Origin of the sequence: Microbacterium sp. NPDC090007, from assembly GCF_044748345.1 — a bacterium.
In the GTDB taxonomy this organism is placed as follows: domain Bacteria; phylum Actinomycetota; class Actinomycetes; order Actinomycetales; family Microbacteriaceae; genus Microbacterium.
This window is the reverse complement of record NZ_JBIVFV010000001.1, coordinates 1135232-1249700: the sequence shown is the minus strand read 5'-3', so window position 1 is coordinate 1249700 and position 114469 is coordinate 1135232. Positions and strand designations below refer to the sequence as shown.

At 69.9% G+C, this 114469-nt stretch carries 102 protein-coding genes and 1 riboswitch (2 of these 103 cut by a window edge); of the genes, 45 read left to right on the top strand and 57 right to left on the bottom strand.

The window, feature by feature from the left end:
• Positions 1–1158, bottom strand: partial view of an MFS transporter gene (locus ACIPVB_RS05845; protein WP_400367578.1) — the 5' portion only. 225 nt of this gene lie to the left of the window's left edge; 1158 of the gene's 1383 nt are visible here — the first part of the coding sequence; it begins with the start codon at positions 1156–1158; its stop codon lies off the left edge, out of view.
• A gap of 117 nt (positions 1159–1275) precedes the next feature.
• On the opposite strand from ACIPVB_RS05845, the gene ACIPVB_RS05840 reads away from it, so the two are divergent.
• From ACIPVB_RS05840 to ACIPVB_RS05815, 6 genes are all read left to right on the top strand, one after another.
• Positions 1276–3132 carry a fumarylacetoacetate hydrolase family protein gene (locus tag ACIPVB_RS05840; RefSeq protein WP_400367577.1) on the top strand — a complete coding sequence of 619 codons (1857 nt, stop codon included), beginning with the start codon at positions 1276–1278 and terminating at the stop codon, positions 3130–3132.
• On the top strand, positions 3132–3911 hold the full coding sequence (locus tag ACIPVB_RS05835) for a GntR family transcriptional regulator (protein ID WP_400367576.1): 780 nt from the start codon (positions 3132–3134) through the stop codon (positions 3909–3911). Before ACIPVB_RS05840 ends, ACIPVB_RS05835 begins: the two co-directional genes overlap by 1 nt.
• Before the next feature lie 90 nt (positions 3912–4001).
• Positions 4002–5516 (top strand): 5-carboxymethyl-2-hydroxymuconate semialdehyde dehydrogenase, encoded by a 1515-nt coding sequence (gene hpaE, locus ACIPVB_RS05830; protein WP_400367575.1) that lies wholly within the window; start codon positions 4002–4004, stop codon positions 5514–5516.
• A 1-nt stretch (position 5517) separates the two neighbouring features.
• Positions 5518–6654, top strand: a complete 1137-nt coding sequence (gene hpaD, locus ACIPVB_RS05825; protein ID WP_400367574.1) for a 3,4-dihydroxyphenylacetate 2,3-dioxygenase — start codon at positions 5518–5520, stop codon at positions 6652–6654.
• Between the two features lie 94 nt (positions 6655–6748).
• Complete coding sequence (locus ACIPVB_RS05820) at positions 6749–7534, top strand: fumarylacetoacetate hydrolase family protein (RefSeq protein WP_400367573.1); 786 nt, start codon at positions 6749–6751, stop codon at positions 7532–7534.
• Positions 7519–8319, top strand: coding sequence for an aldolase/citrate lyase family protein (locus tag ACIPVB_RS05815; RefSeq protein WP_400367572.1), 801 nt, complete (start codon positions 7519–7521; stop codon positions 8317–8319). Before ACIPVB_RS05820 ends, ACIPVB_RS05815 begins: the two co-directional genes overlap by 16 nt.
• Positions 8320–8554: 235 nt before the next feature.
• On the opposite strand, the gene ACIPVB_RS05810 is transcribed toward ACIPVB_RS05815, so the two are convergent.
• The 3 genes from ACIPVB_RS05810 to glyA all read right to left on the bottom strand — a co-directional run bounded on the left by ACIPVB_RS05810 (position 8555) and on the right by glyA (position 11686).
• Positions 8555–9037, bottom strand: a complete 483-nt coding sequence (locus ACIPVB_RS05810; protein ID WP_400367571.1) for a cytochrome C5 — start codon at positions 9035–9037, stop codon at positions 8555–8557.
• A 185-nt stretch (positions 9038–9222) separates the two neighbouring features.
• On the bottom strand, positions 9223–10107 hold the full coding sequence (locus ACIPVB_RS05805; protein ID WP_400367570.1) for a bifunctional methylenetetrahydrofolate dehydrogenase/methenyltetrahydrofolate cyclohydrolase: 885 nt from the start codon (positions 10105–10107) through the stop codon (positions 9223–9225).
• Between the two features lie 304 nt (positions 10108–10411).
• Positions 10412–11686: a serine hydroxymethyltransferase gene (gene glyA, locus ACIPVB_RS05800; RefSeq protein ID WP_400367569.1), complete on the bottom strand. Its 1275-nt coding sequence runs from the start codon at positions 11684–11686 to the stop codon at positions 10412–10414.
• 57 nt (positions 11687–11743) lie between these two features.
• Positions 11744–11829: riboswitch (ZMP/ZTP riboswitch) on the bottom strand.
• Positions 11830–12120: 291 nt separating this feature from the next.
• Here glyA and ACIPVB_RS05795 point away from each other — a divergent pair.
• Together ACIPVB_RS05795 and ACIPVB_RS05790 are read left to right on the top strand one after the other, a co-directional pair.
• Positions 12121–12972 (top strand): fumarylacetoacetate hydrolase family protein, encoded by an 852-nt coding sequence (locus ACIPVB_RS05795; RefSeq protein WP_400367568.1) that lies wholly within the window; start codon positions 12121–12123, stop codon positions 12970–12972.
• Positions 12969–13715 carry an SDR family NAD(P)-dependent oxidoreductase gene (locus ACIPVB_RS05790; protein ID WP_400367567.1) on the top strand — a complete coding sequence of 249 codons (747 nt, stop codon included), beginning with the start codon at positions 12969–12971 and terminating at the stop codon, positions 13713–13715. Before ACIPVB_RS05795 ends, ACIPVB_RS05790 begins: the two co-directional genes overlap by 4 nt.
• A 40-nt stretch (positions 13716–13755) precedes the next feature.
• Here the strand turns inward: ACIPVB_RS05790 and ACIPVB_RS05785 are convergent, their stop codons facing one another.
• Both ACIPVB_RS05785 and ACIPVB_RS05780 read right to left on the bottom strand, forming a co-directional pair.
• Positions 13756–14082, bottom strand: a complete 327-nt coding sequence (locus tag ACIPVB_RS05785; RefSeq protein ID WP_400367566.1) for an L-rhamnose mutarotase — start codon at positions 14080–14082, stop codon at positions 13756–13758.
• Positions 14079–14951, bottom strand: a complete 873-nt coding sequence (locus ACIPVB_RS05780; RefSeq protein WP_400367565.1) for an amidohydrolase family protein — start codon at positions 14949–14951, stop codon at positions 14079–14081. The genes ACIPVB_RS05785 and ACIPVB_RS05780 overlap by 4 nt, the downstream gene beginning before the upstream one ends.
• 23 nt (positions 14952–14974) lie before the next feature.
• On the opposite strand from ACIPVB_RS05780, the gene ACIPVB_RS05775 reads away from it, so the two are divergent.
• On the top strand, positions 14975–15766 hold the full coding sequence (locus tag ACIPVB_RS05775; RefSeq protein WP_400367564.1) for a FadR/GntR family transcriptional regulator: 792 nt from the start codon (positions 14975–14977) through the stop codon (positions 15764–15766).
• On the opposite strand, the gene ACIPVB_RS05770 is transcribed toward ACIPVB_RS05775, so the two are convergent.
• The 6 genes from ACIPVB_RS05770 to ACIPVB_RS05745 are packed head-to-tail and all read right to left on the bottom strand — an operon-like array spanning position 15706 to position 21367.
• Positions 15706–17049 carry an L-fuconate dehydratase gene (locus ACIPVB_RS05770; protein ID WP_400367563.1) on the bottom strand — a complete coding sequence of 448 codons (1344 nt, stop codon included), beginning with the start codon at positions 17047–17049 and terminating at the stop codon, positions 15706–15708. The two genes, ACIPVB_RS05775 and ACIPVB_RS05770, sit on opposite strands and share 61 nt — an antisense overlap.
• Positions 17046–18038, bottom strand: a complete 993-nt coding sequence (locus ACIPVB_RS05765) for an aldo/keto reductase (protein ID WP_400367562.1) — start codon at positions 18036–18038, stop codon at positions 17046–17048. The genes ACIPVB_RS05770 and ACIPVB_RS05765 overlap by 4 nt, the downstream gene beginning before the upstream one ends.
• On the bottom strand, positions 18035–18982 hold the full coding sequence (locus ACIPVB_RS05760) for a sugar kinase (RefSeq protein WP_400367561.1): 948 nt from the start codon (positions 18980–18982) through the stop codon (positions 18035–18037). Before ACIPVB_RS05760 ends, ACIPVB_RS05765 begins: the two co-directional genes overlap by 4 nt.
• Positions 18979–19587: a bifunctional 4-hydroxy-2-oxoglutarate aldolase/2-dehydro-3-deoxy-phosphogluconate aldolase gene (locus ACIPVB_RS05755; protein WP_400367560.1), complete on the bottom strand. Its 609-nt coding sequence runs from the start codon at positions 19585–19587 to the stop codon at positions 18979–18981. The genes ACIPVB_RS05760 and ACIPVB_RS05755 overlap by 4 nt, the downstream gene beginning before the upstream one ends.
• A complete protein-coding gene (locus tag ACIPVB_RS05750; RefSeq protein ID WP_400367559.1) occupies positions 19584–20345 on the bottom strand; it encodes an SDR family oxidoreductase in 762 nt (253 codons plus the stop codon). Before ACIPVB_RS05750 ends, ACIPVB_RS05755 begins: the two co-directional genes overlap by 4 nt.
• Positions 20342–21367, bottom strand: a complete 1026-nt coding sequence (locus ACIPVB_RS05745) for a zinc-binding dehydrogenase (protein WP_400367558.1) — start codon at positions 21365–21367, stop codon at positions 20342–20344. Before ACIPVB_RS05745 ends, ACIPVB_RS05750 begins: the two co-directional genes overlap by 4 nt.
• A 367-nt stretch (positions 21368–21734) precedes the next feature.
• Between ACIPVB_RS05745 and ACIPVB_RS05740 the strand changes: the two genes are divergently transcribed.
• The 3 genes from ACIPVB_RS05740 to ACIPVB_RS05730 all read left to right on the top strand — a co-directional run bounded on the left by ACIPVB_RS05740 (position 21735) and on the right by ACIPVB_RS05730 (position 25046).
• Positions 21735–23048, top strand: a complete 1314-nt coding sequence (locus ACIPVB_RS05740; RefSeq protein WP_400367557.1) for an ABC transporter substrate-binding protein — start codon at positions 21735–21737, stop codon at positions 23046–23048.
• Between the two features lie 202 nt (positions 23049–23250).
• Positions 23251–24108, top strand: coding sequence for a carbohydrate ABC transporter permease (locus ACIPVB_RS05735; protein ID WP_400367556.1), 858 nt, complete (start codon positions 23251–23253; stop codon positions 24106–24108).
• Between the two features lie 53 nt (positions 24109–24161).
• Positions 24162–25046 (top strand): carbohydrate ABC transporter permease, encoded by an 885-nt coding sequence (locus tag ACIPVB_RS05730; protein ID WP_400367555.1) that lies wholly within the window; start codon positions 24162–24164, stop codon positions 25044–25046.
• Between the two features lie 685 nt (positions 25047–25731).
• On the opposite strand, the gene ACIPVB_RS05725 is transcribed toward ACIPVB_RS05730, so the two are convergent.
• Positions 25732–29772: a glycosyl hydrolase family 95 catalytic domain-containing protein gene (locus ACIPVB_RS05725; protein ID WP_400367554.1), complete on the bottom strand. Its 4041-nt coding sequence runs from the start codon at positions 29770–29772 to the stop codon at positions 25732–25734.
• A 330-nt stretch (positions 29773–30102) separates the two neighbouring features.
• On the opposite strand from ACIPVB_RS05725, the gene ACIPVB_RS05720 reads away from it, so the two are divergent.
• The 4 genes from ACIPVB_RS05720 (at position 30103) to ACIPVB_RS05705 (ending at position 35432) form a co-directional block, all read left to right on the top strand.
• Entirely contained in the window at positions 30103–31872 is a 1770-nt protein-coding gene (locus ACIPVB_RS05720; RefSeq protein WP_400367553.1) for an RICIN domain-containing protein, read from the top strand.
• Between the two features lie 275 nt (positions 31873–32147).
• On the top strand, positions 32148–32534 hold the full coding sequence (locus ACIPVB_RS05715) for a YrdB family protein (protein WP_400367552.1): 387 nt from the start codon (positions 32148–32150) through the stop codon (positions 32532–32534).
• Positions 32531–33952, top strand: coding sequence for an FAD-binding oxidoreductase (locus ACIPVB_RS05710; RefSeq protein ID WP_400367551.1), 1422 nt, complete (start codon positions 32531–32533; stop codon positions 33950–33952). The genes ACIPVB_RS05715 and ACIPVB_RS05710 overlap by 4 nt, the downstream gene beginning before the upstream one ends.
• A 79-nt stretch (positions 33953–34031) precedes the next feature.
• Positions 34032–35432, top strand: coding sequence for a L,D-transpeptidase family protein (locus ACIPVB_RS05705; RefSeq protein ID WP_400367550.1), 1401 nt, complete (start codon positions 34032–34034; stop codon positions 35430–35432).
• 292 nt (positions 35433–35724) lie between these two features.
• Here ACIPVB_RS05705 and ACIPVB_RS05700 read toward each other — a convergent pair whose 3' ends face one another.
• Positions 35725–37944 carry an NADP-dependent isocitrate dehydrogenase gene (locus ACIPVB_RS05700; RefSeq protein WP_400367549.1) on the bottom strand — a complete coding sequence of 740 codons (2220 nt, stop codon included), beginning with the start codon at positions 37942–37944 and terminating at the stop codon, positions 35725–35727.
• Between the two features lie 173 nt (positions 37945–38117).
• Between ACIPVB_RS05700 and ACIPVB_RS05695 the strand changes: the two genes are divergently transcribed.
• A complete protein-coding gene (locus ACIPVB_RS05695; protein WP_400367548.1) occupies positions 38118–38570 on the top strand; it encodes a GNAT family N-acetyltransferase in 453 nt (150 codons plus the stop codon).
• Between the two features lie 372 nt (positions 38571–38942).
• The gene (locus tag ACIPVB_RS05690) at positions 38943–39779 is read left to right on the top strand and encodes a DUF559 domain-containing protein (RefSeq protein ID WP_400367547.1); all 837 of its coding nucleotides are present in this window, start codon (positions 38943–38945) and stop codon (positions 39777–39779) included.
• A 376-nt stretch (positions 39780–40155) separates the two neighbouring features.
• Here the strand turns inward: ACIPVB_RS05690 and ACIPVB_RS05685 are convergent, their stop codons facing one another.
• From ACIPVB_RS05685 to ACIPVB_RS05640, 10 genes are all read right to left on the bottom strand, one after another.
• Complete coding sequence (locus ACIPVB_RS05685; protein ID WP_400367546.1) at positions 40156–41973, bottom strand: ABC transporter ATP-binding protein; 1818 nt, start codon at positions 41971–41973, stop codon at positions 40156–40158.
• On the bottom strand, positions 41970–43883 hold the full coding sequence (locus tag ACIPVB_RS05680; protein ID WP_400367545.1) for an ABC transporter ATP-binding protein: 1914 nt from the start codon (positions 43881–43883) through the stop codon (positions 41970–41972). Before ACIPVB_RS05680 ends, ACIPVB_RS05685 begins: the two co-directional genes overlap by 4 nt.
• Positions 43884–44169: 286 nt before the next feature.
• Complete coding sequence (locus ACIPVB_RS05675; RefSeq protein WP_400367544.1) at positions 44170–44685, bottom strand: methylated-DNA--[protein]-cysteine S-methyltransferase; 516 nt, start codon at positions 44683–44685, stop codon at positions 44170–44172.
• On the bottom strand, positions 44682–46226 hold the full coding sequence (locus ACIPVB_RS05670) for an Ada metal-binding domain-containing protein (protein WP_400367543.1): 1545 nt from the start codon (positions 46224–46226) through the stop codon (positions 44682–44684). The genes ACIPVB_RS05675 and ACIPVB_RS05670 overlap by 4 nt, the downstream gene beginning before the upstream one ends.
• A gap of 212 nt (positions 46227–46438) precedes the next feature.
• The gene (locus ACIPVB_RS05665; RefSeq protein ID WP_400367542.1) at positions 46439–48439 is read right to left on the bottom strand and encodes a hypothetical protein; all 2001 of its coding nucleotides are present in this window, start codon (positions 48437–48439) and stop codon (positions 46439–46441) included.
• Between the two features lie 160 nt (positions 48440–48599).
• Positions 48600–49667, bottom strand: coding sequence for a glycosidase (locus ACIPVB_RS05660; RefSeq protein WP_400367541.1), 1068 nt, complete (start codon positions 49665–49667; stop codon positions 48600–48602).
• Between the two features lie 2 nt (positions 49668–49669).
• Positions 49670–50497, bottom strand: coding sequence for a carbohydrate ABC transporter permease (locus ACIPVB_RS05655; RefSeq protein WP_400367540.1), 828 nt, complete (start codon positions 50495–50497; stop codon positions 49670–49672).
• Entirely contained in the window at positions 50494–51465 is a 972-nt protein-coding gene (locus ACIPVB_RS05650) for a carbohydrate ABC transporter permease (protein WP_400367539.1), read from the bottom strand. The genes ACIPVB_RS05655 and ACIPVB_RS05650 overlap by 4 nt, the downstream gene beginning before the upstream one ends.
• 1 nt (position 51466) lies before the next feature.
• Positions 51467–52750 (bottom strand): extracellular solute-binding protein, encoded by a 1284-nt coding sequence (locus ACIPVB_RS05645; protein WP_400367538.1) that lies wholly within the window; start codon positions 52748–52750, stop codon positions 51467–51469.
• Between the two features lie 39 nt (positions 52751–52789).
• The gene (locus ACIPVB_RS05640) at positions 52790–53830 is read right to left on the bottom strand and encodes a LacI family DNA-binding transcriptional regulator (RefSeq protein WP_400367537.1); all 1041 of its coding nucleotides are present in this window, start codon (positions 53828–53830) and stop codon (positions 52790–52792) included.
• A 208-nt stretch (positions 53831–54038) separates the two neighbouring features.
• Between ACIPVB_RS05640 and ACIPVB_RS05635 the strand changes: the two genes are divergently transcribed.
• Both ACIPVB_RS05635 and ACIPVB_RS05630 read left to right on the top strand, forming a co-directional pair.
• Complete coding sequence (locus ACIPVB_RS05635) at positions 54039–55466, top strand: dihydrolipoyl dehydrogenase family protein (RefSeq protein WP_400367536.1); 1428 nt, start codon at positions 54039–54041, stop codon at positions 55464–55466.
• Positions 55467–55545: 79 nt separating this feature from the next.
• Positions 55546–56094: a DUF1697 domain-containing protein gene (locus ACIPVB_RS05630; RefSeq protein ID WP_400367535.1), complete on the top strand. Its 549-nt coding sequence runs from the start codon at positions 55546–55548 to the stop codon at positions 56092–56094.
• Positions 56095–56643: 549 nt separating this feature from the next.
• Here ACIPVB_RS05630 and purH read toward each other — a convergent pair.
• The 4 genes from purH to ACIPVB_RS05610 form a co-directional block, all read right to left on the bottom strand.
• A complete protein-coding gene (gene purH, locus ACIPVB_RS05625; RefSeq protein WP_400367534.1) occupies positions 56644–58254 on the bottom strand; it encodes a bifunctional phosphoribosylaminoimidazolecarboxamide formyltransferase/IMP cyclohydrolase in 1611 nt (536 codons plus the stop codon).
• A gap of 62 nt (positions 58255–58316) precedes the next feature.
• On the bottom strand, positions 58317–58916 hold the full coding sequence (gene purN, locus ACIPVB_RS05620) for a phosphoribosylglycinamide formyltransferase (protein WP_400367533.1): 600 nt from the start codon (positions 58914–58916) through the stop codon (positions 58317–58319).
• A gap of 31 nt (positions 58917–58947) precedes the next feature.
• Positions 58948–60417 carry a DUF6350 family protein gene (locus ACIPVB_RS05615; protein ID WP_400367532.1) on the bottom strand — a complete coding sequence of 490 codons (1470 nt, stop codon included), beginning with the start codon at positions 60415–60417 and terminating at the stop codon, positions 58948–58950.
• 136 nt (positions 60418–60553) lie between these two features.
• A complete protein-coding gene (locus ACIPVB_RS05610; RefSeq protein ID WP_400367531.1) occupies positions 60554–60991 on the bottom strand; it encodes a nitroreductase family deazaflavin-dependent oxidoreductase in 438 nt (145 codons plus the stop codon).
• A gap of 64 nt (positions 60992–61055) precedes the next feature.
• On the opposite strand from ACIPVB_RS05610, the gene ACIPVB_RS05605 reads away from it, so the two are divergent.
• Complete coding sequence (locus ACIPVB_RS05605) at positions 61056–62507, top strand: NCS2 family permease (RefSeq protein ID WP_400367530.1); 1452 nt, start codon at positions 61056–61058, stop codon at positions 62505–62507.
• A 233-nt stretch (positions 62508–62740) separates the two neighbouring features.
• Here the strand turns inward: ACIPVB_RS05605 and sucD are convergent, their stop codons facing one another.
• The 3 genes from sucD to ACIPVB_RS05590 form a co-directional block, all read right to left on the bottom strand.
• Positions 62741–63643 carry a succinate--CoA ligase subunit alpha gene (sucD, locus tag ACIPVB_RS05600; RefSeq protein ID WP_400367529.1) on the bottom strand — a complete coding sequence of 301 codons (903 nt, stop codon included), beginning with the start codon at positions 63641–63643 and terminating at the stop codon, positions 62741–62743.
• Positions 63644–63660: 17 nt separating this feature from the next.
• Positions 63661–64824 carry an ADP-forming succinate--CoA ligase subunit beta gene (sucC, locus tag ACIPVB_RS05595; protein WP_400367528.1) on the bottom strand — a complete coding sequence of 388 codons (1164 nt, stop codon included), beginning with the start codon at positions 64822–64824 and terminating at the stop codon, positions 63661–63663.
• 83 nt (positions 64825–64907) lie between these two features.
• Positions 64908–65045 (bottom strand): hypothetical protein, encoded by a 138-nt coding sequence (locus ACIPVB_RS05590; RefSeq protein WP_400367527.1) that lies wholly within the window; start codon positions 65043–65045, stop codon positions 64908–64910.
• A gap of 54 nt (positions 65046–65099) precedes the next feature.
• On the opposite strand from ACIPVB_RS05590, the gene ACIPVB_RS05585 reads away from it, so the two are divergent.
• Positions 65100–65510 carry a RidA family protein gene (locus ACIPVB_RS05585; RefSeq protein ID WP_400367526.1) on the top strand — a complete coding sequence of 137 codons (411 nt, stop codon included), beginning with the start codon at positions 65100–65102 and terminating at the stop codon, positions 65508–65510.
• Positions 65511–65820: 310 nt separating this feature from the next.
• Here ACIPVB_RS05585 and ACIPVB_RS05580 read toward each other — a convergent pair whose 3' ends face one another.
• The 3 genes from ACIPVB_RS05580 to ACIPVB_RS05570 are packed head-to-tail and all read right to left on the bottom strand — an operon-like array spanning position 65821 to position 68425.
• Positions 65821–66654: an ACP S-malonyltransferase gene (locus ACIPVB_RS05580; protein WP_400368190.1), complete on the bottom strand. Its 834-nt coding sequence runs from the start codon at positions 66652–66654 to the stop codon at positions 65821–65823.
• A gap of 20 nt (positions 66655–66674) precedes the next feature.
• A complete protein-coding gene (locus tag ACIPVB_RS05575) occupies positions 66675–67553 on the bottom strand; it encodes an ABC transporter permease (RefSeq protein WP_400367525.1) in 879 nt (292 codons plus the stop codon).
• On the bottom strand, positions 67550–68425 hold the full coding sequence (locus ACIPVB_RS05570) for an ABC transporter ATP-binding protein (protein WP_400367524.1): 876 nt from the start codon (positions 68423–68425) through the stop codon (positions 67550–67552). The genes ACIPVB_RS05575 and ACIPVB_RS05570 overlap by 4 nt, the downstream gene beginning before the upstream one ends.
• A 335-nt stretch (positions 68426–68760) precedes the next feature.
• Between ACIPVB_RS05570 and ACIPVB_RS05565 the strand changes: the two genes are divergently transcribed.
• The 3 genes from ACIPVB_RS05565 (at position 68761) to ACIPVB_RS05555 (ending at position 70776) form a co-directional block, all read left to right on the top strand.
• Complete coding sequence (locus ACIPVB_RS05565; protein ID WP_400367523.1) at positions 68761–69165, top strand: helix-turn-helix domain-containing protein; 405 nt, start codon at positions 68761–68763, stop codon at positions 69163–69165.
• Positions 69166–69172: 7 nt separating this feature from the next.
• A complete protein-coding gene (locus ACIPVB_RS05560; RefSeq protein WP_400367522.1) occupies positions 69173–69628 on the top strand; it encodes an ImmA/IrrE family metallo-endopeptidase in 456 nt (151 codons plus the stop codon).
• A 140-nt stretch (positions 69629–69768) separates the two neighbouring features.
• Positions 69769–70776, top strand: a complete 1008-nt coding sequence (locus ACIPVB_RS05555) for an alcohol dehydrogenase catalytic domain-containing protein (protein ID WP_400367521.1) — start codon at positions 69769–69771, stop codon at positions 70774–70776.
• An 8-nt stretch (positions 70777–70784) separates the two neighbouring features.
• Here ACIPVB_RS05555 and ACIPVB_RS05550 read toward each other — a convergent pair whose 3' ends face one another.
• Genes ACIPVB_RS05550 through ACIPVB_RS05505 form a run of 10 tightly spaced genes read right to left on the bottom strand, consistent with a single transcriptional unit; the run spans position 70785 to position 78363 of the window.
• On the bottom strand, positions 70785–71177 hold the full coding sequence (locus ACIPVB_RS05550) for a VOC family protein (RefSeq protein WP_400367520.1): 393 nt from the start codon (positions 71175–71177) through the stop codon (positions 70785–70787).
• A 56-nt stretch (positions 71178–71233) separates the two neighbouring features.
• The gene (locus ACIPVB_RS05545) at positions 71234–72205 is read right to left on the bottom strand and encodes an endonuclease/exonuclease/phosphatase family protein (protein ID WP_400367519.1); all 972 of its coding nucleotides are present in this window, start codon (positions 72203–72205) and stop codon (positions 71234–71236) included.
• On the bottom strand, positions 72202–72567 hold the full coding sequence (locus tag ACIPVB_RS05540; RefSeq protein WP_400367518.1) for a response regulator: 366 nt from the start codon (positions 72565–72567) through the stop codon (positions 72202–72204). The genes ACIPVB_RS05545 and ACIPVB_RS05540 overlap by 4 nt, the downstream gene beginning before the upstream one ends.
• Positions 72564–72929 carry an STAS domain-containing protein gene (locus ACIPVB_RS05535; protein WP_400367517.1) on the bottom strand — a complete coding sequence of 122 codons (366 nt, stop codon included), beginning with the start codon at positions 72927–72929 and terminating at the stop codon, positions 72564–72566. Before ACIPVB_RS05535 ends, ACIPVB_RS05540 begins: the two co-directional genes overlap by 4 nt.
• Positions 72919–73299, bottom strand: a complete 381-nt coding sequence (locus ACIPVB_RS05530) for an ATP-binding protein (RefSeq protein WP_400367516.1) — start codon at positions 73297–73299, stop codon at positions 72919–72921. Before ACIPVB_RS05530 ends, ACIPVB_RS05535 begins: the two co-directional genes overlap by 11 nt.
• 41 nt (positions 73300–73340) lie before the next feature.
• Positions 73341–74711, bottom strand: a complete 1371-nt coding sequence (locus tag ACIPVB_RS05525) for a PP2C family protein-serine/threonine phosphatase (protein WP_400367515.1) — start codon at positions 74709–74711, stop codon at positions 73341–73343.
• Complete coding sequence (locus tag ACIPVB_RS05520) at positions 74708–75031, bottom strand: STAS domain-containing protein (protein ID WP_400367514.1); 324 nt, start codon at positions 75029–75031, stop codon at positions 74708–74710. Before ACIPVB_RS05520 ends, ACIPVB_RS05525 begins: the two co-directional genes overlap by 4 nt.
• Complete coding sequence (locus tag ACIPVB_RS05515) at positions 75031–75861, bottom strand: dolichyl-phosphate beta-glucosyltransferase (protein ID WP_400367513.1); 831 nt, start codon at positions 75859–75861, stop codon at positions 75031–75033. The genes ACIPVB_RS05520 and ACIPVB_RS05515 overlap by 1 nt, the downstream gene beginning before the upstream one ends.
• Positions 75854–77149, bottom strand: a complete 1296-nt coding sequence (locus tag ACIPVB_RS05510; RefSeq protein ID WP_400367512.1) for an oligosaccharide flippase family protein — start codon at positions 77147–77149, stop codon at positions 75854–75856. The genes ACIPVB_RS05515 and ACIPVB_RS05510 overlap by 8 nt, the downstream gene beginning before the upstream one ends.
• Positions 77146–78363, bottom strand: coding sequence for a glycosyltransferase (locus ACIPVB_RS05505; protein WP_400367511.1), 1218 nt, complete (start codon positions 78361–78363; stop codon positions 77146–77148). The genes ACIPVB_RS05510 and ACIPVB_RS05505 overlap by 4 nt, the downstream gene beginning before the upstream one ends.
• Positions 78364–78527: 164 nt before the next feature.
• Here ACIPVB_RS05505 and ACIPVB_RS05500 point away from each other — a divergent pair, with 164 nt between their 5' ends.
• Genes ACIPVB_RS05500 through ACIPVB_RS05490 form a run of 3 tightly spaced genes read left to right on the top strand, consistent with a single transcriptional unit; the run spans position 78528 to position 85568 of the window.
• The gene (locus tag ACIPVB_RS05500) at positions 78528–81128 is read left to right on the top strand and encodes an ATP-binding protein (RefSeq protein WP_400367510.1); all 2601 of its coding nucleotides are present in this window, start codon (positions 78528–78530) and stop codon (positions 81126–81128) included.
• Positions 81129–81174: 46 nt separating this feature from the next.
• Entirely contained in the window at positions 81175–84420 is a 3246-nt protein-coding gene (locus tag ACIPVB_RS05495) for a hypothetical protein (RefSeq protein WP_400367509.1), read from the top strand.
• Positions 84417–85568 (top strand): polysaccharide pyruvyl transferase family protein, encoded by a 1152-nt coding sequence (locus ACIPVB_RS05490; protein ID WP_400367508.1) that lies wholly within the window; start codon positions 84417–84419, stop codon positions 85566–85568. Before ACIPVB_RS05495 ends, ACIPVB_RS05490 begins: the two co-directional genes overlap by 4 nt.
• Positions 85569–85611: 43 nt before the next feature.
• Here the strand turns inward: ACIPVB_RS05490 and ACIPVB_RS05485 are convergent, their stop codons facing one another.
• Both ACIPVB_RS05485 and ACIPVB_RS05480 read right to left on the bottom strand, forming a co-directional pair.
• On the bottom strand, positions 85612–86214 hold the full coding sequence (locus tag ACIPVB_RS05485; protein ID WP_134124874.1) for a response regulator transcription factor: 603 nt from the start codon (positions 86212–86214) through the stop codon (positions 85612–85614).
• Positions 86211–87371 carry a sensor histidine kinase gene (locus ACIPVB_RS05480; protein ID WP_400367507.1) on the bottom strand — a complete coding sequence of 387 codons (1161 nt, stop codon included), beginning with the start codon at positions 87369–87371 and terminating at the stop codon, positions 86211–86213. The genes ACIPVB_RS05485 and ACIPVB_RS05480 overlap by 4 nt, the downstream gene beginning before the upstream one ends.
• A 224-nt stretch (positions 87372–87595) precedes the next feature.
• On the opposite strand from ACIPVB_RS05480, the gene ACIPVB_RS05475 reads away from it, so the two are divergent.
• The 9 genes from ACIPVB_RS05475 to ACIPVB_RS05435 all read left to right on the top strand — a co-directional run bounded on the left by ACIPVB_RS05475 (position 87596) and on the right by ACIPVB_RS05435 (position 96234).
• Positions 87596–88609, top strand: a complete 1014-nt coding sequence (locus ACIPVB_RS05475; protein WP_400367506.1) for a phosphodiester glycosidase family protein — start codon at positions 87596–87598, stop codon at positions 88607–88609.
• 3 nt (positions 88610–88612) lie between these two features.
• Positions 88613–90505, top strand: a complete 1893-nt coding sequence (locus tag ACIPVB_RS05470) for a DUF4956 domain-containing protein (RefSeq protein ID WP_400367505.1) — start codon at positions 88613–88615, stop codon at positions 90503–90505.
• Positions 90502–91326: a polyphosphate polymerase domain-containing protein gene (locus ACIPVB_RS05465; RefSeq protein ID WP_400367504.1), complete on the top strand. Its 825-nt coding sequence runs from the start codon at positions 90502–90504 to the stop codon at positions 91324–91326. Before ACIPVB_RS05470 ends, ACIPVB_RS05465 begins: the two co-directional genes overlap by 4 nt.
• Positions 91311–92885, top strand: coding sequence for a carbohydrate-binding domain-containing protein (locus ACIPVB_RS05460; protein WP_400367503.1), 1575 nt, complete (start codon positions 91311–91313; stop codon positions 92883–92885). Before ACIPVB_RS05465 ends, ACIPVB_RS05460 begins: the two co-directional genes overlap by 16 nt.
• A 176-nt stretch (positions 92886–93061) precedes the next feature.
• A complete protein-coding gene (locus tag ACIPVB_RS05455; RefSeq protein ID WP_400367502.1) occupies positions 93062–93709 on the top strand; it encodes a hypothetical protein in 648 nt (215 codons plus the stop codon).
• Positions 93706–94368 carry a hypothetical protein gene (locus ACIPVB_RS05450; protein ID WP_400367501.1) on the top strand — a complete coding sequence of 221 codons (663 nt, stop codon included), beginning with the start codon at positions 93706–93708 and terminating at the stop codon, positions 94366–94368. Before ACIPVB_RS05455 ends, ACIPVB_RS05450 begins: the two co-directional genes overlap by 4 nt.
• A gap of 297 nt (positions 94369–94665) precedes the next feature.
• Positions 94666–95166, top strand: coding sequence for a small multidrug efflux protein (locus tag ACIPVB_RS05445; RefSeq protein WP_400367500.1), 501 nt, complete (start codon positions 94666–94668; stop codon positions 95164–95166).
• A gap of 113 nt (positions 95167–95279) precedes the next feature.
• Positions 95280–95489: a DUF1653 domain-containing protein gene (locus ACIPVB_RS05440; RefSeq protein WP_400367499.1), complete on the top strand. Its 210-nt coding sequence runs from the start codon at positions 95280–95282 to the stop codon at positions 95487–95489.
• A gap of 391 nt (positions 95490–95880) precedes the next feature.
• Positions 95881–96234, top strand: coding sequence for an aldehyde dehydrogenase (locus ACIPVB_RS05435; protein ID WP_400368189.1), 354 nt, complete (start codon positions 95881–95883; stop codon positions 96232–96234).
• A gap of 48 nt (positions 96235–96282) precedes the next feature.
• Here ACIPVB_RS05435 and ACIPVB_RS05430 read toward each other — a convergent pair whose 3' ends face one another.
• The 7 genes from ACIPVB_RS05430 to ACIPVB_RS05400 all read right to left on the bottom strand — a co-directional run bounded on the left by ACIPVB_RS05430 (position 96283) and on the right by ACIPVB_RS05400 (position 102529).
• The gene (locus ACIPVB_RS05430) at positions 96283–96540 is read right to left on the bottom strand and encodes a nuclease (protein WP_400367498.1); all 258 of its coding nucleotides are present in this window, start codon (positions 96538–96540) and stop codon (positions 96283–96285) included.
• Between the two features lie 372 nt (positions 96541–96912).
• Positions 96913–97350 (bottom strand): methyltransferase family protein, encoded by a 438-nt coding sequence (locus ACIPVB_RS05425; RefSeq protein WP_400367497.1) that lies wholly within the window; start codon positions 97348–97350, stop codon positions 96913–96915.
• Positions 97351–97459: 109 nt separating this feature from the next.
• Entirely contained in the window at positions 97460–97777 is a 318-nt protein-coding gene (locus ACIPVB_RS05420) for a transcriptional regulator (RefSeq protein ID WP_400367496.1), read from the bottom strand.
• Complete coding sequence (locus ACIPVB_RS05415) at positions 97774–99219, bottom strand: hypothetical protein (protein ID WP_400367495.1); 1446 nt, start codon at positions 99217–99219, stop codon at positions 97774–97776. The genes ACIPVB_RS05420 and ACIPVB_RS05415 overlap by 4 nt, the downstream gene beginning before the upstream one ends.
• Positions 99216–99962, bottom strand: a complete 747-nt coding sequence (locus ACIPVB_RS05410; RefSeq protein ID WP_400367494.1) for an ATP-binding cassette domain-containing protein — start codon at positions 99960–99962, stop codon at positions 99216–99218. The genes ACIPVB_RS05415 and ACIPVB_RS05410 overlap by 4 nt, the downstream gene beginning before the upstream one ends.
• Positions 99959–100888: a hypothetical protein gene (locus tag ACIPVB_RS05405; RefSeq protein ID WP_400367493.1), complete on the bottom strand. Its 930-nt coding sequence runs from the start codon at positions 100886–100888 to the stop codon at positions 99959–99961. Before ACIPVB_RS05405 ends, ACIPVB_RS05410 begins: the two co-directional genes overlap by 4 nt.
• Before the next feature lie 459 nt (positions 100889–101347).
• Positions 101348–102529 (bottom strand): epoxide hydrolase family protein, encoded by a 1182-nt coding sequence (locus ACIPVB_RS05400; RefSeq protein WP_400367492.1) that lies wholly within the window; start codon positions 102527–102529, stop codon positions 101348–101350.
• Between the two features lie 86 nt (positions 102530–102615).
• Between ACIPVB_RS05400 and ACIPVB_RS05395 the strand changes: the two genes are divergently transcribed.
• Positions 102616–103170, top strand: a complete 555-nt coding sequence (locus ACIPVB_RS05395; protein WP_400367491.1) for a CGNR zinc finger domain-containing protein — start codon at positions 102616–102618, stop codon at positions 103168–103170.
• A gap of 14 nt (positions 103171–103184) precedes the next feature.
• Here the strand turns inward: ACIPVB_RS05395 and ACIPVB_RS05390 are convergent, their stop codons facing one another.
• Positions 103185–104024, bottom strand: coding sequence for a nucleotidyl transferase AbiEii/AbiGii toxin family protein (locus tag ACIPVB_RS05390; protein WP_400367490.1), 840 nt, complete (start codon positions 104022–104024; stop codon positions 103185–103187).
• A gap of 6 nt (positions 104025–104030) precedes the next feature.
• Here ACIPVB_RS05390 and ACIPVB_RS05385 point away from each other — a divergent pair, with 6 nt between their 5' ends.
• Together ACIPVB_RS05385 and ACIPVB_RS05380 are read left to right on the top strand one after the other, a co-directional pair.
• Positions 104031–104336 (top strand): (2Fe-2S)-binding protein, encoded by a 306-nt coding sequence (locus ACIPVB_RS05385; RefSeq protein ID WP_400367489.1) that lies wholly within the window; start codon positions 104031–104033, stop codon positions 104334–104336.
• Between the two features lie 47 nt (positions 104337–104383).
• Positions 104384–105016 carry a LysE family translocator gene (locus tag ACIPVB_RS05380; protein ID WP_400367488.1) on the top strand — a complete coding sequence of 211 codons (633 nt, stop codon included), beginning with the start codon at positions 104384–104386 and terminating at the stop codon, positions 105014–105016.
• 12 nt (positions 105017–105028) lie between these two features.
• On the opposite strand, the gene ACIPVB_RS05375 is transcribed toward ACIPVB_RS05380, so the two are convergent.
• Positions 105029–106504 carry an FAD-dependent oxidoreductase gene (locus tag ACIPVB_RS05375; protein ID WP_400367487.1) on the bottom strand — a complete coding sequence of 492 codons (1476 nt, stop codon included), beginning with the start codon at positions 106502–106504 and terminating at the stop codon, positions 105029–105031.
• Positions 106505–106623: 119 nt separating this feature from the next.
• Here ACIPVB_RS05375 and ACIPVB_RS05370 point away from each other — a divergent pair, with 119 nt between their 5' ends.
• The 4 genes from ACIPVB_RS05370 (at position 106624) to ACIPVB_RS05355 (ending at position 111319) form a co-directional block, all read left to right on the top strand.
• Positions 106624–107292 carry a TetR/AcrR family transcriptional regulator gene (locus ACIPVB_RS05370; RefSeq protein ID WP_400367486.1) on the top strand — a complete coding sequence of 223 codons (669 nt, stop codon included), beginning with the start codon at positions 106624–106626 and terminating at the stop codon, positions 107290–107292.
• 471 nt (positions 107293–107763) lie between these two features.
• Positions 107764–109005, top strand: a complete 1242-nt coding sequence (locus ACIPVB_RS05365; protein ID WP_400367485.1) for an acyl-CoA dehydrogenase family protein — start codon at positions 107764–107766, stop codon at positions 109003–109005.
• Positions 109006–109097: 92 nt separating this feature from the next.
• On the top strand, positions 109098–110270 hold the full coding sequence (locus ACIPVB_RS05360; protein ID WP_400367484.1) for an AI-2E family transporter: 1173 nt from the start codon (positions 109098–109100) through the stop codon (positions 110268–110270).
• A gap of 5 nt (positions 110271–110275) precedes the next feature.
• A complete protein-coding gene (locus ACIPVB_RS05355) occupies positions 110276–111319 on the top strand; it encodes an ATP-dependent DNA ligase (protein ID WP_400367483.1) in 1044 nt (347 codons plus the stop codon).
• 584 nt (positions 111320–111903) lie between these two features.
• Here the strand turns inward: ACIPVB_RS05355 and ligD are convergent.
• Positions 111904–112929: a non-homologous end-joining DNA ligase gene (gene ligD / locus ACIPVB_RS05350; RefSeq protein ID WP_400367482.1), complete on the bottom strand. Its 1026-nt coding sequence runs from the start codon at positions 112927–112929 to the stop codon at positions 111904–111906.
• Between the two features lie 143 nt (positions 112930–113072).
• On the opposite strand from ligD, the gene ACIPVB_RS05345 reads away from it, so the two are divergent.
• Positions 113073–113699, top strand: a complete 627-nt coding sequence (locus tag ACIPVB_RS05345; RefSeq protein ID WP_400367481.1) for a DUF1684 domain-containing protein — start codon at positions 113073–113075, stop codon at positions 113697–113699.
• A gap of 228 nt (positions 113700–113927) precedes the next feature.
• Here ACIPVB_RS05345 and ACIPVB_RS05340 read toward each other — a convergent pair whose 3' ends face one another.
• Positions 113928–114469, bottom strand: the final stretch of a protein-coding gene (locus ACIPVB_RS05340; protein WP_400367480.1) for an SseB family protein. Its footprint extends 547 nt past the window's final position; the window shows 542 of its 1089 coding nt (coding positions 548–1089); the start codon falls outside the window, past its right edge — the gene reads right to left on this strand; the stop codon is at positions 113928–113930.

Here is a 114469-nt window from a genome sequence, read left to right as displayed (position 1 = left end):
GGCGATCGACACCCCCGAGAAGCGGATGGATGCCGGGAACAGCTCGGCGTACAGCGCCGCCTGGGGACCGTACGTCAGACCGAGGCCGACCGTGAGCAGCATGAGCCCCACGGCCAGGAGCACGACACTGCCGGAGTTGACCAGGGGGAAGAGCGCGAGGATCGCGACGATCATGCTGATCCACCCGATGATGTACGTGTTGCGGCGCCCCACCTTGTCGCCCATCCACCCGCCGATCCAGGTGAAGACGAACCACGACACCGCCGACAGGGTGACCGCGCCGAGGACGTCGGCGGTCGCGAGCCCGAGCGGGCCGTCGGGGTTGGTGGCGTAGCGCTGGATGTACCCGCCCGTGGTCATGTATCCCACGGCGTTGTTGCCGGCGAAGACGAACGCGGCGATGATCACGAGCAGCGCGTGCCTGCGGAACAGCTGCACGATCGGCATCCGGGTCTGCTCCTTGCGCTCGGCGATCTCGACGAAGACCGGACTCTCCTCCACCTTCTTGCGGATGTAGTACCCGACGAGGATGAGGACGAACGACAGCAGGAACGGCACGCGCCATCCCCAGGCGAGGAACGCGTCGCCCGGGGCGATCAGCGCCATGAGCGCGAGCATGCCGCTGGCGAGCAGCAGGCCCAGGGGCACGCCCAGCTGCGGCGAGGCGCCGAAGAGGCTGCGCCTGGTCTTGGGGGCGTGCTCGACGGCCATGAGCACCGCGCCGCCCCACTCTCCACCCGCCGAGATGCCCTGCAACACGCGCAGCAGGATCAGCAGCACCGGGGCCGCGACGCCGATGACCTCGTAGGTCGGCAGCACGCCGATGAGGGTCGTCGACGCTCCCATCAGCACGAGCGTGATCATCAGCACGACGCGCCGGCCGTACTTGTCGCCGAGGTGCCCGGCGAGGAAGGCTCCGAGGGGGCGGAAGAGGAAGCTGAGACCGACGGTCAGGAACGACAGGATCTGGGCGATCCCGGGGCCGGCGGGAGCGAAGAAGAGCTGCCCGAAGACGAGGCCGGCGGCCGAGGCGTACAGGAAGAAGTCGTACCACTCGACGGTGGTGCCGACGACGGTGGCGAAGACCACCCGGCGGCGGTCCTTCGGGGTCGAGATGGTGCCGGTGGCCGTGAAGCCGGGCGGCTGTGAGCGGGACATGGGGACTCCTTCGAGACGTCATCGTCGAGCCCCGGACGTCGTCGTCGGTGACGAGGCGTGGATTGCTGGGGCGCTGGTCATCGTATACGATTTCAAATACGACGCAAGGGAGCTTCCATGACCGACACCGACCCCCGGTTCGCCGTCCTCGGCGCCCGCCCGGGCAAGATCGTGGCCGTCCACCTCTCGTACGGCTCGCGCGCCGACCAGCGCGGACGCCGACCGGCCGCGCCGTCGTACTTCCTCAAGCCGTCCAGCTCGCTCGCCCCCTCGGATCACGAGATCGTGCGCCCCGCGGGCACCGAGCTGCTCGCGTTCGAGGGCGAGATCGCCCTCGTCATCGGTGAGCCCGCGCGATGGGTGGCCCCGGACACCGCGTGGGAGCACGTGGCATCCGTCACCGCCGCCAACGATTTCGGCCTGTACGACCTGCGCGCGAACGACAAGGGCTCGAACGTCCGCTCCAAGGGCGGCGACGGCTACACCCCCCTCGGTCCCGCGCTCCTGGACGCCCGCCGCGTCGACCCCGCCGCCCTGCGCCTGCGCACCTGGGTCGACGGCGCCCTCGTGCAGGACGACACCACCGCGGGGCTGATCTTCTCGCTCGCGCAGATCGTCGCCGACCTGTCGCAGCACTTCACCCTCGAGACCGGCGACGTCATCCTGTCCGGCACCCCGGCCGGATCCTCCGTCGTCACGCCCGGCCAGGTCGTCGAAGTGCAGGTGGATGCCGGAACCCTCTCGACCGGCCGGCTCCGCACCACGGTGGTGCAGGGCACTCGGTCCTTCGACGCCACGATCGGCTCGCTCCCCGCGGCCGACGAGTCGCAGCGCGTCGAAGCCTGGGGCTCGGCCGAGGCGGCCGCCACCGCCACCACCACCACCGCTGCTGCTGCTGCTGCTGCTGCTGCTGCCACGGGAACAGGCGATGTCACCAGAACAGGCCAAAACCCCGCGGATCAGCCTGTTCCCGTCGCATCCCCTGTTCTCATGACCGATGCCGCCGCGCCCCACACCGCGCCGAGAACAGGCGATGCCACCACAACAGGCGAAAAGCACGCGGATCAGCCTGTTCCCGTCGCATCCCCTGTTCTCGTGACCGATGCCGCCGCGCCCCACACCGCGCCGAGAACAGGCGATGCCACCACAACAGGCGAAAACCTCGCCGACCAGCCTGTTCCCGTCGCATCCCCTGTTCTCGTGACCGATGCCGCCGCGCCCCACACCGGCGACGTCGCGGACGCCGGCGCGAAGGCGATGGATGCCGCGACCCCGCCCCCCGCCCTCTCCCCCGCCCTCCGCGCCAAACTCGAACGCGTCCCGGTCGCGGCCCTCAGCGGCCAGCTGCGCAAGCGCGGTCTGAACGACGTCACGATCGACGGCGTGCACGCCCTCACCCCGGGCAGCCGATTCGTCGGCACCGCGCGCACCCTCCGGTTCGTTCCGCACCGCGAAGACCTCTTCGCCGCGCGCGGGGGCGGGCAGAACGCCCAGAAGCGCGCCTTCGACGCGGTCGGCGCGGGCGAGGTCATCGTCATCGAGGCCCGCGGCGAGACCGGCTCCGGCACCCTCGGCGACATCCTCGCGATCCGCGCCCACGCCCGCGGGGCCGCCGCGATCGTCACCGACGGCGGCGTCCGCGATGCCGAGGCCGTCGCCGCGGTCGGCATCCCGGTCTTCGCGGCCGGTCCGCACCCCGCCGTCCTCGGGCGCCGGCACGTGCCGTGGGAGACCGACGTGGCCGTCGGCTGCGGCGGCACCACCGTCGAGCCCGGCGACATCCTCGTCGGCGACGGCGACGGCGTGATCGTCCTCCCGCCCGCCCTCGCCGAGGAGGTGGTCGACGCCGCCCTCGCCCAGGAGGACGAGGACGCGTGGATCGCCGCGCAGGTGGCATCCGGTCATCCGATCGAGGGGCTCTTCCCGATGAACACGCAATGGCGCGCCCGCTACGAGAGCGAGGGGAACGCCTGATGGATGCCGACGGCTCGACCGTGTCGGACCCCCTCGGCGTCACCGCCGGTCAGAGCCCCTTCACGCCGCCCCCCGGCTCCGCCGCCCCCGCGAGCGGCACCACCGCGCCCAGCCAGAGCAAGTCGCAGCAGGCGTACCACTGGATCAAACAGCGCATCGCGTCGCAGGAGTTCACCCCCGGCTACCGGCTCGTGCTCGGCTCGATCGCCGGGGAGCTCGACATGAGCGTCGTGCCGGTGCGTGAGGCGATCCGCCAGCTCGAGGCCGAGGGTCTCGTGATGTTCGAGCGCAACGTCGGAGCGCGCGTGTCGATGGTCGACGACACGGCCTATCGCTTCAGCATGCAGGCGCTGAGCCTGCTCGAGGGAGCGGCCACCGCGCTGTCGGCCCGGGCGCTGACGACCGACGACGTGCGCCGCGCCCGCCGCATCAACGAGCTCATGGTCGAGACGCTCGAGCACTTCGACCCGCGCGCGTTCACCGCGCTGAACCAGGAATTCCACGCCATCCTGTTCGAGAAGTGCGCCAATCCGCGCCTGCTCGAGCTGGTGCAGGCCGAGTGGGCCCGTCTCGGGCACCTGCGCGACTCGACGTTCAGCTTCGTCCCCGGCCGCGCGGCCGAATCGGTGCGCGAGCACGAGAACATCCTCGTGCTCATCGAGCGCGGTGCTCCTCTCGCCGAGATCGAGAAGGTCTCGCGACGCCACCGCTCCGCGACCCTCGACGCCTACATGATCCACGAGCACCCCGACGAAGTGCTCGGCCTCCCCGCTTTCTGATCCCGGATGCCGCGACCTCGCACCCCGACGACATCGACGTCGCTGCCCGCGGGCCGGCCGGCATCCACCCCTCTTCACCGAAGGAGCATCATGACCACCCCGCTCAGCACCGCCCGTCGGATCCCGGCCGATCTGCCCCCGCGCATCCGGCATTACATCGGCGGCTCGTTCGTCGATTCGGTCGACGGCGACACCTTCGACGTGCTCGACCCGGTGACCAACCGCACCTACCTCACCGCCGCCGCCGGCAAGAAGGCCGACATCGACCGCGCCGTCGCCGCCGCGCGCACGGCCTTCACCGAGGGACCCTGGCCCCGGATGCTGCCGCGCGAGCGCTCGCGCGTGCTGCACCGCGTCGCCGACCTGGTCGAGGCACGCGACGAGCGCCTGGCCGAGCTCGAATCCTTCGACTCGGGCCTGCCGATCACGCAGGCTCTCGGTCAGGCCCGCCGCGCCGCCGAGAACTTCCGCTTCTTCGCCGACTTGATCGTCGCCCAGACCGACGACGCGTTCAAGGTCCCCGGTCGTCAGCTCAACTACGTCAACCGCAAGCCGATCGGCGTCGCCGGCCTCATCACGCCGTGGAACACCCCGTTCATGCTCGAGTCGTGGAAGCTGGGTCCTGCGCTGGCCACCGGCAACACCGTGGTGTTGAAGCCCGCCGAGTTCACCCCGCTGTCCGCCTCGCTGTGGGCCGGCATCTTCGAGGAGGCGGGCCTGCCCGAGGGCGTGTTCAACCTCGTCAACGGCCTCGGAGAGGATGCCGGCGACGCCCTCGTGAAGCACCCCGATGTGCCGCTCATCTCGTTCACCGGCGAGAGCTCGACGGGCCAGCTCATCTTCGCCAACGCCGCGCCCTTCTTGAAGGGACTGTCGATGGAGCTCGGAGGGAAGAGCCCGGCCATCGTCTTCGCGGATGCCGACCTCGACGCCGCGATCGACGCGACCATCTTCGGCGTGTTCTCGCTCAACGGCGAGCGCTGCACCGCGGGAAGCCGCATCCTGGTCGAACGCTCCGTCTACGACGACTTCGTCGCGCGCTACGCCGCCCAGGCCGACCGCGTGACGGTCGGCTACCCCGACGATCCCGCGACCGAGGTGGGGGCCCTCGTCCACCCCGAGCACTACGCCAAGGTCATGTCGTACGTCGAGCTCGGCAAGACCGAGGGACGTCTGGTCGCCGGCGGCGGGCGGCCCGAGGGCTTCGACGAGGGCAACTTCGTCCGCCCCACGGTGTTCGCCGACGTCCCCTCCGACGCGCGCATCTTCCAGGAGGAGATCTTCGGCCCGGTCGTGGCGATCACCCCGTTCGACACCGACGAGGAAGCCCTGGCCCTCGCGAACAACACGAAATACGGCCTGGCCGCCTACGTCTGGACCAACGACCTGAAGCGCGCGCACCTGTTCGCGCAGAACGTCGAGGCCGGCATGGTGTGGCTCAACTCCAACAACGTCCGTGACCTTCGCACGCCCTTCGGCGGCGTGAAGGCCTCGGGCCTGGGGCACGAGGGCGGCTACCGCTCGATCGACTTCTACACCGACCAGCAGGCCGTGCACATCACGCTCGGCCCCGCCCACAACCCCACCTTCGGCAAGGGAGCCTGAGATGACAGACCGCAGCCAGATGACCCGCACCTCCTCGGGATTCTTCGTCTCGCAGGAGGCCCCCATCGAGGCCTCCACCCCCATCCCGACGCCCACCTCGCCCGCGCCCGACATCCTGCGCTGCGCCTACATGGAGCTGGTGGTCACCGACCTCGCGGCATCCCGGGTCTTCTACGTCGACATCCTGGGCCTGCACGTGACCGAAGAGAACGACGAGGCGATCTACCTCCGCTCGACGGAGGAGTTCATCCACCACAACCTGGTGCTCCGCCAGGGTCCGATCGCCGCCGTCGCGGCGTTCTCGTACCGGGTGCGCTCGGCCGACGATCTCGACAGGGCGGTCGCGTTCTACACCGAGCTCGGGTGCGACGTCCGCCGCGAGGCGAACGGCTTCACGAAGGGCATCGGCGACTCCGTGCGCGTGGTCGACCCCCTCGGCTTCCCGTACGAGTTCTTCTTCGACACCGAGCACCAGGAGCGCCTGTCGTGGCGCTACGACCTGCACTCCCCCGGCGAGCTCGTGCGCCTGGACCACTTCAACCAGATCACCCCCGATGTGCCCCGCGCGGTGAACTTCATGCAGTCGCTCGGCTTCCGCGTCACAGAAGACATCCAGGACGACGAGGGCACCGTCTACGCCGCCTGGATGCGCCGCAAGCCCACCGTGCACGACACCGCCATGACCGGCGGCGACGGACCCCGCATGCACCACGTCTGCTTCGCCACGCACGAGAAGCACAACATCCTCGCCATCTGCGACAAACTCGGCGCCCTCCGCCGATCGGATGCCATCGAACGCGGCCCCGGTCGCCACGGCGTCTCGAACGCGTTCTACCTGTATCTGCGCGACCCCGACGGCCACCGCGTCGAGGTCTACACGCAGGACTACTACACCGGCGACCCCGACAACCCCGTCATCACGTGGGACGTGCACGACAACCAGCGTCGCGACTGGTGGGGCAACCCCGTCGTCCCGTCCTGGTACACCGAGGGATCCCTCGTGCTCGACCTCGACGGCAACCCTCAACCGGTCCGCGCCCGCGAGGACTCCAGCGAGATGGCCGTGACGATCGGCGCGGACGGCTTCAGCTACACCCGCGCCCCCGAGAACGAGTTCAAGCTCGGCAATCAGCTCTGACACGCATCTCGCGCGAGTCGCCGGCGTGTGTCGCCTGGGATCGCCCCCGGGCGACGATTTCCGGCGCCTCGCGCGCGGGACTACGGAGGAACCCATGCTCACCGAAGAACAGATCGACGCGATCGCGGCCGAACTCGCCGAGGCCGATCGCACGCACTCGGTCATCCCGCGCATCACCGCGCGCTACCCGGATGCCGCGGTCGAGGACTCGTACGCGATCCAGGGCCGCTGGCGCGACACGCAGATCGCCGCGGGTCGCACCCTCGTCGGCCGCAAGATCGGCCTGACGTCCAAGGCGATGCAGCAGGCCACCGGCATCTCCGAACCGGACTACGGGGTGATGTTCGACGACACGGTCTACCGCTCGGGCGACCACATCCCGGTGGACCACTTCTCGAACGTCCGCATCGAGGTCGAGCTCGCCTTCGTCCTGAAGGCGCCGCTCGAGGGTCCCGACTGCTCCCTCGAGGACGCCCTGGCCGCGATCGACTACGCCGTTCCGGCGCTCGAGGTGCTGAACTCCCACATCGAGCTCGAGGGCCGCACCATCGTCGACACGATCAGCGACAACGCCGCCTACGGCGCCATGGTGCTCGGTGACGTTCACAAGCGCCCCGACGAGATCGACCTGCGGTGGGTGCCCGGCGTCCTCAGCCTTAACGGCGAGATCGAGGAGACCGGGGTCGCCGCGGGCGTCCTCGGCCACCCCGCAACCGGCGTCGCGTGGCTCGCGAACAAGTTCCACCAGCACGGGGCGCGGCTGGAGGCGGGCGAGATCATCCTGGCAGGATCGTTCACGCGCCCGATGTGGGTGTCGCGCGGCGACGACGTGCTGTGCGATTTCGGACCGATGGGAACCATCACGTGTCGCTTCGTCTGAGCCCCACCTTCCGCGCCGCGCTCGCGGCATCCGATCGCCCCCTCGCGGGGATGTGGCTGTGCACCGGCCATCCGGTCGTCGCCGAGATCGCCGCGGGCGCCGGCCTGGACTGGCTGCTCGTCGACATGGAGCACTCGGCGACCTCGGTCGAACAGGTGCTCGTGCAGCTGCAGGTCACGGCCGGGTACCCGGTCGTCCCGGTGGTGCGGGTGCCGTCGAACGACGCCGTCACGATCAAGCGCGTACTCGACGTGGGCGCGCAGAACCTCATCGTGCCGATGGTGTCGTCCGCCGACGAGGCGCGCGCGGCGGTCGCGGCCACCCGCTACCCGCCCGCGGGGGTTCGCGGCGTCGGCAGCGCCCTCGCCCGCAGCGCCCGCTGGAACCGCGTCGACGACTACCTCGCGTCCGCGGCGGACCACGTCTCGCTCACCGTGCAGATCGAGACGACCGCCGGAGTCGCCGCCGCGGCCGAGATCGCCGCCGTCGAGGGGGTGGATGCCGTCTTCGTCGGCCCGTCGGACCTCTCGGCGTCCATGGGCCTTCTGGGTCGGCAGTCGCACCCCGACGTGGTCGCGGCGGTGCACGCCGTGTTCGCCGCGTGCCGGGATGCCGGCACCCCGGTCGGCGTGAACGCATTCGATCCCGCGGTGGCCGAGGCCTACCTGGCCGCGGGGGCGGACTTCGTCGCGGTCGGCGCGGACGTGGCGTTGCTGGCCCGGGCCTCGGAGGCGCTGGCGGCACGCTTCGTCACCGCTCGCGCAAGCCGCCGGGACAGCTACTGAGCGCGGGGAGACGCGCGCGGAACTCCTGAGATCTCGCCCGCGGGGCCCGGAGCGGCGACGCGAAGACCGTTCCGAGCCGGTTCCTCCGGAGTCTCGCGCACCGCGAGGGGGCACCGACCGGCGGCCGTCCCGGCACCGCGACCCCGCCGACCGGCCCACCCCGCCGGCCGACCGCCCCGCCGGTCCGGGTACGCGAAAGGGGCCGGACGCCTCCGTCCGGCCCCTTCGTCACGAGTCAGTCCTCGTCGTCGTCCTCGTCCTCGTCGTCGCCGACGATCTCGATGTCCTCGACCTCGAGCTCGGGCGTGAGCTGCACGTGCACGAGGGCGTCGGGGAACGAGGTCTGGCCCGCGAAGACGACGATGATCGCGTCGGCGAACACACCGACCCCGATCGCCTCGAGGTCGGTGCGCAGGTCGACGTCGGCATCGAGCTCGTCGTCGTCGAGCGCGTCCTCGATGTCGCTCGCGACCTCTTCGACGATCGCGCGCCAGCGGTCCTCGCCCACCGAGAGCACATCCTTGAGGTTCGACAGGATGGCGTCCAGGTCGGGCTCGTCCTCGTCGTCGATCTCGGGGTCGAGGTCGACCTCGACCTCGACGCCGGCGGCATCCAGGTGTCCGGAGCCGATGACGCTGTCTTCGTCGATCTGGGCGTCGTCGAGCAGGCCGCTCTCGGTGACGCGGCGGAGGAGGTCGTTCAGCACGGACTCAGTCATACGAGAACTCTGACACGTCCCGGGGCCCGGCGCCTCCCCCATTGCGCGCGACATCCCGTGTGTTCAGCGCCGCGCACGCCGTGGTTCACCGATCGACGGCGTGCGGGTCGCGTCGCCGCGGTCCGCGGACGCCCGGCCGGGGCGATCCCCGCGCCGCGTCCCTGCGCACGCCGGCACAGCCGTTTTCAGACGGATGCCGCCCGCTCGGCCGCCTCGACCACGTTGGTCATCAGCAGGGCGACGGTCATGGGCCCCACACCGCCCGGGTTGGGCGAGACGAAGCCGGCCACCTCGGCGACGTCGGGATGGACGTCGCCGAACACCCGCGACGCACCGGTCTCGGGGTCGATCCGGCGCGTGACGCCCACGTCGAGCACCGCGGCGCCGGGCTTGACGTCGGCGGCGCGCACGATGTGGGCGACGCCGGCGGCGGCGACGATGACGTCCGCCTGACGCAGGTGCGTCGCCAGGTCGGCGGTGCCGGTGTGGGTGAGGGTCACCGTGGCGTTGACTTCGCGACGTGTCAGCAGCAGCCCGATCGAGCGACCGATCGTGACGCCGCGGCCGATGACGACGACCTCTTTGCCCGTCAGGTCGTAGTCGTTGCGCGCGAGCAGCTCGATCACGCCCCGCGGCGTGCACGGCAGGGGCGTGTGGATCGGGGCGTTCACGTTGAGCACGAGACGCCCGAGGTTGGTGGGGTGCAGGCCGTCGGCATCCTTCGCCGGATCGATGCGCTCGAGGATCGCGTCGGTGTCGATGTGCTTCGGCAGGGGCAGCTGCACGATGTAGCCGTGGCACGCGGGGTCGGCGTTGAGCCGGTCGATGACGGCCTCGACCTCGTCCTGCGTGGCCTCGGCCGGCAGCTCGACCTGAATCGAGTTCATGCCGATCGCCTCGGACTGCTTGTGCTTCATGCCCACGTAGAGCTGCGAGGCGGGGTCCGCGCCCACGAGCACGGTGGCGATGCCCGGGACGACGCCCTTCGCGCGCAGCGCCGCGACGCGCTCCGCGAGCTCGGCCTTGATCGCCGCGGACGCGGCCTTTCCGTCCAGAATCGTCGCCGTCATGGCATCCCTCGTTCTGTGTCTGTCGTTCTCATGATGGTGTCGCTGCCGCGGTCCCGGCCGTGGCTGGTGCGTCGGGCGCCGTCGCCGTCGCCGTCGCCGTCGCCGGTATCACCGCACCGATAAACGCCGATGCTGTCGAGACACGCGGCCTGGCACCGTGTCTCGACAGGAACACCGTTTATCGACGCCCGGGACCGCGCAACGGCCGGTCGGGACCGCGCGACTGCCGCGCCGCGAGCCCGACGCGGAGAGCACCGGATGCCGGGACGGGGCCGCCCCACGCGGACCCCGCCCCAGCACGGGCTCACTGCTGCAGGTCGGGGTACAGCGGGAACGCGTCGGCCAGCGCCGCGACGCGCGCGCGCAGGGCTTCGATGTCGGCGCCGGGGATGAGTGCCAGCGCGATGATGTCGGCCACCTCGGTGAACTCGGCGTCGCCGAAGCCGCGTGTCGCCAGCGCCGGGGTTCCGATGCGCAGACCCGAGGTCACCATCGGCGGGCGCGGGTCGTTGGGCACCGCGTTGCGGTTGACCGTGATGTGGATGTCGTGCAGCAGGTCCTCGGCCTGCTTGCCGTCGATCTCGGCCTCGCGCAGGTCGACGAGCACGAGGTGCACGTCGGTGCCGCCCGAGCGCACGGCGATGCCGGCGTTCTTCACGTCGTCCCGGGTGAGGCGGTCGGCGAGGATCGAGGCGCCCCGCAGGGTGCGTTCCTGGCGCTCCGTGAACTCCGGCGTCATCGCCAGCTTGAACGCCGTGGCCTTTGCGGCGATGACGTGCATGAGCGGGCCGCCCTGCTGACCGGGGAAGACCGCGGTGTTGATCTTCTTGGCCAGGTCGGCGTCGTTGGTGAGGATGAGGCCCGAACGGGGGCCGCCGATCGTCTTGTGCACGGTGGTCGACACGACGTGGGCGTGCGGGATCGGCGAGGGGTGCACGCCCGCCGCGACCAGGCCGGCGAAGTGCGCCATGTCGACCCACAGCAGGGCGCCGACCTCGTCGGCGATCGCGCGGAAGGCGGCGAAATCGAGCTGGCGGGGGTAGGCCGACCAGCCGGCGATGATGACCTTCGGCTTGTGCTCGACGGCGAGGCGGCGCACCTCGTCCATGTCGATGATGCTGGTCTCGGGGTCGACGCCGTACGCGACGATGTCGTAGAGGCGACCCGAGAAGTTGATCTTCATGCCGTGGGTCAGGTGACCGCCCTGGTCGAGGGCGAGGCCGAGCAGCGTGTCGCCCGGGCGCGCGATGGCGTGCAGCACGGCCGCGTTCGCCGAGGCACCGGAGTGCGGCTGGACGTTGGCGAACTCCGCGCCGAACAGGGCCTTGGCCCGCTCGATCGCCAGCGACTCCGCGACGTCGACCTCTTCGCAGCCGCCGTAGTAGCGGCGACCGGGGTAACCCTCGGCGTACTTGTTCGTCAGCACCGAGCCCTGCGACTGCAGCACCGAGACCGGGACGAAGTTCTCGGAGGCGATCATCTCGAGGAAACCGCGCTGACGGTTCAGTTCGCGCTCGAGGACCTCGGCGATCTCGGGGTCGACCTCGGAGAGGGGGGCGTTGAAGTACGGATCGGTCATGCGATCTCCTTGACGATGGTTCCGGATGCCGCGGACTCGGCGAGCCCGCGAAGATACCGCATCGACCCAGGCGTGCGGTCGAATACCGTCAAGCGGTCGCTCCCCGGTGGTTACCCACCTCAACGCCAGTCGCGACGCTGCCACTGTACCCGGTCCGACCGCGGCACGCCGAGGGCGACTCGGGGAGCGACCGGTCGGGGAGTTCGCAGCATGTCATACCCGCACCAGGAGACCTCCGATCGTGCCCATTCATGTGACGTATATCTCAGAAGACCTGAGTTCCCTGCGGGCACCGGTGAGGCTCCGCGAAGCTCGCCCGCATGAAATCGGACGAGAACTTCCGGCTACACCACGCCGACCAGGGACAGTGGTGAATAGATAGGATGAATGAGCGTAACGGCGGGGCAGCGGGCGCCGCCGGGAAAGTGACCGTCATGCATTTTTCGCGTCGAGGCCCGATCAGCGGCGAAAGGCCCGTCGTCACGCACGACGGCGCCGACTACGACCTGACGCCTCTCACGTCCGACATCGACGGAGAATTCCTCTCCACCGACGGCGTCGCCCGCACGCGTGCGGCTCTCGCGGCCGGCACCCTGCCCCGCGTCGAGTTCGGCGACGACGAACGCTGGGGTGCACCGATCGCATCGATAGGCAAGGTCGTGTGCATCGGGCTGAACTATCGCGACCACGCCGCCGAGACGGGCGCGGAGCCTCCCGTCGAGCCCGTGGTGTTCCTGAAAGCCGCTGACACCGTCGGCGGCCCCCACGACGACGTGCGCATCCCCCGCGGATCGACCAAGACCGACTGGGAAGTCGAGCTCGCTGTCATCATCGGCAGCGAGGGCCGGTACCTCGAGTCGGATGCCGAGGCCGCCGCCGCCATCGCCGGCTACGCCCTCTCCCACGACGTCTCGGAGCGCGAGTTCCAGCTCGAACGCGGCGGCCAATGGGACAAGGGGAAGAACTGCGAGGGGTTCAATCCCCTCGGTCCGTGGCTCGTTCCCGCCGACGAGATCGACGACGTGCAGAACCTGGGCCTTCGTCTGAGGGTCAACGGCCAAACGAAGCAGGACGGCTCGACCGCGAACCAGATCTTCCCCGTCCTGCAGGTCGTGCGTTACCTGTCGCAGTTCATGGTGCTCAGGCCCGGCGACATCATCAACACGGGCACTCCCGCGGGTGTGGCGCTCGGCGTCAACGACTTCACCTACCTGCGCGACGGCGATGTGGTCGAGCTCGAGATCGACGGCCTCGGCCGCGCACGTCAGCGATTCGTGAACGCATGAGCGCTTGGACCGGACTACGCGTCGTCGTCACCGGCGGCGCCTCGGGGATCGGGCGGGCCACCGGCGAAGCATTTCTCGACGCGGGTGCACACGTGGCGATCCTCGATGTCTCCGACCACACCCCCCTCACGGGAGCCGTCTCGGTCACCGCCGACCTCCGCGACCGCGGCGAGGTATCCGCGGCCATTGACCTCGCCGCGCAGAGCCTCGGCGGCATCGACGTGCTCGTCAACAATGCCGGCATCAGCGCCATCGGGACCGTCGAAGACAACGACGACGCCGAATGGGCGCGCGTGCTCGACATCAACGTGGTGGGAATGGCGCGGGCCAGCGCCGCCGCCCTCCCCTGGCTACGCCGGTCGGAGCGCGCCGCCATCGTGAACGTATGCTCGATCGCCGCCCACAATGGGCTGCCCGACCGCGCGTTGTATTCGGCGTCCAAGGGAGCGGTCCTCTCGCTCACCCTCGCGATGGCAACCGATCACGTAGCTGACGGCATTCGCGTCAACGCGGTGAGCCCGGGAACGGTGCACACGCCGTTCGTCGACCGGATGCTCTCCCGTTTCGACGACCCCGTGGCGGAGCGCGCCGCGCTCGATGCGAGACAGGCCACGGGTCACCTGGTGAGCTCGGCCGAGGTGGCGGCGACGATCCTCCACGCCGCCAACCCCTCGCTCCCCTCGCTGACGGGAGCCAATATCGACATCGACGGCGGCGTCACGCGCCTCCGAGTCCGTCGCTGACGCAGACGGCCCCGAGTTTCCCGGCTCGGGGCCGTCTCGTTCAATCCAGGTGCCACACCTCGGTGAGGGTGAACCACTGTTCGCCCTCCGCGGTGCCTTCGCGGCGCCGTTGCAGCGGGTCGGTGAGGGTCCACCAGCGCTGCGTCTCGGGGTCGGCGGCGACGCGGGCGCTCGCCTGCTCGAGCGTCGTGAGGTCCTCGACCTCGAAGTACGCGAACAGGTCGGTCCCGTCGAGGAAGATGCTGTAGTTGCGGATCCCCGCGGCGGTGAGCGCCTGCTCGACCGCGGGCCAGACCGCCGCGTGCAGCCGGACGTACTCCTCGCGGTTCTCGAGGGGCAGGTCGACGCGCTGTGCGACGCGTCTCATCCCTCATCGTCTCCGGATGCCAAGACATCGAGGCCGTATGTGCGGGCGGCGGTGCGCCACCACAACTGTTCCGAGGCGGCGGCGGACCAGCCCCGGGTCGCGGAGCGGATGCCGTCGAGGACGCGCTCATACCCACCGGCTCGCAGCGACATCGGCCAATCGCCGCCGTACATCAACCGCTCGGCACCGAACGCGTCGGCGGCGACGTCGACCACGCGGTCCAGGGCGCCCTGCGTCCACGAGTCCTCGGCGCCGACCGCAGAATACAGCCCCGACACCTTCGCCACGACGTTCGGGCGTGCGGCCACCGCGCGCAGCGCCCTCTCCCACGCCGCGTGCGCGTCGGCATCACCGTTGATCGGCGGCTTCGCTAGGTGGTCGAGCACGAACGTCACCGTGGGATGGTCGGCGGCAATGCGGTCGAGTCGGCTCAGGGCCGCGGGGTTCGCCGTGACGAAGTCGAATGGCATCCCGTGCTGTGCGAGCTGAGCGAGTCCCTCGCCGAACGCGGGAGCGAGCACCCAATCGGGGTCGGGTCGGTCGTGGATGAGGTTTCGGATGCCGACGATGCGCGGCTCGGCGGCGAGCGCGGCGAACTGTTCTCGCGCGCGGTCGGGCGCCTCGAGCGGAACCCAGCCGACCACGCCGAGGACGATGGGCGCCGACGCCGCCTCGCGGAGCATGTTCCGGGTGTCCTCGGCGTTGTCAGCCGACTGCACCAGCACGGCGCCGCGCACGCCGAGGCGCGCCAGCACAGGGCCGATCTCGTCGAAGGCGACGTCGCGATCGACCTCGGGCAGGTGCGGACCGAGCCAGTCGTAGCGCGCGCGGGATCGGTCCCACACGTGCAGATGAGCGTCGATGATCATGAGTGCTCCTCTACCATTGGGGAATGAACTCGCCCGATTCTTCATCGGATCCGACGGCGACGCCGCCGCGTCGGTCGCAGACCGACATCGTCGTCGCGTCGATCCTGTCGATGGTCGAATCGGGCCATCTGAGCGCCGGTGATCGCCTTCCGGTCGAGAAGGATCTGGCCGAACAGCTCGGGGTCTCGCGGGGCTCGCTGCGCGAGGGCGTCCGCGCTCTCGCGGTGCTCGGTATCGTCGAGACACGGCAGGGAGACGGGACGTACGTCACCGCCCTCGACGCGGCGAAGCTGCTGGGGCCGCTGACGCTCTTCGCCGACCGGCAGATGAACGCCGAACCCGCGCAGCTGCTGCACGTGCGGCGCGTGCTCGAAGCCGAGAGCGCGGCCCTTGCCGCGCGCCGGGCCACCGATGATCAGATCGCCGCGATGAGCGCCGTCCTCGATCGCGTCGACGTGCTGCTCGAGGCCGGAGCCGAACAGAACGACATCAGTGCGATTATCGACGTCGACACCGAGTTCCACCGCCGCATCGCACACGCAGGCGGAAACCCCCTGCTCGCCGCCTTCATCGATTCGCTCGCCGGCCGCACCTACCGCACGCGGGTGTGGCGCGCGCTCGAGCAGCGCGGCGTGACGGCCGCGACGCAAGGTGAGCACCGCGCGATCCTCGCCGAGATCGAGCGGCGAGACCCCGACCGCGCGCGGATGCGGATGCATCTCCACCTGCTCGCGGTCGAGGACTTCGCCGAAGCTCACCGGCTCGACACCACCTCTTCGACGAACGGCGCCGACGACGCCGCCGCCGCCCAGTAGGTGCCGTCCGGGAACGAGTACTCCTCGAGCGTCGAGGCGAACACCTCGGCGCTGTAGCCCGGGCGGTTCGGCAACAGGTACTTGCCGTCGACGACGATGCACGGGTCGACGAAGTGCTCGTGGAGGTGATCGACGAACTCGGTGACGCGGTTGTCGAGGGTTCCCGACACGGCGACGTAGTCGAAAATCGACAGGTGCTGAACGAGTTCGCACAGCCCGACGCCACCCGCGTGTGGACACACCGGCACGTCGAACTTCTTGGCCATGAGGTACACGGCCAGGATCTCGTTGATGCTGGCCAGACGCGCTGAATCCAGCTGGCAGAAGTCGATCGCCTCGGCCTGGAACATCTGTTTGAACAGCACACGATTCATGCCGTGTTCACCGGTGGCGACACCGATGGGCGCGACGGCGCGACGCACGGCAGCGTGCCCGAGCACATCATCGGGGCTCGTGGGCTCCTCGATCCAGTGCGGCTGGAACTCGGCGAGCTCCTTGACCCAGTCGATGGCCTGCGGCACGTCCCAGACCTGATTGGCGTCGATCATGAGCTTGGCATCCCAACCAATGACCTCACGGGCGATGCGCAGGCGACGCTTGTCCTCCTCGAGGTCAGCGCCCACCTTCAACTTGACGTGCTTGTAGCCGCTGTCGACGGCCTCCTGGAGCAACCGGCGGAGCTTGTCGTCGCTGTACCCGAGCCAGCCCGCACTGGTGGTGTAACAGGGGTATCCGCCGAGGAGCTCGAGATCGGCGATGCGCCGAGCGCGGGTGGGCTCCATGTCGCGCAGCATGCCGATGGCCTCCTCGCGCGTCAAGGCATCGGAGAGGTAGCGAAGGTCGGCGACGTCGACGAGCTCCTCAGGAGACATCTCGGCCAGAAGGCGCCACACGGGCTTGCCGGCGCGACGCGCGGCGAGGTCCCACACCGCGTTCATGACCGCGGCCATGCCGAGGTGGACGACCCCCTTCTCGGGGCCGAGCCAGCGCAGCTGGCTATCGGAGGCGAGCTCGCGGTAGATGCCGCCCAGGTCGCCGACGATCTCGTCGACATCGCGCCCGATGAGCGGAACGGCCCGCTGGCGGGCCGCCTCGACGCACAGGTCGTTGCCGCGGCCGATGGTGAAGGTAAACCCGAAACCCGAGACATCGGCGTCGTCGGTGCGCAGGACGACGTAGGCGGCGGAATAGTCACCGTCCTTGTTCATGGCATCCGAGCCGTCCATGCTCAATGAGGTCGGGAAGCGGAGGTCGTATACGAGGGCGTCGATGATGGTCGTCATGCTGCTGCACCGATCAGGTCAGGGGCCAGGTCCGACTCGTCGAGCTCGGCCCAGAGCTCGTCGGGGATGGGGGTTTCGCGTCGCTCGATGCTGCTGTGGACGTGCGCGTCGGTGCGCATGCCGATCACAGCCGCGACGACGGCGGGATGCCGCAGCGGATACTGCACCGCTGCGGACGGCAGGTCGACACCGTGGTCGCGACAGATGGCGGCCAGGCGCTCGGCCCGCGCGCGGAGCTCTGCCGACGCGGGGGCGTAGTCGAAGTGAGCGTCGGGACGGATCTGCGCCGAACTCAGCAGTCCCGAGTTGTACACCCCAGCCGCGACGACCGCGACGCCGCGACGTCGGGCGAGAGGCATGAGGTCGGCGAGTGCCGATTGATCGAGCAGGGTCAGACGACCCGCGATCATGATGACGTCGAGGTCGTGCGCGTCGATGAATCGAGCCGGCATCGCCGATTGGTTCATGCCCGCACCGACGGCGCCGATCACGCCCTGGTCGCGGAGATCGAGAAGTGCTGGCAGGGCCTCGTCGCGGGCCTGACGCTCGTGGTCATCGGGGTCGTGCAGGTACGCGATGTCGATGCGGTCCAGGCCGAGCCGGTCGAGACTGGCCTCGATCGACCGCTTCACGCCGTCGGCGGAGAAGTCCCAATCGCGCCGGAGCGTGGCCGGCACGACGAAGCCCTCCTCATCCTGACGGTCAGCGGTCTCGGGGCTCTCGACGAGCAGGCGTCCGACCTTGGTCGATACGACGATGTCCTCGCGGGGGGTTCCGGCCAGAGCAGCACCGAGTCGCCGTTCCGACAATCCGAGCCCGTAATGCGGTGCGGTGTCGAAGTACGTGATCCCCGAGGCGAGCGCCGCGCGGACGGCCCGCGTGGACTCGTCATCGGTGGTCTCTCGGTTGAGGTTGCCGAGCTGCGCGGCACCGAAGCCGATGTCGCTCACGGCCAGTCGGCCGCGGATGGTACGGGCGGGAATCGTCATCTGGTCACCGGCTCTTCCGAGTCGAGGAGGGCGAGGTCGGCAGGGCGTGGGAGGCCCTCCCAATCCCCCGCGTGCAGGCAGGCGAATGCTCCGGCGGTGACACCGTGCCGGACCCGGCCTCGGGCATCGCTCCCGGACAGCAGAGCCGCGAGATATCCCGCGACGAAGGCATCGCCGGCGCCGACGGTGTCGACCACGGGGACCGAGATCGCGGGCTCCACGATCGGCCGACCGTCGATGACGGCGAGGCTGCCACGGCGACCGAGTTTGATCACGACCTCTCGGGGGCCGAGATCCCCGATCTCCTGCGCGAGCGCAAGAGGGGCTTCGAGCAGAGCGTCCGGCCCCAGGAGCAGGCGAGCCTCGTCGTCACCAGCGAAGACGATGTCGCTGCGCGCTGCGAGCGATCGATAGAGCTCGCCGGGGTCTTCCCCGCGCCACAGGTTGGGGCGATGGTTGACATCGAAGCTCACCGGAACGTTCGCATCGCGGGCGGTGTCGATCACCACCTCGACGGTGGCCCGCGCCGAGCGGGAGAGTGCGGCGGTGATGCCGGTCACGTGGACGAGGTCGGCATCTCGGACGATGTCCATCGGGACGTCTTCGCGAGCGAGCGTGCTCCCGGCACTGCCGGCACGGTAGAAGAGCACGCTCGTGGTGTGCGGGGTGCGCTTCTCCTTCAGCATCAGTCCGGTCGTCCCCGGAACCACCCGCGCGTGCACCTCGATGCCCTCGGCACGCAGCTCGCGGACGACCCGGCGTCCGAGTGCGTCATCGCCGACGCGCCCCAGCCAGCTCGCGCGAATGCCGAGACGAGCAAGACCGATGGCCACGTTGCTGTCGGCTCCGCCTATGCCGACCGATGCGCGGTGCGCGGTCTCCCACGGACCGGAGTCCGCTCTGACGAGGCCCATCGTCTCTCCGAAGGTGAAGACTCCGCTCACGCGATCGCCTCCACCGCGGCGCGACTGGCCGCCGTCACAGCGGCGAAATCGCCCGCGGCCACCAGGGCGCGCGGTGCCATCCAGCTTCCGCAGATCGTCTCGACGCTAGGACATGAGAGGTACTCGCGCGCGTGCTCAGGTCGGATCCCCCCGGAGGGGACGAATGTCACGTCGGGGAACACGGCGGCGAGCGCGTCGATGAAGGCGACGCCGCCGAGGGTCGAGATGGGGAACACCTTGAGCTGCGAGCAGCCTGCGGCGCGGGCCGCCAGCGCCTCGCTGGGCGTCGCGACGCCGGGGATCAGCGGGACGCCCAGCTCACCGGCGTACGCTGCCAACGCGGGGTCCCAGCCCGGGCTCACGAGGAAGCTCGCTCCCGCCTCGACGGACGCGTCGGCCTGTTCGCACGTGAGCACCGTTCCCGCGCCCACGGTGAGATCGCCGACCGACGCCATCACTCTGAGCGCGTCGAGAGCAGCAGGTGTGCGCAACGTCACTTCGGCCTGCGAGATGCCCCCGTCGCGCAATGCTTCCGCGAGGGAGCGGGCGGACTCGACGTCGTCGAGAATGAGCACCGGCAGGAGGGGGCCGAGGGAGAGAGTCATCGACCGAGCCAACCGCCGTCGACCGGGAGGATCGCGCCCGTGACGTACTGCGCTGCGTCCGAGGCGAGGAAGACCGTCGCTCCGCCCAGGTCTTCGGCCTGACCCCACCGGCCCGCAGGAATCCGTTCCAGGATCGCGCGAGAGCGGTTCTCGTCGTCCTGCAGCGCCTGCGTGTTGTCGGTGGCGATGTAGCCGGGCGCGATCGCATTGACCGTCACGCCGTGCCCCGCCCACTCGTTCGACAGCGCGCGCACGAGGCCCGCGACGCCCGACTTCGCGGCGGTGTATCCCGGAACAGTGATCCCACCCTGGAACGACAGCAACGAGGCGGTGAAGATGATACGGCCCCGCCCGTTCTCGAGCATCCGGCGGCCGACTATCTGGCTCAGCACGAACTGGCTTGTGAGGTTGATCTGCAGGACGCGCTCGAAGGACGCCAACGGATGCTCCGCGGCGGGTGCGCGCTCGATGGTGCCGGCGTTGTTCACGAGGATGTCCACGGGACCTTCGGCGACGGCGTGATCGGCGAAGCGGGAGACAGCATCGCCGTCGGCGAAGTCCACCCGATGACCGCGAAAGCGTCGCCCGGCGGCGCTCACGGCATCCTGAACAGCCGACCCCGACGGATCCATCGACGCCGAGGCCCCGATGATGTCGGCGCCGGCCTCGGCGAGCGCGACGGCCATGGCGAAGCCGATGCCACGGCTGGCCCCGGTCACCATGGCAGTGCGACCGGTGAGGTCGAACGGACCGGTCATGCGCGGTCTCCCGCCACGTCGACGAGCAGCTTGAGTGCGCGACCACCCTCGAGGGTCTCGAAGGCCTCTTGCACCGAGCTCAACGGCACGATGCCCGAGATGAGAGCGTCGGTGGGCACGGCGCCCGCCGCGACGAGGCGGACGGCCTCTTCGAAGTCGGTGCGTTGATACACACGCGCACCGAGGATGCGCAACTCGCGCCAGAAGACTCGCTGCAGGTCGATCGGGCGGGGCTCGGGGTGGATCGCCACCACCACGATCGTGCCGCGGACCTTAGCGAAGGACGTCGCGCTCAGAACAGCGCTGGCTGCACCGGCGACCTCGAAGACGACGTCGGCGCCGGCGCCGCCCGTCCACTCTTCGACCCAGGATGCCGCGTCGACGGCACGCGGGTCGATGGTGGTAAGACCAAGATCGTCGGCGAAGGATCGCCGCCCCGCGTCCAGTTCGACGATCGCGACCTCCGCGCCCACCGCGCGAGCGACCGAGGCGATGAGGACGCCGATGGGACCGGCGCCGATCACGACGGCCTTCTGGCCTGCCGTGAGTTCGGACCGGCGCACATCGTGCACAGCAACGGCGACGGGCTCGACCAGCGCGGCGTGGGCGAGCGCCATGTCGTCGGGCACGCGCACGAGCAGCGATGCGGGCACGACCCACTCGCCCTGCAGAGCGCCGGGAGTGTCGATGCCCACGAACTTCAGGTTCTGACAGATGTGGGAGTTGCCGGCCAGGCATGCGGGGCAGGTCCCGTCCCACTTCAGCGGCATCACGGTCACCACGTCACCCGGGCGCCAGTCGGAGACGGCGCTGCCGACCTCGCTGACGACACCGCTCATCTCGTGGCCGACGACGGCGGGGATCGCCACGCGGGCATCCATATGGCCGTGAAAGATGTGGAGGTCGGTTCCGCACAGCCCGACGTATCGCACAGCGATGCGCACCTCGTCGGCGCCGACCGGAGTCGCATCGACGGTCGTCGTCTCGAAGGTGCGTTCGCCGGTGTAGACGGCAGCGAGCATGAGAACTCCTCAGGAGGATGCAGAAGCGGTCGAGCTGGGGGCAACTTTGCACCTCAGCCCATATTCATCGAATGTTTAGCGGTAGCCTAACACGGATTCGCGCGAAGGTCGACGTTTTGGTAACGACCGTCATGCGTCCGAAAAACATAGTCAGTCATTGGATTCGTGACGCTAGGGACGCTTCCTGAGTCACATCAGTGGTCCCGGCGAAAATTTCCTTACCCCGAGGCATCATCCGATGTATCGTGACTACAGCACGGCAATCGCATGACCGCATACCCGCCTCGTGACCCGAGGATGCCGGTCGTTGCACCACAAAGAGAACTGCACGGTTCGTGCAGACGGTGTCTCACACGAAGGAGTGTCAATGAAGACGAATCGGATCCTCGCCGCGGGCGTGGGCCTCGCCATCGCCTCACTCGCCCTCGCGGGCTGTTCCGGCGACGCGGGCGGGAACGCGCCGCAGGCGCAGACGGACTCGGGCGGGAAAATCACGGTATGGGTCGACCCTCCCCGTGTGCCGGCCGCGGAAGCCTTTCAGAAGGCCTACCCCGACATCCCGATCGACGTGGTCCAGATCGATGGCACCGTCGGCGGCAAGACGGTCAAGCAGTCTTTCGCGAACTTCGACGCCGCCGGCTCGGGCTGGCCCGACGCGATCTTCTTCCCGTCCAACGACGACATCGCCTGGGCGACGAACTCGACCAGCAACTACGCGGCCGACCTCACCGACATCATGGCCGACACCATCAAGGGATACGACCCCGCTGTCCTGTCGTTCTGCAACATCGACGGCAAGATCCGCTGCCTCCGCAACGACGCCGCCCCCGACGTGTTCTGGTACAACAAGGCGTTCTTCGACGAGAACGGCTACACCGTGCCCACCACCTGGGAGGAGTACGGCGACCTCGCCGTGAAGATCGCCGCCGAGCACCCCGGCAAGATCAGCGGCTTCCTCGGCGACGCCTACGCCATCAACCGGTACCTGCAGGCGTCGGGCTGCCCGACGAACGACCGCATCTCCGAGAGCGAAGCGCACATCGACCTGAACGACGCGACCTGTACTCGCGCCACCGACCTGCTCGACAAGATGTACAAAGGCAAGGCGCTCAGCACGCAGGGGATCTTCGATGGCGACGCCGCGGCCGAGGGTCAGAACCTGGTGATGAGCCCCGGTGCGGCGTGGTGGGGCAACTATCTCTTCCGCGACACCTGGAAGATCCCGGCCGGCCAGATGACGGCGGCGGCTCCACTGCCGTGGAAGGGCGAGTCGAAGCCTTCGACCGGTAACGAGGGCGGCGGCCTGTGGGGCGCGTCCTCGCACATCACGGGCAAGGAGCTCGAGAACACCCTGACATTCATGAAGTTCGTCGCGACCGACCCCCGCTGGCAGGTGGACCTCAGCACCGGCCTGCCCGGTTACGGCCCCGTCCAGGACGCCTGGCTGGCCAAGCTGAAGACTGACGGGTACTTCGCCGACATCCCGACCACGCAGGCAGCGTTCAAGTCCGCCCTGGGCGACGTTCAGCCGTACTCGTACATGCTCTACGACACAGGCTCGGTGTGGACCGAGACGGTCAGCCCGACGCTGATCTCTGGCGGCAGCGTCCCGGATGCGATCAAGAAGTTCGGCGACGAGCTGGTCAATCAGGCCAAGTCGGTCGGCTACACCGTTCAGTGACCCCATCGGTGAGGGTGCCCGGATCCATCCGGGCACCCTCACCTCGGCTCTTCTCCCTCCCTCGAAGGATGTCATGACCATCACCGCGACAGAGACGCTGACAACCGCCGCACGTCGGCGCAGCGCTCGCAGAACGTCCCCCGCTCCCGGCGGCCGTCGGCGCGCTCCCCACCGTGTCGAGGCGAGAGGCGCGTGGATCCTCATGGCTCCGTACGCGGTCCTGTTCCTCGTCGCCGCCGCCATCCCCATCGGATATGCCTTGTGGATCTCTCTGCAGAAGGCGCCGACGATGGTCAATCCCAAAACCGGGTTCGGCGGCATCGACGCCTACGTCACGGCCTTCGCCGACTTTCGATTCATCGACACATTCGTCAACATCTTCACGGTCATGATCGTGTGGCTTCCGCTCATGATCGTCGGCATCGTCGGGCTCGCCCTCCTCGTGCACGCCAGCCCCGGCCGCTTCGGCGGCGCCATGCGCTTCATCTACTTCCTCCCCGGCGCCCTCGCCGGCATCGCGAACTTCGTCCTCTGGGTCTATCTGCTCAACCCCTCGATCTCCCCGATCGCGTTCCTGTGGCAGGGAATGGGCGTCACCAACCTCAAAGAAGTCACGACGACCGAGAACCTCCCCTGGATCCTCACGGCGATGCTCTTCTTCCAGGGCGTCGGCACCTGGATCGTGATCGTCAACGGCGGCCTCAACGGCATCGCCGAAGAAGTCTTCGAGGCCGCCAAGATCGACGGCGCCAACTCCTGGCAGCTCGCGTGGCAGATCAAGCTCCCCCTCATCCGCCCGTGGATCGGATACGCCGCGCTCATGAACCTGGCGTACGGCTTCCAGCTTTTCCTCGAGCCCTACCTGCTGCGTCAGATCTCGTCCGGATCGGTGGATGCCGAGTGGGCGCCGACCCAACTCGGGTATGCATTCGCGTTCACCAACCGCAACTTCCCCGCCGCCGCGGCCATGTCGATCATCCTCCTGGTGATCACCCTCGCAATCGGGATGTTCATCGTGTTCAAGAGCGGCCTGTTCGGCGAAGAGGAGAAGTCCAAGTGAGCGTCGCAACCCGTACCCCGTCCGATCGAAAAGCTTCGACGGCTCGCTGGAGCGTGGGGCGCATCTCCCGCGTCACGGTGATGCTCGCGGTCGCAGCGATGTTCGTCATTCCGATCGTCGGTTTCATCGCCATGGCATTCCGCGATCAGAACAACGTCGCCGCGGGCACCGACGGTTTCCTCGGACTCGGCGGCTTGTCATGGGATCACGCCGTCTACAGCTGGTCGCAGATCACCGGTTTCGGGCCCTCCGGCGGTGGGCTGTTCCAGCGATGGATCGGCAACTCCCTCATCCTGGCTGTATCCGGCGGCATCCTGGCTCTGGCTGCGGCTCTCCCGGCGGGCTACGCGCTCGCCCGGCTGCGCTTCCGGTGGCGCAAGACCTGGCTGTTCGCGACACTGCTTGCGATGGTCATGCCGAACACGGTGCTCGTCATCCCCCTGTTCCTCGAAGTGAACGCGATCGGCGCTGTCGGTCAGCTCTGGCCGGTGGCGGTCATCATGGGCTTCTTCCCGTTCGGGGTCTACCTGAGCTATATCCACTTCATGACGACAATGCCCCCCGAGCTCGTCGAGGCCGCACGCATCGACGGGCTGGGGGAACTGGCGATCTTCTTCAAGATCGGTCTGCCCATCTCCAAGCAGGCGATCGCACTCGTGGCGTTCTTCTCGTTCGTGGCGAACTGGACGAACTTCTTCCTGCCGCTGGCTCTGCTGACCTCCAACCAGCAGAACAAGACGATCTCGATCGGCATCCAGGAGCTCATCGGGGCGAGTCCCCTGTTCAACGCCACCGTCGCTGCCGGTCTCGACGTGAAGCTCTATATGCCGCAACTGGCTCTGGCGACCGTGATCTCGATGATCCCCCTGCTGATCGTGTTCGTCGGCGCGCAGCGGTTCCTGGTGCGCGGACAGACCGTCGGTGCAGTGAAGGGCTGAGCCGACATCGGCCGGACGGAGGCCGGGTGCGCTTCGCGCACCCGGCCTTTTCTCGACCCGACCGGCGGCTCCTCGCCCGCAGGACCGATCGCCTCTCCGGGGGTGGAGGGACGGCATCCACGCCGCCGTCCACAGCGGACACGGAGTCCGCGATCACGCTCCGGCGCGCGGTCGTCGCCGGGTCCGGGCCCGCGGGGCCGGGACCGGACCTGGAAGCGGTGACCGCGCCCGCCGAGGCGTGCTCCCGTTCGGCCGAAATCGCATGCCGTCCTCGGGCGTGCCCGGAGCGGGACGAGCCGCGGTCGACGAGCCGATCTCGGCACTCCCGCCCCTCCCTCCGGAGCCGTCAACAGGGACTTCGGGCTCGCCGACGCGGCCTCGTCTCACGTGACCCCGGGCTGGGGGGCTGACGAGGCGACCGACGCCCGGCAGGAACCCTCACCCACGGGCTGGCACACCGGAGCAGGATCGTGGGCCGGGACGGTCGGGGAGGGACGAAGACGTCACATCCGGTGAGCGCTCCTCGAATGTGGGTCCCCGCTCTGGCGCGAGGTCGACGGACGGACGGATCCCCGCGCCGGCCTCCCTTCGCCTTCTCGCTCTCACGTCACGAACGTGTTCGCGAGGGGACGCAGAAACGGGAGCGGTCGCACCCCGAGGGGTGTCACCGCTCCCGTTTCTTCGTTCAGCGCGCCTGTCGGCGGGGTCGGCGCAGGGCCCACGCGGCTGCGCCCGCTGTCAAGAGGGTCGCTCCCGCCAGACCGAGACCGAGCGGAACCTGCGCTCCGGTGGCGGCGAGGGTGCCCGCCGCGAACACGGTCAGCGGGAGGCGCACCAGCTCACTCCCGTCGGAACGGAACACCACGATGGTGTGCGCACCCGTCTCGAGCGAGGCGGGAATGCGTACATCGAACGCGACGCGGCCCGCCGAATCAGCCGCGGGGATGCCGCTGATGACGATCGGGGTGCTGCGCAATTCGGCACGCACCTGCTCACCCGCGGTGAGGCCCGTGACCTCGACGCGCACCACTGCACCGCGTTCCACGTTCGCACTCGAGAGCGTCGCTCGCGGAACCGTCGGCATCCTGGTGGGTTGAGTACTCGCGGTCGGAGCGGTGGTCGGCGGGACCGTCGGCTCCGACGTGCCGGTGGGCGCCGGCGTCGCGGTCGGCGTCGCGGTGGGCGTCGCGGTCGGCGTCGCGGTGGGCGTCGCGGTCGGCGTCGCGGTGGGCGTCGGCGTCGCGGTCGGCGTCGCGGTGGGCGTCGGCGTCGCGGTCGGCGTCGCGGTGGGCGTCGGCGTCGCGGTCGGCGTCGCGGTCGGCGTCGCGGTCGGCGTCGCGGTCGGCGTCGGCGTCGTGGGCTCACCCAGGGTGAACACGGCCGTCACGCTCTGCCCCGCCGCCATCTCGACCTCGACAGGCGAACCCGTGTTCGTGTACGTCCGGCCGTCGACGATGACCGACTTCCACTTCTGTCCGCTGGACAGGGCGATCGTCTGGTCGGCGTCCGAGCGGATCACGGCCGTCGCCGTGCCCTTGGGTACGCTCCACGACAGTTCCGAGACCTCGGCGCGCGATCGAGCGAGCGAGCCGGATAACGTCCCTTCGTCCATCCCGTCCGGCACAGCAGGCAGGATCTGGATCTCACCGCGGTCGGAGTACACCAGCGACTCCAACAACACCGCGGGGACGGTGTTGACGATGTCGGTCACATAGGCCGAGTCGCCGGTGACGTTGTGATTGGTCGTGAAGCTGGCGTAGTAAGCGTTCCGGCCGAGCAGCGCGTGCAGAGCGTCGGTGACGCCCGCCCCGTTCTTCAGACGCGCGTCGATCAGCGCCATGTGCAACCAGCCGTGTCCCGAACTCTTGTCCCCGGCCGTCGCCTTGCGCAGCTCGACGGTCTTGTCCAGCCCCGCGGCCATCTCGGGGTCGCTCTGCGTGTCGTGCGCGGGCCACGCGAAGTACGCCTGGCTCACGTGACGGTGGGCGTGCTGCTCGCCATAGCGGTCGAGGGACCACTCTTTGAGCGCACCGGTGGCGGCGTCGTAGCGTACAGGCGGCAGGGCGTCCGAGAGCTTCTGCCACTTACCACCGGGGGTCTCGACGCCGAGGGCCTTCTCGATCTCCATCGTCATGCGCAGTCCATCGCGAGCGGCGCCGATGTCCATCGAGCAGTTGATCGCGACGGGGCTCGACGCACCGGCGGGTCCGTTCTCGGGCGAGTAACAGGGAAGCAGCAGGTAATGCTCGCCATCGGCCAGGGACGTCTTGCCGGGCGTGTAGGCGGCCTCCCCTGCCGCCGTCTCGTAGTACTGCGGGTCGACCATCTGTTCCCAGAAGTTGGCCTGCTTGCGCAGCAGGGGCAGCAGCAGGTCCTCTTCGAGCCGCAGCGTGCCGCGCGCCGTGATGGCATCGATCTCGGCATCGGTGAGGTCGGTCGCCGTCGGGCTGAGCACGGACCTCAGCTTCGCCACGTCGATGTCGGATGCCAGAGGCACTTCGACGTCGCCGTGCACGAGCCAGTACTCGTAGGCCGGTAGCAACAGCCAGCTCGCCCCGGCGTTCCAGTACTGGAATGGATACCAGCCGCCGAAGTGGTTGAGAACACCCGAGTCGGCGTCGGTGCGCGGGGGCGCCAGCAGGGCGTCCTGCATGCCGTAGATCTTCGCGGCGTTGGTTTCCCAGTCCGGCGCGATGCGCAGGATCAGGTTGATGAAGCCGTCCATCTCCGAGGGAAGAGCTCCGATGTTCGCCCCGGCGATCTGCAGGTTGACGTTCGCGTCCGTGGTCCAGTCGCCCTGCCACAGGGGGTTCCATGCACCGATCCACATGCCACCCAAACGGGGCGCGCTGAAGCCGCTCGAGCTGATGGTGGCGTACCGGCCGGCGGTGAAGGCGCGCTCGATCATTGCGCTGTTGAGCTCGTCGGGCGAGTCCTTCTGCTTGGCGATCAGTTGCTCATTGGTGAGCGCCTGGTCACTGCCGGCGCCGGGCAGCTCGAGCGAGACCGCGTCGAACTCGGCGCCGTGCAGGGCGGCGTGCGGGGCGAGGATCTTCGCGTAGTCCAGGCCGCCTGCACCCTGGTACTCCGCCTTCTCCGCGACGGACTGCGTCCCGGCGAGCAGATCGTCGACGAGCGGGAACTCCGTCTGCGTCGCGAACGCGTCCCATGTGCCCATCGCCACGTCGCGGTCGGAGCGAGTGACGAGGAAGACCTCATCGGCGTCACGGATGTCGACACCGTAGAGGTGCGATCCCGCCACGGCGCGGGCGCCGGTGGCATCCGTCTCTCGGACCGACTTCGTGCCGCCCTTGGTGATGATCTGGGTGACTCCGGCGTAGCCGGCCTGCGCGAGTTCGCTTCCGTCATAGGAGGGGTAATGGGCGACCTGACCGATGAAGCTTCCGTCACCCGCGGCGAACTGCTTGTAACGCAGATTGTCGTCTAGCGAGCCACCCTCGACCGCCATGTCGTCGATGCTCGTGAGGTCGAGGTCGAGGTCGATCGCTTCGCCCGTCGACGACTTCGTCAGGTGGGTGACGACGACGTTGTCGGCCCGCGAGGTGAACGTGCGGCGCTCCCATGCTCCGCCCGAGGCATCGGTGTAGTTCACACCGACCTCACCGGTGCGGTAATCGGTCCAGCGATAGTGGTCCGAGGGCACGCCCGCGCCGGGAACCTGCAGCGAGAGCTGGTTACCGGGATGGAATCCGTAGTCGTACTGGAGCCCCCAGCCCGGCGGATCGCCGGGAACGGTGCGTCCGGCGACGAGGTCCTGTCGGTAACCGTCGAGGTACTGCGTCAGGTCCGGCGTCGTGCGTCCCTGATTATTGGGCATATTGAACGCGATGTTCTGGTAGATCAGCGTGTCGCTGACCGGATTGCCCGCCACCAGGGCTCCATTCTCTCCGTTGCCGGTGACCATCGAGCTTCGCCACCACCCGCTCCCCTCGGACTTCGCCGGGAACGAGGTCGAGATGACCTTGGTGCGGGTGCTCGCGGGGGCGTCGGATGCCGGGATCGCGTAGACGAGCACGTCGGTCAGCGTGCCGGTGAACGACGGGTCTCCGTTCCAGACCGGGCGGCCGAGGTACCCCGCGACGCCGTCGCCGTTGATGCCTGCGAAGTGATCGACCGTCGTGCCGGTGGCGATGTTCGCGTCGAGCACGCCATTCATTACCAGGTCAGCGGTGGAATCCGAGCGAAGGACCGCGGATGCCGTGGACCACCCGTCCTCGCCGACGGCTGTGGCGCCCCCGCTCTTCCCGTACCAATCCCCCTGCTTCGCCTCCCACATGTACCGCCCGTCGACGTCGGGGTGGAAGCGCAGGTAGTCCTTGTCGCTGGTCGTGCCGAACGAGAACAGACTCTCGTTGTTGCGCGAACCGTCAGTGTACCGCAGCTGGACGACGACCGATTTCTCGTCGCCGACGAAATTCGGTAGTTCAACGAAGGTGGATCCGTCGAAGGTGAGTACGTCATCCCCGTCGCGCTGAGCGAATCCGGCGCTTCCCCCTCGAATGGTGGCGTCCTTGCCTCGACCCGAGACGTCGATCAGACGCGAACCGTCGTGCGACATGTCGTAATGCACGAGCACGTTCGACGCGGGGGTCGCGGGTTCGCCGTGCGCGGGGAGCGCGAGGGCGCCGGGCGCGAGTAGCGCCGCGACGACGACGCCCGTCGCGACGAAGCGGGAGGAGGGATGAGGGCGGAGGGAGTGGGGCACCGTAGGCTTCCTTGCGTCCGGCGGGAACCACGTCGTCGCGCGCACGAGGTGCTCCGCGCGGGTCGGCGGTGATCCGCATTTGGGGTGGTGGCGGTATTGTATCATCTGATGAATCAGACCGGTAGTCGTTATCACTTTCGCGACAACGGGCGTGGACGGACCTCCGAGCATCACGCGCCGTGACGAGATACCCACCAGAGATCTAATGAATCATTGACTACGCGGCTGGCGTGTGGTGTTCTGGGCACGCACCTGGTCCCCCGTAGGGCCCCACCCCGGTGCGCACCGGCTCGAGGCTCGGTGCTGACAACGCTCAATGAGGAGTGCCTTGTGAAGACGAGAACAAGAGTCGCCGCGTCCCTGGCCGCAGCAGCAGTCGCCCTGGTCGCCATCGTCCCCCTGAACGGCGCCGCCGCCGCGACGCAGTTCCTGACCTACATCAAGCCCACCCCGATCGTCGGCTCCCTCTCGTCGACGGCGTGGGGCGCGGCCACGGTCGGCCCGCGCGATCAGTCGAACGGCCTGGAGGACAAGACGCTCGCGAACTGGGTCTACTGGGACGGCGGGATCATCAAGGGCTCCGACGGCAAATACCACATGTTCGCCAGCCGCTGGCCGGAATCCGAAGGCCACGAGGCCTGGCGCTACGACTCGTACGCCGTCTCCGCGGTCAGCGACAATCTCTACGGCCCTTACACCGACCAGGGCTTGATGTGGCCCGACGTCGACGGCGGACACGGCCACAACGTGACTCCCGTGCAGCTGAAGGACGGGACTTACGCCGTCACCATCAGCGGGTTCTCCGACGCCCGCGTCTTCACATCGCCCTCGCTCAACGGACCCTGGACCCCGCAGGGCCAGGTGCAGGTGGCATCCGGACCCTACTCGAGCACCTTCAACACCGGCGGCAACTTCCGCACGATCCTCGGCCCTGACGGCAAATACCACGCCATCGTCAATGGCTTCCAGACGGCCGTGGCCGATAACGTGGTCGGCCCCTACACGGTGCAGAACCCGCCCCTGTTCTCCTCCATCGCGGGCAGCCCCACCGACGACATGGAAGACCCCCTGATCTGGTACAGCGGCGGTCTGTACCACGTCATCTTCAATTCGTGGTCGGCGAAGAAGGCCTACCACTACACCTCGACCGACGGCGCCACCGGATGGACGCTGCAGCCCGGCGTCGCCTACGACGCGAACGTCGACTTCACCACGTACACCGACGGCACGAAGAACCATTGGGCCAAGCTCGAGCGCCCCTCGATGTACCTCGAGAACGGGGTGCCGAAAGCGATGACCTTCGCCGTGGTCGACGTCGAGAAGAACCAGGAGAACGGTAACGACGGCCACGGCAGCAAGGTGATCGTCGTGCCGTTCGACGGTGCGGCGCTGAATGCGCCCGAGCCGAATCTGCCGACCGTCTACGCCGACACGAACGGCTCCGGCGCCAGCGCGGCGCTCGGTCTCGGCCGCTACACCATCGCCCAACTGCAGGCGAAGGGCATGGCAAACGACGCGATCTCGTCGATCGTCGTTCCCCCGGGATACAACGTCACCGGCTACGCCGACGACAACCTCACCGGGACGGCGTGGACGTTCACGAGCACGAACAACGACCTGCGTCAGACCGGCAACAACGACCAAATCTCCTCGATCTCCGTGTCGCTCGATTCCGCTGCGCAGTTCGAGATCTCGAGCCAGAGCAGCAACCGCGCGATCGACATTGCGTCGGCCTCGACCGCCGACGGCGCCCAAGCGCTCCAGTGGGAGTACCGCGCGACGTCGAACCAGCAGTGGCGGTTCACCGACGCCGGCAACGGCGCCGTCAAGATCGTCAACCGCAACAGCGGGAAGGTTCTCGAGGTCTCGGGTTCATCGATGGCCGACGGGGCGCAGATCGTCCAGACGACGGATGCCGGGCGCACGAGCCAGCAATGGACGGTGACGAACCAGAGCGACGGCACCGTGACCATCACGAACCGGGCGAGCGGCAAGGTTCTCGACGTCAGCGGCGCATCGACGGCCAACGGCGCCAAGATCATCCAGTGGCCCTCCGCGAACAGCGCCAACCAGCGCTGGTCGCTCACCAAGGTCGGCTGATTCCCCACCCGCGCGATGGACGGAGGGAGCGCACCGCGCTCCCTCCGTTTCGTTCCCCCTCCTCGTATCGACTCCGGATGGGGCCGGCGACCCCGCGTGTCTCGGCATCCACCGTTCCTCCACAGGTTCCGCCCGACATGGAGGTGCCGAGCTCGTCGAGGCCACCAGGTCCGTGCGGGTCCGTTCCCTTCACTAGGGACCTCGATCGCGCCGCGGGCGGCTCGACGCCGAGGGATCGCGGATGCCACGGCTCGAGGCCCGCGTAAAATAGCGGGGTGACCGATTCCCGCAACGTCCGCGCCCAGGCGCCTCTCGCTCCCGGCATGCGCCCTCGGCCGTCGGCGTTGGAGATCGGCAGCGTCGTCTGCGGCCTGTTCGCCTTCGTGACCCTTGCGGTCTGGGGTTTCCTGGCCTGGCCGTTCCCCTGGAACATCGTGGCGGGCATCGGCGCCCCCGCCCTGGCGATCCTGGTGTGGGCTCTCTTCGTCTCGCCGCGCGCCGTCCTCGCCGTGCACCCGTTCGTGCGCGCCCTCGTCGAACTCTTCGTCTTCGCCGCGGCGACGGTGGCCTGGTGGAGCATGGGGCAGGCCTGGATCGGCCTCGTCTTCGCGATCATCGCCGTCGTCCTGGGCGCGCTGAACGGCCGACGGCGCCTGGCATGACGCCTGACGGGACGGCGGAGTCCACGCCGTCTGCGCGCTCCCGGGCTGCGGCTGACCGGACACTCGCGCTTCTCCGGGCCGAGCTCGGCGAGCGCGTCGACACCTCGCCTGCGGCCCTCGACGCCGCGCGGGCCGACAAGTCGGGCCACGCGGCCGAGGGACTTCCCATCGCGGTCGTGCACGCGGCATCCATCGCCGATGTCCAAGCGGTCATGCGCGTCGCCACGGCCACCCGCACCCCGGTGGTCCCGCGCGGAGCGGGCACCGGCCTCGCCGGAGGCGCGAACACCGGCGGCGGCGAGATCAGCCTGTCGCTTCGCGCCCTGGACCGTCTGCTCGAGGTGCGTCCCGACGATCTGCTCGCGGTCGTCGAGCCCGGCATCCTCAACGCCGATTTGAACGCGCAGCTCGCCCCGCACGGCGTGTGGTGGGCACCCGACCCGGCCAGCCGCGCGGTCTCGACCGTCGGCGGCAACATCGCCACCGGCGCCGGCGGACTGCTCTGCGCCAAGTACGGCGTGGTGCGCGATGCGGTGCTCGGCGTCGATCTCGTCCTCGCCGACGGGCGCCTTCTGCACCTCGGCCATCGCAGCGTCAAGGGCGTGACCGGGCTGGACCTGACCTCGCTCGTCATCGGTTCCGAGGGCACGCTCGGCGTCGTCGTGGGAGCGACCCTCAAGCTCCGCCGCGCCGTCGAGGGCGAGCGCGTCACGTTGACCGCCCTGTTCGCCGGTGTCCGGGAGGCTGCCGTCGCATCGGCGGCCGTCACGGCGTCCGGTATCCAGCCCGCGATCATGGAGCTGATGGATGCCACCAGCCTCGCCGCGGTGCACCGCCTGCTCAATCTGCCGGTCCCCGCGGCGCACGCCGCACAGCTCACCGTCCAGACCGACGGTCCCACCGCCGCGGACGAGGCCGCGTCCATCGCGGATGTCCTGCGCGCGGCCGGGGGCGTCGTCGCGGTGGCCGCCGACGCCGTCGCGGGCGAGAAGCTGCTCGCCATCCGCCGCGCCATGCACCCGGCCATGGAGACCCTCGGCACGACCCTCATCGAGGACGTCTCGGTGCCGCGCAGCGCCCTGCCCGACATGTTCGACGAGATCGCCCGGATCGAGCAGAGATTCGGTCTCGTCATCCCCACGGTGGCGCACGCCGGCGACGGCAACCTGCACCCGAACTTCGTGTTTGAGGGCCCCGAGGTGCCGGACGTGGTGTGGGAGGCGGCCGAGGAACTGTTCCGCGCCGCTCTGCGCCTGGGCGGAACCTTGACCGGAGAGCACGGCATCGGCGTGCTCAAGCGACGCTGGCTCGCCGACGAGCTCGGGGACGACCAGTGGCAGCTGCAGCGCGACGTCGCGCGCGTGTTCGATCCCCTCGGCATCCTGAATCCGGGTAAGGTCTTCGCCCCTCCGGCGTGATGTGACCGTGATGAAATCAGCTCGTCTCCGAGAAGAAGCATGCTTAGCATGGGAAGACTGACTTCTGGGGGGTTTGACCATGACCGACGGCGCACCTGTCACCGACGGCGCGACCTACGCCTGGGCTCCCGTCGAGCCCGCACCGCGCAAGAACCGCTCCGGCCTGTGGATCGGCATCCCCGCCGGCGCCACGGCCGTGGCCCTCATCGCGGCCTCGCTCGTGCTCATCGCCCCGGGCGCGTCGGTGGCCGGTGTGCAGATCGGTGGCCTCACCGCCGGCGCGGCCGCGCAGGCCATCTCGACCCGCCTGGCCGACACCACGATCACGGTCGACAGCCCCGCGGGCGACGTCACCGTCACCGGAGCCGAGCTCGGTGCGACCGTCGATGCCGCCGCCCTCGCCGGCAAGGCCTTCTCCGACAACCCGATGTGGAAGCCCGCCGCCTGGTTCCCCGAGGGCACCGGGGTGTCCGTGCAGATCGACGCCGCCGAAGCAGCCGCCGCGCTGAGCGCCAAGGCCCCCGGCGCCTACCGGGCCCCCGTCGACGCGACCCTGGCATACGACGCCGGCTCGCAGGCCTACGTCACCACCCCCGCGCAGGCGGGTGAGGGCATCGACACCACCGCCGTCACGGCCGCGCTGCAGACGGCCTTCGACGCCGGCACCGCCGCGACCACCGTCGAGGCCGGCCTCGTCCCCGTCGAGGCCACCGTCTCGACCGCAGAGGCCGACGCCGCCGTGGCGACTCTCAACGGCATCCTGGACTCCGCCGGCTTCTACGTCGGCGACGAGCGCACCGTTCCCGTCGACCGCGCCACCGCGGCCTCGTGGCTGACCGTCACGCCCGACGGTCGGGGCGACTTCGCGATCTCCGCCGACGAGACGGCGATCGCCGCCGCCGTGCAGGGCCTGCCGGCGGCGGTCGACCGTGCCGCGGTCGACGCGGATCTCATCGTCGACTCCGGTGGCGAGGTCATCAAGGCCCTCGCCGACGGACAGACCGGTCGCACCCTCGGCGACACCAGCGGCATCGCGGCCGCGTTCGCGGCGCAGCTCGCCGACGGCAACGGGCGCTACGCGCTCGACGTCGCCGAGACCGCCTTCGCCACCACCAAGACCGAGCGACGCATCGACGTCAACCTGAGCACCCAGACCACGACGCTCTGGCAGAACGGTCAGGTCTACCGCTCGTACACGATCTCGTCGGGTGCGGGCGATTTCGCCACCCACACGGGCAACTTCCGCATCGGATGGAAGACCGAGATGCAGGACATGGGCTGCGTGCCCGGCTACGACTACTGCACCAAGGACGTCCCCTGGGTCGCGTACTTCAACGGCGACGAGGGCTTCCACGGCACGTACTGGCACAACAACTTCGGGACGCCGATGAGCCACGGCTGCATCAACATGACGATCCCGCAGGCCAAGGAACTGTACGAGTGGGCCTACCGCGGCACCGAGGTCTCGGTCCACTACTGAACCGGGACCCTTGTGAGGGGCGGATGCCATTCGGCATCCGCCCCTCTTCTCGTCTCCGCGCATCCGTCCGCCCGGCCTCCGCCCCGCCGCCCCGTACTCGACGCCGAAGTGAGCCGAACCCTCGCACTCGTCCGTCGCTGACTTGCGCCATATGCACGCGGAACGCCCACGCCCGCGGGCAGACGCCGCAACTCAACGACGAAGGACGCACGTCGTCCGACGACGGGGCGGGCGCGCGCACGAAACAAAGGGGCGGATGCCGTGTGGCATCCGCCCCTTTCGGGTCTCGGGCTCAGCGCAGGGCGTCGACCACGGCGTTCAGCGTCGCCGAGGGGCGCATGACCTTCTCGACGAGCTCCGTGTTCGGGCGGTAGTACCCGCCGATCTCGGCGCGGTGGCCCTGGACGGCGTTGAGCTCGGCGACGATCGTCTGCTCCGCGGCCTGCAGCTTCTCGGCGACCGGGGCGAAGACCTGGGCCAGGTCGGCATCCGTCGTCTGCGTCGCCAACTCCTGCGCCCAGTAGAGCGCGAGGTAGAAGTGGCTGCCGCGGTTGTCGATCGTGCCCAGGGCACGACCCGGCGACTTGTCGTTCTCGAGGAACGTGCCGGTCGCGGCGTCCAGGGTCTGCGCGAGCACGCGGGCGCGCTCGTTGCCCGTGGTGTCGGCGAGGTGCTCGAGCGAGGCCGCGAGGGCGAAGAACTCGCCCAGCGAGTCCCAGCGCAGGTAGTCCTCTTCGACGAGCTGCTGCACGTGCTTGGGAGCCGAGCCGCCGGCGCCGGTCTCGAACAGGCCGCCACCCGCGAGCAGCGGGACGATCGAGAGCATCTTGGCGCTCGTGCCGACCTCGAGGATCGGGAACAGGTCGGTGAGGTAGTCGCGCAGCACGTTGCCGGTGACCGAGATGGTGTCCTCGCCGCGACGGATGCGCTCGAGCGAGTACGTCGTCGCCTCGGCCGGCGCGAGGATCTCGATCGTCAGACCCTCGGTGTCGTGGTCGGCGAGGTACTCGTTGACCTTGGCGATGAGGTTGCGGTCGTGCGCGCGCGTCTCGTCGAGCCAGAACACCGCGGGCACGCCCGTGGCGCGGGCGCGGGTGACGGCGAGCTTCACCCAGTCGCGCACGGCCACGTCTTTGGTCTGGGTCGCGCGCCAGATGTCGCCGGTGCCGACCTCGTGCTCGAGCAGCACGTCGCCGTTCGAGGCGACGACCTGCACGCGTCCGGGCGCGGGGATCTCGAACGTCTTGTCGTGGCTGCCGTATTCTTCGGCCGCCTGAGCCATCAGACCCACGTTCGGCACCGAGCCGATGGTGGCGGGGTCGAGCGGGCCGTGAGCGATGACATCGTCGATGGTCGCCTGATAGACACCGGCGTACGAGGAGTCGGGGATGACGGCGAGGGTGTCGTCCTCGCCCCCGTCGGCGCCCCACAGCTTGCCGCCGTTGCGGATCAACGCGGGCATCGAGGCATCCACGATGACGTCCGAGGGGACGTGCAGGTTGGTGATGCCCTTGTCGCTGTTGACGTACGACAGACGGGGGCCGTTCTCGAGCGCCGCGTGGATCTCGGCCGCGATCGCGTCGCCGCCCTCGACGTTCGCCAGACCCGAGAGGATCGAGCCCAGACCGTCGTTGGGGGTGAGGCCCGCGGCCGCGAGCGCGTCGCCGTAGCGGTCGAAGACGTCGGCGAAGAACGCCTTCACGACGTGACCGAAGATGATCGGGTCGCTGACCTTCATCATCGTGGCCTTCAGATGCGCCGAGTAGAGCACGTCGTCGGCCTTCGCCTGCGCGAGCGTGTCGGCGAGGAAGGCGTCCAGAGCCGCGGCCGAGAGGAACGTGGCATCCACGATCTCGCCCTGAAGGACCTTCAGGCCCTCTTTCAGCGTCTTCGTCTCGCCGTCGGCCGACACGTGCTGGATCGCCAGCACGTCGTCGTCGGCGAGCACGACCGACTTCTCGTTCGAGCGGAAGTCGTCGTGGCCGAGGGTGGCGACGCGGGTCTTCGACCCCTCGCCGAACGACTTGTTGCGGTGCGGGTGCTTCTTGGCGTAGTTCTTCACGGCCAGGGGCGCGCGACGGTCGCTGTTGCCCTCGCGCAGGACCGGGTTCACGGCGGAACCCTTGATGCGGTCGTAGCGGGCGCGCACGTCCTTGTCCTCGACGCTCGACGCCTCGTCCGGGTAGTCGGGGATGTCGTACCCCTGCGACTGGAGCTCGGCGATCGCGGCCTTGAGCTGCGGGATGGATGCCGAGATGTTCGGCAGCTTGATGATGTTCGCCTCGGGCAGTGTGGCCAGTCCGCCGAGCTCGGCGAGGGCGTCGCCCACCTGCTGCTCGGGGGTCAGACGCTGCGGGAAGGCCGCGAGGATGCGGCCGGCGAGCGAGATGTCGCGGGTCTCGACGTCGACGCCCGCCTGCTTCGTGACGGCCTGCACGATTGGCAGGAACGACGCGGTGGCGAGAGCCGGCGCCTCGTCGGTGTACGTGTAGATGATGGTGGAATCGGGCACGTCAGATCTCTCCGTAGAGGCGGCCAGGGTTGTAAGCCAGCCTATCGCACCACGGCAAAGTGTCTTGATATCAAGATACTTCGGATGCCGCCCCGCCCTGCCTCCTGACCGGCGGACGCATGCGCTGGCATGCGATCTTGGGGGCGAGGTGGCCGTGCCGCTAGCCTGGGCGCATGGCCGACCTGCGTCTCGTCGAACTGTCCGCCGCCACGATCGTGGCCGTCAACACGCTCTCGCTCAAGCCCGGGCAGGAGCAGTTCCTCGCGCCGGTGAGCTACGGGATCGCCGCGACCGTCAGCAACCCCCAGACCTCCTGGCAGCGCGTCGTGCTCGACGGCAACGAGGTCGTCGGCTTCGTCAGCGCGAATTTCGACCGTGACGCGCACGAGGAGCACTTCCAGTCCGTCCTGTGGCGCATCAACGTCGATGCCGACGAGCAGGGTCGCGGCGTGGGCAGTTTCGCGATCGCCGCCGTGATCGAAGAGGCACGCGGTCGGGGAATGGACCACGTCGACGTCATCTACGAGCCCGGCGACGACGGTCCCGAGGCGTTCTTCCGCCGTGTGGGCTTCGAGCCCGTCGGTGAGACGGAGTACGGCGAAGTCATCGCGCGCGTCCACGTCTGACGGCCGCGGGTGCAGGCCTGACGCCTCGGGTGCAGGCCTGACGCCGCGGGTGCAGGCCTGACGCCGCGGGTGCAGGCCTGACGACGCGGGTGCAGGCCCGACGCCGCGGGTGCAGGCCTGACGCCGCGGGTGCAGGCCTAACGCCGCGGGTGCAGGCCTGACGCCGCGGTTTCCCGGGCCGCGCTGCGCCGCAACCGATCCGGATCTGCGCAACAGATTCGGATCGAGCTGGCTCGATCATCCGCACCCACTGCGATCATCCGATTCTGTTGAGTTGCTGCGATTCCTCCCCTGATGGTGGGTCCACTGCCTGCTCCACAGCTGCCCCTTTTTCGGCGCATCCTCGTCCGCTCCGAGGAGCAGGCTGGACCGATGGACATCGCCGAGTGGGTGACCGCGCGCGGCGGCATCGTGCACCGTCAGCAGATCCTGGATGCCGGCATCCCTCCCGGTCGACTGCGCGCAGCCATCACACGGGGCGAGGTCGACCGGGTCAAGCGCTACTGGGTCGCCACGACCACCGCCCCCACCGCTCTCGTCAGCGCCGCCCGGGCGTCCGGCCGGCTCGCGTGCATCAGCGCCGCGACCCTGCGGGGTTGGTGGATCCCCGAGGGAGTCGGTGCGTCGCTGCACGTCGTGGTGAAGCGTGACGGCCATGCTCCGCCCGCCGACATCGTCACGCACTGGTCGGCTCCTCTCGTGCCGCTGCCCGCTCACCACCTCGTCGAGTCGATCCCCGATTGTCTCGAGCACGTCGCGAGCTGTCTCCCGTTCGAGCAGGCCCTGGTCGTGTGGGAATCAGCGCTGCGGCACGAGCGCCTGCACCCCGATGTCGTCGCGAAGATGTCATGGCGCACTCCCCCAGCCAAGCGGTTGGCCTCCATCGCAACGGGGCGGTCGGACTCAGGACTCAAGACGATCTTCGTGGTGCGCCTGACCCCCTGGGGCGTGCCGATCCGCCAGCAGGTGCTCATCGCGGGGCACCGCGTCGACGTTCTCATCGGTGACCGTCTCATCGTTCAGCTCGACGGCTTCGCTTATCACTCGACCCCTCAGGACCGACAGCGTGACCTCGCCCACGATCGTGACGTGATCGCTCGCGGCTACACCGTGCTGCGCTTCAGCTATCGCGACGTGGTGAGCGACTGGGCCGGCGTGGAACGCACGGTCACGACGGCGATCGCCCAGGGGCTGCACCTCGCGAGGTGAACGGCGTGGGCGTGGCGCCGCGCTGACGATCTCGGCGATCACCGGATGCGGATGATCACATCGGATTCGGACGCCGCGCTCGCCGGCATCCGAATCGGTTGCAGGCGTCCGGATCCGGTGCCCGCAATCCCCCCCCCTCCCCGAGCGGTCAGAACCGCGTCGATCGCGGGATCACCCGGCGGGACCCATCCGGACGGGCACGCGAGGAGATTCGGACCGGTGCAACACATTCGGACCAGGGTGACGGCCGCATCCGAGTCCGTTGCACACGTCCGAATGCGTTGGCTGACGGGGGGCCGTGCGGTGTCCGAGGCGCCAAAAGACGGCGGATGCCACGCCCCGACGGGACGTGGCATCCGGGCTCGGACGGGGTGGGCTAGACCAGCGACTCCCGCCACGCGGCGTGCAGCTGCGCGAACTTGCCCGTGCCGGCGATGAGGGTGGCGGGGGCGTCGTCCTCGATGATGCGACCGTGCTCCATCACCAGCACGCGGTCGGCGATCGCCACCGTCGAGAGGCGGTGGGCGATGATGATCGCGGTGCGGTCGGCCAGCAACGTCTGCAGGGCGTCCTGGATGAGGCGCTCGCTGGGGATGTCCAGCGACGCCGTCGCCTCGTCGAGGATCAGCACCGCCGGATCGGCGAGGAAGGCCCGGGCAAACGAGATCAGCTGACGCTGCCCCGCCGAGACCCGGCCGCCGCGCTTGTTCACGTCGGTGTCGTACCCGTCGGGCAGCTTCGAGATGAACGCGTCCGCGCCCACCGCGCGGGCCGCCGCGCGGATCTCGTCCATCGTGGCATCCGGCTTGCCGAGGGCGATGTTGTCGGCCACGGTGCCGCTGAACAGATACGCCTCCTGCGTGACCATGACGATCGCGCGGCGCAGGTCCTTCGGGTGCAGACGGCGCAGGTCGACGTCGTCGAGCGTCACCGCCCCCTTCGTCGGGTCGTAGAACCGCGAGACGAGCTTCGCGAGCGTCGTCTTGCCGGCGCCGGTGGTGCCGACGAGGGCGATCGTCTGCCCCGCGGGGATGTCCAGCGAGAAGTTCGGTAGGATGACGCGGCCCTCGGTGTAGCCGAAGGTGACCTCGTCGAAACGGACGTGGCCGCGCGCGCTCCACAGGTCGACGGGATCGGTCGGATCCGGAACCGTCGGCTCCTCCTCGAGCACGCCAGACACCTTCTCGAGCGCCGCGGTGGCGGACTGGTACGAGTTCAGGAAGAACGCGACCTCCTGCAGGGGTGAGAAGAAGTTGCGCACGTACAGCACCGCCGCCGTGAGCACACCGATCTCGAGCGGCCCCGCGATCACGCGACCGCCGCCCCACAGCAGCACCACGGCGACCGAGACGGCGGCGACGGTCATGATGCCCGGCTCGAACGTGCCGAAGAGTCTGATGGAGCGCATGTTGACGTCGCGGTAGTCGGCGGCGAGCGTGCCGAACTCCTCGTCGTTGCGCGGTTCCTTGCGGAACGCCTTGACGGCACGGATGCCGGTCATGGACTCGACGAACTTCACGATCACCTGGGCGCTGATGACCCGCGACTCCCGGTAGATGACCTGCGAGCGCGAGTAGAACCAGCGCATGAGGAGGTACATCGGGATGCCCATGAGCGTGAGGATCAGTCCCGACTGCCAGTCGATGAGGAACAGCGCGGCCAGGGTGAACAGGCCGTAGAGGACTCCCGAGACGAGCTCGTTCAGTCCGCCGTCGAGCAGCTCCCGGATCGTGTCGAGGTCGCTCGTCTGGCGGGAGATGATGCGGCCCGAGGTGTACGACTCGTGGAACTCCAGACTCAGCCGCTGGGTGTGCAGGAAGATCCGCTTGCGCAGGTCCAGCATCACCGCCTGGGTGAGGCGCGCCGCGACGACGACGTACCAGCCGATCAGCACCGCACCGCCGATCCCCGCGAGCAGGTACACGCCGACGACGCCGTAGGTCGGCATCCACTCGCTTCTCTCGATCACCGCGGGCAGCGCGTTGTCGATGCCGTAGGCGATGAGGGCGGGGCCGGCGACGCGCAGGGCGGTCGAGACGACGAGGACGGCGGCCGCGAGCACGAGCTGCCACCGCAGCGGCGAGACGAGCGATCCGAGCAGACGAAGCGAACGCCGGCGGATCGCGCGGCTCTCGGCGCGGGTGTAGTCGGAGCGGTCCTCACCGCTGGTTCCGGCGACGGTCGCGGTGGTCATCGGGTCGCCTCCTTCTCGGTGCGGGCGTCGTCGGTGGGGATCTCACCGTGGGAGGTGGGCGCCGGGGCGTCCCGGGGTACGCCGTCGGCGGAGACGACCGGGATCGCCCCGGTGCGGGCCTCACGCTCGGCCTCTTCGAGGCTCGAGATGACGTAGCGGTAGTGATCGCTCTCGCGCAGCAGCGCGGAGTGCGTCCCGACGGCCGTCACGCGACCGTCCTGCAACAGCGCGACGCGGTCGGCGAGGGTGACCGTCGAGGGCCGATGGGCCACCACCAGAGCGGTCGTCTCACTGAGCACCTCGCGCAGGGCGTCCTCGACGAGCGCCTCGGTGTCGACGTCGAGCGCCGACAACGGGTCGTCGAGCACCAGGACGGCCGGGCGGGCGGCCACGGCACGGGCGAGGGCGAGACGCTGACGCTGTCCGCCGGACAGGCTCAGGCCCTCTTCGCCGATCACGGTGTCGAGGCCGTCGGGGAGCTCGTAGACGAAGTGCGCCTGTGCGACCTGCAGCGCCTCGCGCAGGATCTCCTCGGCCTCGGGTGAGCCGGGCACCAGGTCTTCGCGGCCGAGCAGGACGTTGTCGCGGACGGTCTGCGAGAACAGCGTGGCGTCCTCGAAGGCCATGCCCACGTGACGGCGCAGCTCGGCGAGCGTGAGGTCGCGCACGTCCACGCCGTCCAGCAGCACGCGGCCACCCGTGACGTCGTACAGGCGTCCCGGCAGGGTGGTGAGCGTCGTCTTACCCGACCCGGTGAGGCCGACCAGCGCCATGGTCTCGCCCGGGCGCAGCGTCAGGTCCACGCCGTCGAGCAGGTCGGGCTCGGTGCCCGCGGCATCCTGGTAGCGGAAATGCGCCCCCTCGAAGGTGAGCTCACCGCGGGGCGCGGTGATGGTGCGCGGGTTCTCGGGGTCGACGATGGTGTTCTGCTCGTCGAAGACCTCGAAGATGCGGTCGGTGGCGGTCCGCGCGTCGAGGAGGAACGAGAAGAGGAACCCGATCGACTCCATCGGCCACCGCAGCACGGTCGCCATGGCGAAGAAGGCCACGAGTTCGGCGACCTGCAGCTGTCCGAGCTGGGTCAGCACGATGCCGGCGCCCAGGCACACCGCGAACGCGATGTCGGGCAGCAGCACCAGCCAGAACCAGATCCAGCCGATCGCGCGGGCCTTGTCGATCTCGGTCTCGCGCAGGGACTCGGCCTGACGGGTGAACTTCTGCAGCGCGTGCGTGCCACGGCCGAAGGCCTTGAGGACGCGGATGCCGTGGACGCTCTCTTCGACCGAGGTGGCGAGGTCGCCCGCCTGGTCCTGGCTCTGCCGTGTCAGCGCGCCGTAGCGCTTCTCGAAGCGGAAGCCGACGTAGATCACGGGGGCCGAGGTGACCAGGAACAGCGCGCCGAGCAGCCAGTGCCAGCGGAAGAGCAGCACGGCGCCGATGACGATCGTGAGCATGTTGACCACGAGCAGGATGACGCCGAAAGCGAGCCAGCGGCGCAGCATGCTGATGTCCTGCATCATGCGCGACAGCAGCTGTCCCGACTGCCACCGGTCGTGGAACGCCACCGGCAGACGCTGCAGGCGTGAGTAGAACGACTGGCGCAGGTCGTACTCGACCTTGGTGGCGGGGGCGAGCACGAACCAGCGGCGCAGCCAGACCATCGCGGCCTCGGCGAGACCGAGCCCGAGGACGGCGAGCGAGCCCCAGACCAGCGCGGTGGGGTCGAGCGAGGCGATCGGGCCGGCGACGATCTGCTCGAGCACGAGCGGGATCGCCAGGGCGAGCAGGCTCGCGACCAGCGCGGTGACGGCACCGGCGATCAGGCGCGGCAGCACGGGACGGGCGATGGGCAGCAGCCGCGCGAGCGCGCGTGGCGTCGAGAGGCGTTTGTCGGACGGTGAGGTGGTCATGATCCTCGTGGGGTCGAAGCGGGCGCCGGGATCGGGCGCGGACAGGGATGCCGGGGCGCGACGACGCGCGTCGGACAGGGCGCAGCGGATGCGCCGGAGCGCGGACGCGGGCCCTAGGGGCGTCGGCCGGGACGCGCGGCGACGGAGGACGCGGCGGCCGGGGCGACGGGGGCGTCGATCTGGTCCATGGCATCCTCCTTGATCGGTGTGAAGCCATCGCCGGGGGGAACGACAGCCCTCCAGCCTATCCCTGTGAGAACCCTGAGGGCAAGGGTGTTCTCGTCGTTCAGGCCGCCGACTCGCGCGCGAGGAGCCGCTGCTTCACCCCGGTCCCCCACGCGAACCCGCCCATCGTGCCGTCTGCGCGCCGCACGCGGTGGCACGGGACGAACAGCGCCACCGCGTTGCGGGCGCAGATGGATGCCGCGGCCCGCACCGCCGAGGGCGAGCCCAGCGCCGAGGCGAAGCCGGCGTAGGTCAGCGGCTCTCCGGGGGCGATCCGCCGCAGGGCCTGCCACCCGGCGAGCTGGAGCGCCGTGCCGTGCTGGGCGACCTCGACCCGGTCGATCGCGCGGAGGTCGCCGGCGTAGTAGGCGCGGACGGCGTCCGCCGCGGCCGTCTCTGCGGCGACGATCTCGACGGGTCGCCGGTCGGGACGCAGCCGCGCGAGGACGGCATCCGGGTCCGACGTCCAGCCCGACACGAGCACGCGACCTCGGGGGTCGGCGAGGACGGCGAAGTCGCCGTCGGGGGTGTCGATGATCTGCAGGGTCGCCGTGCGTGGCGGTGCGATCGTGGTCATGCGGAGGCCTCGCTTTCGGAGGGACGGAGGGGGGCGGCGGGTGAGCGCCAGGCCTGCGTGACGGGGGCGGCGTACCAGTAGTGGGCCATCGCGTAACTGCGCCAGGGCGCCAGTCGCTCCGAGAACGCGGTGAACCCGGCCGGGTCGGACGGCAGCCCGAGGGCGGCGGCACCCGCGCGGGCGGCGACGTCGCCGGGAAGGAGCACGTCGGGGTCGCCCAGCACGCGCATCCGCACGTAGTCGGCGGTCCACGGACCGATCCCGCGCATCGCGAGCAGGCGCTCCCGCTGCTCGGTGCGGTCGTCGCCCGGGCCGAGGGCGAGCGAGCCGTCGGCGAGCGCGGCCGCCGCCCCCACGATCGCCCGCATGCGCGCCGCGGGCCCCCGCAGCACCTCGAGACCGCGCTCGGCGATGACGGCGGGCGGGGGGAACAGCGTGAGGGGGTGCGGTCCGACCTCGGCCCTCTCGCCGAGCTCGGCCGCCAGGCGTCCCTGCATCGTCCGCGCCGACGCCACGCTGATCTGCTGACCGATCATGGCGCGCAGCAGCATCTCGTCGGGATCGACCGCCCCCGGCACCCGGACCCCGGGGATCGCCGCGACGGCGGCGGCGAGTTCGGGATGCCGCGAGAGGGCGTCGTCGACCGCGAGCGGGTCGGCATCGAGGTCGAACAGACGGCGCACCCGCGCGATGAGGGTGCCGAGATCGGCCAGGGCGGTCAGTCGTGCGCGCAGCCGCAGGCGTCCGTCGTCGGCGAGACGCACCTCGAACCACACCGGCCCGCCGGGCAGGCGCACGACCCGGGCGAAGGAGCGGTCGTCGCCGACTTCGACCCCGGGGACGGCATGGGCGCGCATCCACCCGAACAGGCCGACGGTGTCGATGGGGCCGCGCACGGGCAGGGCCAGGTCGATCTCGCCCGCCGAGATCTCGGCGCGCGCCGCGGCGGAGCGTCGTGCGCGCAGGGCGCTCGGCGTCAGGCCGAAGACCTCGCCGATCGTCTCGGTGAACTGGCGGATGCTGGAGAACCCGGCCGAGAACGCCACGTCGGCGGACGACATGTCGGTGCCCACGAGCAGCGCGCGGGCGGTGTGCGCACGGTGGGCGCGGGCCAGGGCCAGGGGCCCCGCGCCCAACTCGGCGGTGAGGACGCGGGTGAGGTGGCGGGGCGAATACCCCAGGCGGCGGGCGAGGCCCGGGACCCCCTCACGGTCGACCACCCCGTCGGCGATGAGGCGCATGGCCCGCGCGGCGACGTCGGAGCGCAGGTCCCACAGCGGCGAACCGGGCGCCGCCTCGGGCAGGCACCGCTTGCACGCGCGATAGCCGGCCTCGTGCGCGGCCGCCGACGTGGGGTAGAAGGTGACGTTCTCTTCACGCGGCGTGCGCGCCGGGCAGCTCGGCCGGCAGTAGATGCCGGTCGAGCGCACCGCGGTGACGAACTGGCCGTCGAAGCGCCGGTCGCGCGACTGGATCACGCGATAGCGCTCGGTGAAGCCGGGGGCCCGGGAGCCGGATCCGTCGGCGGCGGTGGATGTCATGGCATCCACCCTGCCACCCGCCCCCGACATCGGCTGGCGGAAATCGGACACGGCCGTGCCCGGGTGAACCGCCGGACGCACCGGGACCGGGGTGGCGACCGGGCCGGCGTCCCCGGACGTGCCCCGGCGGACCGCCGGACGCATCGGGACCGGGGTGGCGGCAGGGCCGGCACCCCCGGCCGGGACCGCGCGGGCCCCGGCCGGAGGCCGAGTCAGCCCTCGGCGACGGCGAACCCGCCGGCGGGTACGACGACCCGCACGGCACCGTCGGCCGAGATCGTGCGCACCATCGACCCCGATGCGTCGTAGACCTTCACCGTCGCGACGACCCCATCGGCGCCGATCGTCGTGCGCTGCGGGGCGATCGCGCTCGAGTGCACCAGCTCGCTGCGAGCGTCGCCGCCCAGCACGAGACGCGAGATCCACGGGCGGACGATGAGCCCGTCGAGGGTCAGCGTTCCGCGCAAGGCCGTGACGCGTACGTCGTCGCCGGAGACCGGGGCGGTCAGGGCATACGGGAGCAGGGCGCCCGGCGTGGGCGAGATGCCCTGCCCGGGGCCGGTCACCCGCAGCACGCCGCCACCGCGCCAGGCCGACTGCGTCGACGCGCCCGGCTCGGTCTTGACCACGGGCTCGACCCAGCGGCGGGTGTCAGACGAACCGATGTCCCACGTCGCGCTCTGCCGCGGCTCGAGGGCCAGGCCGTCGCCGGACCACCCCGACTCCCCCGTCCACGCCGACGCGGGGGTGAAGACCGTTCCGTCGGTGTCGGTGGCATCCTCCGCCTCGACGTACTCCAGGCCCTCGCGCGCCTCGACCGAGGTCGTCGCCGTCGCGCGCGCCGCGACGGCGGGGTGGGCGTCGAGCGCGATCGCGGTGAGCAGGCCGTGGATCGTCGACTCCGCGCCGCTGTTGCGGTTGACCGTGCCGTCGGGCTGGAGCCCGTCGAAGGTCACGCCGGTGGACGGATCGTACATGCGCGCCCCCGCGTGGTTGGCGCCGAAGAACCAGGCCGCCTGCATCGCCGCGAGCTGCGCGAACGCGTCCGATCCGGTCGTGTCGGCCAGGGCGAGCAGCGACTGCACCCGCGAGTCCGCGCCGTACGCGATCTGCACCCGGTCGGTCGGGCTGGGGTTCCATCCGTTGTCGGGCCCGCCGGCGGTCAGCAGCGTCGTGGAGAAGCCGGTGGCATCGGCGATGGCGGGCCGGACGAGCGCGTCGTCGTCGAACAGTTCACCGGCGCGGGCGAGGGCGGCGGGCATCTGCGACCCCCACGCGTGCCAGATCGCGGGCGACTGCGCCCACGGCAGCACGGCACCGTACGGCCACTGACGGGTGGTCCCGGATGCCATGGCGGCGATCCCCTCGGCGAGCTGCCGCGCCGCGGTGGCCGAGGAGTCGTCGCCCGCCTCCACGGCGGCGGAGAGCCCGAGCACTGCTTCGGCCGTGGCGTCGGCACCGTCGACGATCAGCCACGCCGGCACGCGGACACCGTCCGACTGCACGTACTGGCCGTACTGCGACAGCACATCGCGCTCGATCGCCCCGCGCGACAGCGCCAGACGGTCTTTGAGGAAGCCTGCGAAAGCGGGGTCGTCGTCGGCGAAGGCGGCGTACCCCTCGCCGAGGGCCCAGACGGTGCGCGCCGTCCAATAGCTGGGTCCGGAGTCCGAGGGGTCGGGCAGCTCGACGGGCTCGGCGGAGGGGTTCAGCTCGCCGTCCGGCTGCATCCACAGAACGACGTTGCCCGCGGAGGGGCCGTCGAGGGTCTGGTGATAGGCGACCGTGCGCAGCAGTTCGTAGGCCTTCTGCCGACTGTCGGGGTCGCCGGTCAGCTCCCAATGCCGGGTGTACACGACCGCGGCACGGGTGTTGTCGTCGGCGTTGAAGGCGCCCTGCCCCCAATCGCCGGTCGCGGGGTCGAGCGGACCCCCGCCGATCCGCTCGAAGGCGCCGCCGTCGCGCGCGTCGGCGTAGGTCCACGGCGCCAGGAGCGTGGGTTCCTCGGCCTGGCGGTAGGTCGAGTGCCCCGACACGCCGGCGGGCGGGGTGGCCTCGTCGAGCAGGAAGTCCAGGTGATCGAGAGTGGTCAGGGGACCGGATGCCGCGGCCACGGCGGTCGGTGCGGTCAGCGCCGGCGCGGCGGCGAGCGGGACGGCGAGGGCGGCGGCGCCGACGACGGCCGTGATGCGCGCACTCCATCGTGCGTTCATGGGAGGGGGGTCCTTTCGGTGGGATGGTGCACGAGTGCTGCACCCCGCTCCCCCGCCGTCGAGGCCGACGACGGGAGAGCGACGCTACAGCAGTGCTCGGCGCGGGTCACGGTGAATGCGCCGAGAGGTGCGCGGAAGCGGGGAAGCCGCCCCGCGGGGATCAGTCCGTGCGTTCGAGCAGGGCGACGCCGATCTTGCTGTCGGCCATGCCGTAGAACACGAAGTGACGACCGTCGATCTCCTCGATCGCGGTGGGGAACACGACGTTGGGCACGATGCCGCTGCGCTCGTCGTCGGTCTCGGGGGCCAGGAGCGGCTCGGGCGTGCGTGCGATCACGCGGCTCGGGTCCTCGGCATCCAGGATCAGCGCCCCGGCGGCGTAGTTGACCCTCTGCTGCTGAGAGAACGCGCCGTCGATCACGCCGGTCACCCCGTGGTGCAGCACGAGCCACCCCTCGGGAATGCGCAGCGGCGGCGGGCCGCCCCCGATCTTGACCTCTTCGAAGGGGAACTGCGGCCCGGCGACGAAGCGGTGCTGCTCCCACAGCGCGATAGCCGAGAGATCGTTGCGGACGGCGGCGAGGGGCACGTAGCTGATCCAGATCGATTGACGCTGGTCCTGCACCCCCGCGGGGACGCGCACACCCTGCCCGGGCTTGGTCTCACCGAGGTCCCACATGGGGCGGTGCAGCACGGCGAGCGCCTCGGTGCCGTCGGGTGCCGTGACGGGCTCGGGGAAGAAGACGGTGTCCTTGTTGTGGAACAGGTTGAGGTCCATGTCGAGGTCGTCCTGGTAGCGGAAGAGCACCGGCCCCAGGCGCCGCCAGTGGCGCAGGTCCTCCGACACGGCGACGGCCGTCCGCGGGCCCAGCGGACCGTAGGCGACGTAGGTCATCACGTGCAGGCCGAGGGCGTCGATCCACGTGGTACGGGGGTCCTCGGTGCCGGCGTTGCCGACGCCGCGCTCCCACCCGCGGTCGGGCTGCAGCACGATTCCCTCGCGTTCGACCGAGACGGGGATGCCGTCTTCGACCACGACGCGGGCCAGGCCCACGCGCGAGACGTTGCCCTCGGCCACGAGCCGCGGCAGCAGGTACAACTGCCCGTCGGGTCCGCGGCCCGAAGCCGGATTGAGCACGCCCTCGGCCTCGTCGGCGTTGCCGGGCTCGGGGGTCATCACCACACCCACACGTGTGAGGCGGTAGGGGACGGGGGATTCGGGGGTCATTGTCATCCTTTCACTCCGGATCCGAGGTCGTTCGAGGTGAAGTAGCGCTGGAAGATGAGGAACAGCGCCACCGCGGGGGCGGCGAGGACGACGGCGCCGGCCATCATCGCGCCAAAGGGATTGGCGGTGGATGCCGCGATGTTGCTGATGAAGTTGGCCAGCGACACCGCCAGGGGCTGCATCGTGGCGTCCTTGGTGATGAGGAAGGGCCACAGGAACTCGTTCCACGGACCGATGAAGGTCAGCAGCACCGCGGTCAGCAGCGCCGGTCGCACCAGCGGCAACGCCACGCTCCACAGCAGCCGGAACTCGTTCGCGCCGTCGATGCGGGCGGCGTCGAAGAGCTCCTTCGGCAGCTGCAGGAAGTACTGGCGGAAGATGACCACGGCCGTGGAGTTGATGAAGAACGGCAGGATCATGCCCAGGTAGCTGTCGCTGAGTCCGTAGTCGCGCGCGATCATGACGTACAGCGGGATCATCAGCAGCTGGAACGGGATCACCTGCACCAGCAGCACCAGGGCGAAGGTCGCCGACCGGCCCCGCCACCTCAGCACCGCGAGCGCGTAGCCGGCGAGCACGCCGAACACGATCGTGCCGAGGATCACGCCCCCGGTGAAGATGCCGGAGTTGGCCAATCCCTGCAGCAGGTTGATGCGGCCGTCGATCGCGGTGTAGTTCTCGGTCGTGAGGTTGCCGGGGTTCGGGAAGGCCCCCGCGATCGAGGTGTCCGGGTTCGTCTGCAGCGATCCCGCGATCATGTAATAGAAGGGGAACAGGAACGCGAGGGCGCCGACGGTGAGCACGCCGTAGGTGACGACTCGGTTTCTCATGATTCCTCCCTCCCAACGAACCGGCGCTGCAGCAGCGCGATGACGAGCACGAAGACGATCAGCACCACGCCGATGGCCGCGGCCACGTCGGGGTTCTGCTGCTCGATGCCCTTCTGGTAGATCAGGAGCACGGGCGACGTGGACGCGCCGTTGGGTCCGCCGCCGCTCGTGAGCAGGTAGGGCTCGGTGAAGAGGTTCGCGCCCGTGATCGTGGACAGCAGGACGACGAGGAACGTCGCCGGCCGCACCCCGGGCACCGTGACCGCGAAGAACTGGCGGATCCGCCCGCCCCCGTCCACGGCCACCGACTCGTAGAGCTCTCGCTGGACGTTCTGCAGCGCGGCGAGGTAGAGCAGGATGTAGAACCCCAGCCCCTTCCACGTCACGAAGAGGGCGATCGTCGGCATCGCCAGGGCGGAGTTGACCAGCCACGACGGGTTCGGCGCGAGCGGCCCGAGCACGTTGTTCACCAGTCCCGTGTTCGAGAACAGGAACAGCCAGACGGCGACGACGGCGACGGATGCCGTGACGTAGGGCACGTAGAACGCCACCCGGAAGAAGGTGCGGGCGCGCACCACGCGGTCGAGCGCGGTGGCCAGCAGGATCGACAGCACCACCGTGAGCGGCACGTTGATCAGCAGGAAGACGCCGACGTTGCCGAACGCGCGCCACACGTCGGGGTCGGTGAGGGCCGTGACGTAGTTGTCGAGGCCCACGAACGGCCGGTCGACGTTCGCACCCGGCGCGGTGAAGAAGTAGTCGTGGAACGACATCCACACCGCGAACACGATCGGGTAGGCGAAGACCACGCCGATGAAGATCAGGTACGGGGCGGAGAACAGGATGCCGAGCGGCTGCGCGCCGAACGGGCGACGCCGCTTCGTCCCGGTGTCCTCCGCGCCCGCGCGGCCCGGCCGACCGGGGTCGCCCCCGGTGCGGCCGGTCGCGCCGGCGACGGACGTGGTCATGTCAGTTCCCCGCCACGAGCTGGTCGATCTGGGTCTTGGCATCCGAGAGGAACGTGGTGACGTCGCCCTCGCCGAAGATGACCGCCTTCGAGTAGCCGTCGCGGAACGCCTGCCAGATCTCGACCGAGTTCTGCACGTTCGGAACCTCGACGGTGCGCGCGGCCTGGTCGCCGAACTGCTCGTAGGACGGGTTCGCGGCGAAGTAGTCGGCGTAGGTCGAGGTCAGGTCGGTGCGCAACGGCATCTGCCCGGTCTCTTCGAGCCAGGTGCCGTCCTGCTCCTCGCTCGTGGCGAACTTCAGCACGTCCCACGCGGTCGCCTTGTTCTCGCACGCGGTGAACAGACCGACGTTCTTGGCGTCGCTGAAGGTCCAGGTCTCGCCGGCGGCGGTGCCGTTCTCGGTCGGCACGGGGACCGAGCCCCAGTTCACCTTGTCCTGGTAGACCGAGATGGCCCACGGCCCCACGATCGCCATCGCGGCCTGACCGTCGGCGAAGGCGTCGCCCTGGTACTGCTCGTTGCCGGCGAGCTGCTCGCTGTAGACGGTGCGCCAGAAGTCGGCGACCGCCTGACCCTCCGCGTCGTCGAAGGTGGCCTGGCCGTCCTCGACGAGCTGCTTTCCGCCGGTCTGCGCGGCGTACAGGGGGTAGAAGTCGAACCAGGACTGGAAGAACTCGCTGGTGGGGGCCGGGTTGATGGCGTAGGGCGACACCCCGGCGCTCTTCAGCGCCCGCGCGGTCGTCAGGAACTCGTCGTACGAGGACAGCTGCGGGTTCTCGGCGTCGAGACCGGCCTGGGCGAAGAGGTCCTTGTTGTAGAAGATCATGACGGGGTTGCTCTTCCACGGCAGCTGATAGAAGCCGCCGTCGTCGGAGCGGTACTGCTCGGCGAGGTCGCCGCTGCGCTCGGTGATGTACTGCTCTCCGTCGGGGAAGTCCGACAGGTTGACCAGACCGCCCTGGCGCTCGAATCCCGGCACCGCGGCGGGCGAGGTGTTGAAGATCAGGCAGGGGGCGTTGCCGGCGGTGATGGCCGCCCCGATGACCTCCTCGCTCGACGACCCGGCGGGGATCTCCTGCGCGGTGATCTGCTGGTCGGGGTTGGCGGCGTTCCAGGCCTCGACCATCTGCTGGCCCCAGGCGATCTCGGCGTCGTTGTTGGAGTACCAGATCGTGAGGGGGCCGCGGGCGTCCATGCCCCCGGTCCCTCCTCCCCCGCCACTGCAGGCGGACAGGGCCAGAACGCCGGTGGCGGCGAGGGCTGTGGTGAGAATGCGTCGTCGCATGTCTTCCTCCTTGTGAGAGCGGGATTCACCCGCGGTGCGTCAAGCGGTGTGGTGCGCGCCGGATGCGGGCGAAGCCGTCGAGGCGCGCACGATCAGACGGGGGTCGGGCAGCATTCGGGCTTCGACGGCGGCACCGGTGGTCGCGGCCAGCAGTGCGCGGGCGGCGGCGGCGCCCCACCCGCGCGCGTCGGTGGCGACGCTGGTCAGCGCGGGGTACAGGTGGCGTCCGATCTCGGCGTCGTCGAACCCGGTGATCGACAGGTCGCGCGGCACGACCAGCCCCCGGCGCTGGGCGCGGCCGAGACCTGCGATGGCCATGTTGTCGTTGGAGTAGACGATCGCGGTCGGAGGGGTCTCGGCGTCCAGCAGCGCATCCGTCGCGCGGGCACCGTCGGCGGCGCTGAAGTCGGTCGCGACGACGCGGGACCGGATGCCGCGGGCGCCGGCGGCCCGCTCGAACGCGGCGGTGCGGTTGCGCCCGTGCAGCATGGCCGTGGGCCCGGCGACATGGGCGATGTCGGTGTGGCCGAGGTCGGCGAGGTGGTCCACCGCGAGGCGGATGCCGGCACCGTCGTCGACGGACACCGAGGTGAAGGGGCTGTCGACGTCGGGGACGCCCAGGGTCACGGCCGCGATGCCGAGTTCGGCGACGAGGGCGACCCGGGGGTCGTCGGCCCGGAGGTCGGACAGGATGACGCCGTCGACCCGACGGTCGGCGACGAGCCCGCGGTAGGTGTCCTCCTCGTGACGCCCCGGGGTGGCGGCGGCGAGCACGAGCACCTGGCCCGAGATCGAGAACTCGTCCTCGACGCCGGCGATGAAGGACGGGAAGAAGGGGTCCGCGGCGATGACGTCGGGGCTGCGGCCGATCACCAGGCCGCACGCGAAGGCGCGGCCGACGCTGAGCGAACGGGCGCGCAGGCTGGGGCTGAAGCCCATGTCGGCGGCGACCGCGAGGATGCGGTCCCGCGTGTCGGGGGCGACGCCCGCCCGGCCGTTCAGGGCGAACGAGACCAGGCCCTTGCTGACCCCGGCACGGCGCGCGACGTCGGCGATGGTGGGTCGCGTGTCATTCGTCATCCGTCACTCCGTCGTGTCGAGGCCGCCGTCTAAACCGGTTCAGCACTCCAACTCTAAACCGGTTCAGTCACCGGGTCAAGACCGCCTGTTCTGTGCCGGGATGCCGTTCCGTCCGACGTCGAGCGGGTGGCCCCACCGGGGTTCGGGGCCTCCCTCGCCCCGCCGCAACCCCCCTGCGATGTCGAATGCCGTGAGTAGCGTGAGCGGCATGAGCGAACGCGAATACGACCTCATCGTCATCGGAGCCGGACCCGTGGGCGAGAACGTCGCCGACCGGGCCGTCCAAGCGGGCCTCACCGCCGCGATCGTGGAGTCCGAGCTCGTCGGCGGCGAATGCTCGTACTGGGCGTGCATGCCGTCGAAGGCCCTGCTGCGCAGCGCCGCCGCCCTGCGCGCCGCGCGCGACGTCGACGGCGCCCGTCAGGCCGTCACGGGCGACCTCGACGTCGCCGCCGTCCTGCGACGCCGCGACACCATGACCAGCAACTACGACGACTCCGGCCAGGTGCAGTGGCTGCAGGGTGCGGGCATCGACCTCGTGCGCGGCCACGGCGCGTTGACGGGCGAGAAGACGGTGCGCGTCACCGCCGCCGACGGCTCCACCACCGACCTCGTCGCCCGCCACGCGGTCGCCGTGTGCACCGGGTCCGCCGCCCTCCTCCCCAACATCCCGGGCCTCGCCGACATCGCACCGTGGACCAGCCGCGAGGCCACCGCGGTCGAGCAGGTGCCGGCCTCGCTCGCCATCCTCGGCGGGGGCGTCGTGGGCGCCGAGATGGCCACGGCCTTCCAGAGCCTCGGCACCGACGTCACGCTCATCGCCCGCTCGGGCCTGCTCGGCGGCAACGAGCCGTTCGCCGGCGAGCTCGTGGCATCCGCTCTGCGCGAGCGCGGGGTGACGGTGAAGCTGGGCGCCGACGCCACCGCGGCACGCCGTGACGACGACGGGCACGCGGTGCTCGAGCTGTCCGACGGCACGACGGTGACGGCCGCCGAGGTGCTCGTCGCGGTCGGCCGCACGCCCCGCACGCAGGATCTCGGGCTGGAGGCCGTGGGCCTCACCCCCGGCGAGTGGATCGACGTCGACGACACCCTGCGCGTGCACGGCTCGGACTGGCTGTACGCCGTGGGCGACGTCAACCATCGTGCGCTGCTCACGCACCAGGGCAAGTACCAGGCCCGCGCGGCGGGCGACGTCATCGCGGCGCGCGCGCAGGGCGCCGAGATCGACGACGCACCCTGGGGAGCGCACGTCGCCACCGCCGATCACGACGCCGTCCCGCAGGTGACCTTCACCGACCCCGAGGTCGCCTCGGTAGGCCTCACCGCCAAGAAGGCCGAGGACAAGGGCCTGAACGTCACGGTCCTCGACTACGACCTGGCGGGTATCGCCGGGTCGAGCGAGCAATCCGACGCCTACGTCGGTCAGGCGCGGGTGCTCGTCGACCTCGACCGGCACGTGCTCGTCGGCGCGACCTTCGTCGGGCCCGATATCGCCGAGCTGCTGCACTCCGCCACGATCGCGATCGTCGGCGAGGTCCCGATCAAGCGCCTGTGGCACGCCGTGCCGTCGTATCCGACGGTCAGCGAGGTGTGGCTGCGCCTGCTCGAGACGCTGGGGCGCGACTCGGCCTGAGCGCCGCGCTCCCTTCGCCGAGAAACGCCCCGGCGAGCGAGAAACGGCGCGCGCCGTCGTTTCTCGTCGCGGGAGGCGTTTGTCGGTCGCCCCAGGCGCGCTGGGTCGCGCCCTGCCTCGCACGATCGCCCTCATCCGCGGCGTCGGCGGAGCCACCGCGCTGAAGATGCCCGCGCTGCGCGAGGTATTGGCATCCGCGGGTCTGGGCGAGGTCGGCGCGCGGCAGGTCGCCGGCAACGTCGTGCTCGATGACGCAGGGCGCTCCCCCGTTGAGATCGCGGGTCTGGTGCGCGAGGCCGTCGGCAGGGCCTTCGGCTTCGACCTGCCGGTGGTCGTGCGCATGCACACCGAGCTCGCCGACGCGCACGCGCGCAACCCGTTCGCCAGTACCGCCGAAGGTCGACGGGGGCAGACGGTGCTCCTCGCGACGGCGCCGTCCAGTCCTCTCGCCGTGCCCGATGGCACCCCTGAAGAAGCGGCGCTCGACGGCCGCGAGGTCTTCGTGCGGTATCCCGAGGGGATCGGCGGCTCGAAGTTCCAGGCGGCCTGGTTCGAGAAGCGTCTCGGCGTGGTCGGCACCGCGCGCAACGCCAACACCGTCGCGAAGCTCATCGCGATGAGCGCGTGACGAGCGCCCGACGTCGCCGCGGCCGGTCGCGCGACGAGCGCTCGCGCAGCTCGCCATCCTCGCCCTGCGTCGCCCCACCCCGCCGATAAACGCCATCCGTGCCGAGGAACGCGCAGCCACCGCGTTTGCCAGCACGGACAGCGTTTATGAGCACGGACAGCGTTAGGAGCACGGACAGCGTTCATGGGTGACACCCCCGACGCCACGACACCCCGCCACGATCACCCCGGGCGCAGTGCCGCCGTCGCCCCCTCCCGCCGATAAACGCCATCCATGCCGAGAAACGCGCAGCCACCGCGTTTGTCAGCACGGACAGCGTTTATGGGCAACCATGGGTCGAGCCCGAGCCCGAGCCGCAGCCGCAGCCGCGTGCCTGGCCGCAACCGCAGCCGCAGCCGCAGCCGCGACCCTGGCCGCAGCCGCTGCCCCGACCCCGACCCCGGCCCTGGCCGCAACCCCGCCGATCGCCGTGCACGTCACGCCCCCGCGCCCTGCGCACGCGACGACGCCGCCGCAACCGGAGCTGCGACGGCGTCGGGGGGCGACGGGTCAGTGGAAGAAGTGCCGCTCGCCCGTGAAGAACATCGTCACGCCCGCGGCGCGCGCGGCGTCGATGACCTCGGCATCCCGCACCGATCCCCCGGGCTGGATGATCGCCGAGATCCCCGCGTCGATCAGCACCTGCGGGCCGTCGGCGAAGGGGAAGAACGCATCGGATGCCGCGATCGAGCCCGCCGCACGCTCGCCGGCCCGTTCCACGGCGAGACGGCACGAATCGACGCGGTTGACCTGGCCCATGCCGATGCCGACGGTGGCCGAGGCCTGCGCGAGGACGATCGCGTTCGACTTCACGGCGCGGCACGACTTCCACGCGAAGATCAGGTTCTCCATGTCGGCCTCGGCGGGACGCTCGCCCGAGACGAGCTCCCAATCCTTCGCCACCGACTCGATGTCGGCGGGGAACCGATCAGCGTCCTGCAGCAGGAGTCCCCCCGAGACCAGGCGTACGTCCATCGGCTCCTGCTTCCAGTCGGCGGGCAGTCGCAGGACGCGCAGGTTCTTCTTGAGCTTGAACACCTCGAGCGCCTCGGGCTCGAAGTCGGGCGCGATGATCACCTCGGTGAAGATGTCGCGCAGGTTCTCGGCCATCTTCAGCGTGACGGTCCGGTTGGCCGCGATCACGCCCCCGAAGGCCGACACCGGGTCGCACTCGTGGGCGCGCAGGTGCGCCGAGGCGATGGGATCGAGCGCGTTGGGCGCCGAGACGGCGATGCCGCAGGGGTTGGCGTGCTTGATGATCGCGACCGCCGGCTTGACCATGTCGAAGGCGGCGCGCAGGGCGGCGTCCGCGTCGACGTAGTTGTTGTACGACATCTCTTTGCCCTGCAGCTGCGTGGCCTGCGCGATCCCGTGTCCGCCGACGCGCGAGTAGATCGCGGCGCGCTGGTGCGAGTTCTCGCCGTAACGCAGAGTCGACAGGCGCTCGGCCTGGATCGTCAGGTGCGCGGGCAGGTCGATGTCATCGCCCAGGGTGCCCTCGGCGAACCACGTCGACACGGCGGTGTCGTACGCAGCCGTGTGCGAGAACGCGCGTGCGGCGAGCTCGCGGCGCTGCACGAGGGTGGTGCCGCCCTCCGCCCGCAGGGCCTCGACGATCGCGGGGTACGACTCGGGCGAGACGACGATGGCGACGTTGGCGTGGTTCTTCGCCGACGCGCGCACCATGGCGGGGCCACCGATGTCGATCTGCTCCACGACATCGTCACCCTCGGCTCCGGATGCCACGGTCTCGACGAACGGGTACAGGTTGACCACGACGAGTTCGAACGGACGGATGCCGAGCTCGGCGAGCTGCTCCTCGTGCGAGGCGAGGCGCAGGTCGGCCAGGAGCCCGGCGTGCACGTTCGGGTGCAGCGTCTTGACGCGGCCGTCGAGCGACTCGGGGAAGCCGGTCACGGCCGAGACGTCGGTGACGGCGTACCCGGCGTCGCGCAGCAGGCTGGCCGACCCGCCGGTCGACACGATCTCGACGCCGGCCGCGGCGAGCGCCTCGCCCAGTTCGAGCAGGCCGGTCTTATCGCTGACCGACACCAGTGCGCGGCGGATCGGGACGACGTCGCGGGGACGGTAGTCGGCGGGGTCGTGGCGGGGTCCGGCCATGGCTTGCGGCTCCTGTGTCTCGAGTCGGGTTCGTACGCGGCGGACGAGGGCCCGCCGCACGGTCAGGCGGTTCGGGATGCCGCGGCGGCGAGGTCGAGCTCGCCCTCGGCGATGCGTCGCACGACGTCGATGAGCAGACGCCGTTCGACGGGCTTGATGCGCTCGTGCAGGGTGTCCTCGGTGTCACCAGGGAGCACGGGAATGCGCTCCTGCGCGAGGATCGGACCCGTGTCGACCCCGGAGTCGACGACGATGACGCTCGCCCCCGTCTGGGTGGCACCGGCGACGAGGGCGTCGCGGACGCCGTGCGCCCCCGGGAACTCGGGCAGGTACGCGGGGTGGGTGTTGATGATGCGCGGCTCCCACGCGGCGACGAGGTCGGCCGGCAGCAGTCGCATCAGACCGCTCAGCACGACGAGGTCGGGCTGCCACACGGCCAGCTGCGCGCCGAGCTCGGCCCCCCACTCCGCGCGCGAGGCGAACGAGTCGTACGCGACGAGGAAGCTCGGGATGCCGAAGTGCTCGGCGTGGACGAAGCCGTCGGCCTCGCGGTCGGCACCGACCACGACCACGCGCGCGGGAAAACCGGGGGCGGATGCCGCCTCGAGCAGGGCGCGGAGGTTGGAGCCGGCGCCGGAGATGAGGACGGCGACCGTGAGCACGCGCTCAGTCTACGCAGGTGCGTCGCGGGGCTCAGCGCGGACCCGAGTCGGCGTCACCCGGCTCCGCCCACGCCGCGCGGATACGCGCACGCACCTCGTCGTCGGTCGACGGCTCGGGATCGGGGTTGACGGCATCCGGTTCCCGGTACGTGCTCGGCCAGGCCTCGGACGCGATCCCCCGGCCCGGGATGGGGGCGGTCGGGGCGGGTCCGGTCATGTGCTGGTCGCGGTCGAAGGGCTCGTGCGGGCGTGCGGGGAACGAGAACGCGGGCGTCTCGTGGGGCACCGCGAGGTCGTCGTCCGCGCCCCCGCGCGGGCCGAGCAGCAGGATCGCCACCCCCACGAGGGTCTCCACACCGAGGGCGAGGGCGAGGGGGCCGGGCTGGGGGCCGGTCTCGGCGAGGCGCCCCGGTCCGATCGACCCCGACGAGGCGATCGCGATGAGCGCTCCGACGCCACCGGTCAGAACGGCGACCGAGACGGCGACGATCAGACGGGGCCCCACCGGCTCGGGACCGTCGGTGAGCGGCATCCGGGATCTCAGGATCCATCCCGTCACGGCGCCCACGGCGACGGGCAGCAGCACGAGCAGCAGCAGCCAGGACGACGTCGTGTCGGGGATCGCACCGAGCACCGGGATGCCGGGAAGAGCGCCGACCTGCGTCGCGGCGGGCGTGACGGCGGTGTCGGCGCCCAGGGCGAACCCGGGCCCCGCGGCGAAGGCGATCGCCCAGAGCACCAGCGTCGGCAGATAGGCGAGCTGGCCGAGGGCGATGACGGTGGCGCCGATGACGTCGGCGTTGCTGGCCTGGTAGAGCCCGATCACCTGCGTCGAGCGGGCGACGATCCCGGCGACCACGACCACTGCCCCGACGGCGACAAGCCCGAGGGTGGTGAGCGCGACCCCGCGCGATACCAGCTCGGGGACGACGCTCCACGCCCGCGGCATCCGCTGGATCCGCGCGCGCAGCGCGTCGATCGGGCCGTCGTCGCCGACGCGCCACGCACCGACGACGGCACCCACCAGCGACGGCACGAGGAACAGCAGCGCGGGCAGCACGATCGACGGCCAGAGCTCCGCCGACACCAGGGGGGCGTTCGCGGTCAGCCCGACGAGCGCGGCGAGGGCGGCGAACACGATGGATCCCGACAGCCACCCGGTTACCGCCGCGCCCGCCTCGGCGGCCCGCGAGCCCGAGCGGGCCGCGAACAACGCCGTGAACGCGGCGAACCCCGCCGGCGCGAGCGAGAGGACGATGGTCCCGAACGAGGGGTCGATGCCCGTCGCGGCGAGATACGTGTCGGGAAGGGTCACCGTCACGGGGACGAAGTGCCCGAGATGCCAGATCGCCGCCGAGGTGGGCCAGAGGGCGTCCCACTGCGGATCGCCCATGCCGAACACCCACAGCAGGGTGAGCGGCGCGAGCACCACGGCGATTCCGCCCGCGGCGGTGAGCACCGCGTCGAGGGCGGCGAGGAGGGCGACGAGAAGGCGATGCATGGGCGTGTGGAACCTTACCCGCGCTCGCTCGCGCGCTCACTCAGGCGCGACGGGCCCCGCGGCATCCATCCCGCGAGCACGAGAGCCGTCGCCGCGCGACCGCGCGAGGGCGACGACTCTCGGCGCGGGCCCGCCGTCAGTCGACCGGCTCGAGGACGAACAGTTCGATGCGGCGATCGGTCTTCTTCTGGTACTCGTCGTAGTCGGGCCAGACCGCGGTGGCGTAGCCCCACCATTCGTCACGCTCGGCGCCCTCGGCCTGGTGCGCGTCGTACTCCCTCTTCACGTCGCCGTCCTGCAGGGCGACACGGGGGTTCTTCACGAGGTTGAAGTACCAGGCCGGGTGATCGGGTGCGCCGCCCTTGGACGCCACGACCGCGTACTTGCCGTCGTGCTCGACGCGCATGAGCGCGGTCTTGCGCAGGCCACCCGTTTTGGCGCCGACGGTCGTGAGGACGACAATGGGTACGCCCCGCATGTCGGCGGACTCCTGGCCTCCCGTGGCCTCGTAGGTCTCCGCTTGGGTGCGGGCCCATTCGCTGGTGCTGGGTAGATACTCTCCTGAGAGTGACATAGCTCACACGATACGTCGGCGTCTCCCCCTCCGGTCCAGACCTTCCCCCTTCCTGGAGCCCTTCATGAGCGCTTCCGCTCCCGAGACCACCACCGTGCCCGCGCCCAAGAACCGCCTCGACAGGTTCTTCGAGATCACCGCGCGCGGCTCGACCGTCAGCGCCGAGGTCCGCGGCGGCGTCGTCACCTTCGTGACGATGGCCTACATCGTCATCCTCAACCCGATCATCCTGTCGGGCACCCCCGACGTCGCCGGGAACGCACTCGGCTTCCCGCAGGTCGCCGCGGTGACCGCCCTGACGGCCGGCGTGATGACCATGCTGTTCGGTCTGGTGACCCGGCTGCCCTTCGCGTTCGCCGCCGGCCTGGGCATCAACTCGTTCCTCGCCGTCGGCATCGTGGGCGAGGTCACCTGGCCCGAGGCGATGGGCCTGGTCGTCATCAACGGCCTCATCATCGTGCTGCTGGCGGTCACGGGCCTGCGCCGCATGATCTTCGAGGCGGTGCCCCTCGCGCTCAAGACCGCCATCACGGTGGGAATCGGCTTGTTCATCGCCTTCATCGGCTTCGTCGACAGCGGCCTGGTCACCTCGACCGGGTTGAACTCGCCTCCGGTCGGCCTGGGTGTGGGCGGCTCGATCGCGACGATCCCCACGGCCCTGTTCGTGCTCACCCTCGTCATCACCGCGGTGCTGCTGGTGCGCAAGGTCAAGGCGGCGCTGCTGATCGGTCTGCTCTCGGGCACCGTCATCGCGGTGATCGTCGAAGCCGTCGCCGGTCTGGGCGCCAAAGCCGACGGCAACGCGGGCGGGTGGGGTCTGACCGTCCCGACGCTCCCCGCGCAGTGGGTGAGCCTTCCCGACCTGTCCCTGGTCGGACAGGTCGACCTGGCCGGGTCGTTCGGTCGCATCGGCGCGCTCGCGGCGCTCATGCTCGTCTTCACGCTCGTCTTCACCAACTTCTTCGATGCGATGGGCACCATGACCGGGCTCTCGCGCGAGGCCGGTCTCGCCGCACCCGACGGGACCTTCCCCCGCGTGCGCTCGGCCCTGGTGATCGAGGGCATCGGCGCGGTCGCGGGCGGCGCCACCTCGTCGTCGTCGAACACCGTGTTCATCGAGTCGGGTTCGGGTATCGGAGAGGGGGCACGCACGGGTCTCGCGAACGTCGTGACGGGTGCACTGTTCCTACTCGCGATGTTCTTCACGCCGCTGACGAGCATCGTCCCCAGCGAGATCGCCGCCGCCGCGCTGGTCATCGTCGGCGCGTTGATGATGGCGCAGATCCGCCACGTCGACCTCTCGGACCTGTCGGTGCTGATCCCCGTCTTCCTCACCGTGACGGTCATGCCGCTGACCTACTCGATCGCGAACGGCATCGGCGCGGGCTTCGTCAGCTGGGTGCTGATCCAGGCCCTGTCCGGACGCGCGCGTCGCATCAGCCCGCTGCTGTGGATCGTCGCCGCCGGCTTCGTCGTCTTCTTCGCCCGCGGCCCGGTGGAGGCTTTGCTCGGCTGACGTCGGTCGCTTCTCGGGGGGCCCGGATGCCACGGCATCCGGGCCCTTCTGCGCGCCCGCCGTGGTCGGATCGTCCGCGGGCCCCGCGCCCGCCCCTCTCCGTCGAGTGTCCAAGACACGCCGCGGACTCGGCCCGGCGCACGGCGCGTCCTGGACACTCGGTCGTCGGGCGGCGCAGGGGAACGCGAAAGGGCCCGGATGCCATGGCATCCGGGCCCCGCAGAGAGTGCTGCTTACAGGCTCTCGATGATCTCGCGCATCAGCGACGCGGTCTCGGACGGCGTCTTGCCGACCTTGACGCCGGCGGCCTCGAGGGCCTCCTTCTTCGCCTGAGCGGTACCGGCCGAGCCCGAGACGATGGCGCCGGCGTGACCCATGGTCTTGCCCTCGGGAGCAGTGAAGCCGGCGACGTAGCCGACGACGGGCTTGGTGACGTTCTCGGCGATGAAGGCGGCGGCGCGCTCTTCGGCGTCTCCGCCGATCTCGCCGATCATGACGATGGCCTTGGTCTCGGGGTCGGCCTCGAACGCCGCGAGGGCGTCGATGTGCGTGGTGCCGATGACCGGGTCGCCGCCGATGCCGATGGCGGTCGAGAAGCCGAGGTCGCGCAGCTCGAACATCATCTGGTAGGTCAGCGTGCCCGACTTCGACACGAGGCCGATGGGTCCCTTGCCGGTGATGTTCGCCGGGGTGATGCCGACGAGCGCCTCACCCGGCGTGATGATGCCGGGGCAGTTCGGCCCGATGATGCGGGTCTTCTCGCCCTTGGACTTGGCGTACGCCCACGCCTCGGCGGTGTCGCCGACGGGCACGCCCTCGGTGATGACGACGAGCAGGGGGATCTCGGCGTCGATGGCCTCGACCATCGCGTCCTTGGTGAAGGCCGGGGGCACGAACGCGATCGACACGTCGGCGCCGGTCTCGCGGATGGCCTCTTCGACCGAGGCGAAGACGGGCAGCTCGACGTCGTTGCCCGAGGCGTCCTTGTGCGAGACCGTCGTGCCGGCCTTGCGGGCGTTCACGCCACCGACGACCTGGGTGCCGGCCTTGAGCATGAGGGCGGTGTGCTTGGTGCCCTCACCGCCGGTGATGCCCTGGACGATGACCTTGGAGTCCTTGTTGAGGTAGATCGACATTTCTCTGTCCCTATCCCTTACGCGTTGGCCAGTTCGGCGGCCTTGTCGGCGCCCTCGTCCATACCGGCGGCGAGGGTGACGAGCGGGTGGTTGGCGGCGGCGAGGATCTCGCGGCCCTCCTCGACCTGGTTGCCGTCGAGGCGGACGACGAGCGGCTTGGTCGCCGTGTCGCCCAGAATCTCGAGGGCCTTGACGATGCCCTCGGCCACGGCCACGCACGAGGTGATGCCGCCGAAGACGTTCACGAAGACGCTCTTGACCTGCTCGTCGCCCAGGATGACGTCGAGACCGGCGGCCATGACGGTCGCCGAGGCGCCGCCACCGATGTCGAGGAAGTTCGCGGGCTTGACGCCGTTGTGCTTCTCGCCGGCGTAGGCGACGACGTCGAGGGTCGACATGACCAGGCCCGCGCCGTTGCCGATGATGCCGACCTGACCGTCGAGCTTGACGTAGTTGAGGTCGTGCTGCTTGGCCTTGGCCTCGAGCGGGTCGGCGGCGTCCTTGTCTTCGAGCGCCTCGTGGTCGGGGTGGCGGAAGCCGGCGTTCTCGTCGATCGAGACCTTGCCGTCGAGGGCGATGATGTCGCCGTCCTCGCTCTGGATGAGGGGGTTCACCTCGACGAGGGTGGCGTCCTCGCCCTTGTAGACGTCGAAGAGCTTGACGAAGACGTCGGCCACCTTGGGTGCCAGCTCGTCGTCGAACTTCGCGGCCTTGGCGATCTCGAGGGCCTTCTCGGTGGTGATGCCCTCGAGCGGGTCGACCTCGATGCGCGCGAGCGCCTCGGGACGCTCGACGGCGAGCTCCTCGATCTCCATGCCGCCCTCGACGCTCGAGAGCGACAGGTAGGAGCGGTTGGCGCGGTCGAGCAGCACCGAGAAGTAGAACTCTTTGGCGATGCGGGCACCGGCGGCGACCATGACGCGCTTGACGACGTGGCCCTTGATGTCGAGGCCGAGGATGGCCTGGGCCGCCTCGAACGCCTCGTCGGGGGTCTTGGCGACCTTCACGCCGCCGGCCTTGCCGCGGCCTCCGGTCTTGACCTGAGCCTTGACGACGACGACACCGCCGAGCTTCTCCGCGGCCGCCTTCGCCTCCTCAGGGGTGTCGGCGATGATGCCGGCGAGCACCGGCACCTCGTACTTTTCGAACAGATCACGTGCCTGGTACTCGTAGAGATCCACGGACAATCCTTCGCTGGGCGATCGGTGGTGGGAGGAGGCGAACTCTCTCGATATCAAGAGATCTTCGCCAGTGGTCAACCCTACTAGACGGGGGTGGAGACCCCCGACCCTTGCCTCGTCGACAGGAGGCCGGGATGCCGCTGCGCCGACGGAGCGGCGAGCGAGAGGTCGGCGCGATCGACGTAGGGGATGCTGACGCTCAGGTGGTCGAAGAGAGGCATGCACCTAGTCTGGCGAGGACCTCCGACATCGCACCCTCCCGGGAGTTGCCCGCAATGACCTCCGCCGTGACCCTCATCCATTCCGCGTCGCTGTCGAGTGCCGCCGAGTACGCCTACGCCGCCACCGCTCCGGCGAACGCCCGCCTGGTCTTCCTCGCCGGCTCGTGCCCCCTGGATGCCGACGGTTCGACCGTCGGCGTGGGTGACTACGCCGCGCAGGCCGCGAGCTGCATCGAGAACATGACCATCGCTCTGCGTGCGGCCGGCGCGACGATCCGCGACGTGATCAGCACGCGCGTGCTCGTGGCATCCACTCGGCAAGCCGATCTCGTCACCGCGTGGGAAGTCGTCCGCGACGCCTTCGGCGACCACGACGTGCCGAGCACGCTGATGGGTGTGACCGTCCTCGGCTACGACGACCAGCTGGTCGAGATCGAGGCGGTCGCGGCCGTCGTCGACCGCTGACCCTCGAGAGATGCCCGCGTCGCACCCACGACGAGCGTCCACACGAATCCGTCCGACGACTCCGAGCTCCATATCCACCACGCGCCGTCCGCGCTGAGCAGCCACCCGCGACGCGAGGACGTAGGGACGGGAATCGTCCCCTCGCCGAGTCGGGGCGCTGGTCGCATGGCCTTCCAGAGCGCCTCGATCTGCGTCCACTGCCTCGCATCCTGGACGGGCACCGCGCACCATCGACTCGCCGTGCGGTAGGCAGCAGGGCGTCGACGCGCAGCGGGCTCGACGTCGATCCCGGTGGCGAACCTCGCAGCGCTCACCATCGCCCGTCCGGCGGTGGCCGTCGCGCTCCAGAAACTGCCACACCCCTCGCATACCCACCGCCCGGCGGCAGCGTCCCGCGGACGGCCAGATCCCAGCGGACGGTCGACCGAATGCCGAGGCGTAGATCCTCCCGCACATCCGCCGCCGTCTTCAGCCGCTCGCCGGTGATCGACGACAGCATGGGGCTCTCCGGGTCGCGGAATCCGACGTTCGCCACGGCGTCGGTCCACGGTCCGAGGACGGGGTCCATGAGAGCGGAGTGGAAGCCGTGGCTCACGTCGAGCACCCGAGCGCGCCCTCCCAGCACCGATCGAGCCGCATCGATCGCGGAGGAAGAACCCGAGAGGACGATCTGGAGCTCGCCGTTGCGGCACGCGACCTCAACCCCCGTCGCCTGTGCGAGTTCGACGACCTCATCCCGTGCGCGCGTGGATGACGCCGCAACGGCGAGCATCGCTCCCGATCCCGGGGCGGATCCCATCAACTCGCCGCGTGTCCGGCACAGCCGCACGCCGTCAGCGACGGTCAATGCGCCGACCGCGATGGCCGCGGCGACGGCTCCCACGCTGTGACCGGCAGCCCATTGCGCACCGTTCCGGTGCGGGACGACGGTCTCCCAGGCGCGCAGTGCCGCGATCGAGAAGAGGACGATGGCGGGCTGAGCGTTCTCGGTGTTCGTCAGCATTTCGGCGGAGCCGCACCACATCACCTCCCGCAGATCGAATCCCAGCGCGTCCGCGCCGTCGTCGAACACCGCGCGCGCTGCAGGGAAACGCTCGGTCAGCCTCTTCCCCATGCCCGGAACCTGACTACCTTGGCCGGGCATCACGAGCAGGTCCTTTCGCATCATCGGATCCGACGGCTGAGCATGCGTGCACCCAGCGCCGAGAAAACGACGAACACAGCAACGAGCACGGCCACGGCGAGGGACGTGGTGACTTCGACGCCACCGACCGTGGACGAGATGCCGTAGAAGGACTCGACGGCGTCGACCGCCTGCACCTGGCCGCCCGCCAGGGCATCCACGGCCTGGGCTGTCATCGGTTGTCGAATCAACATGGCCGCTTGCGCGAAAGGCAGACCGTTGATGACGTTCACGACGCCTTCGGGAAGGGTGCCGACAGGAATGTACGCACCCGCAAGGAAGCCGATGATCGTTCCGACCACCGTGGACAGCGCGGAGAACGCGCCCGAACTACGCAGAAACGTGACGACGAAGCTCGAGAGTGCCGCGAACGCCAAGCTCGACAAGCACACGCTCCCGACCGTGGTAAGCGCCTCCGCCGGGGTCATGACCGCGTCCCCCTGCAGGAGCAGATAAAGCTGCCCGACCGCCAGCACGACCGTCGTCATGGCCAGAGAGACAATGAAACTGGCCAAGAGGTAGCCGAGGATGAGTTCGTGTCGGCGGATGGGCGAGACGAGGAAGTCGCTGAACCGTCCGCTCGCGCGATCGTCCACGAAGACAGACAGAGCTGCCAATGCCGTCGTGAGAGTGCTGATCATGGCGATTCCCGCGAAGACCCAGCTGTCGACGAACCAGTGGATATCGGAGTTCGCCGCATTCGGGAATCGCTCGGTCAGGTTGTCGATCTGCAGGTTGCCGAGGAACAGCGCGTAGAGCGCGATCAGAATGAGCGCCGATAACAGCGAGAAGAACACGCCCGCTCGGTCACGGAAGAACAACCGCAGATTCCGTCCCGTAAGCAACGCGATCGATCTCATGCCGCACTCTCCTTCGTAAGGGAGAGGAAGACGTCATCCATCGTCCCGTGGCGGAATTCGAAGTCGCTGATTCCGGGAAGCAAGAGAACGGTCTTGGCCTGGTCTACACCGTCGACCGGGATCCGGATGATCTCGCCGGCAGCCTCCGGCGACAGGCCCTGCTTCTCGCACGCGGAGAGTATGGATGCCGCGTCCGCGGCCCGGACGGTGAGCACACTGCTGCTGTGGGCCGACCGCAGTTCCGCAGGAGTCCCCTGCGCGACGATCTCGCCACGCGCGATGATGCAGACCCGGTCCGCCCTTTCCGTCTCTTCCATGTAGTGCGTCGTCAGGAAGACGGTGGTCGAATGCTCGGAACGCAATCGCCCGATAGCCGACCAGATCTGCTCCCGCGACTGGGGGTCGAGGCCCGCGGTGGGTTCATCGAGGAAGATGACACGCGGTTGATGCACGAGGGAACGCGCGATATCGGCGCGACGTTTCTGTCCGCCGGACAACACCCCGTATCGCCGATCGAGCACTGCTTCGAGGCCGACGGTCTCGGAGAGTTCGGCTATGCGTCGAGCGGCTTCTCGTCGCTCGAGACCGTAGAACCTCGCTCGGATCGACAGGTTCTCGCGAGTAGTGAGCAGCGGATCCAGCAGGGACTGCTGGAAGACGACACCGAGGTTGCGGCGCACCTCGTTCGGATCGGCGACGACGTCGCGACCGCACACCCGTACCGTGCCGGACGTCGGACTCAGGGTAGTGGTGATGCAGCCGATCGTCGTGCTCTTGCCCGCCCCGTTCTCTCCGAGGAAGGCGAAGAGCGCTCCCTCGGGCACGTCGAACGACAGGTCTTTCACGGCGGTGAAGCTGCCGTACTTCTTCACGAGATTTCCTACATGGACGGACACAGTGAGCCTCCGCTCGGCGATGGGTGCAGGTCGGGCCGGGGTCATTCTCGGAACATCTGAGCGACGCTGAGCCCCTCTCGCGCACCCGCCGCCAGGAACTCGCGGACAGGCTCGTCTCGGGGGCGGTCGGACGCACCCTCGAGCCCGTCGGCTCGACCAGGCGAAAGTGTTCTTCCGCCGGTCGTCCGGGAGCTGCCGCCGCGGCGCGGCTCCGATCGCTGGGTCATGCATGCAAGCTAATAGTTCACATATGACCCACGCGACCGAATTCACCCGCAAGAGCGACAGACTCGCCCGCTTACGCTGGGGCCATGGTTCGCGAGAAGAAGACGCCCCATCCCTTCGACCCTCATCTCGGCGCGGCGATCCGCGCCGCACGGGCGCGGCGCGGTTTCTCGAGGGAGAAGCTCTCCGCTCAGACCGGAATCGCCCTGTCGAACCTCAAACGTCGCGAAGACGGCATGAACGAGACCACGGTGTCGGAACTCGAGCGAATTGCAGCCGTCCTGCGCATCCCTGCACGCGAAATCGTCGACATGGCCCTGACCGACTACAGCACGAGCGGATCCGCCGAGGACGGCCTCCGAGAGCGGGTCTCCTCGATGTCGGAACCCCGGCCTAACATCACCGACGCCGACAACGTGACCTACATCGGTCACGTCACGCCCGGCCTGAACGCCGCCGCGTACAGCGACGACCGGGCGACGATCGACTGAAAGAACGATGATGCGCGAACTACTTTCGCTTGCCACCCGGCTCGACGTCACGGTGCAGGCCGCGCATCTCCCCCGCCCATATCGAGGGTTTTACGATCACGAGCGACGGCGGATCGTCTACGACTTCACCCTCGCCCCCATCGAACGGGCGTGCGTCGTCGCGCACGAACTCGGACACGCCTATCACGGTCACCACGGCCCGCATGACCCGGCGGCCGAGCTCGAGGCTGACGCCTTCGCGTCCGAGGTCCTCATCGATCCCGATCGACTGGCCGCTCTCGAGGCAATGGGGCTCTGCGACACCGACATCGCCGACGAGCTCGGAGTGAACGCCCGACTGCTCCGTGTTTTCGCACAGCACCACCCCATTCATCTGATCGGCGACACTCGAGGGCGACTGCGTACCAGACCGCGCGCTGTTCTTTCTCGCAATCGGATGCCGCCCCCCGACCCGGGAGTGTGAGGACGCGGGGCCACGTTCCAACCAGCCACCACCCTCGCGTACGTCGTCGGCGCGCACGTCAGCTGATCGAGATGCGATCACCCCTCCCCTCCCGCCCCACAGGCGACTAGCCTTCCTTCACCTCAACGAAGGGAGTCGCCGTGCACGCCGCCTTCTTCACCCGCACCGGAGACGCGTCGGTCATCGAATGGGGTGAGCTGCCCGACCCGACCCCCGGCCCGGGGCAGGTGCGTGTCCGCCCGCGAGCAGTGGCGGTGGATGCTGTCGACGTCCTGGTGCGCTCGGGCCGCTGGCGCGCTCCGCTGGCCTTTCCCGTTGCGGTCGGCCGCGACCTGGTCGGTGTCGTGGACGCGGTCGGCCCGGACGTGCACGACGTGGGGATCGGCGACCGGGTGTGGACGAGCTCGGCCGGATACGCCGATCGCGCCGGTGCGACCGCGGAACTCGTCGTCGTGGATCGCAATCGCGTTTACCCGGTCCCGGCTGCCGCCGACCCCATCGAGCTCGTCGCGTCCCTGCATCCGGCGACGACCGCCGTCGCCGCGCTGCACCTGCGCGCGGGCATCCGCCCGGGCGAGACGCTCGTGGTCGTGGGGGCGAACGGCGCGGTCGGAGCCGCCCTCGTGCAGGAGGGAGTGGCGTCCGGTGCCGACGTGATCGCCGTGGTCCGCGATGACCGCAGTGGCGCAACGCTGTCGTCCTGGGGCGCCGAGGTGGTGGTGGCCGCAGCTGACGAAGCGGCCGGGGCGGTCGCACAGCGACGGGAGGGCGGCATCCACGTCCTCATCGACACCACCGGCCGCGCCGATACCGCCTCGGCGGTCCGTCACCTGGCGCCGCGGGGACGCGTGATCGTCCTCGCCGGCCGCACCAGCACGGAGGTCGACCTGTGGACCGTGCAGGTGAGGGAGTTGCGCGTGGAGGGCTTCATCCTGAGCGCGCTGAGCGTCGACGAACTGCAGGCTGTCGCTGCCCGCGTCGGCGCCCGGTGGGCCGAGGGCCGCCCGATCCGCGCTCACGTCGGAGAAGTACTCGGCTTCGCGGACGCGGCCGGGGCGCATCGCCGCATGGAGTCGGGGGGCCTGCCGCGCACGGCCGACGGCTTCGTCGGACGTCTCGTCCTGGTGCCGCCGCCGGTGCCGAGCTGACCCGCAGCTTACCCCGGGTTGTGCATGAACTCGATCCGGATGCCGTCGGCATCCTCGACGAACGAGGCGTAGTACGTCGGCGTGAACCGGGGGTACTCCTTGGGCTCCCGCACCGCCGTCCACCCCGCCCGCAGCGCCCGCTCGTGCATGTCGTCGACCTCGGCTCGCGATGCGACCGCGAACGCGAGGTGCTGCCACCCGACACGTCCGTGCCGGTGGGGACCGGATGCCGTGTCACGGGCGGGGAGCACGACGAATTCGGTCTCGCCCTCGGCGTACCACGACGCCCCGTTGCCGCCCTCGCTGCGCGAGAGGCCCAACGCGGTGAGGATCGGGTCGAACCGGGCGATGACGTCGTCGACCTCGGAGACGCTGACGCTGAGGTGATCGAAGAGGGGCATCCCCCCCCCCCCCCCCCCCCCCCATCCTGGCGGGCGGGGAATCCGCGGGCGTTCGCCTACGAAGCGGGCTTGCGGATGCCGAGGTCCGCGGTCAACCGCGCATGGTCGCTGCCGGTGCTCTCGGCGTCGCGCAGCTCCTCGATCTCGACGTCGGGGGTGACCAGGACGTGATCGAGGCGCAGCAGACGCGGGAGGACCCGATGTCCGACCGGCCAGGTGGCCCCCGATCCGCGCCCGACCGCGTCGAACGCGTCACGCAGGCGCCCGCGGACGAGGAGTCGGAACGGCCGATGATCGCCGGTCGCGTTGAAGTCGCCGACCAGCAGAAGGGGGCCGGTCTCGGCTTCGACCAACCGCGACAGGACCGTCAACTGCCGTCGCCATCGCCGCGCCTGCCCGACCGTCAGCGGTGCCACGGTGTGCACATTGACGATGCCGAGAGGTCCATGGGGAGTGGCGACGTCCGTGCGGAGCATCGGCGACCCGGCGACGTCGAGGACTTCGTGCGCGTGAACGGGGAAACGCGAGAACGTCGCGGCCCCGTGGAAATCCTCGGCCGGCGCCACCCGACGGTGCGGGTACGCGGACCACAGAGCCGACTGCTCGAGTGCGGCCGCGATCGCGGGCGTGACCTCTTGGACGGCGACGACGTCCGCGTCCTCGGCGACGAGCTCATCCGCCAGTCGTCGGATGTGCGGGTTCGTGCACAGCAGGTTGGCGGTGACGACGCGCAGACGCAGCGATTCCGGCGAGACCGGTCGGAGTTCGCGTCGCCCGAGAAGGCGCGCGCGCGAGGCGAGGTGAAGCGCAGCGAAGACTCCCGCGGCCACCACGAGAACGGGACGGCGCGCCACGAGTCCGAGCACGACGGCGGGATACGCCGCCGGCAGCACCGCACGCTCGAGACCACGCACCCCGATGGCCGGCGGCAGCGGTGCATCCGCGAAAAGCCGGGCACTCACCGTTCCGGCGAGGATGAAGATCAGCGCCCCACCGACACGAGCTGCCGTCAGACGGAGGACGGTCATTTCACGCCGTCGCCGAAGACGCGGCGGAGGACGTCGCGCAGCGCTTCGGAGCTGACCGGCTTGGTCAGCCGCGCCGACAGCCGCTGCGAATCCTCGACGGGGATGGCGGAGTACTCGATGATCCCGGTCAGGAGGACGAACTTCGTGGATGCCGTGTCACCCAGCACGTCGAGCAGTTCGGTCCCGGTGCCGGATGGCAGCTGAAAATCGGAGATGACGAGGTCGTAGGAACGCGCACGCAGACGCGAGGCCGCGTCGGGCACGTCGGCGGCGGCATCCGCCATCCATCCCTGCGCGCGGAGCATGTGCGTCAGCACGAGCCGGGTGACGGGGTCGTCGTCGACGACGAGGGCGTCGTTCATCTCTCCGCCTCGTCCGCGGCATCCCGCATCACGAAGATCTGATCGAACTGCGTGAGCCGGAACACGCGCATGGCGTCGTCGGAACGCGGTCGGATGAGCGTGACCGAACCGCCCACGAGGGCGCGGTCCCGGCGCGCGCGGGCCAGGACGGCCAGCCCGGCGCTGTCGACGAAGTCGACGTCGGTGAGGTCCACGGTCAGTCGTGAGGCGGCCGACACGCTCGCGTCCTCGAGAACGCGGCGCGCGCGGGGGGCCTCGACGGCGTCCAGGCGTCCGACGAGCGCGACGAGTGCGTAGACGCCGTCCACGTAGACCACGTCGATCCGCAGGGCCTGCGGCCCCGTCAGGTCGTCACCGGGCATCTTCTCCCCCGATCTCCATGCGCAGCTCCAGTTCGTTGGTGGTCCCGACCCGCCGATACGACATGGCGGCGAGGGAGCGGATGATGGTCAGTCCGTATCCGCGTTCTCGCAGCGGGTCGGCGGTGAGGACCGCGGCCCGCGCCGGGTCGAACGCCTCGCCCGGGTCGACGAGGCGGACCGTCAGCTGCGCCGGACTCAGCTCGAGGCTCAGCTCGATGGTCGCGTCCGCGGGCAGACCGGCGTGCTCGATGACGTTCATGCACGCCTCGTGGACGGCGAGCTCGGCGCGCGGGAGCACGGACGACGCGACCGCGGGGGTGAGCTCCGAGAACGATGCGGCCAGCCAGCCCCCGATCTGGCGCGTCGCCAAAGCGTCCGCCGCGAGGTGGAGGTGAGACCGGACCACCGGAATCACTCCGCTGCTCCCCGACGGCGGACCACCAGGAGGGTGGCATCGTCCGAGGCGGCCGCACCGCGGGCGAACTTCCGCACGGCGTCGAAGACCGCGTCTCCGAAATCGGCGGATCGCTGCTGCGACGCGTCAGCGCACACACCCGCGAAACGGTCGTAACCGAATTGCCGCCCGTCCGGATCGACCTGTTCGGCGAGGCCGTCCGACCCGATGACCAGGGCGTCGCCCGGCCCGAGCACCGACGTCCACACCCTCGGCACCCGTCCGCGGATGATGCCGAGCGGGGGGACACCCGCCGAAACCGTGTCGACCCCCTCGCCCACGCGCAGGAGCGGGGAGTGCCCGGCGTTGACGAGCGCGACCTCGCCCGAGGTCTCGTCGACGCTGCCGACGGCCAGGGTGATGAAGACGCCGACCTCGTCGAGGTGGTCGAACAGCTCGGTCTCGATGCGCTGGAACACCTCGACCACCGAATCCCCGGGCCGGTCGACAAAGGCGAGGCGGCACGCGGCGACGGCGCGGGTCATGAGCATCGCGGCCGGCAGTCCTTTGCCCGCGACGTCGCCCACCGCGAACCAGATGGCGCCCGCGGAACGCCCGAAGACGTAGAAGTCACCGCCGGTCACCGCCGCCGGCACCGTCCGCGCGTAGATGTCGACGCCCGAGGCGGCGGGCGGCTCGGTCGAGATGACGGACTGCGCCAGCACGGACGCGAGGTGGTGCTCTCGTTCGACCGCGGCGCGCTCGAACTCATGGCGGTGCAACTCCCGGAATGCGAGCATGACCCCGATGGTCGAGGTGATCGCCTCGATGAGAGGGATGTCGATCGTCGAGAACGGGCGACCGGGGTCTCGGAAGAAGGCGATGCGTTGATCGGACTCCCCCTCGGGGTCGAGCAGGCCCGTCACCCACTCGCCCGAGACCGCCGTCTGGATGCCGTCCTCCGATGCCGCGGCGAGCGACTCGCGCACGAGCGTCGCGTGCTCACGGGTGTCCGCACCGTCTCCGCGCACCATCGCCACCTCACCTCCCTCGAGGAAGAGGATCTGGCGAGAGGCGGTCAGGGCGAGAGCCCGGTCGAGCAGGAGTGAGAGGGTGTCGTCGGTGGCTGTGCCACGCAGATTGATCCGGGCGAGCGCCTCGACCGCCGACTGCCGATCCTGACTGGCGACCAGCGCCTCGGTGAGCGCCACCTGGGTCGTCTGCAACTCGGAGAGGGCGTCTCTGACGACGCGCTCGGCGAGGGCGATCCGATCCGCCGCACTCGGATCCGCCCCCTGGTTCGCCGCGGCCGAGAGTTCGTCGAGCGCCGCGTCGAGCGAACCGGACACGCCCGTCCGGGCTCGCGGGTCCGCCTCGTCGATCCTCATGATGGCCCGTCTCCCGAGGAGCGGATCGTGAAGACCTCGGCGATCGCGGTGATCTCGAGGATGACGCGGACGGCATCCGCGGGATCGACCAGCACCACCTCACCTCCGAGGGACCGGGCCTGCTTCTGCAGACGCACGAGTTCGGCGAGGGCCGTCGAGTCGAGGAAAGCCACCTGCGACAGATTCATGAGGATGACGGGATTCTCAGCCGTCACCAGCGGATGCACGACCGAGCGAAACCCCGGGGCCTCGTGGGCGTCGAATCGGCCGGCGAGGTGCGCGGTGCGACGAGACGGCTCGAGCTCGGTCCTGACGATCATCAGGGGGTCCTTTCGGGGGCGACGGGGAGGGAGGAGGCGTCGGTGCCGTGTCGCGGACGATACACGCCGCGCAGGTCGAGCACGCGGATGCGGACGAGATCGCCGAGGAACTGCAGGGCCACTTTCGCGGCATCCACCGTCGAACCGGGAGCGTCGTACCACTCGACCGGCTCCTCCGTGACACGGTAGCCGAGCTTGTGCGCGAGGTAGAGGACCTCGAGGTCGAACGAGAAGCCGTCGATGACCTGGGTCGAGAAGAGCCGGTGCGCGGCGGGTGCGGTGAACAGCTTGAAGCCGCACTGGGTGTCGGCGACGCCGATGCCGAACAGGCGGGACACGAGAAAGTGGAGTCCACCGCTCAGGATCCTGCGTCCGAGACTCTTGTTGCTGACCGCCGCTCCGGCGACCGCGCGGGATCCCACGACGACGTCGAACCCCTCGTCGAGCCGGCTCGCGAGTCGGTCGAACTGTTCGATCGGCGTCGATTGGTCGGCATCCGCGAAGAGGACCAGCGCGCCCCGTGCTGCGAGCACGCCGCGCCGCACGGCATCCCCCTTTCCGGTGTTCCGGGATGCCGTGAGCAGGCGGAGGTTCGCGAAGCGGAGGTCTCGCACGAGGGCGACGGTCGCGTCCGTCGACCCGTCGTCCGCCACGATCAGCTCCCAGGGTTCCCCCCGCGCGCTCATGTGGGTGGCGATCGCGCCGATCGTGGGGAGGATGCGCCACTCCTCGTTGTACGCGGGGATGACGACGGTCACGGCGGGCGCTTCGACGAGCGGTTCGGTGACCCACATCTTGTAGGCCCGATACGCCGAGACTTCCTCACTCATGATGTTCCTTCCTCGACGCTCTCTCTCGCGCAGTCGCGGGGGATGCGATGGCGTTGGCCGCGAGTGCGAGCAGCAACAGGACCATGGCCGCCCCCTGGGCGAGGATGAGCGACGCGATGTCGGAATGCCAGACGACCAGGAAGACGACCTGCACCGCCGCCGCGACCAGAAGAATCCGGGACGGCCGGGTGTCGGAACGCGAGAGGTGATAGCTGGCGACGAGATTGCCGATGGCGAAGAGGGTCGTCGTCAGCGCGTACCCCGCCAGGGGAACCGACAATCCCGCGTACGCCGGACCGAGGACCACGGCCAGAACCGGGCCGCCCCACAGGAACGCCCCACCCGCGCAGGCCAGGCCGATGGCCGTCACGATCACCGCGCCGTTGCGGAGGATGGGGGACGCGTCGTCCCCGGTGGCGTGTCGACGGACGGCGACGGGGAACACCACGGTCGCGACCGACCAGGCGAGGAAGAACACCGCTCGGCCGACCAGCGCGACCGCCGCATAGACACCGGCCTCCGCCGGCGGGAAGACCGCTTTGGAGATGAGGATGTCGCTGTTGTTCGCCAGGATCTGCCCCACGAGCAGGATCGACACCATTCCCGCGTACGCGCGCACCTCGCGCGGGTCGATGGTCCCCGCGGCCGCGTGCCCTCGCGGCCGGGCGACCGCGCTGACGACGGCGCACGTGACGACGAAGGACACGCTCAGGGCGACCGTCGCCCCGATGACACCGAACCCGGCCGACACCAACGCCACCCCGAGTCCGACGCGCGTGACCATCTCGACCACGAAGGACGTCGCCAGAGCGGGAAAGGCCAATCGCGCCTGCAGAGCGCCCCGCCCGACGGCCTGGACGAGCCAGAACGGCACCCCGGCCCCGAGGACCACGAACGGCCAGGGAGAGGCCGTGCGGAAGAGCTCGGACCACAGCGGTGCGCCCGCCGCCAGCACGACGGCGAGACCGATGCCCGCCCACAGGGCGAGACGGTAGAGGCGGCGCACCAGACCATCGGCGTCACCGGGGTACCCCGCGGCGTCCACGTGGGCGACGAACCGCGCGGCGACCATCTGCAGGCACAGTGCCACCGAGGTCAGGGTGAACAGCAGCGTCACCATGAGATTCGCGTCGGAGAACTCGGCGGGCGTCAGCACCCGCCCGAGATAGAGGTTGAGAGCGTAATTGCCCACGTTCGCCAGCAGCATCGCCCCCGCGAGCAGCGACCCGCCCGCGACCAGTCGGCGGCCGCCCACCGGCGCGGCCTGCACGCGCCGTTCCTCGGTCACGAACGCCTCCGCTCGAGAAGACGGTCGATGTGCGCGAGGTGCCACTGGACGACCTCGGACATCGGCACACCGCTCGCGGCGGCGAAGTTGCGCCGACCGATCATCTGCCGACGTTCGGGGTCGTCGAGCACGGTGGCGAGCGCGTCGGCCAGGCTCGTGACGTCTCCGGGCTCGAAGTAGACGCCCTGGAACCCCTCTTCCTCGATGACGTCGACGAGATCGCCGATCCGCGGCAGGACCGCGGCACGCCCGTACTCCCCCGCCTGATGGAGGACTCCCGAACTGCCCGTCGTCGAGGTGTACGGGAAAGCGACGACGGCCGCCGAGAGGAACAGTGGGGCGACGTCTTCCTCCGCGACGTAACCGGGCATCTCGATGCCCGGGACGTCGGCACACCGTCGGGCCGCCTCGGCCATGTACCCGGGCGAGTTGGGGCTGTCGGTGCCGGCCAGCACGAGTCGGAGGTCGTCGTAACCGCGGTCGAGCAGGAGGCGGTAGGCGTCGACGAGCAGGTCGACGGTCTTGTAGGTCCCCCATTTGCCGAACGCCATGATCGTGCGCCGGCCGGGCGGGATGCCGAAGGACGGGCGGGCGATCTCCTCGAAGCTCCCGTGCGGGGCGAGCACCGCGTTCGCGGCGCGGTAGCGATCGCGGAGGAACTCGACGTAGCGGGGGATGGTCAGCGCGACGATGTCGGCGCGGAGCAGGGCTCGCGTGAGGATGCGTCCCGCGAGAGTGAGCAGTCGGGCGCTCACGGCTGAGCGGGCGAATCCCGCGTCGCGCATGTCGACGTTGTCGGCCAGGTTGTGCAGGATCACGAGAGTCGGGAGGTGTCGCATCCTGAGTATCGCGGGGAGAAGCAGGCCGAGTGCCCCGGGCACGCGCCGGTCGCCGAAGGTGGCGAATTGCAGATTGAGGATGACGGCGTCGGGACGGGTGCGCCTGATCGCGCGCGTGATCCGTGGGACGGTGAGCAGATCGTTGAACGTCCAGCTCGGGACGAACGTGACGCGGTCGAGGGGCGCGGGCGCCCCCATCTCGGTCTGGTCGGCATACACGACGACATCGCTCACCTCTTCGAGGCGGCTCAAATGCCTCACCAGGTGGAAGCCGTACTCATTGAGGCTGTTGCGTCCCGGCGGGAACGCCGTGACCACGCCGATGCGTAGGCGCCGGCCGACGCCTGATGCCCCTGCTCCCCGTGCATCCACCATGGCTTCCCCCCCCACCGTGTGAGGTTGACCATACCGGGAACACGCAAGCCGTTGTCACCTTGTGACTCACCCGCCGGGCGAAATCGTTGACATCCTGGGAGCGCTCCTGCAACGTGGAGCCGTCGCGTCCGCTCGGGGGATCGTCGCGGCGGTCAGGGTGGAAGATGACGCGACGCAACCTCCTGGGGCGGGAGCCGGGGCGACGTCCCTTCGTGTGGACGGCGTTCGTCGGAGCCGCCGTCGTCCTCGTCGCCTACGCCGTCGCACTTGCGGTAGTCCCGGTCGGCGGGGTCGGCCTCGCGCTGCCGCGCATCCTGCTCGAGGCGATCGCCTGCGCCCTGGTCGTCCTTCGCGTCGTGCGCCTTCCCCACGAGCGCGTCGCGTGGTCGGCCATGGCGGCGGCGTTGGCCGCTCTCGTCGTCGCCGACGCGATCACGTCACTGACGACGGTGCCGGGCCAGACGCTGCGGTTCATCGCGCCCGCGGTCAATCTGCTCTTCTTTCTGGGGCTGCTGGTGAGTCTCGGCCTCGTCGTGCGCCACCGGTTCAGCCGACTGTCCCTCGTGACCTGGCTGGATGCGCTCATCAGCACCCTCGGCCTGCTCACCGTGGTGTTCTTCTTCACCGCGCAGGCGGGGGTGACACAGCAGGCCGCGCTGTTGAGCCTGGCCTACCTCGTCCCCTCGCTGCTGTACCTCAGCGTGCTCGTCGCGCTGCTCGCCGCGCTGAACCGCCGCCCGTCGGCGGCCTGGTGGCTGAGCCTGGCCGCGGCGGTCCTGCTGTTCATCACCGGCCTGGCGGTCGGACCGGCGGTGGCCCTCGGGCAACCGCGGCCGCCCTCGCCCGTGGACGCACTGTGGCCCGCGGCGGCCCTGCTGCTCGCGATGAGTTCCTGGTCTCCTCCGGCCAACCGATCCACCTCTAACGGGGCACTCCGCGTCGTCGTCTTCGTCCCGGCCCTCTTCACCACCGGTGCTCTTGCGATCCTCGTCGTCAACGAGATCGACGCCGGGGGCGGGCTCATCGAGTTCCTCGCGTTCGCGACGCTGGGAGCGGGGATCGTGCGCCTGCTCGTCTCGGTCGTGGAGGCCGAGAGACTCCGGCGGCGCGAGCGAGAGCTGAGCTCGAGCGTCGAACGCGCGCGGGACGCGGCGCTGAGCGCCACGACCGCGAAGAGTCGATTCCTGGCGACGATGAGCCACGAGATGCGCACCCCCCTCAACTCGATCCTCGGGATGAACGAGCTGCTCGCCAGCACCGATCTCGATCCGGCGCAGCGCGATTACGTCGACCGCGCCATGGCGAGCGGGGCGCTGCTTCTCGACGTCGTCACCGACATCCTCGACTTCTCCAAGATCGAGGCGGGCGCGATCGATCTGGTGCATGCACCCTTCGACCTCCGGCGCCTGGTGACCTCGACGGTGACCGTGCTCTCCTTCGCCGCCGAGAGCAAAGGCCTCACCGTCCGCGCCCTCGTGGACGACAGCGTCCCCGACTTCGTCATGGGCGACGCGACGCGCCTGCGCCAGGTGCTCGTCAACCTGCTCGGCAATGCGGTGAAATTCACATCGGCGGGCGACGTGACGATCCGCGTGTCGCCGGGATCGGACCCGGATGCCGTGCTGTTCGAGGTGAGCGACACGGGAATGGGCATCACCGAGGACGCCCGGGAACGCATCTTCGAGCCCTTCACGCAGGCGGACGAGTCCACCACGCGCACCCACGGCGGAACCGGTCTGGGGCTCTCCATCTGCGATGCCCTCGTCCGAATGATGGGCGGGGTCATCGTCGTCGACAGCGAGGTGGGCCGTGGGAGCCGCTTCTCGTTCCAGATCGCGCTCGCACACGCGGAACCGCCTGCCCGGTCCGGACGCACGGTGGTCCGCGTCGGACGTGAGCGCTCGGTGTCGGAGTCCCCCGGCGACCACGTCAGCGTCGTCGCCCCGTCACCGGCGACCACGGGGCCGACGAGCTCACCGGTCACGTCGGGGCTGACGAGCTCACCGGTCACGTCGGCGGCGGCGAGTTCACGCGCGCTCGGACCGTTGCACGTCCTCGTGGCCGAGGACAACCCCACCCTGCAGGTGCTCTCCACGCAGATCCTGGCCCGCCTCGGTCACCGCGCGGCCGTGGCATCGAACGGCACCGAGGCGCTCACAGCGGTCCAGCGGGAGGCATTCGACATCGTGCTCATGGACGTGCACATGCCCGTGCTCGACGGACTCGAGGCGACGCGCCGAATCCGCGACGCGGGTGACGCCCTCGCGCAGCCCTACATCATCGCCCTCACGGCGGGTGCGACGGAGCAGGACCGCGAGGAGTGTCTGGAGGCGGGGATGAACGGCTATGTCACGAAGCCGTTCACCATGAAGGACATCCGGTACGCCTTCGAGACGGCCGAGTTGCACGCCCCGTCCGCGGAATCGGTGCCGTCCGTGCATCGTTTCGCGTTGCTGAACGACCTCGGCCCCGAGGTCAAGGCCGACGTCTTGCGGACATTCCTGGAGCGCAGCGTCGAGGACGTGCAGGCGATCGCCGACGCGGTCCGCCGAGGGGAAGCCGACGAAGCGCGATCGCTCGCACACCGGCTGCGGGGAGCGAGTCTGGCGTTGGGTGCCTCCGACCTCGCGCAGGCGTGCGCCCGCATCGAGCAGGGCTCCGACGAACAGGCCCTCGACCCGCGCCGGGCCGATGCCGTCCGCGACGGTGCGGCGCGCGTCGCGGCGGACGCCGAGAGGGAGCTCCGTGCCCTTTCGGAGCGCTGAGCGCGAGGCTCCGCCGCCGAGTGGCCGAACGGACGCGGCCGCACAGGTGACGGTCGACCCTGCCCGTCCGCAGCGGGCCCGGAGTCTGTCGACACGGACGATCGCCCTCACCGTCGGCATCGTCTACTTCGTCGGTTCGCTGATCATCTTCCGCGACGTGCTCTTCGCGATCCCCTCCGTCCTCCGCGGCGACGCGGTCATCGCGGGTGACGAGCTGGTGCCGTTCTTCAATTGGCACAGCCAGCTCCTCGACCAGGCGGCGGGACAGTTCAACGAACTCGTCAACGGGTACGAGTTCCGCGTGCGATACGCGTTCCTGACGACGTGGTTGCGGTACTACGCCGTCCTTCCGTTCGCGATCCTCCTCGTCATCCCCGCCCTCTTCTGGGCCGCCTATCTGACGGTGGCGCGGTTCATCGACAGGGTCTTCACGTCGCTGTCGTCGCAGGCGATCTACCTCGCCACGTTCTTCCCGGTCTCGTTGATCTACCTGATCATGGTCTACGCCAAGATCACGCACTTCTACACCCTCGTGCTCGGTCTCGTCCTGCTGACGATCTCGTCGCTGTGGATGCTGTACGCGCTTCTCTTCGCCGGTCGTAAGTGGAAGCGGAGGATGGTGATCGCGGCGGTGGCGACGCTCTTCAACCCCGCGATCCATTACCTCGTCCTCTTCACGCTGTTCTTCGCCCTGACGATCGTGACGCTTCTTCTCGGCGAGGTCGGCAAGTGGATCCGGTCCGGTGGACCGGCCCGCCTGCATCGCCTTCTCGGACGGGCACGTCGGCTCGTCCGCGGCCCCGGCCGGTGGGGACGCCTTCGCGCGGGCCTCGACCGGTGGTCGACGACGACCAGCGGTCGCATCGCGTGGTCGGTCGTGATCTACGCTCTCATTACCCTCATCCCCTACGCGCTGTTCGTGAAGTACGTCGCCCTGGCCGGGGTGTCGAACCTCTCGGACACCGTGCCGGGCGACTTCTACTTCATCCAGGATGCGTCGGTCTCCTGGCTCCACGAGCTGTCGTGGGATCTCGCGGGGATCACCGACAAGATCCTCTTCGGCGACTACCTCGCGAAGGTGCCGCGGTACCCCGACGCGGTGTACACGCTGCTGCTGTTCGTTCCCCTGGTCGTGCCGGGCGTGCGCCGCCGACTCTTCCGGACGCGCCCTCACCGCCAGCTGCTCGGGGTGCTCATCGTCACGATCGTCTTCGCGCTGTGGGCGACGATCGGCTACGGCGAGCCCCTGTGGTTCCCGACCTTCCACCGCACCCTGGCCGCCCTGGCGATCACCGCCAACGACAGTCATTCGGCGATCGGCAACCTCGTGGTGACCGCCGCCGGCACCGTCGTACAGATCTTGCGCTTCCCGCACCGGTTCCAGCTCATCCTGTTCATGCTCGCGCCCCTGGTGATGTCGCTCACGCTCGCGCTACTCATCGACGTGGTGAGCGGACGGTGGCTGGCACCCGGCCGCCGGCGCAGCGGAAAGGTCGTCGCCCCGCCGCCTCCGCGACCGAAGCGAGCGGATGCCGTGCGCGTACGCGCCCGCAGCGAGCTGCTCGTCGCGGTGCTGGCGGCGGCGTGCATCGGGGCGGTGTTCTTCACTCCGTTCTGGTCGAACGACCCGTACCGATCGGTCTTCGGCTCGGGCAACATGGCCGGTTTCCTGGCGCCGTTCCCCCTGCACGACCTGCAACAGCTCAAGCAGGAGCTGAACACCCTGCCCGAGGGCAAGACCGTCGTCCTCCCGCCCACCGAGACCGCCAAGCTCGTCCAGGACAGCAACGGCGTCGACCACAAGTTCATCGACAAGTTCTTCATCTATTACCTCGACAAGCCCAGCTACTACTACGGGCTCACCGGTGACGTGAAGAACAAGTTCGACTTCTTCCTCATCCTGCGCGGCCTCTACTACCAGCAGGACTGGTGGATCAACGTCGCCCGCGACATCCAGATCAAATATGTCGTCGTCAATCGCAAGATCCATTCGAACAACGGCGTCGGCGCCGAGTATCTGCCGAACGTCGAGAGCTATGTCGAGCCCGGTCTCGCCCGCCTCAAGGGCGACGTCGAGCTCCGCTTCGAGAACGACAGCTACGCGCTCTACGAGATCACGGACCAGCCGCGCCCCGACCGCGAGACGATCCTGGTGGATTCCAGCTGGCAGACCTACCTCGACCTCGTCTTTAACCGGCGCAATCTCAGCCGCTGCTACACCTTCGAATACACGCCGTACTACGACCCGACCGCCCTCGCGCCCGACACGCGCATCCACCTCCTGAGCGACGACGAATCCACCTCGGCCCTCGATCTCTGGCTGCTCGACCATCCCGACGCGATCTCGGGTCCCGACACCCGGATGTTCGCATTCAACCCCGACGTCGTGGCATCCAATTACTATCTGTCGCCGATGTTCCGGTCGTTCCTGCTGTTCTCGAACACCAAGTGGAATCGCACGGGGATGATCACGCCCGGTGTCTTCGGCACCCTGCGGGGGTCGTTCATCGGCCTGCCACGCGCGACCGAGATCAGCGTGCCCGTGAAAGTGACCCAGCCGGGCCGATACCGGGTGCTCATGCGCTCGGCTAACACGGCGAACACCCTCCACCTGTCGTCGGCGTCGCTGTCGTACGACCAGTCGTTCGAACTGCGCTCGCCCGCGGACAACGTCAAGCTCTTCCCCGTCGACGACGTCTACAAGCCGGGACGGGTGGCCGCGGACACGTCCGACATGTCCGTCGCCGATCTCGAACGGCAGATCCCCGACCAGCTCGTCCCGGTGAATTCAGGATTCAGTTTTCAGGACCTCGGGGTCGTGGATGCCGAGGCCGGCACCCACACGTTCGCGATCGACAAGACCGACACCAATCCGATGCTCTTCGAGGGCCTCATGCTGGTGCCCGAGGACACGTACCAGTCCCTGGCCCTCCCCTCGAACGTCGAGCGGATCACCGACCCGAACGCCCTGGAGTGCTCGGAGCGCACCGTCAGCGCCGGCGGCAAGGACGGTTACGTGGACCCGGCCGCCAACCCGGCGCACGCGAACCTGACCCAGGACCAGCTGCTCAACCTCGCCGCGGCCGACGTCACCGACCTCGCGCCACCGAACGGCGGGGTCGTCGGGTCGAGCTGGGTCGGCGTGGGACTCACCGTCGCCCTCATCGCGGGCAGCCTCGTGGTCGTGCGGTGGCGGGCGCGGTTGCATCCCGACGACGAAGACGACGATGACGATCACGATGACGACGACGACCCGACCGACGACCCCCCACCCCAGGAGCCTCGAACATGACCGCACCCTCCCGCCGCATCGTCTTCCTCGGCACGCACGGGCAATACAACATCGGCGACGAGCTGCTCCTGGAGACCTTCCTCACGCAGCTCGGGTCGCAGCACCGGTACCTCGTGAACAGCTACGACCCCGCCTTCACCCGCGCGCAGCTGCGCCCCCGCTTCGACGTCGAGGTCATCGACACGGGCGCTGACCGGCTGCGGATGCTGCGCGCGCTGCGCAGCGCCGACCTGCTCGTGTTCGGCGGCGGGTCGATCATCAAGGAGCTCTACGCGTCGACGGGACGCAACCCGTACTCCACGCTCGCGATGATCCTCGGCGTCGTGACCTTCGCGCGCCGTATCGCCCGCAAACCGGTGGCGATGCTCAACATCGGTGTCGGTCCGCTCCGCACGCGCACGGGTCTGTGGCTCGCGCGGCGCATCCTGTCGCAGGTCGACCTCGTCACGGTGCGCGACCAGAAGTCACTCGACACGTGCCGTGGGCTCGGGATCGACGCGATCCTCGTGCCGGATGCCGTGTTCTCCGCCGACGACGCGTTCCTGCTTCAGCCCGCCGACGACAGCGCCGCGCCGCGCACGGAGGGCCCGGTGCGCGTCGCGCTCAACCTCAACTTCGACATCGAGAACCCCGAGGCGTGGGAGCCGTTCCTCGACCGCCTCGCCGAGGCCCTGGAGGGCGTCCACTCGCGGCATCCGCTCGAGGTGCACGCTCTGCCGATGCAGATCGGCTTCAAGCAGCACGACGACGTCGACGTGCTCGACGACCTCGCCCGCCGCCTGACGACCGTGCCGTTCGTTCGCCACGAGCCGCGCACGCACGCGGACGCCGCGCGCCTCATCCGCGACAGCGACCTCCTGGTGAGCGAGCGCCTGCACGCCATCGTCATGGCATCCATCCTCGGGGTGCCCTCGTTCGTCCTCGCCTACGACGTGAAGGTGCGCGAACTCGCCAAGACCCTGGGGATCGCCGAGCGGACGATCGACATCAACGATCCCTTCGACGTGTCGACTCTCGTCGACGGGCTGATCGACCTGATCGCGCACCGCGAAGAGGTCTCGGCGCACGTGCGTTCGCGCAGCGCCGCGTTACGTGAGACGGCACGACGGAGCTTCGAGGAGGCGCGGAGCTGGGCGACGGGTCGATGACCGACCTCGGGCGAGCGCGCCCGATGATTCCTGCGCGACGCCGCTAGATCCACCCCCGCTCCCGCGCGTGGATCGTCGCCTGCTGCCGGCTCGCGAGCCCCAGCTTGCCGAGCACGGACGAGACGTGGTTGCGCACCGTCCCCGCCGACAGGTGGAGGGATGCCGCGATCTCGGCCACCGTCTCGCCCCGCGCCCCCGCGCGCAGCACGTCGAGCTCGCGGTCGGTGAGCGGGCTGCGTTCGTCGCTCAGGGCGTCGGCGGCGATCTCGGGGTCGACGTACCGACGTCCGGCGGCGACCTCGCGGATCACCGCGGCCACGTCATCCGCCGGTCGGGACTTCGGCAGGAACCCGTCGACCCCGGCACCGAGCGCGCGCCGCAGCACCCCGGGCCGTGCGTGCCGGGTGACGATCACGCAGCGCGATGGGACGCGGCGCAGGATGCGCGCGGCGGTGTCCACCCCGTCGAGACCGGGCATCTCGAGATCGAGCAGGCACACGTCGGGGCGCAGGCGCTCGGCCTCCGCGAGCGCACTCTCGCCGTCGCGGCATTCGGCCACCACCTCGAGATCGTCCTCGAGCCGGAGGAGGGCGGCGAGGGCCGTGCGGATCATGTCCTCGTCGTCGGCGATGAGCACGCGGATCATGCGGGGTCCCCCTCGGGCACGCGGACGGTCAGTCGAAAGAGGTCGCCGGGGCGGGTGGCATCCATCGTCCCTCCGACCGCTCCGACGCGCTCGGCGATCCCCGCCAGCCCGGCGCCGTCGCCCACCGGCGACGACGCGCCGCGGGCGTCGTTCTCGACGACGAGCACCCACGCCCCCTCGTGGCGGGCGAGAGAGAGGGATGCCGACACCCCGCCGCCGTGCTTGAGCACATTCGTCGTGGACTCGCGGACGACCGGCCCGAGCACGTCCGCGGGGGCGTCGACGGCCTCGGTGTCGACGAGCAGATCGACGGTCAGGCCGGCGGCGCGCAGCAGGTCGGCGGCGTTGGCGAGTTCGTCGGGGAGGGGAACTCCACGGAACCGCGCGGCCAGATCCCGCGTGCCGCGCCGTGCCTCGTCGACGCTCGCGCGAGCCGCGCGCACCTGTTCGACGGCGGCATCCGGGTCGCGCCCCATCATCTTCTCGGCGAGCTCGAGCTGCAGGGCGACCACCTGCAGATGGTGTCCCTGCAGATCATGCAGGTCGCTCGCGAGCCGCAGGCGCTCCTGCGCGGCGGCGAGGCGCCCCTCGGCGCGGCGGGCGCGGTCGAGTTCGCGCACGATGTCCCACCACCACAGCGACGTCGCGGTCAGCGCCGGAAGGAGGGCGACGAAGAAGGGCAGCGTGAAGACGCCGATGTACCCCTCCGGATTCATCCGGGTCGCCTCGACGAACCACACCACGACGATGACCGCGATCGACAGCACGGCCAGTCGCATTCGCACCCCGCCGTGCCACCGCACGAGGCACAGCGTCTGCGCGGCGAAGCCGACACCGAGCAGCCACGACCCCGCCGACACGCCCATCGCCGCCGCCGCCGCGACACCGAGGGCGATGAGGGGCCACACGGACCGGCGCGCGGCACGGTCGCCGTCGTCGAGGGGCTCCCGCCGATAGCACACGAGCAGGAGGACCGCGGATGCCACCGACCCGGCGACCCCGATGAGATTCAGCACGAGGGCGGCCGGGGTGCCGCCGACGGCCACCGCGAACGACCAGATGAACGCCGCGAAGACGTGGAGGAACACGATCGACGAGGCCGTGTACCACCATGTCACGCGCACGTCGCGGGCGTAGGCGGCGGAGGAGGAGCTCACCCCGGCCACTGTACGGGCGTGACATTCGTCATGGGTGGGGGCTGAACCGCCGCCCCGGGGGTTCGGCGGGCCCGGCCACGCCGATGACGTTCGGATCCGCCGCAGGACTTCGATCCCGCCTCCCGGCCGGCGGCTCGGTGACTCATCGCTCTCGCATAGCTGTTCTTGGCGCCGGATAGGGCCCGGCTCAGGCGCAGAGAGGGCGCGGCGTCTTACCTGAGGTCATGCACCCCGCAGACCGCTCCCCCGGGACCGACACCGCATCCCCCGACGGCACGACGAAGGAGGCCGTCGAGACCGCATCTCACCCGCGCGTGGCCCGGCGCACGTTCCTCACGGCCGGGCTCGTCGTCGTCCTCGGTGCGGGCGGCGCCGCGTGGTGGGCCGCCGACCGCTTCCTCATCCCCCACGTCGAGGTGACCGACGTCGCCGCCTACGAGGCCGAGCATTCGAGCGTCTCGACCACCACCGACGTCGCTTCCACCCCCACCGTCACCGACTCCACCTTCGACGACGGTTCCACGTCGGTGACGCTGGCGAGCGTGACGACCGGCACGGGCTCGAACGCGGTCACCTACTACGTCGCCGACGTCATCCTCAGCGATGCCACCGCGCTGCGCTCCGCGTTCGCGAACAACCAGTTCGGCGAGAACATCACGCAGACCACGAGCGAGATCGCGAAGGCCAACGACGCGATCTTCGCGATCAACGGCGACTACTACGGCTTCCGCTCCACGGGCATCGAGATCCGCAACGGCGTCATCTATCGCGACGAGGGCGCGCGCGAGGGGCTCGCCCTCTCCACCGACGGGCACGTCGAGGTGTACGACGAGACGCAGACCACGGCGGCCGAGCTGCTGGCATCCGGGGTCTGGAACACCCTCAGCTTCGGTCCCACGATCGTCGAGGACGGCCAGGTCGTCGACGGAATCGACGAGGTCGAGGTCGACACGAACGTCGGCAACCATTCGATCCAGGGCGACCAGCCGCGCACCGCGGTCGGCGTGGTCGGGGACAACCACCTCGTCTTCGTGGTGGTCGACGGCCGCCAGGAGGGATACAGCGCGGGCGTGACACTGCCCGCGTTGGCCGACATCATGCTCTCGCTCGGGGCGACCACCGCCTACAACCTCGACGGCGGCGGATCATCGACGATGTACTTCAACGGCCGGGTCGTGAACTCGCCCTCCAACGGCGGCGAGCGCGGCACGAGCGACATCCTCTACGTGGCGGGCTGAGCGGTGTTCGTCGTCATTCCCGCCTTCGAGCCCGGCCCGCAGATGCCCGCCCTCGTCGCCGAACTGGTCCGCGCCGATCCCGACCTCGACGTGCTGGTCGTCGACGACGGCAGTGGTCCCGCCTTCGCGGCGGAGTTCGCCTCCGCTCGCGCGGCGGGCGCGCGCGTCCTCACGCACCCGCGCAACCGGGGTAAGGGAGCCGCGCTGAAGACGGGCTTCGCCCACATCGCCGTCCACCACCCGGATGCCGACGTCGTCACCGCCGACGCCGACGGCCAGCACACGCCCGCCGACGTGTGCCGCGTGGCCGATGCGCTCCGCCGTGACGCGGCCGACGGTCGGAGCGCGCTCGTGCTGGGCGTCCGCGGGTTCCGCGGCGAGGTGCCGTTGCGCAGCCGCCTCGGCAACGCCGCCTCGCGCGGGCTCTTCCGTCTCGCGACCGGTCGCCGGGTCTCCGATACGCAGACCGGGCTCCGCGGCATCCCGTCCGACCGCCTCGATTGGGCGGCCCGCATCCCGGGTGAGGGCTTCGAATACGAGCAGCGGATGCTGCTGCGTCTGGGCCCCGACCAGCTCGCCGCGCACGAGGTGCCCATCGACACCGTGTATCTCGACCACAACGCCTCGAGTCACTTCCGCCCGGTGCGCGATTCGCTGCGCGTGCTGTTGCCGGTGCTGCTGTTCGCGTCGTCGTCGCTCGCCGCGTTCATCGTCGACACCGTCGCCCTGCTCGTGCTGCAGGCGCTCACCGGGTGGCTCGTCCCGTCGATCATCGCGGCGCGCGTGATGTCGGCGACCGTGAACTTCGTCGTGAACCGCCGCGTGGTCTTCCGCGCACGCGGCGGTCCGATGCTCGGGCAGGCCGGGCGATACGGCGCACTGGCTCTGGCGCTGCTCGCGTCGAACATCGCGTGGATGTCGTTCCTCACCGACAACGGCTTGGCCCTCCTCCCCGCGAAGGTCGTCACCGAGGGGGTGCTGTTCGTCCTGAGCTACGGCGTGCAGCGTTCGCTCGTGTTCCCCCGGGCGGATGCCGGGGGACGGGCCGATCCGCCGATCTCGCGGCCGGGGCGATCCGCCCCCGGGTTCTGCGAGCTCGCACCGCGGGTTCCCGAGCTCGTCCCCCCCGGTCTCCGAGCCTGCCGACGGCACCGCCGCGCACCGCCCGGCCGGACGCACCGTCAGGCGTCCCGGGCCCTCCCATCCCTCTCCCCGCACCCCCTCAAGGAGTTCCTCATGACCACCACCGCCCTGATCCTCGCCGCGGTCGACCTGATCGCCGCCGTCCTGCTGAGCGCCGTCTATTTCCAGCGGCACCGGCGCCGCGACCTCGTCGTCGCCTTCCTCGGCGTCAACGTGGGCGTGCTCGCCGTGGCCTCGGTGCTCGGCACGGCCGAGGTGGCCCTCGGCCTCGGGCTGGGCCTTTTCGGCGTGCTGTCGATCATCCGCCTGCGCTCGAGCGAGATCACCCAGCGTGAAGTGGCGTACTACTTCGCCGCCCTCGCGATCGGCCTGATCTGCGGCCTCCCGCACACCGACCTCGCGACTCCCCTGCTGCTGGTCGGGCTGATCGTGGCCGTGCTCGCCGTCGCCGACCACCCGCGTCTGCTCGCCCGCGCCCGCCACCAGACCGTGCACCTCGACCGCGCCATCGCCGACGAGGCCGAGCTGCGCGGCGAGCTCGAGCGTCTGCTCGGCGGTGAGGTCACCGCGCTCACGGTGCAGCAGCTCGACCTCGTCGACGACACCACCCTGGTCGACGTGCGCTACCGCGTCGGCGCCGGCGCGGGCACGACCCGGCCGTCGGTCGACTCCGGCCTCGCCACGCAACGCGAGGCGATGCCCGCCGCCGAGCGCGACGCCCCGTTCACCCACCTGCTCGGGGGTACCCGATGATCGCCCGCGACCGCGCCGGAGCGGCCATCGCCGCCCTCCCCCCGATCGGGCTCGACGCCCTCACGACCGACGCCGCTCTGCTCACCCGCGTCGACCGCAAGTACGTCGTGCCGATCGAGGCGACGGCATCCCTCCTCCAGGATCTGCAACGCTCCTCCGGCGCGCCGGCCGCCCTCGAGATCGACGGCGAGCGAGAGCTGGCCTACCGGTCGGTGTACTTCGACACCCCCGACCTGCTCAGCTACCGCCTGGCCGCCCACGGGCGCCGTCGCCGCTTCAAGCTGCGCACGCGTACCTACGTCGACACGGGGGCGGCGTTCCTCGAGATGAAGACGCGCGGAGCGCGCGGCCTCACCCGCAAGGAGCGCGACGCGTACGACCTCGACGCCGCCGACCGCCTCACGGCGCAGGCGCGCGGCGAGGTCGCCGAGGCCCTCCGGGCGATCGGCGTCGAACCGACCCGCGCCGACGACCTCGACGCTCGCCTGCAGACGCTGTACCGGCGGACGACGCTTCTGCTCCCGGGGGAAACGCCCTCCCGCGCCACGGTCGACCTCGACCTGCGCTGGGTCGCCACCGACGGCGCGGGCTTCACGCTGCCGCGCTTCGCCATCGTCGAGACCAAGTCGCCGGGTCAGGCGGGGGCCTTCGACCGCGCCCTCTGGCGCGCCGGTCACCGTCCGCAGCGCGTGAGCAAGTACGCCACGGGCCTCGCCGCCCTCCGCTCCGACCTGCCCCGCAACCGCTGGACCCGCGTGCTATCGGGTCCCTTCGCCTCCGCCCATCCGTCTCGAAAGGACACCTCATGCGCCGCCGTCTGATCCCCCTCGCCCTTCCCCTCGCCCTCGCGGGTCTCGTCCTCGCCGGCTGCGCCGTCACCGCACAGCCGACCGGCACCGCACAGCCGACCGGCACCGCGCAGAGCACTGCCGCGTCGAGCGTCGAGACCATCGCCGACGTCGACTCCACGATTCCCGAAGCCGCCGCCGAGCTGCTCGCGGCCAACGCGGACGGCACCGTCGTGCGCGACGACGAGTGGAGCGCGGCGGATGCCGCGACGGTGACGCTCGGCGGGACCACCGCGACCAGCGACTCGGCGGGGGTGAGCGTCGACGGGTCGACCGTCACGATCACCGCGGCCGGCGTGTACCGCCTCACCGGCACCCTCGACGGGCAGGTGGTGGTCGAGGCCCCCGACGACGCGCAGGTCGTTCTCGTCCTCGACGGCGCCGACATCGAGAACGTGTCCGGTTCGGCGATCCAGGTGGTCACCGCCGACGACGTCGCGATCCATCTGGCCGCGGGTTCCACAAACACCGTCACCGCGGCCAGCTCGGCCGACGCCGAGGCGAGCGCCGCGATCTACGCCGACAGCGACCTGACCGTGTCGGGTTCCGGATCGCTCACCGTGGCCGACACGGGCAACGACGGGATCTCCGCCACCGACGACCTCGCGATCATCGCCGGCACGATCACGGTGGAGGCCGCCGACGACGCCCTCCGCGGAAAGGACTCGCTCGTGGTGGAGGACGCAACCCTCACCCTCACCGCGGGGGGCGACGCGCTCAAGAGCGACCAAGAGGAGGACGCCGCGCAGGGCTACGTCTGGATCGCGGGCGGCACGATCGACGCCACGGCGGCCGACGACGGCATCGACGCCTGGACCGACGCCCTCATCACGGGGGGCACGGTGTCGCTCGCGACCGAGGACGACGGCATCCACTCCGAAACCGCTCTCGCGATCGCGGGCGGCGACGTGACGATCAGCCGGTCGTACGAGGCGATCGAATCGGCCGACATCCGCATCGCCGGCGGGGCGATCCGCCTGACCTCGTCCGACGATGGGGTGAACGCCTCCGGTAACGCGACCTCCGCCAGCGGCATGGGGGGCGGCGGCATGCAGGACTCGGGCGAGACGGTGACCATCTCGGGCGGCACGCTCGTGGTCGACGCGGGCGGCGACGGTCTCGACTCGAACGGCACGATCGAGATGACCGGCGGTGATGTCACCGTCCTCGGTCCCACCTCGCAGAACAACGGCGCGCTCGACTCCAACGGCGGCATCGCGGTGACCGCCGGAACCCTCGTCGCGATCGGCAGCACCGGCATGGCCGAGTCGCCGCAGGAGTCATCGGCCCAGGGCTGGCTCGCCGCGACGGTGAGCGGTTCTGCCGGTTCGACGATTCAGATCCAGGATGCCGACGGCACCCTCCTCGCCGAGTACACCGCGACGAAGGCCTTCGAATCGGTCGTGTTCTCGTCGTCGGACATCACCGAAGGCGAGTCGTACACGGTGTCCGTCGACGGCACCTCGACCGCGGTGACCGCCGGCGTGGCGACCGCGGGCGGGATGGGTGGTGGCATGGGCGGACGACGCTGAGAAGTCCCGATCGACGGCCGCGCCCCGGGTTTCCCCCTCGGGGCGCGGCCGTCACGTGTGTCGGACGGACGGCGCAGCTCGCCGTCCGGCTCGAGACGCGACCCCTGACCGATGTCATGCGAGGTCGTGACACCCCGACACTGCCGCGAGGAGCGTGAAAGGACTGCGATGGGAGCATGTCCTCCCCCACGACTCCGCGTTCGCCCCTCTGGCGGCGCCCCTTCCTCGTCGTTCGCGAAGACGGTCGCGCCTGGCTGATCATCTCGGCCACGACCTACGGCCTGCTCGCGCTCGGCTTCGTCATCGGCGTGCTGTTCCCCGCCCTCCCCGCCGCCCGCGCGACGACCCTCGAAGGCGACGGCACCGGCGACCTCGTCACCGCGGTCGCGTCCTCCGCGCCTCTGTTCGCCCTCGTCATCTTCGCGGTGAACGTCCTGCGCCTGAGCCTGGTCACCATCGTCGTCCCCTCGCTCATCGTCCCCTTCGCCGGTCTCGTCCTGTTCGCGTACTGGCTCGTCGAGACCGGCATCACGCTGGTGCAGACCACGCCGGTCGGATGGGTGGCCATGATCCCGCACAGCCTCACCGTGCTGATCGAGCTCCAGGCGTACGCACTCCTGGCGCTCGGGGTCTTCCTGCTGGGTCGCGACTGGCTTCGTCCGACGCGGGTGGGGGCACCGACCCGTCGCGCGGCGTACCTGGGCGCACTGCGCCGGCTCGGCATCCTGTCCCTGCCGGCCCTGGTGCTCTTGGTCGTGGGAGCGGTGTGGGAGGCGTACTCGCTGCGCTACCTCGTGTTCCCCCTCAGCGAGGTCCTCCTGTGACCACCCCTCGTCGCCGTTCGCTGCGCGCGCGACTCGCCGAGCGGCGCGCGAGGGACGGCGACGGCCGACCCCTCGCGCCCTTCCGGTGGTGGCAGGTGCTGACCCGCTCGCAGCTCTCCCTGGAGATCCCGGATGCCGCTGACACGATGCGCACTTATACGGTCGACGTGCGGCACCTCGGAGATGCCGGGGACGGCGAGGTACGCGCGCGACTGTTCCGCGACCGCGCTCTCGCGTCCGTCTCGCGACTGCCGGCCCGGTTCGCCGTGCCCGGTGGGCACATCGAGGTCGCCACGGGCACCTTCGGGCTGAAGCGCTGTCGCTTCATCCCGACCGACGGCGCCGCGCGACAGCTCACTCCTCATCCCCGATCCGCGGAAGGCCGTCGGGCCGCTCTCGACCGGGAACACCCGCGCGCGAGCCGGGTGCTCGGCCTCCTTTCTCTGATCGTCGTCGTGGCCGGAATCTGCCTCACCGTTCCGCAGCTGGTCGAGACCGTCTCGCAGATCCCGCCGATCGCCGACACCCTCGGCACCTTCACCGCGCCGATTCATCTCCCGCCCGCGCTGAACGCGGGCGTCACCGTGCTGGTCGGGCTCGCCAGCGTGGAACGCGCCCTGCGGCTGCGGTCGTCGTGGCTCGACGACCTGGCCGGCTAGACCCGGAACCCGTGAGGGGCTGCGGCCCCCTCGTCGTCGAGGTGGAGACGCGACACCGCGATCGTGCCGGCACCTCCGCGGCATCCACCCGGCTCCACGCGAGTCGCACGACGGGCAGGTCGCGCGGTCGTGCGTCGGAGCCACCCGGCTGCACCGTGGCGCGCATGACATTCGTCACGGGCGCCTCAGCGCATCCTCCCGAGCGGTCATGACGCTGCGGCACTGCCCCCACTGCCCGGTCGCGAGTGGGATGGAGACACCGCGGAACAGGCCGCGACGTCATCCCCAGGAGCTCTCATGTCGAACCCCGTCACCGACCTCGTCCTCGGATTCCAACGCCTCGTCGCCGACGTCCCCGACCTCGTGCAGCCGCTGATCGTCGCCCTCGCGGGCGCGGTGCCGTTCATCGAGGGAGAGGGAGCCGCCGCGATCGGCATCATCGGCGGCATCCACCCCGTCGTCGCCGCGCTGGCCGGCGCGATCGGGAACCTGCTCTGCGTCGTCGTCGTCGTGCTCGCGACCTCTCGCGTGCGCACCGCCGTCACGACCCGTCGAGGCGCCTCCGAGAAGGCCCCGACCGCGCGCCGCGAGAAGTTCGAGAAGGCCTACCACCGCTACGGCACCCCCGGCGTGAGCCTGCTCGGCCCCCTTCTGCTGCCCACGCAGTTCACGGCCGCCGCGCTCACCTCGACCGGGGTCTCGCCCGCGCGCGTCATCGGGTGGCAGGCACTGGCGATCGTGCTGTGGACGGCGGGGATCACCACGATCGCGCTGGGGCTGATCCGACTGACGGCGTGAGTCCCGCGCCCGTGCGCTCCGGTCGCGGTCGGGGTGGAGGTGCGGGCGTGGGCACGGCCCGGCCGGAGCGACCACGGGGAGTTCGTGAGCGCGTCTACGGGAGAATGGGCCGGATGACGATCGAACCCGGTATCTACGAGCACTTCAAGGGCCAGCGGTACGAGGTGTTCGGAACGACGCGGCATTCCGAGACCGAGGAGGTCTTCGTGTCGTATCGCAAGCTCTACGACGACTATTCCTACTGGGTGCGGCCCATCGAGATGTTCACCGGAACGGTCGAGCGCGAGGGGTATGCGGGTCCGCGGTTCCGTCGCGTCGTCTAGTGCTTTCCCGCGCTCAGCGCCGCCGCATCTCGCGTACGAAGATCCAGATCAGCCAGAGTCCGCCCGTGATCAACGTGAGGATCACGTCGAAAAGAAAGCTGAACAGCCCGTACTTCTTGTTCTTCGCCATGCCGCGAGCCTATGAGACGCGCGTGCGCGCCCGCTGGGTCTTGGTGTTCAGCTCGTTGTGTGTATGGCGACCCGTCTTGGTCGGTCATGACGAACTGAGCAACCTCCTCAGAGCCCTGTCGTCGCTCGCGCTCCCGGGCGTAGCATCGCGGAAACGCCGGAGTCCCTCCGCGGCATCCGGTCCCTCCGTCACACCGAGAACACGGGAGTAGCAATGGACACGATGGCCATGATGAAGTCGATGGACATGGGCGAGATGACCATGGACGTGGATGCCATGCAGGAATGCATGCAGTCGCTCAACGCCTGCGCGATGGCCGCGGCGATGTGCGCCGGCAGCGACATGATGCACGGCCCCGAAATGGCGACGTGTTGCGCCATGTGCTCGAACATGGTCGAGATGGCTCAGGCGACGATGCACATGATGATGCGTCCGGCCGGGATGAACATGGACGTGATGAGCGCCATGATGACCGCCTGCATGACCATGGGCAAGGCCTGCGCCGCCGAGTGCCGCGCCCACGCCGACATGGATGAGATGTGCCGCTACTGCGCCATGGCCTGCGACGACATGGTCATGAAGTGCGAGGCCATGATGGCCTCGACGACCTCCTGAGCCCTCTTTCTTCGCGCGGCCGCTGATGTGTCGTCGGCGGCCGCTCGACTATGCCGCGCGCGCGGTCGTGAGGACCGCCGACGCGCTGAGCAGCTCCGCGACCGGGTGGTATGCGACCGGCTCCCCCACCGCGATGTCGACGGCCGGACCGACGATCCGCAGCTGAACCGAGCGGCCGTTCAGCAGCGCGACCGTCGCGGTCGAGCCGTCGGCGTCGATGACCAGGCCGTCCCACCACGCGGAGGGGTTCGAGGCTGCCATGCAGCGCTGGATCGGGTGGACTGTCGACGAGATCGTGCGGGACATGGCTTCACCTGCCTTCGGAGGAGTTGGTGAGATGAAGCTACGGGATGCCGTGGGGGCGGACGATTCGAGACGTAGCGGGGCGTAACACCCGGCTCTGAGCGGCAGGCAACGTCAAGAAGTGTCGTGCCGCGAGCCCGGGCGCCGGGCTTTGATGTGGGCGAACCACGCCCCGCCAGTGGCGCACAGCCGCACATGCCCATCAGCCTCACCCGTGTCCAGAAAAGTAGACGAACAGCCCGGGTATCGCTGACGCCAGCAGCAGAGCGATCGGAAGCCACGCCCAGAGCGATTCTCGGCATTCGCGTCGACGTGCCTTCTGGCGCCCTTCGCTCAACACACGCGACGCGGCGGAAATGTCATGACGCGGGACGTTCATCGGATCCGTGGCAGCAACATCCACGGTGTCGCTTTGACGTAATCGGTGTGACTCGCGCCGAACTCCGCGCGAAGGAGGTCTTCTTCGATCGCGATACGGACGAGCACACCCGCCACGAGTGGGGCGATGAAGAGCAGACCGAGGGCCCCACCCCCGATCAGGGCCAACCCACTAAATGCGAGCAGAAGTGCCGCGTAGCCGGGGTGCCGAACCACCGCGTACGGGCCGGATGTGATCAGGCGGGGGGCTCCATCCACCTGACGGGGCGTCAGCTGAAATCGCTCCCCGAGGACTCGCATAGAGAGGATCCGCAAGGCGACCCCGCTCGAGGTGACACCGATGCCGACCGTCGCGGCCAGCAGACTCGGCGGGGCGTGCAAAATGAGGGCGAGCAGGGGCGGTCCGACCACGGCGACGACTGTCAGCATCTGCATGAGTCGGTCTGTCGCCGCGCCCCGTGGCGAATGCGACCCACGCCGCGCCGGGGCAAACACCACCTCCGTCGAACCGAGCAGCACGAGGAGTGCCGGCCATGCAATGAGCTCAATCACGTGTTGCCTCGCGCGCGACGGCTATGAGGGACAGCAGAATGCCGACGACCGCCGGCACGATGAGTATCACGAACAACCCCCACTCTGGGTGCACGCCGAACCGACCCTCACGGTGAAAACCTGCGAAGAGTGGCAGGCCGATAAATTCTGCGGGTATGACCGCACCGTCGGACGCAGCCCGAGCCGATTCGGACACCTTCACGAATACAGCGCCGGAAATGATGATGGCGATCACCCACAGTGCGATCGAGATCAATCCCGACCAAACCATCGTGCGGCGGACTTTTCGACCAGCCTCCGTCGTCTTCATGTACTGAGGTCCCTTTCTTCTGAAATTGTTGGACGCCACCGCACGCGTTCTGCAATGACGGCCAACAGGACGGATGTCGCGAGCACGACGACGCTCAGCGCGACGAGGAGTCCCGCGCGGTCGAGGCCGAGAGGCTGGAATGTCAGGGAGAGGGCCAGGTATAGGCCGATCGATATCCCCCCGCTCAGTCCGTGGCCGAGGACATTTCGGGGGCCGACGGGCATCGACGCCCCCACGCCCACCGCGACGGCTGAGCTGACGGCCCACGTCCCTATAAGCCGCAGAATCGTCGCGGCCGGATCCGGCGAGCCGAAGACGAGTGTCACCGCAGGGGCACAGGTCGCCGCTGCCACCGCCGCCACAACGAATGATGTCGATAGCGCCCACGACGTGGGAGCCATCACCAGACGTCGTTGCACGGGGATGGAACCCGGGTAAAGTCCGCGGATTGGTCGGGCTGCAGCGACGGCGAAAATACCGACCGGAAGCAGAACGATGCTCTCAGCCTGCGCGCGAACCTCCGACGGGATCCAGAAGTAGACCACCGCGAGGAACACGTTCGTGAGGGCGGCGAGGACGACGTTCGCCCGCACGGACGGATCCCGCAGGGTGTATAGCAGCTCGCCCCAGACCCGGTGCGAGCCCATCCACCGCGCCCGGACGAGGGGCGCTCTCCCTGCGCTGCGCGAGAACAGAAAGAACGCCGCAACCACGACCGCCACCCCCATTCCTGCGACGATGATCGTCACCGCCGTTCCCGCGGTGAGGGTTCCGCGGAGCGTCTTCACCAGGGTCACCGTCAACGGCAGAGGGGCGAGAGATTCCTCATTGGACAAGGCGCGAAGGGCATAGACCGTCTGCGCGCCGAACGCGCCGGCCCAGACCAGGAGAACGGTCGGGAAGCGCACGGCATCCCATCGCGCTGAACGGAGAAGGACGGACACTCCGAGGTACGGCATGCCGATCGTGACGAGGCCGGCAGTCAGCGACATCGTCACGAACAGAAGGGTGTCGGGCAACGGACGACCGATGCTGAGCAGCGCTGCGACCGCTGGCGCCAGCGGGACGGTGACGACGAGCCCGCCGATCACGAGCGACGGGAGATGCACAAGGAACGCGGCCTCGCGCGGCCTGATGGGCAGGCCGGCCAGAGCACATTCGAGACTGCCGGAACGATCGCACGTTGCTTCCATCGCCATAACGCCCGCACCCGCGAGAAAAGCGACCACGACGCCGGCCGCGGGAGGATATAGCGAGGTCAACAGCGGATCATCGGGCGGGTGAGAGCGTATGGCGACGGTGCCGAGGGCAAGTGCTCCGGCGCCCGCGAGAAGGAGCGGTAGGTAGAGACGCCACCGAGGCCAGGTCACCTGCTGGGTGCGGGTCAGGCGGCGTAGAGCGACAGCGCCAATCCCGGGCGCCAGACGAGTGATGCGGCTCATCGCTCACTTCTCCGCGTGCGGGCGCCGGATAAGGCACTCGTTACAGCCGCCTCGACTCTCCCTCCGAGCGACGGCACAGAAGCATCGAGCACCATGCGGCCACCCTGCAACACAATTACGCGACTGGCCACGCGCGCGGCGAGATCAAGGTCGTGACTCGAGGCCAGAACGGTGACTCGCTGCTCGTGCAAACCCAGCAAGAGAGCTTCGAAGGAACGGGATGCCAAGAAATCGAGACCGATGAACGGCTCGTCGAGCACGACGAATTCCGGCTCGGGCAAGAGGGCGGCGATGATCTGCGCTTTGCGGGCTGTTCCAAGGCTCAGCGCAGAGAGAGGACGTCGGGTTTGAAGAGGGAAATCAAGCATCTGGGCATAGGTGTCGACCCGCTCATCCCACCCGTCAATGGATGCTCCACGCGCGGACTCAAAGGCGAGGCGGCAGTAATCCCAGTACTCCTCAGCCGTGAACTCTCCGAGGACATCTCGCGGAGAGTCCGTGACGTACGCCACCCGCGAGAAAAGCGCGCGCGGCCGCGAGAGTGCAGAGTCACCGAACAGTCGTACCGTGCCCGAGATCACGCGGCGATTCAGACCTAGCAGGGCCGTGATGAGCGTGGTCTTGCCGGACCCGTTTGGCCCGATGAGCGAGACGAAGTCGCCTCGGTCGATCCCGAGGTCGACAGGGCCGAGGTTGAAGCGGCCGACGCGAACGCGCAGGTCCGCGACGTCGAGAATGGTCACCGTGGACTTTTCCCGTCGGTCCGTAGTGCTCTGCCGTCACCGAAGATCGGCAACAGACCGAGGAGGTGTCCGGCTGCGATCAGGAAGCTGACGCACCCAACGCTGAGACGAACGTTGTCGACGGTTGCAATCTGCCACCCTGGCTCGAACAGATCGAGAAGGAGGGCGCCGCAGATTCCCGCTAACGCCGCGCCCGCGAACGGGCCGGAGAGGATCACGGCTTGCACGCGATCATTGGGTCCCGGCGCGAGCAAAATGGATGCTGCTCCGCGCCGCACTTGCACCCCGGTAACCGTCACGCCGAATAGTCGCGCAACCAGTAGATGAGCGAGTTCGTGAACGATCGCACTCACGAGAATGATCGCGGCCAGCGCAGCAACGATGAGCGCTAGCAGCGCCGAGCGGTCAGCTGTGAATGCGGGCGTGAGAGGTATAGAGAGGTTTGTCGCGACCACCGCAATCAAAACGATCGCGACAGCTGAGGCGGTCAGGGAGGTGAGTCCCTGCACGACCGCCCGGACGACGTTGGCCGACGTAGGCGCATAGACGCGTCGCGAAACAAGACCCGTGGTTGCAAAAGATCTCGTGGTCAACATGACGATGACGTCATAAGGCCACGCGATGAGATCTCGACCCCACTCCCGCGCGAACGACTGGTGAATCGACAGCAGGCGAAGCGCGTGCAGTCGCAGCACGAAGGCCCACATCGTTTCCTCGACCTGGGCGACTGGGGCACCGAAGAGGTGAGCCATTGCACGGGCGAGTTCTCGCGTAGTAACCAATTCGCGGCAGCTCTTCGCGACGATCTCCCCGTAGGTGTCGACGGGGTACTCGCGCCCTGCAGCATCGCGCAAGTACCCCGTCTGAACAGTCACGCCAGGTGCCAGCACGACGGCCGCCCCGGCGTGGACTGCGTAGCTGTGCATGGGTGTCAGCAGCCCCGACCCCAGTAATTGATCACAGCGTAGTAACACGAGTTGAACGAGCGGGCCCCACACACGCTGCAGATGTAGGCGACGATCCCGAGCGCGAGCCCGAGGATGGCAGCGACTGCACCGACGACGGCCCAGTCAGCTTCGACGGTGGTTCCCGGGTCCTCAGCCAGAAGCCTGGGATGGAACGAGGGGGCCGCAAATGCAGCCGCCAGATCAGAAGCGCTCCATTCTGCTTCGGACTGGATGAGGGACGTTGTGGCAGACATCTGCTTCCTCCTTTGCCTGCGGAGCCTGGTACCCCGCTTGCGGTTGAAAGCATGTAAACATGTGTACGTACTGACGGGCACCTTTTCACCCTCGCAAGCGCCAAAAATGGTCCCTAGAGAGAGCACCTTCGCCGCGCCTGCGCGGCTCCTTTCGGCCACACGCACTCACCGCGCGGAGGATGTTTCAGCTCATCGAAGCCGCGAGCACCGCCGCCAACCCCTCCCGCAGATCGCGCACGAATTCCCCCGGCATCTCCAGCGCGGGAAAGTGGCCGCCCGCCTCGGGCGGCCGCCATCGCACGATGCGGCGAAACCGTTCCTGTGCCCAAGGCAACGGATGCTTCTCGATGTCGTGCGGATAGGTGGTGAGGGCCGCAGGCACCGTCACCCTCAGGTCGGGGTCGAGCGACTGGTGACTCTCGAAGTAGATCCGCGCCGCTGATGCCCCGGTCGCCGTGAGCCAGTACAGGGTCACGTTGTCGAGGAAGCGGTCACGCGAGATGGTCTCGAACGGCGAGTCACGGGTGTCGCTCCACTCGAAGAACTTCTCGAGGACCCACGCGAGCAGCCCGACGGGCGAGTCAACCAGGGAGTACCCGATCGTCTGCGGCGCGGTCGCCATGACCCTCGCGTACGCGAGGCGGTCCTTCTCGAAGGCGCGGGTGTGCTCGACCCACTGCCGTTCGGTGGCATCGAGCACGTCGAGGCTGAGCCCGGGCGGCGCGATCGGTGTCGTCGTATGGATGCCGATGACCTGCGCCGGAAAGCGACCGCCGAGCGCGATGGTGACCGGCCCACCCCAGTCGCCCCCGTGAGCGAGGAAGCGGTCGTACCCGAGCCTGCTCATGAGCTCGACCCACGCAGCCGCGATGCGCTCGGTGCCCCATCCCTCGTCGACGGGCTTGTCGGAGAAGCCGAATCCAGGCAGCGACGGCACGACGAGGTGGAACGCCGGGTTCGCGGCATCCTGAGGCTCGGCGAGCTCGTCGATGATGTCGACGAATTCGGCGACGCTGCCCGGCCAGCCGTGGGTCAGGACGAGCGGGGTGGCGTCCGGCTGCGGCGAACGGCGGTGGAGGAAATAGATGCCGAGCCCGTCGATGACCGTGCGGAACTGGCCAATCTCGTTCAGGCGGCGTTCGAACGCCCGCCAGTCGTACCCGGTCCGCCAGTACTCGATCAGCTCGACGATGTCGGCGAGGGGCGGGCCTTGCTCCCACCGATCGCGCCCCTGCGCGTCGCGGGGTGTCGTCGCAGGTTCGGGCAGTCGCGTCGAGGCCAGGCGCGCACGCAGCTCTTCGAGATCCTCACTGCTGACGCGCGCCTCGAAGGGCTCAATGCGGTCGTCGGTGGTCTGGTCGGTCATCGCTGCCCCTCATCGCCCGGCGTGGAACCGGCTGTGACGGTTCTAGCATCCGAGATGCTTCTTACGGAACCACCTATGCTGGTTCCATGCCCGATCGCGATCCGGAGTTCCGGTATGGTTCCGTGCTCGCCACCACCTTCACGGGGACCCTCACGGAGCGCCTCGGCACGCCCGCGGAGCGCATCCCCACCCCTGCGCGCCTCGCGGATTGGCTGCGCGAGATGGGCCTTGCGGTTGACGCGTGCTCAGCCCACGACCTCGCCGCCGCGGTAGAGCTACGCGAGGCGATCCACGTGGCGGCAACCGCTCGGGCCGTCGGCCAGCCACGACCCCGTGAGGCAGTCGAGGTCATCAACGGTTTCAGCGCACGTGGCGGCGCTGTGGCTGTGCTCGACGAGGACGGTCACCGGCGTTGGCTCCTCGGGCAGCCCGCCACCGTCGCGGCGGCCCTCGGGGTCGTAGCGGCCGACGCGATCGAGATCCTCGCCGGAGTGCGTCCCGGCACCCTCGCTCTCTGCGCCTCCCCCACCTGTCGCGCGGCGTTCTTCGACACCAGTCGCGGCCGCACGCGCCGGTGGTGCGACATGAACACGTGCGGGAATCACGAGAAGAAGACGCGGTTGAAGGCGCGGCGGGGGTAGCACGGGATAGGCGGTCACTCTTCTCCGAAGACGGGATCGAGAATGGCAGCAACGCGAAGGATCTGATCGTCGAGGCTCTCCTCGCTCACGCCTTCGAGCCGCTCTTTTCGTCGCCAGGCGGCCCACTTGCGCTGGCTGACAGCACCGTATCCCTCAAGGACGGGTCCGATCACCTGCAGATCGACACCTCGGTGCGACGCCACAGCTCGAGCAGACTCGCGCAGCAGGGCGGGGTCGACGCCCGCTACACCGAGAGTCACGATGTCGACGTAGTCGCGCCAGCGAGTGCTCGTGACCCCCCTCTCCAGGATCGTCACGCCTTTTTCCGCGATCGTCGACTCCGGCGCGTACCCCAGGAGCCTGATGGGCTCTCCCAGAAGACGAGGCAGTGTCACCCAGCGCGGCGCAGGGACGATGGGATCGCCCGCCGACACGTCCCACGCGATGACTCCCCGCCAGCTCCCCACACGCGCCTTGAGACGAAGCCGGATGCCGGGGTAGGTCGCGTCATCGCGAATGTCCGTCACCACCAGACTGTCGAGCAGAAACTCGACGCCGTCGTCGGCTTCGACGGCGGCAACGTCGCGGACGACCCGGTGAAGATGCGTCGGGTGTGACATCAGCAGCGATCGCGTTCGAGTCGGCGTCCCTGGTGGAACGGCGGACGCCATATGCACCGAGCAGGAGCCCACCCTTAGGACCAGATCCTCCGCATGCGGCGTCCGCGTGAGCCTCGCGAGAAAGGACTCGAGCGCGTGCCTGAGGAGATACTCCTGCGTTGCCACGGGGGCGCCGTTCGCGGCGCCCGAACGGGCGAGCGCCCGGATTGTTCGGAAGGTCTCGACGCCGCTCACGTCGGGATGCCGCGCACCGGCGCGGAGCTGACCCTGCTGTTCGAGCGCGACTCGGAGCTGCCCGCCGACCGCTCGTCGCTGCTGCGGCTCGACGCGCCCGACGCGGGTATGGCCGTCGTCGCCGACCCCTTCGCTGCGGACGCCACCGTCTGCTGGTGCAACGGCGTGAGCGCCGGGGCGATCCGCGAGGCCGCCTCGGCCGCAGAACCCACCGTCGCCTGCGTGAAAGCGGCCACCCGCGCCGGCACCGGCTGCGGCGGGTGCGTGGGCCGGATCACCGAGCTGCTCGCGCGCGAGGTCGTGCCGGCCTGAGGCTGCGGGGCTCCCCGGCCATGCCGTGGCGGCTGTACAGTTCACGCGTGCCTCCCATCGAGTCCCTCCTGGCGTTCGTCGCCGCGTCGGTCGTGCTGATCGTCATCCCGGGACCGGGCGTGCTCTTCGTGATCGGTCGCTCCATCGCGCTCGGGCGGCGCGCCGGGCTGCTCAGCGTCCTGGGCAACTCGATCGGCAACATCCCCGCGATCCTCGCCACGGCCTTCGGCGTCGGCGCCCTCGTGGCATCGTCGATCGTCGCGTTCACCGTGCTCAAGGTCGTCGGGGCCGCGTACCTCGTGTGGCTCGGCATCCAGGCCATCCGTCACCGCCGCGACCACGCGGCCGGGCCCTCGCGCGCGCCCGCCTCGCGGTGGACGCTGCTGCGGCAGGGCTTCGTGGTCGGTGTGACCAACCCCAAGACGATCGCGTTCTTCGTCGCCGTGCTGCCCCAGTTCGTCGACCCGCACGCCGGAGCCGTCTGGCTGCAGCTGCTGGTGCTGGGCCTGATCTTCCAGGTGCTCGCCGTGATCTGCGACTCGGTCTGGGCCCTCGCCGCGGGGACCGCGCGCACGTGGTTCGCCGGGTCGCCGAAGCGCCTGTCGACCCTGTCGGGCACGGGCGGGCTGATGATGATCGGCCTGGGCGGCGCGCTCGCGCTCACCGGCGCGAAGAGCTGACCGGCGCGCGGGTCAGCGCACGCCCAGATCGGCGGATGCCGCGCCCTCGAGCCGCGTGCCGTCGGGCGCGAAGCGTGAGCCGTCGACGGGGCTGTCCCACGACCGCTCGGCGTCGTTCCACGTCAGCGGCGCGGGTGCCACGATCGCGCGCGTGCGCCCGTCGATCGTCGACACCGCCGCCGTCCGCAGCCCCTGGCGCGAGACGACACCGGCGCCCTCGGCGGGGCGCTTCACCGGTGCCGGAGCCGCGGCGGCGAGCGCACCCGCGGCCACCCCGGCCCGCCGGGTCGCCTCGCCGATCCCCCGGCCGAGATCGGCGGGCACCGTGAGCCGCGTGCCGATCGTGCGCATCCATTCCGGGCGCTTCGCCCGCGCGACGCCGCGGATCTCGTCGCTCAGGCGCATCGCCGCGGCCGGCGCGTTCGTCATGCCCCAGCCGGCGTACCCGGTCGCGAAGCGCAGGCGGCCGAGGCCCCGCGGCATCCCCCCGACGAAGGGGACCAGGTTGTGCGACTGGTAGTCCTGCCCCGACCACCGCGCGATCTCGGCCCCCACGGGCAGCGTTCGGCGCGCCCACGCGGCCAGTCCCTCGGCGAGCGCGACCTCGGACCGCGCCGATCCGACGGGATGCCGTGCCCCGGTCACGATCAGCGCCGGACGCCCGAGCGACGACGGCGCGGCGACGACGCTGCGCCCCTCGACGCCGACCTCGCTCCACATGCCGCCGGGGGCCTCGGCGTCCCCCTCCAGCGCGAAGGCGATCGCCCACGAGCGCAGAGCGCGGGTCTTGAGGTCGTACAGGCCGCGGCGGGTGATCGGGGTGCCGGTGGCGAGCACGACCGTATCGCCGCGCAGCGGGCCGTGGGACGTCTCGACGCGACCGGTGGGCAGCGCGTGCACGTCGGTGACGCGGACGCCGGTGTGCAGCACCGCCCCCGCGGCGACGGCGGCCTTCGCGAGCGTCGACACCAGCACGGCCGGTTCGAGGGCGAGCTGGTCGTCGAGGGCGATCGCGCGGACCGGGGTGCGTCCGCCCAGGTCGCCCGGATCGTCGGTGCGGACCTCGAGACCGGCCTCGCGCGCGGCGTCGCGGACGGCGTCGAGCGCGGGGTCCGAGGCCAGGCCCCGACCGAAGGTGAACGCCGTTCGGCGGTCGGCCGTCGCCCCCGCGCGCTCGGCGAGCCAGTCGAGACCGGCGCGGTTGGCATCCACGTACGCGCGCACCAGGGCAGCGGGGTGGTGACGGCGCAGGGATGCCAGGGTCGTCCCCTGCAGAAGGGATGCCATCCCCACCGACGCTCCGGATGCCCCGCTGCCCACCTCGCCGGCCTCGACCACGGCGACGTCGACGCCGGCCTCGGCGAGCATCACCGCGGTCGAGAGGCCCGTCAGGCCGGCGCCGACGATGACGACGTCGTGGTGCGCGCCCGCCTCGAACGGGGTGGTGTCGACGGACGGGTGGTCGCGGGTCCACAGCGAGGAGGTCATGCGTCCATCCCACCGCGGGCGTCCGTGCCGTGGCATCCGCTTGCCCCGTCGGTCACGATCGTCTACCGGAGCCCGCGGATCCCCCTCGCGACCGGGCCCCGCCTGGATAGGCTCTGGTCGTGACCGACAGCGCCGCTTCCTCCAGCCGCACGGCGGTGGTGGGCGCCGCGATCGACCTCTTCGTCGCGCACGGCTACGACCAGACCTCGGTCGAGCAGATCGCTCACGCGGCGGGGGTGTCGCGCTCGACATTCTTCCGGCAGTTCGGCGGGAAGGAGGACGTCGTCTTCGCCGACCACGAGGTGCTGCTCGCCGAGACCCGCGCGTTCCTGTCGCAGTCGCACGACGACCCGTGGTCCGCGGTGTGCGAGGCGTCGGTGCGGGTGTTCCGCCATTTCGCCGCCGACCCCGAGCTCGCGCGCCGACGGTACAAGATCGTGCGCGAGATCCCCGGCCTGCGCGACCGCGAGATCGTCACGGTGTTCCGCTACGAACGCCTCTTCGACGAGTACCTGCGCGAAGCGCTGCCCGGCCTCGACCCCCTGGATGCCGTCGGCTTCGCCGCCCTGGTGACCGCGGTGCACAACCACGTGCTGCGGCGATTGATGCGCGGCGCCCGGGTGCCGGCATCCGTTCTGCGTCGGGCACTGGACGACGCTCTGCGTCGATACGGCGTTCATCCCGACGGCGACGACGCGGCCGGCGACGACCTGGTCATCGCGGCGTTCCCCCGGCGCATGCCGGCCGCCGAGGTGACGCGGCGCCTGCGCTCCTCGCTCGGCGAATAGTCCGGCCGCGCTCCCGCGCGTCATCCCGCCCATTCGCTGCGCCCACCGCGCCGTGGTGTGGCTCCGACCGCGGTCGAGTGTCCACGACACGCCGCCCGGGCGGCGGCGCGCTCGGCGTTTCTCGGACACTCAACGGCCGGGGAGGGCGGGGGGGGCGGGCGCCGGAGCCGGGGGCGGAGGCGGGCGCCGGGGCCGGGGGCGGGCGCCGGGGCCGGAGGCGGGCGCCGGGGCCGGGGGGCGAAGGCGGGCGCCGGGGCCGCGGGCCGGGGCCGGGGGGCGGGGGCCGGGGGGCGAAGGCGGGCGCCGGGGCCGCGGGCCGGGGCCGGGGGGCGGGGGCCGGGGGCCGGGGCGGGCGCCGGGGGCCGGGGCGGGCGCCGGGCGCGCACGCCGCGCGGCGCGCGGCCGGGGATCCCCTGCGACTCGCACAAGTCTGCGTGACACCGAGTACCAGCATGCGCGATACTGAAGACCATGACCATCGATGCCGACGCCCGCGCGCTCCCCGGCGAGCGCATCGCCCGCTACGACCTGCTGGGCCGCCGCGACACCGACTACTACGGAGTGTTCGCCGACATCCCCGACGCCGACCGTGCGATCTGGGACCGCGCCAAGGCGTTCGCCGACGAGGTGGGCACCCGCATGCAGGGCGAATGGGATGCCGCGACCTACCCGGTCGAGCTGCTGCAGCGCATGGGAGAACTCGAGCTGTTCACCGACGGCATCGAGCACGCCGAGCTCCCGTACACCTCTCCGCTCGCCGCGGGCCTGGTCAACATGGAGATCTCGCGGCACGACGGCTCGCTCGCCACGGCCCTCGCCGTGCAGGGCGGACTCGCCCTGCGCACCCTCGCCTTCTACGGCTCACCCGAGCAGCAGCAGCGCTGGCTCCAGCCGCTCGCCGACGGCACGGTCCCGGGCGCCTTCGCGCTGACCGAACCCGACCACGGGTCCGACTCGGTCTCGCTCGAGACGACCGCGACGCGCACCGCCGACGGCTGGTCGCTCCGCGGGAGCAAGAAGTGGATCGGCAACGGCGCCTCCGGCGGCATCACCTTCGTCTGGGCACGGGTGGACCACGAGGGCGGCGAGGATCACGGCGACGTCCGCTGCTTCCTCGTCGAGCAGGACACCCCGGGCTACACCGGCACCGTGATCACCGGAAAGGTGTCGCTGCGCGGCATCCACCAAGCCCACATCGCGATGGATGACGTGCGCCTGCCCGCCGACGCCGTGCTGCCGGGAACGCACACCTTCAAGGACGCCTCGGTCGTGCTGTTCGCCACGCGATCGGGTGTGGCCTGGTCGGCGCTCGGTCACGCGACGGCGTGCTACGAGATCGCCCGTACCTACGCCACCGAGCGGACGCAGTTCGGTAAGCCCCTCGCGAAGTTCCAGATGGTGCAGGAACGGCTCACGCAGATGCTCGATGAGCTGACCGCGATGCAGCTGTACTGCCGCCGCCTCGCCGACCTCGAGACCACCGGCGGCCTCCGCCCCACGCAGGCCTCGCTGGCGAAGTACCACAACACGCGCGCCGCGCGCCGCGTGGCGCAGATCGCGCGCGACCTGCTGGGCGGCAACGGCATCCTGCTCGAGAACGGGGTCATGCAGCACATGGCCGACATCGAAGCGATCCACACGTACGAGGGCACCGAGAGCGTCCAGGCGCTCCTGCTGGGCCGCGACATCACCGGCATGAGCGCCTTCGTCTGAGCCCCGCCGAGACGGCGACGGCGACCTAATCCGCAGCCGGAGGCGGCGCAACCCACGCGGGCGATGTCGGTCCCGGACGCTAACGTCATCGCATGGGCCTGTTCTCTCGTCATCCCGCGCCGCGCGACGCCATCGCGTCGGTCGCCGAGGCCATCCAGCCGCCGCCCAAGAGCCTGTGGGCGGACGGGTTCGGGCGCCTCGCCGTCCGCGCGGTGCAGATCATCATCGTCGTCCTGCTCGTCGCGGGGCTGATCTGGGGCATCCGCCAGGTCTCACTCGTCGTCATCCCGCTCGTGCTGGCGCTGATCTTCGCGTCCGCGTTCGGTCCGTTCACGATGTGGATGCGCCGCAAGGGCGTCCCCGCGGTGCTCGCCACCGTGCTGACGCTGCTCGCCGTCGTCATCGTTCTCGCCGCCCTCGGATGGTTGGTCGTCAACGCCGTCATCAACCAGTGGGACACCCTGAGTTCACAGGCCGTCGAGGGATTCCAGAAGGCACAGGACTGGTACCACACGCTCCCGTTCGCCATCTCCCCCGACCAGATCGATCAGGCCGTACAGGCGGTCGGCGACTTCGTCACCAGCGCCCAGTTCGGCAGCGGCGCCCTCGCGGGGGTCAGTGCCGTGGCGTCGTTCCTCACGGGCTTCGTACTGATGGTGGTCATCCTCTTCTTCTTCCTCAAAGACGGCCCCGGTATGTGGGAGTTCGTCCTGCGCCCCTTCCGCGGCAGCGACTACGAGCGCGGCCGCCGCATCGGCGACAAGACGGTCACCGTCCTCGGCGCGTACATCCGCGGGACCGCCTCGGTGGCCGCGGTCGATGCCATCGGCATCGGTGTGGGCCTCGCGATCCTGCAGGTCCCGCTGGCCCTGCCCCTCGCCGTGCTGGTCTTCCTGCTCGCCTTCATCCCGATCGTCGGCGCGGTCACCGCCGGCATCCTGGCCGCCCTCGTCGCGCTCGTCACCAACGGCTGGGTCGTGGCACTCATCGTGGTCGGCATCGTCGTCCTGGTGAACCAGCTCGAAGGCAACTTCCTTCAGCCCGTGCTCATGGGCCGGAGCATGAAGCTGCACTCGTTCGTCGTGCTGGTCGTGCTCGCCGGCGGCACCGCGATCGGCGGCATCCTGGGCACCCTGTTGGCCGTGCCGCTGACGGCGGTCGTGTGGGGCATCGTCACGGTCTGGAACGGCCCTGACAAGCCCGCCGAATGGGCGCGGCGCAAGAAGCGCTCGAACCCCGTGCCCCTCGCGGGCGGCGAGAGCTGACGCCCGTGCCCTACGACATCCCCGCGCCGATGCTGGCGAAGTCGGTGCCCGAGATCCCCGACCACGCCAAGGTCGCCGGGGGCTTCAGCTACGAGCCGAAGTGGGACGGCTTCCGGGCACTCGTGTCGTGGGATGGAACGGACGTCGAGATCGGCAGCCGGGGGGCGAAGCCCCTCACCCGTTACTTCCCCGAGCTCGTCGCCGCGTTCACCGAGCTGCTGCCCGAACCATGCCTGATCGACGGCGAGGTGGTCGTCGCCCGCGGCGAGGACGGCGCGCAACGCCTCGACTGGGAGGCCCTGTCGCAGCGCATCCACCCCGCGGCATCCCGGGTGAACCTGCTCGCCGAGGAGACCCCGGCGATGTTCATCGCCTTCGACCTGCTCGCCCGCGGCGAGCACGACCTGCAGGGTGAGTCGTTCGCCGATCGACGCGTGCAACTCGTCGACCTGCTCGGTGACGTGCCCCACCCGGTCCACGTCACCCGCACGACCGACGACGCCGATCTCGCGCGCCGGTGGCTCGCCGAGTTCGAGGGCGCCGGTCTCGACGGGGTGATCGCCAAGCCGCTCGCCCAGCCGTACGCACCGAACAAGCGCACGATGTTCAAGATCAAGCACGCCCGCACCGCCGATGTCGTGCTGCTGGGCTACCGCATCCACAAGTCGGGCGAGGGCGTCGGGTCGCTCCTGCTCGGCCTGTACGACGACGACGGGCGCCTGCACGGTGTGGGCGGCGCCTCGGCATTCACCGACACGCGTCGTCGCGAACTGATCGACGAACTCGAGCCGTACGTCGAGCGCGACGACGAGGGCGCCGCGATCATCGGCGAGACCGACCGTTCGCGCTTCTCGGCATCGAAGGACGTGTCATTCGTGCGCCTCCGCCCTGAACGCGTGCTCGAGGTGCGTTACGACCAGCTCGAGGGCATGCGCTTCCGCCACACGGTACAGTTCGACCGGTGGCGCCCCGACCGCGACGCCCGCTCGTGCACCTTCTCGCAGCTCGAGACCGTCGCGTCGTACGACCTCGGCGACGTGCTGGACTGACCGCCCGGCGCGCGATCGCGGGGCAGGGCGGTGTCGTCGTACCGCCGGATCACCTCGACCAACGTCACGCGCCCTCGTCACGAGAACAGGCTGCGTCATCGAGAACAGGACGCCAGCGGACGAAACCCCCTGTTCTCACGGCATCCCCTGTTCTCGTGACACCCTTACCGCCGCGCAGCCGCGACCCGCCCGCACCCGCCCGGCCGCGCCCGGTCCCCACCCGCGCCCTCGTCACGAGAACAGGCCACGTCATCGAGAACAGGACGCCAGCGGACGAAACCCCCTGTTCTCATGGCATCCCCTGTTCTCGTGACATCGGACCGCTGCGCACCCGCGACCCGCGCCCACCCGGCCGCGCCCGGTCCCCACCCGCGCCCGGTCCCCACACGCGCCCTCGTCACGAGAACAGGCCACGTCATCGAGAACAGGACGCCAGCGGACGAAAGCCCCTGTTCTCATGACATCCCCTGTTCTCGTGACATCGGACCGCTGCGCACCCGCGACCCGCGCTCACCCGGCCGCGCCCGCGCCGCGTTCCGTGCCCCGCGCCCGCGCCGCGTTCCGTGCCCCGCCCCCGCACCTGCCTAGGGCGCCGGGTTCCTCGCCCGCGAGGGCTGCACCCGGGGCGGTTCGCCCGGCATCTTCGGGAACTCGGGCGGGAACGGCAGCTCCCCCAGCCCGTTCTCGACGTCGCGCTGCCACCACTGCAAGAGCGTGTCGACGCGTCCGGGCTGCGACGCGAAGCCCTCCCACGGATCGCCGACGGATGCCAGGCGCCCGGGCAGCGAGCGCACCGTGAACGCGCCCGGGTCGAGGCCGTCCAGCTCGTCCCAGCCGACCGGCGTCGAGACGGTCGCGCTCGGCAGGGCCCGTGGCGAGTACGCGCCGGCCATGGTGCGGTCTCGATTCGCCTGGTTGAAGTCGACGAAGACGCGCTGACCGCGCTCCTCCTTCCACCAGCTGGTGGTCACGGCATCCGGCATCCGCCTCTCCAGCTCGCGCGCTGCGGCGATGACCGCATGCCGTACGTCGAGGAACTCGTGCGTCGGCTCGATCGGGCAGAACACGTGCAGGCCGCGATTGCCGCTGGTCTTGATCCACGCCTCCAGGCCCGCCTCGCGCAGCACGGCCCGCAGCCCGTGCGCCGCAACGACGGCCTCGACGATGCCGGTGCCCGGCTGCGGATCGAGGTCGATGCGCAGCTCGACCGGGTGATCGGCATCCGTCGCGAGCGAGGCCCACGGATGGAACACGATCGTGTTCATCTGCGCGGCCCACACGGCCGATGCGATCTCGCCGAGGAAGAGCTGCGGATGCCGCCGCCCACTGTTGTACGTCACCGTCACCGCCTCGACGAACGACGGCGCCCCCCTCGGCGGGTTCTTCGAGAAGAAGGCCTCGCCGCCGACGCCCTCGGGAAAGCGTTCGAGCGACACCGGCCGATGCCCGTTCGCCGCGATGAAGGGGTCGGCGACGGCGATGAGGTACTCCGCCAGCTCGCGCTTGGTGATGCCCAGCTCGGGCCACAGCAGGCGATCCGGGTTCGAGATGCCCACCTCGCGGTCGCCGTCGGGTCCCGGTACGGTCAACGTGATGCGGGGGGATGCCATGACCCGACGCTAACGCGCGCCCGCCGTCGTGTCTGCCCCCGTTGCGCCGCGCCCTTCGGCGCGATGGTCGAGGCGACGAGCCCGTCGGCGCGGGCGTGTCCAGCCCGGACGCGCGGCGTCGCGCTCGGCCTACGCTCGTAGGCATGACCACCGCCGCCGCCCGCACCGCCCTCGACATCGCCGACTGGCGCCGTCGCGTCTTCGCCCTCTACGACGCGGTCCGCGCCGCCGACGACCCCGAGGACGCGCACGAGCTGTGGCGCATCGAGCGCGACGCCCTTTTCGCCGACCACCCGGCGACGCCCCTGCTGCCCGAGCAGCGCGACGGTTTCGTCGGGCTGCCGCTCGCCCCGTACGACGCCGCATGGCGCTTCGAGGTGGAGCTGCTCGACGCCGACGAGGCCTCGTTCGTCGCCACGACCGGAACCGACGGCGAGGTCGGTTTCGAGCGCATCGGACGCGTCGAGCTCCCCGACACCGGCTCGCTCGACGTGTGGCGCCTCACCTCGTACGGCGGCGGACTGTTCGTCCCCGTGCGCGACGGCGCCGCTGGCCGCCCCGGCGGAACCTACGGCGGGGGCCGCTACCTGCTCGACACCATCAAGGGCGCCGATCTGGGTCGGGGTTCGGCGCCCGACTCGCTCGTGATCGACTTCAACTTCGCGTACAACCCCTCGTGCGCGTACGACCCGATGTGGGCGTGCCCGCTCGCGCCGGCGGGCAATGTGCTGCCGGTCGCCGTCCCGGTCGGCGAGCTCTACGGGGTCTGATCGTCCACCCTGCGCCTCGACGCCGGGGCCATCGGCGGGTCGGGCGTCGATCGCCCGCGGCCATCGAGCGGCGGCGGGCGAAACTCCTGAAAGTCGCCGTCCCACCCGGCTGCTCCAGGGAACGGACCCGTCCGTGCGCGCGGAACTCAGGACTCTCGCACGTCTCGTGGGCCCGACCGCATGACGGTGGCCGCCGCGAGGACGCGACGGCCACCGGGACAGTGCAGGTCAGGCGGTCGGCGCGGGGGCGTCCTCGGCCAGCGCGATCACGGGCGCGAGCTCGTCGCGCGTGAGGCGGATCCAGGGTCCGGCCGGATCGATCAGGATGCCGTTGAGCCCGGCATCCACCGCCAGCGCCTTCGCCAATTGCACCTTCGAGATCGGCAACGGCTGGTCGCCGCGTCCGAGCGCCAGCAATTCGAGCGGGTGCGTGAAGACTTCGAGGAACCGCTCCCCCGTCGCCGAACGCGACTCGGCGACGCCGACGGGTCCACCCTCTTCGGTGCGGGCCACGGCGATCCACAGGGGGGCGTCGGCGACGACGGCGTCGACGATCGCGCCAGCGGTGTCGTCGGTACGCGTTTCGCACAGCGCCGTCTTGATCCGCAGCTCCGGGTCGGCCTCGGCCATCATCCGCTCGAGCAGCGCCTTCGGCAGCACCGCCCGCCCATCGGCCGCCGCCGGGTTGAGGACGACCCCGCCGTAGGGGCCGCTCAACACATGGCGCAGAAGGGCCATGATGGGCTGGCCCATCGCCGAGGTGTCCCGGT

Bases quoted from the DNA above. Each gene is read 5' to 3' on its own strand.
- ACIPVB_RS05840 (WP_400367577.1), top strand. From the start codon at position 1,276: ATGACCGACACCGACCCCCGGTTCGCCGTCCTCGGCGCCCGCCCGGGC.
- ACIPVB_RS05835 (WP_400367576.1), top strand. From the start codon at position 3,132: ATGGATGCCGACGGCTCGACCGTGTCGGACCCCCTCGGCGTCACCGCC.
- hpaE (WP_400367575.1), top strand. From the start codon at position 4,002: ATGACCACCCCGCTCAGCACCGCCCGTCGGATCCCGGCCGATCTGCCC.
- hpaD (WP_400367574.1), top strand. From the start codon at position 5,518: ATGACAGACCGCAGCCAGATGACCCGCACCTCCTCGGGATTCTTCGTC.
- ACIPVB_RS05820 (WP_400367573.1), top strand. From the start codon at position 6,749: ATGCTCACCGAAGAACAGATCGACGCGATCGCGGCCGAACTCGCCGAG.
- ACIPVB_RS05810 (WP_400367571.1), bottom strand. From the start codon at position 9,037: ATGACTGAGTCCGTGCTGAACGACCTCCTCCGCCGCGTCACCGAGAGC.
- ACIPVB_RS05805 (WP_400367570.1), bottom strand. From the start codon at position 10,107: ATGACGGCGACGATTCTGGACGGAAAGGCCGCGTCCGCGGCGATCAAG.
- glyA (WP_400367569.1), bottom strand. From the start codon at position 11,686: ATGACCGATCCGTACTTCAACGCCCCCCTCTCCGAGGTCGACCCCGAG.
- ACIPVB_RS05795 (WP_400367568.1), top strand. From the start codon at position 12,121: ATGCATTTTTCGCGTCGAGGCCCGATCAGCGGCGAAAGGCCCGTCGTC.
- ACIPVB_RS05790 (WP_400367567.1), top strand. From the start codon at position 12,969: ATGAGCGCTTGGACCGGACTACGCGTCGTCGTCACCGGCGGCGCCTCG.
- ACIPVB_RS05785 (WP_400367566.1), bottom strand. From the start codon at position 14,082: ATGAGACGCGTCGCACAGCGCGTCGACCTGCCCCTCGAGAACCGCGAG.
- ACIPVB_RS05780 (WP_400367565.1), bottom strand. From the start codon at position 14,951: ATGATCATCGACGCTCATCTGCACGTGTGGGACCGATCCCGCGCGCGC.
- ACIPVB_RS05775 (WP_400367564.1), top strand. From the start codon at position 14,975: ATGAACTCGCCCGATTCTTCATCGGATCCGACGGCGACGCCGCCGCGT.
- ACIPVB_RS05770 (WP_400367563.1), bottom strand. From the start codon at position 17,049: ATGACGACCATCATCGACGCCCTCGTATACGACCTCCGCTTCCCGACC.
- ACIPVB_RS05765 (WP_400367562.1), bottom strand. From the start codon at position 18,038: ATGACGATTCCCGCCCGTACCATCCGCGGCCGACTGGCCGTGAGCGAC.
- ACIPVB_RS05755 (WP_400367560.1), bottom strand. From the start codon at position 19,587: ATGACTCTCTCCCTCGGCCCCCTCCTGCCGGTGCTCATTCTCGACGAC.
- ACIPVB_RS05750 (WP_400367559.1), bottom strand. From the start codon at position 20,345: ATGACCGGTCCGTTCGACCTCACCGGTCGCACTGCCATGGTGACCGGG.
- ACIPVB_RS05745 (WP_400367558.1), bottom strand. From the start codon at position 21,367: ATGCTCGCTGCCGTCTACACCGGCGAACGCACCTTCGAGACGACGACC.
- ACIPVB_RS05740 (WP_400367557.1), top strand. From the start codon at position 21,735: ATGAAGACGAATCGGATCCTCGCCGCGGGCGTGGGCCTCGCCATCGCC.
- ACIPVB_RS05735 (WP_400367556.1), top strand. From the start codon at position 23,251: ATGGCTCCGTACGCGGTCCTGTTCCTCGTCGCCGCCGCCATCCCCATC.
- ACIPVB_RS05710 (WP_400367551.1), top strand. From the start codon at position 32,531: ATGACGCCTGACGGGACGGCGGAGTCCACGCCGTCTGCGCGCTCCCGG.
- ACIPVB_RS05705 (WP_400367550.1), top strand. From the start codon at position 34,032: ATGACCGACGGCGCACCTGTCACCGACGGCGCGACCTACGCCTGGGCT.
- ACIPVB_RS05695 (WP_400367548.1), top strand. From the start codon at position 38,118: ATGGCCGACCTGCGTCTCGTCGAACTGTCCGCCGCCACGATCGTGGCC.
- ACIPVB_RS05690 (WP_400367547.1), top strand. From the start codon at position 38,943: ATGGACATCGCCGAGTGGGTGACCGCGCGCGGCGGCATCGTGCACCGT.
- ACIPVB_RS05685 (WP_400367546.1), bottom strand. From the start codon at position 41,973: ATGACCACCGCGACCGTCGCCGGAACCAGCGGTGAGGACCGCTCCGAC.
- ACIPVB_RS05680 (WP_400367545.1), bottom strand. From the start codon at position 43,883: ATGACCACCTCACCGTCCGACAAACGCCTCTCGACGCCACGCGCGCTC.
- ACIPVB_RS05675 (WP_400367544.1), bottom strand. From the start codon at position 44,685: ATGACCACGATCGCACCGCCACGCACGGCGACCCTGCAGATCATCGAC.
- ACIPVB_RS05670 (WP_400367543.1), bottom strand. From the start codon at position 46,226: ATGACATCCACCGCCGCCGACGGATCCGGCTCCCGGGCCCCCGGCTTC.
- ACIPVB_RS05665 (WP_400367542.1), bottom strand. From the start codon at position 48,439: ATGAACGCACGATGGAGTGCGCGCATCACGGCCGTCGTCGGCGCCGCC.
- ACIPVB_RS05660 (WP_400367541.1), bottom strand. From the start codon at position 49,667: ATGACCCCCGAATCCCCCGTCCCCTACCGCCTCACACGTGTGGGTGTG.
- ACIPVB_RS05655 (WP_400367540.1), bottom strand. From the start codon at position 50,497: ATGAGAAACCGAGTCGTCACCTACGGCGTGCTCACCGTCGGCGCCCTC.
- ACIPVB_RS05650 (WP_400367539.1), bottom strand. From the start codon at position 51,465: ATGACCACGTCCGTCGCCGGCGCGACCGGCCGCACCGGGGGCGACCCC.
- ACIPVB_RS05645 (WP_400367538.1), bottom strand. From the start codon at position 52,750: ATGCGACGACGCATTCTCACCACAGCCCTCGCCGCCACCGGCGTTCTG.
- ACIPVB_RS05640 (WP_400367537.1), bottom strand. From the start codon at position 53,830: ATGACGAATGACACGCGACCCACCATCGCCGACGTCGCGCGCCGTGCC.
- ACIPVB_RS05635 (WP_400367536.1), top strand. From the start codon at position 54,039: ATGAGCGAACGCGAATACGACCTCATCGTCATCGGAGCCGGACCCGTG.
- purH (WP_400367534.1), bottom strand. From the start codon at position 58,254: ATGGCCGGACCCCGCCACGACCCCGCCGACTACCGTCCCCGCGACGTC.
- ACIPVB_RS05615 (WP_400367532.1), bottom strand. From the start codon at position 60,417: ATGCATCGCCTTCTCGTCGCCCTCCTCGCCGCCCTCGACGCGGTGCTC.
- ACIPVB_RS05610 (WP_400367531.1), bottom strand. From the start codon at position 60,991: ATGTCACTCTCAGGAGAGTATCTACCCAGCACCAGCGAATGGGCCCGC.
- ACIPVB_RS05605 (WP_400367530.1), top strand. From the start codon at position 61,056: ATGAGCGCTTCCGCTCCCGAGACCACCACCGTGCCCGCGCCCAAGAAC.
- sucD (WP_400367529.1), bottom strand. From the start codon at position 63,643: ATGTCGATCTACCTCAACAAGGACTCCAAGGTCATCGTCCAGGGCATC.
- ACIPVB_RS05590 (WP_400367527.1), bottom strand. From the start codon at position 65,045: ATGCCTCTCTTCGACCACCTGAGCGTCAGCATCCCCTACGTCGATCGC.
- ACIPVB_RS05585 (WP_400367526.1), top strand. From the start codon at position 65,100: ATGACCTCCGCCGTGACCCTCATCCATTCCGCGTCGCTGTCGAGTGCC.
- ACIPVB_RS05580 (WP_400368190.1), bottom strand. From the start codon at position 66,654: ATGCCCGGCCAAGGTAGTCAGGTTCCGGGCATGGGGAAGAGGCTGACC.
- ACIPVB_RS05575 (WP_400367525.1), bottom strand. From the start codon at position 67,553: ATGAGATCGATCGCGTTGCTTACGGGACGGAATCTGCGGTTGTTCTTC.
- ACIPVB_RS05565 (WP_400367523.1), top strand. From the start codon at position 68,761: ATGGTTCGCGAGAAGAAGACGCCCCATCCCTTCGACCCTCATCTCGGC.
- ACIPVB_RS05560 (WP_400367522.1), top strand. From the start codon at position 69,173: ATGATGCGCGAACTACTTTCGCTTGCCACCCGGCTCGACGTCACGGTG.
- ACIPVB_RS05550 (WP_400367520.1), bottom strand. From the start codon at position 71,177: ATGCCCCTCTTCGATCACCTCAGCGTCAGCGTCTCCGAGGTCGACGAC.
- ACIPVB_RS05545 (WP_400367519.1), bottom strand. From the start codon at position 72,205: ATGACCGTCCTCCGTCTGACGGCAGCTCGTGTCGGTGGGGCGCTGATC.
- ACIPVB_RS05540 (WP_400367518.1), bottom strand. From the start codon at position 72,567: ATGAACGACGCCCTCGTCGTCGACGACGACCCCGTCACCCGGCTCGTG.
- ACIPVB_RS05535 (WP_400367517.1), bottom strand. From the start codon at position 72,929: ATGCCCGGTGACGACCTGACGGGGCCGCAGGCCCTGCGGATCGACGTG.
- ACIPVB_RS05525 (WP_400367515.1), bottom strand. From the start codon at position 74,711: ATGAGGATCGACGAGGCGGACCCGCGAGCCCGGACGGGCGTGTCCGGT.
- ACIPVB_RS05520 (WP_400367514.1), bottom strand. From the start codon at position 75,031: ATGATCGTCAGGACCGAGCTCGAGCCGTCTCGTCGCACCGCGCACCTC.
- ACIPVB_RS05515 (WP_400367513.1), bottom strand. From the start codon at position 75,861: ATGAGTGAGGAAGTCTCGGCGTATCGGGCCTACAAGATGTGGGTCACC.
- ACIPVB_RS05505 (WP_400367511.1), bottom strand. From the start codon at position 78,363: ATGGTGGATGCACGGGGAGCAGGGGCATCAGGCGTCGGCCGGCGCCTA.
- ACIPVB_RS05500 (WP_400367510.1), top strand. From the start codon at position 78,528: ATGACGCGACGCAACCTCCTGGGGCGGGAGCCGGGGCGACGTCCCTTC.
- ACIPVB_RS05490 (WP_400367508.1), top strand. From the start codon at position 84,417: ATGACCGCACCCTCCCGCCGCATCGTCTTCCTCGGCACGCACGGGCAA.
- ACIPVB_RS05485 (WP_134124874.1), bottom strand. From the start codon at position 86,214: ATGATCCGCGTGCTCATCGCCGACGACGAGGACATGATCCGCACGGCC.
- ACIPVB_RS05475 (WP_400367506.1), top strand. From the start codon at position 87,596: ATGCACCCCGCAGACCGCTCCCCCGGGACCGACACCGCATCCCCCGAC.
- ACIPVB_RS05465 (WP_400367504.1), top strand. From the start codon at position 90,502: ATGATCGCCCGCGACCGCGCCGGAGCGGCCATCGCCGCCCTCCCCCCG.
- ACIPVB_RS05460 (WP_400367503.1), top strand. From the start codon at position 91,311: ATGCGCCGCCGTCTGATCCCCCTCGCCCTTCCCCTCGCCCTCGCGGGT.
- ACIPVB_RS05455 (WP_400367502.1), top strand. From the start codon at position 93,062: ATGTCCTCCCCCACGACTCCGCGTTCGCCCCTCTGGCGGCGCCCCTTC.
- ACIPVB_RS05445 (WP_400367500.1), top strand. From the start codon at position 94,666: ATGTCGAACCCCGTCACCGACCTCGTCCTCGGATTCCAACGCCTCGTC.
- ACIPVB_RS05440 (WP_400367499.1), top strand. From the start codon at position 95,280: ATGACGATCGAACCCGGTATCTACGAGCACTTCAAGGGCCAGCGGTAC.
- ACIPVB_RS05435 (WP_400368189.1), top strand. From the start codon at position 95,881: ATGGACGTGGATGCCATGCAGGAATGCATGCAGTCGCTCAACGCCTGC.
- ACIPVB_RS05430 (WP_400367498.1), bottom strand. From the start codon at position 96,540: ATGTCCCGCACGATCTCGTCGACAGTCCACCCGATCCAGCGCTGCATG.
- ACIPVB_RS05425 (WP_400367497.1), bottom strand. From the start codon at position 97,350: ATGCAGATGCTGACAGTCGTCGCCGTGGTCGGACCGCCCCTGCTCGCC.
- ACIPVB_RS05420 (WP_400367496.1), bottom strand. From the start codon at position 97,777: ATGAAGACGACGGAGGCTGGTCGAAAAGTCCGCCGCACGATGGTTTGG.
- ACIPVB_RS05415 (WP_400367495.1), bottom strand. From the start codon at position 99,219: ATGAGCCGCATCACTCGTCTGGCGCCCGGGATTGGCGCTGTCGCTCTA.
- ACIPVB_RS05405 (WP_400367493.1), bottom strand. From the start codon at position 100,888: ATGCACAGCTACGCAGTCCACGCCGGGGCGGCCGTCGTGCTGGCACCT.
- ACIPVB_RS05400 (WP_400367492.1), bottom strand. From the start codon at position 102,529: ATGACCGACCAGACCACCGACGACCGCATTGAGCCCTTCGAGGCGCGC.
- ACIPVB_RS05395 (WP_400367491.1), top strand. From the start codon at position 102,616: ATGCCCGATCGCGATCCGGAGTTCCGGTATGGTTCCGTGCTCGCCACC.
- ACIPVB_RS05385 (WP_400367489.1), top strand. From the start codon at position 104,031: ATGCCGCGCACCGGCGCGGAGCTGACCCTGCTGTTCGAGCGCGACTCG.
- ACIPVB_RS05375 (WP_400367487.1), bottom strand. From the start codon at position 106,504: ATGACCTCCTCGCTGTGGACCCGCGACCACCCGTCCGTCGACACCACC.
- ACIPVB_RS05365 (WP_400367485.1), top strand. From the start codon at position 107,764: ATGACCATCGATGCCGACGCCCGCGCGCTCCCCGGCGAGCGCATCGCC.
- ACIPVB_RS05360 (WP_400367484.1), top strand. From the start codon at position 109,098: ATGGGCCTGTTCTCTCGTCATCCCGCGCCGCGCGACGCCATCGCGTCG.
- ligD (WP_400367482.1), bottom strand. From the start codon at position 112,929: ATGGCATCCCCCCGCATCACGTTGACCGTACCGGGACCCGACGGCGAC.
- ACIPVB_RS05345 (WP_400367481.1), top strand. From the start codon at position 113,073: ATGACCACCGCCGCCGCCCGCACCGCCCTCGACATCGCCGACTGGCGC.